The organism is Vibrio sp. CJQ_6 (assembly GCF_043106745.1).
GTDB lineage: Bacteria > Pseudomonadota > Gammaproteobacteria > Enterobacterales > Vibrionaceae > Vibrio > Vibrio furnissii.
In genome coordinates this window covers 172,094-287,436 of sequence record NZ_JBICMV010000035.1, presented here as the reverse complement: position 1 = coordinate 287,436, position 115,343 = coordinate 172,094, and the positions used below count along the sequence as shown (strand labels likewise).

The 115,343-nt window shown below is 51.1% G+C and carries 101 protein-coding genes, 3 tRNA genes, 1 other RNA gene and 1 pseudogene (2 of these 106 running past the window's edge); 59 read left to right on the top strand and 47 right to left on the bottom strand.

The window, feature by feature from the left end:
* The 8 genes from ACF8PK_RS19300 to ACF8PK_RS19265 all read left to right on the top strand — a co-directional run.
* On the top strand, positions 1-123 hold the 3' end of the coding sequence (locus ACF8PK_RS19300) for a RodZ domain-containing protein (protein ID WP_004729399.1). 783 nt of this gene lie to the left of the window's left edge; 123 of the gene's 906 nt are visible here — the last part of the coding sequence; the start codon falls outside the window, past its left edge; its stop codon occupies positions 121-123.
* Positions 124-131: 8 nt separating this feature from the next.
* A complete protein-coding gene (ispG, locus tag ACF8PK_RS19295) occupies positions 132-1,250 on the top strand; it encodes a flavodoxin-dependent (E)-4-hydroxy-3-methylbut-2-enyl-diphosphate synthase (protein WP_055465971.1) in 1,119 nt (372 codons plus the stop codon).
* Positions 1,251-1,275: 25 nt separating this feature from the next.
* Positions 1,276-2,544 carry a histidine--tRNA ligase gene (gene hisS, locus ACF8PK_RS19290; protein WP_038152824.1) on the top strand — a complete coding sequence of 423 codons (1,269 nt, stop codon included), beginning with the start codon at positions 1,276-1,278 and terminating at the stop codon, positions 2,542-2,544.
* A 37-nt stretch (positions 2,545-2,581) separates the two neighbouring features.
* Entirely contained in the window at positions 2,582-3,196 is a 615-nt protein-coding gene (locus ACF8PK_RS19285) for a YfgM family protein (protein ID WP_004729392.1), read from the top strand.
* Positions 3,197-3,208: 12 nt separating this feature from the next.
* Positions 3,209-4,366 carry an outer membrane protein assembly factor BamB gene (gene bamB, locus ACF8PK_RS19280; RefSeq protein WP_004729391.1) on the top strand — a complete coding sequence of 386 codons (1,158 nt, stop codon included), beginning with the start codon at positions 3,209-3,211 and terminating at the stop codon, positions 4,364-4,366.
* Positions 4,367-4,571: 205 nt separating this feature from the next.
* On the top strand, positions 4,572-6,059 hold the full coding sequence (gene der, locus ACF8PK_RS19275) for a ribosome biogenesis GTPase Der (RefSeq protein ID WP_004729389.1): 1,488 nt from the start codon (positions 4,572-4,574) through the stop codon (positions 6,057-6,059).
* A gap of 72 nt (positions 6,060-6,131) precedes the next feature.
* Positions 6,132-7,016 carry an alanyl-tRNA editing protein gene (locus ACF8PK_RS19270; protein WP_392443112.1) on the top strand — a complete coding sequence of 295 codons (885 nt, stop codon included), beginning with the start codon at positions 6,132-6,134 and terminating at the stop codon, positions 7,014-7,016.
* Positions 7,017-7,322: 306 nt separating this feature from the next.
* Positions 7,323-7,547 carry a zinc ribbon domain-containing protein gene (locus ACF8PK_RS19265; RefSeq protein WP_014205644.1) on the top strand — a complete coding sequence of 75 codons (225 nt, stop codon included), beginning with the start codon at positions 7,323-7,325 and terminating at the stop codon, positions 7,545-7,547.
* On the opposite strand, the gene xseA is transcribed toward ACF8PK_RS19265, so the two are convergent.
* Positions 7,541-8,878, bottom strand: a complete 1,338-nt coding sequence (gene xseA / locus ACF8PK_RS19260; RefSeq protein WP_370447168.1) for an exodeoxyribonuclease VII large subunit — start codon at positions 8,876-8,878, stop codon at positions 7,541-7,543. The genes ACF8PK_RS19265 and xseA overlap by 7 nt on opposite strands.
* 214 nt (positions 8,879-9,092) lie before the next feature.
* Here xseA and guaB point away from each other — a divergent pair, with 214 nt between their 5' ends.
* The 4 genes from guaB (at position 9,093) to ACF8PK_RS19240 (ending at position 14,965) form a co-directional block, all read left to right on the top strand.
* Positions 9,093-10,556, top strand: a complete 1,464-nt coding sequence (guaB, locus tag ACF8PK_RS19255) for an IMP dehydrogenase (protein ID WP_392443109.1) — start codon at positions 9,093-9,095, stop codon at positions 10,554-10,556.
* A gap of 127 nt (positions 10,557-10,683) precedes the next feature.
* Positions 10,684-12,237 (top strand): glutamine-hydrolyzing GMP synthase, encoded by a 1,554-nt coding sequence (guaA, locus tag ACF8PK_RS19250; RefSeq protein WP_014205642.1) that lies wholly within the window; start codon positions 10,684-10,686, stop codon positions 12,235-12,237.
* Between the two features lie 252 nt (positions 12,238-12,489).
* Positions 12,490-14,154 (top strand): chitinase, encoded by a 1,665-nt coding sequence (locus tag ACF8PK_RS19245; RefSeq protein ID WP_392443305.1) that lies wholly within the window; start codon positions 12,490-12,492, stop codon positions 14,152-14,154.
* Positions 14,155-14,371: 217 nt separating this feature from the next.
* The gene (locus tag ACF8PK_RS19240; RefSeq protein ID WP_014205631.1) at positions 14,372-14,965 is read left to right on the top strand and encodes an acetate uptake transporter; all 594 of its coding nucleotides are present in this window, start codon (positions 14,372-14,374) and stop codon (positions 14,963-14,965) included.
* Between the two features lie 102 nt (positions 14,966-15,067).
* On the opposite strand, the gene ACF8PK_RS19235 is transcribed toward ACF8PK_RS19240, so the two are convergent.
* Together ACF8PK_RS19235 and ACF8PK_RS19230 are read right to left on the bottom strand one after the other, a co-directional pair.
* Positions 15,068-15,790 (bottom strand): transcriptional regulator, encoded by a 723-nt coding sequence (locus ACF8PK_RS19235; RefSeq protein WP_392443105.1) that lies wholly within the window; start codon positions 15,788-15,790, stop codon positions 15,068-15,070.
* Positions 15,791-15,846: 56 nt separating this feature from the next.
* Positions 15,847-16,038 (bottom strand): hypothetical protein, encoded by a 192-nt coding sequence (locus ACF8PK_RS19230; RefSeq protein WP_038152738.1) that lies wholly within the window; start codon positions 16,036-16,038, stop codon positions 15,847-15,849.
* A gap of 162 nt (positions 16,039-16,200) precedes the next feature.
* Here ACF8PK_RS19230 and ACF8PK_RS19225 point away from each other — a divergent pair, with 162 nt between their 5' ends.
* The 6 genes from ACF8PK_RS19225 (at position 16,201) to ACF8PK_RS19200 (ending at position 23,299) form a co-directional block, all read left to right on the top strand.
* Complete coding sequence (locus tag ACF8PK_RS19225) at positions 16,201-16,716, top strand: fimbrial protein (RefSeq protein ID WP_004729305.1); 516 nt, start codon at positions 16,201-16,203, stop codon at positions 16,714-16,716.
* A gap of 102 nt (positions 16,717-16,818) precedes the next feature.
* Positions 16,819-19,245, top strand: coding sequence for a fimbria/pilus outer membrane usher protein (locus ACF8PK_RS19220; RefSeq protein WP_392443102.1), 2,427 nt, complete (start codon positions 16,819-16,821; stop codon positions 19,243-19,245).
* Positions 19,246-19,259: 14 nt separating this feature from the next.
* A complete protein-coding gene (locus tag ACF8PK_RS19215) occupies positions 19,260-20,009 on the top strand; it encodes a molecular chaperone (RefSeq protein ID WP_392443100.1) in 750 nt (249 codons plus the stop codon).
* Between the two features lie 12 nt (positions 20,010-20,021).
* Positions 20,022-21,065, top strand: a complete 1,044-nt coding sequence (locus ACF8PK_RS19210; RefSeq protein ID WP_238773107.1) for a fimbrial protein — start codon at positions 20,022-20,024, stop codon at positions 21,063-21,065.
* Positions 21,066-21,073: 8 nt separating this feature from the next.
* Positions 21,074-22,090 carry an OmpA family protein gene (locus ACF8PK_RS19205; protein ID WP_392443096.1) on the top strand — a complete coding sequence of 339 codons (1,017 nt, stop codon included), beginning with the start codon at positions 21,074-21,076 and terminating at the stop codon, positions 22,088-22,090.
* 252 nt (positions 22,091-22,342) lie between these two features.
* Complete coding sequence (locus ACF8PK_RS19200) at positions 22,343-23,299, top strand: bile acid:sodium symporter family protein (RefSeq protein ID WP_392443093.1); 957 nt, start codon at positions 22,343-22,345, stop codon at positions 23,297-23,299.
* A 97-nt stretch (positions 23,300-23,396) separates the two neighbouring features.
* On the opposite strand, the gene ACF8PK_RS19195 is transcribed toward ACF8PK_RS19200, so the two are convergent.
* Positions 23,397-24,944 carry a sodium:alanine symporter family protein gene (locus ACF8PK_RS19195; protein ID WP_004729293.1) on the bottom strand — a complete coding sequence of 516 codons (1,548 nt, stop codon included), beginning with the start codon at positions 24,942-24,944 and terminating at the stop codon, positions 23,397-23,399.
* Between the two features lie 417 nt (positions 24,945-25,361).
* On the opposite strand from ACF8PK_RS19195, the gene ACF8PK_RS19190 reads away from it, so the two are divergent.
* Positions 25,362-25,910, top strand: a complete 549-nt coding sequence (locus ACF8PK_RS19190) for a fimbrial protein (RefSeq protein WP_014205623.1) — start codon at positions 25,362-25,364, stop codon at positions 25,908-25,910.
* Positions 25,911-25,972: 62 nt separating this feature from the next.
* On the opposite strand, the gene ACF8PK_RS19185 is transcribed toward ACF8PK_RS19190, so the two are convergent.
* The gene (locus ACF8PK_RS19185; RefSeq protein ID WP_014205622.1) at positions 25,973-27,235 is read right to left on the bottom strand and encodes a D-amino acid dehydrogenase; all 1,263 of its coding nucleotides are present in this window, start codon (positions 27,233-27,235) and stop codon (positions 25,973-25,975) included.
* A gap of 185 nt (positions 27,236-27,420) precedes the next feature.
* On the opposite strand from ACF8PK_RS19185, the gene ACF8PK_RS19180 reads away from it, so the two are divergent.
* Together ACF8PK_RS19180 and ACF8PK_RS19175 are read left to right on the top strand one after the other, a co-directional pair.
* Positions 27,421-28,311, top strand: coding sequence for a LysR substrate-binding domain-containing protein (locus ACF8PK_RS19180; RefSeq protein ID WP_172561963.1), 891 nt, complete (start codon positions 27,421-27,423; stop codon positions 28,309-28,311).
* Positions 28,311-28,760: pseudogene (locus tag ACF8PK_RS19175) on the top strand (restriction endonuclease); the annotation flags it as partial. The gene ACF8PK_RS19180 and the pseudogene ACF8PK_RS19175, both read left to right, overlap by 1 nt.
* Positions 28,761-29,011: 251 nt before the next feature.
* Here ACF8PK_RS19175 and ACF8PK_RS19170 read toward each other — a convergent pair.
* The 3 genes from ACF8PK_RS19170 to smpB form a co-directional block, all read right to left on the bottom strand.
* Entirely contained in the window at positions 29,012-32,530 is a 3,519-nt protein-coding gene (locus tag ACF8PK_RS19170) for an AAA domain-containing protein (protein WP_392443089.1), read from the bottom strand.
* Positions 32,531-33,102: 572 nt separating this feature from the next.
* Positions 33,103-33,469: a transfer-messenger RNA gene (gene ssrA / locus ACF8PK_RS19165) on the bottom strand.
* A gap of 67 nt (positions 33,470-33,536) precedes the next feature.
* Complete coding sequence (gene smpB, locus ACF8PK_RS19160; protein WP_004729276.1) at positions 33,537-34,025, bottom strand: SsrA-binding protein SmpB; 489 nt, start codon at positions 34,023-34,025, stop codon at positions 33,537-33,539.
* 226 nt (positions 34,026-34,251) lie between these two features.
* Between smpB and ACF8PK_RS19155 the strand changes: the two genes are divergently transcribed.
* On the top strand, positions 34,252-34,686 hold the full coding sequence (locus tag ACF8PK_RS19155; RefSeq protein ID WP_004729274.1) for an SRPBCC family protein: 435 nt from the start codon (positions 34,252-34,254) through the stop codon (positions 34,684-34,686).
* The gene (locus tag ACF8PK_RS19150; protein WP_004729272.1) at positions 34,683-35,042 is read left to right on the top strand and encodes an RnfH family protein; all 360 of its coding nucleotides are present in this window, start codon (positions 34,683-34,685) and stop codon (positions 35,040-35,042) included. The genes ACF8PK_RS19155 and ACF8PK_RS19150 overlap by 4 nt, the downstream gene beginning before the upstream one ends.
* Before the next feature lie 44 nt (positions 35,043-35,086).
* Here the strand turns inward: ACF8PK_RS19150 and bamE are convergent, their stop codons facing one another.
* The 3 genes from bamE to nadK form a co-directional block, all read right to left on the bottom strand.
* Positions 35,087-35,446, bottom strand: coding sequence for an outer membrane protein assembly factor BamE (bamE, locus tag ACF8PK_RS19145; RefSeq protein ID WP_038152730.1), 360 nt, complete (start codon positions 35,444-35,446; stop codon positions 35,087-35,089).
* A 154-nt stretch (positions 35,447-35,600) separates the two neighbouring features.
* Complete coding sequence (recN, locus tag ACF8PK_RS19140) at positions 35,601-37,262, bottom strand: DNA repair protein RecN (protein ID WP_392443084.1); 1,662 nt, start codon at positions 37,260-37,262, stop codon at positions 35,601-35,603.
* A gap of 116 nt (positions 37,263-37,378) precedes the next feature.
* Positions 37,379-38,263, bottom strand: coding sequence for an NAD(+) kinase (gene nadK, locus ACF8PK_RS19135; RefSeq protein ID WP_004729266.1), 885 nt, complete (start codon positions 38,261-38,263; stop codon positions 37,379-37,381).
* Positions 38,264-38,408: 145 nt separating this feature from the next.
* Between nadK and grpE the strand changes: the two genes are divergently transcribed.
* From grpE to dnaJ, 4 genes are all read left to right on the top strand, one after another.
* The gene (gene grpE, locus ACF8PK_RS19130) at positions 38,409-39,011 is read left to right on the top strand and encodes a nucleotide exchange factor GrpE (protein WP_055467113.1); all 603 of its coding nucleotides are present in this window, start codon (positions 38,409-38,411) and stop codon (positions 39,009-39,011) included.
* Positions 39,012-39,334: 323 nt separating this feature from the next.
* Positions 39,335-40,609: a dicarboxylate/amino acid:cation symporter gene (locus ACF8PK_RS19125; protein ID WP_055467114.1), complete on the top strand. Its 1,275-nt coding sequence runs from the start codon at positions 39,335-39,337 to the stop codon at positions 40,607-40,609.
* Between the two features lie 235 nt (positions 40,610-40,844).
* Entirely contained in the window at positions 40,845-42,755 is a 1,911-nt protein-coding gene (gene dnaK / locus ACF8PK_RS19120) for a molecular chaperone DnaK (protein ID WP_004729262.1), read from the top strand.
* Positions 42,756-42,992: 237 nt separating this feature from the next.
* Complete coding sequence (gene dnaJ, locus ACF8PK_RS19115; RefSeq protein WP_055467115.1) at positions 42,993-44,141, top strand: molecular chaperone DnaJ; 1,149 nt, start codon at positions 42,993-42,995, stop codon at positions 44,139-44,141.
* A gap of 62 nt (positions 44,142-44,203) precedes the next feature.
* Here dnaJ and ACF8PK_RS19110 read toward each other — a convergent pair whose 3' ends face one another.
* Positions 44,204-44,641, bottom strand: coding sequence for a type IV pilin protein (locus tag ACF8PK_RS19110; protein WP_392443079.1), 438 nt, complete (start codon positions 44,639-44,641; stop codon positions 44,204-44,206).
* Positions 44,642-44,737: 96 nt separating this feature from the next.
* Between ACF8PK_RS19110 and ACF8PK_RS19105 the strand changes: the two genes are divergently transcribed.
* The 5 genes from ACF8PK_RS19105 (at position 44,738) to ACF8PK_RS19085 (ending at position 49,435) form a co-directional block, all read left to right on the top strand.
* Positions 44,738-45,247 (top strand): GspH/FimT family pseudopilin, encoded by a 510-nt coding sequence (locus ACF8PK_RS19105; protein WP_158107104.1) that lies wholly within the window; start codon positions 44,738-44,740, stop codon positions 45,245-45,247.
* Positions 45,225-45,851 carry a PilW family protein gene (locus tag ACF8PK_RS19100; protein WP_392443076.1) on the top strand — a complete coding sequence of 209 codons (627 nt, stop codon included), beginning with the start codon at positions 45,225-45,227 and terminating at the stop codon, positions 45,849-45,851. The genes ACF8PK_RS19105 and ACF8PK_RS19100 overlap by 23 nt, the downstream gene beginning before the upstream one ends.
* Entirely contained in the window at positions 45,848-47,176 is a 1,329-nt protein-coding gene (locus ACF8PK_RS19095; RefSeq protein WP_392443073.1) for a hypothetical protein, read from the top strand. The genes ACF8PK_RS19100 and ACF8PK_RS19095 overlap by 4 nt, the downstream gene beginning before the upstream one ends.
* Positions 47,166-47,582 carry a prepilin-type N-terminal cleavage/methylation domain-containing protein gene (locus ACF8PK_RS19090; RefSeq protein ID WP_158107107.1) on the top strand — a complete coding sequence of 139 codons (417 nt, stop codon included), beginning with the start codon at positions 47,166-47,168 and terminating at the stop codon, positions 47,580-47,582. The genes ACF8PK_RS19095 and ACF8PK_RS19090 overlap by 11 nt, the downstream gene beginning before the upstream one ends.
* A gap of 293 nt (positions 47,583-47,875) precedes the next feature.
* A complete protein-coding gene (locus ACF8PK_RS19085) occupies positions 47,876-49,435 on the top strand; it encodes an AbgT family transporter (RefSeq protein ID WP_055467120.1) in 1,560 nt (519 codons plus the stop codon).
* A gap of 60 nt (positions 49,436-49,495) precedes the next feature.
* Here the strand turns inward: ACF8PK_RS19085 and fghA are convergent, their stop codons facing one another.
* Entirely contained in the window at positions 49,496-50,341 is an 846-nt protein-coding gene (gene fghA / locus ACF8PK_RS19080; RefSeq protein ID WP_172561969.1) for an S-formylglutathione hydrolase, read from the bottom strand.
* A 107-nt stretch (positions 50,342-50,448) separates the two neighbouring features.
* On the bottom strand, positions 50,449-51,579 hold the full coding sequence (locus ACF8PK_RS19075) for an S-(hydroxymethyl)glutathione dehydrogenase/class III alcohol dehydrogenase (protein ID WP_004729246.1): 1,131 nt from the start codon (positions 51,577-51,579) through the stop codon (positions 50,449-50,451).
* A gap of 165 nt (positions 51,580-51,744) precedes the next feature.
* On the opposite strand from ACF8PK_RS19075, the gene ACF8PK_RS19070 reads away from it, so the two are divergent.
* Positions 51,745-52,632 (top strand): LysR family transcriptional regulator, encoded by an 888-nt coding sequence (locus ACF8PK_RS19070; protein WP_004729245.1) that lies wholly within the window; start codon positions 51,745-51,747, stop codon positions 52,630-52,632.
* Positions 52,633-52,659: 27 nt separating this feature from the next.
* Entirely contained in the window at positions 52,660-53,229 is a 570-nt protein-coding gene (gene tadA, locus ACF8PK_RS19065; RefSeq protein WP_158107109.1) for a tRNA adenosine(34) deaminase TadA, read from the top strand.
* 224 nt (positions 53,230-53,453) lie between these two features.
* On the opposite strand, the gene ACF8PK_RS19060 is transcribed toward tadA, so the two are convergent.
* Positions 53,454-53,585 (bottom strand): hypothetical protein, encoded by a 132-nt coding sequence (locus ACF8PK_RS19060; protein WP_004729240.1) that lies wholly within the window; start codon positions 53,583-53,585, stop codon positions 53,454-53,456.
* Between the two features lie 299 nt (positions 53,586-53,884).
* Entirely contained in the window at positions 53,885-55,444 is a 1,560-nt protein-coding gene (mltF, locus tag ACF8PK_RS19055) for a membrane-bound lytic murein transglycosylase MltF (RefSeq protein ID WP_392443065.1), read from the bottom strand.
* Positions 55,445-55,751: 307 nt separating this feature from the next.
* Here mltF and purL point away from each other — a divergent pair, with 307 nt between their 5' ends.
* Positions 55,752-59,675: a phosphoribosylformylglycinamidine synthase gene (purL, locus tag ACF8PK_RS19050; RefSeq protein WP_392443063.1), complete on the top strand. Its 3,924-nt coding sequence runs from the start codon at positions 55,752-55,754 to the stop codon at positions 59,673-59,675.
* A 425-nt stretch (positions 59,676-60,100) separates the two neighbouring features.
* Positions 60,101-61,957, top strand: a complete 1,857-nt coding sequence (locus ACF8PK_RS19045) for an FAD-dependent oxidoreductase (RefSeq protein WP_392443061.1) — start codon at positions 60,101-60,103, stop codon at positions 61,955-61,957.
* A gap of 156 nt (positions 61,958-62,113) precedes the next feature.
* On the opposite strand, the gene ACF8PK_RS19040 is transcribed toward ACF8PK_RS19045, so the two are convergent.
* The 5 genes from ACF8PK_RS19040 to tsaA form a co-directional block, all read right to left on the bottom strand.
* Positions 62,114-62,305 (bottom strand): DUF4250 domain-containing protein, encoded by a 192-nt coding sequence (locus ACF8PK_RS19040; RefSeq protein WP_392443058.1) that lies wholly within the window; start codon positions 62,303-62,305, stop codon positions 62,114-62,116.
* A gap of 2 nt (positions 62,306-62,307) precedes the next feature.
* Entirely contained in the window at positions 62,308-62,511 is a 204-nt protein-coding gene (locus ACF8PK_RS19035; RefSeq protein ID WP_004729231.1) for a YaeP family protein, read from the bottom strand.
* 104 nt (positions 62,512-62,615) lie between these two features.
* A complete protein-coding gene (locus tag ACF8PK_RS19030) occupies positions 62,616-63,263 on the bottom strand; it encodes a tellurite resistance TerB family protein (RefSeq protein WP_392443055.1) in 648 nt (215 codons plus the stop codon).
* A gap of 107 nt (positions 63,264-63,370) precedes the next feature.
* Entirely contained in the window at positions 63,371-65,086 is a 1,716-nt protein-coding gene (locus ACF8PK_RS19025; RefSeq protein ID WP_038152724.1) for a proline--tRNA ligase, read from the bottom strand.
* A 146-nt stretch (positions 65,087-65,232) separates the two neighbouring features.
* A complete protein-coding gene (gene tsaA / locus ACF8PK_RS19020) occupies positions 65,233-65,928 on the bottom strand; it encodes a tRNA (N6-threonylcarbamoyladenosine(37)-N6)-methyltransferase TrmO (protein ID WP_392443052.1) in 696 nt (231 codons plus the stop codon).
* 239 nt (positions 65,929-66,167) lie between these two features.
* Here tsaA and ACF8PK_RS19015 point away from each other — a divergent pair, with 239 nt between their 5' ends.
* From ACF8PK_RS19015 to ACF8PK_RS19005, 3 genes are all read left to right on the top strand, one after another.
* A complete protein-coding gene (locus tag ACF8PK_RS19015) occupies positions 66,168-66,425 on the top strand; it encodes a type B 50S ribosomal protein L31 (protein WP_392443049.1) in 258 nt (85 codons plus the stop codon).
* Positions 66,426-66,551 carry a type B 50S ribosomal protein L36 gene (gene ykgO, locus ACF8PK_RS19010; protein ID WP_038152722.1) on the top strand — a complete coding sequence of 42 codons (126 nt, stop codon included), beginning with the start codon at positions 66,426-66,428 and terminating at the stop codon, positions 66,549-66,551.
* A gap of 223 nt (positions 66,552-66,774) precedes the next feature.
* Entirely contained in the window at positions 66,775-68,361 is a 1,587-nt protein-coding gene (locus tag ACF8PK_RS19005; RefSeq protein ID WP_115333232.1) for an AbgT family transporter, read from the top strand.
* 73 nt (positions 68,362-68,434) lie between these two features.
* Here ACF8PK_RS19005 and ACF8PK_RS19000 read toward each other — a convergent pair whose 3' ends face one another.
* Both ACF8PK_RS19000 and ACF8PK_RS18995 read right to left on the bottom strand, forming a co-directional pair.
* Positions 68,435-68,887, bottom strand: a complete 453-nt coding sequence (locus ACF8PK_RS19000) for a YaiI/YqxD family protein (protein WP_143679386.1) — start codon at positions 68,885-68,887, stop codon at positions 68,435-68,437.
* A complete protein-coding gene (locus ACF8PK_RS18995; RefSeq protein ID WP_004724002.1) occupies positions 68,887-69,177 on the bottom strand; it encodes a hypothetical protein in 291 nt (96 codons plus the stop codon). The genes ACF8PK_RS19000 and ACF8PK_RS18995 overlap by 1 nt, the downstream gene beginning before the upstream one ends.
* Before the next feature lie 846 nt (positions 69,178-70,023).
* Here ACF8PK_RS18995 and ACF8PK_RS18990 point away from each other — a divergent pair.
* Positions 70,024-70,551 carry a GNAT family N-acetyltransferase gene (locus tag ACF8PK_RS18990; RefSeq protein ID WP_172475402.1) on the top strand — a complete coding sequence of 176 codons (528 nt, stop codon included), beginning with the start codon at positions 70,024-70,026 and terminating at the stop codon, positions 70,549-70,551.
* Here the strand turns inward: ACF8PK_RS18990 and ACF8PK_RS18985 are convergent.
* Together ACF8PK_RS18985 and ACF8PK_RS18980 are read right to left on the bottom strand one after the other, a co-directional pair.
* Positions 70,508-70,810 carry a DUF3301 domain-containing protein gene (locus tag ACF8PK_RS18985; RefSeq protein ID WP_041942608.1) on the bottom strand — a complete coding sequence of 101 codons (303 nt, stop codon included), beginning with the start codon at positions 70,808-70,810 and terminating at the stop codon, positions 70,508-70,510. The genes ACF8PK_RS18990 and ACF8PK_RS18985 overlap by 44 nt on opposite strands.
* A gap of 4 nt (positions 70,811-70,814) precedes the next feature.
* The gene (locus tag ACF8PK_RS18980) at positions 70,815-71,852 is read right to left on the bottom strand and encodes a DUF3549 family protein (RefSeq protein ID WP_004723997.1); all 1,038 of its coding nucleotides are present in this window, start codon (positions 71,850-71,852) and stop codon (positions 70,815-70,817) included.
* Between the two features lie 79 nt (positions 71,853-71,931).
* Between ACF8PK_RS18980 and ACF8PK_RS18975 the strand changes: the two genes are divergently transcribed.
* Positions 71,932-72,243, top strand: a complete 312-nt coding sequence (locus tag ACF8PK_RS18975) for a YqcC family protein (protein ID WP_392443044.1) — start codon at positions 71,932-71,934, stop codon at positions 72,241-72,243.
* Positions 72,243-72,974 carry a tRNA pseudouridine(65) synthase TruC gene (truC, locus tag ACF8PK_RS18970; RefSeq protein ID WP_392443042.1) on the top strand — a complete coding sequence of 244 codons (732 nt, stop codon included), beginning with the start codon at positions 72,243-72,245 and terminating at the stop codon, positions 72,972-72,974. The genes ACF8PK_RS18975 and truC overlap by 1 nt, the downstream gene beginning before the upstream one ends.
* 87 nt (positions 72,975-73,061) lie before the next feature.
* On the opposite strand, the gene dxs is transcribed toward truC, so the two are convergent.
* From dxs to xseB, 3 genes are read right to left on the bottom strand one after another with little or no spacing between them, the layout of a single operon-like run.
* The gene (dxs, locus tag ACF8PK_RS18965; RefSeq protein ID WP_392443039.1) at positions 73,062-74,927 is read right to left on the bottom strand and encodes a 1-deoxy-D-xylulose-5-phosphate synthase; all 1,866 of its coding nucleotides are present in this window, start codon (positions 74,925-74,927) and stop codon (positions 73,062-73,064) included.
* A 20-nt stretch (positions 74,928-74,947) separates the two neighbouring features.
* Positions 74,948-75,832 carry a (2E,6E)-farnesyl diphosphate synthase gene (gene ispA / locus ACF8PK_RS18960; protein WP_004723990.1) on the bottom strand — a complete coding sequence of 295 codons (885 nt, stop codon included), beginning with the start codon at positions 75,830-75,832 and terminating at the stop codon, positions 74,948-74,950.
* A gap of 21 nt (positions 75,833-75,853) precedes the next feature.
* Positions 75,854-76,096, bottom strand: a complete 243-nt coding sequence (gene xseB / locus ACF8PK_RS18955) for an exodeoxyribonuclease VII small subunit (protein ID WP_004723988.1) — start codon at positions 76,094-76,096, stop codon at positions 75,854-75,856.
* A gap of 473 nt (positions 76,097-76,569) precedes the next feature.
* On the opposite strand from xseB, the gene pomA reads away from it, so the two are divergent.
* The 7 genes from pomA to rlmM all read left to right on the top strand — a co-directional run bounded on the left by pomA (position 76,570) and on the right by rlmM (position 83,388).
* The gene (pomA, locus tag ACF8PK_RS18950) at positions 76,570-77,334 is read left to right on the top strand and encodes a flagellar motor protein PomA (protein ID WP_004723987.1); all 765 of its coding nucleotides are present in this window, start codon (positions 76,570-76,572) and stop codon (positions 77,332-77,334) included.
* A gap of 12 nt (positions 77,335-77,346) precedes the next feature.
* Positions 77,347-78,309, top strand: a complete 963-nt coding sequence (locus tag ACF8PK_RS18945; protein ID WP_392443035.1) for a flagellar motor protein MotB — start codon at positions 77,347-77,349, stop codon at positions 78,307-78,309.
* Between the two features lie 163 nt (positions 78,310-78,472).
* Positions 78,473-79,921 (top strand): tRNA uracil 4-sulfurtransferase ThiI, encoded by a 1,449-nt coding sequence (gene thiI / locus ACF8PK_RS18940; RefSeq protein ID WP_004723983.1) that lies wholly within the window; start codon positions 78,473-78,475, stop codon positions 79,919-79,921.
* Positions 79,922-80,375: 454 nt separating this feature from the next.
* A complete protein-coding gene (locus ACF8PK_RS18935) occupies positions 80,376-81,308 on the top strand; it encodes a transcriptional regulator GcvA (RefSeq protein WP_004723982.1) in 933 nt (310 codons plus the stop codon).
* A complete protein-coding gene (locus ACF8PK_RS18930) occupies positions 81,277-81,912 on the top strand; it encodes an alpha/beta fold hydrolase (RefSeq protein WP_392443031.1) in 636 nt (211 codons plus the stop codon). The genes ACF8PK_RS18935 and ACF8PK_RS18930 overlap by 32 nt, the downstream gene beginning before the upstream one ends.
* The gene (locus ACF8PK_RS18925; RefSeq protein ID WP_158141026.1) at positions 81,902-82,300 is read left to right on the top strand and encodes a DUF423 domain-containing protein; all 399 of its coding nucleotides are present in this window, start codon (positions 81,902-81,904) and stop codon (positions 82,298-82,300) included. The genes ACF8PK_RS18930 and ACF8PK_RS18925 overlap by 11 nt, the downstream gene beginning before the upstream one ends.
* Positions 82,297-83,388: a 23S rRNA (cytidine(2498)-2'-O)-methyltransferase RlmM gene (rlmM, locus tag ACF8PK_RS18920; protein WP_055467134.1), complete on the top strand. Its 1,092-nt coding sequence runs from the start codon at positions 82,297-82,299 to the stop codon at positions 83,386-83,388. Before ACF8PK_RS18925 ends, rlmM begins: the two co-directional genes overlap by 4 nt.
* A 47-nt stretch (positions 83,389-83,435) precedes the next feature.
* Here the strand turns inward: rlmM and xni are convergent, their stop codons facing one another.
* The 5 genes from xni to queF form a co-directional block, all read right to left on the bottom strand.
* The gene (gene xni / locus ACF8PK_RS18915) at positions 83,436-84,212 is read right to left on the bottom strand and encodes a flap endonuclease Xni (protein WP_004723972.1); all 777 of its coding nucleotides are present in this window, start codon (positions 84,210-84,212) and stop codon (positions 83,436-83,438) included.
* Positions 84,213-84,281: 69 nt separating this feature from the next.
* Positions 84,282-85,640: a nucleotide 5'-monophosphate nucleosidase PpnN gene (gene ppnN / locus ACF8PK_RS18910; RefSeq protein ID WP_004723970.1), complete on the bottom strand. Its 1,359-nt coding sequence runs from the start codon at positions 85,638-85,640 to the stop codon at positions 84,282-84,284.
* Between the two features lie 370 nt (positions 85,641-86,010).
* Positions 86,011-87,576, bottom strand: coding sequence for a GGDEF domain-containing protein (locus ACF8PK_RS18905; protein ID WP_392443302.1), 1,566 nt, complete (start codon positions 87,574-87,576; stop codon positions 86,011-86,013).
* A gap of 108 nt (positions 87,577-87,684) precedes the next feature.
* The gene (locus ACF8PK_RS18900) at positions 87,685-89,955 is read right to left on the bottom strand and encodes a hypothetical protein (RefSeq protein ID WP_014205583.1); all 2,271 of its coding nucleotides are present in this window, start codon (positions 89,953-89,955) and stop codon (positions 87,685-87,687) included.
* 17 nt (positions 89,956-89,972) lie between these two features.
* Positions 89,973-90,818 (bottom strand): NADPH-dependent 7-cyano-7-deazaguanine reductase QueF, encoded by an 846-nt coding sequence (gene queF / locus ACF8PK_RS18895; RefSeq protein ID WP_158107118.1) that lies wholly within the window; start codon positions 90,816-90,818, stop codon positions 89,973-89,975.
* A 97-nt stretch (positions 90,819-90,915) separates the two neighbouring features.
* Between queF and syd the strand changes: the two genes are divergently transcribed.
* Both syd and ACF8PK_RS18885 read left to right on the top strand, forming a co-directional pair.
* Positions 90,916-91,461, top strand: coding sequence for a SecY-interacting protein (syd, locus tag ACF8PK_RS18890; RefSeq protein ID WP_392443025.1), 546 nt, complete (start codon positions 90,916-90,918; stop codon positions 91,459-91,461).
* 3 nt (positions 91,462-91,464) lie between these two features.
* On the top strand, positions 91,465-92,241 hold the full coding sequence (locus ACF8PK_RS18885) for a Zn-ribbon-containing protein (RefSeq protein WP_143679300.1): 777 nt from the start codon (positions 91,465-91,467) through the stop codon (positions 92,239-92,241).
* Between the two features lie 98 nt (positions 92,242-92,339).
* On the opposite strand, the gene ACF8PK_RS18880 is transcribed toward ACF8PK_RS18885, so the two are convergent.
* From ACF8PK_RS18880 to metN, 3 genes are all read right to left on the bottom strand, one after another.
* Positions 92,340-93,149: a MetQ/NlpA family lipoprotein gene (locus tag ACF8PK_RS18880; protein ID WP_004723959.1), complete on the bottom strand. Its 810-nt coding sequence runs from the start codon at positions 93,147-93,149 to the stop codon at positions 92,340-92,342.
* Positions 93,150-93,213: 64 nt separating this feature from the next.
* Positions 93,214-93,891 carry a methionine ABC transporter permease gene (locus ACF8PK_RS18875; RefSeq protein WP_004723958.1) on the bottom strand — a complete coding sequence of 226 codons (678 nt, stop codon included), beginning with the start codon at positions 93,889-93,891 and terminating at the stop codon, positions 93,214-93,216.
* On the bottom strand, positions 93,881-94,915 hold the full coding sequence (gene metN, locus ACF8PK_RS18870) for a methionine ABC transporter ATP-binding protein MetN (protein WP_004723956.1): 1,035 nt from the start codon (positions 94,913-94,915) through the stop codon (positions 93,881-93,883). Before metN ends, ACF8PK_RS18875 begins: the two co-directional genes overlap by 11 nt.
* 214 nt (positions 94,916-95,129) lie before the next feature.
* On the opposite strand from metN, the gene gmhB reads away from it, so the two are divergent.
* The 5 genes from gmhB (at position 95,130) to treC (ending at position 100,693) form a co-directional block, all read left to right on the top strand.
* A complete protein-coding gene (gmhB, locus tag ACF8PK_RS18865; RefSeq protein WP_014205579.1) occupies positions 95,130-95,687 on the top strand; it encodes a D-glycero-beta-D-manno-heptose 1,7-bisphosphate 7-phosphatase in 558 nt (185 codons plus the stop codon).
* Positions 95,688-95,839: 152 nt separating this feature from the next.
* Positions 95,840-96,178, top strand: a complete 339-nt coding sequence (locus ACF8PK_RS18860) for an MliC family protein (protein ID WP_014205578.1) — start codon at positions 95,840-95,842, stop codon at positions 96,176-96,178.
* 72 nt (positions 96,179-96,250) lie between these two features.
* Entirely contained in the window at positions 96,251-97,204 is a 954-nt protein-coding gene (gene treR / locus ACF8PK_RS18855; protein WP_392443021.1) for a trehalose operon repressor TreR, read from the top strand.
* A gap of 304 nt (positions 97,205-97,508) precedes the next feature.
* Complete coding sequence (treB, locus tag ACF8PK_RS18850) at positions 97,509-98,933, top strand: PTS trehalose transporter subunit IIBC (RefSeq protein WP_392443018.1); 1,425 nt, start codon at positions 97,509-97,511, stop codon at positions 98,931-98,933.
* A gap of 68 nt (positions 98,934-99,001) precedes the next feature.
* Positions 99,002-100,693 (top strand): alpha,alpha-phosphotrehalase, encoded by a 1,692-nt coding sequence (gene treC, locus ACF8PK_RS18845; RefSeq protein WP_392443015.1) that lies wholly within the window; start codon positions 99,002-99,004, stop codon positions 100,691-100,693.
* A gap of 38 nt (positions 100,694-100,731) precedes the next feature.
* Here the strand turns inward: treC and ACF8PK_RS18840 are convergent, their stop codons facing one another.
* From ACF8PK_RS18840 to ACF8PK_RS18810, 7 genes are all read right to left on the bottom strand, one after another.
* Positions 100,732-102,075: an MFS transporter gene (locus ACF8PK_RS18840; RefSeq protein WP_392443012.1), complete on the bottom strand. Its 1,344-nt coding sequence runs from the start codon at positions 102,073-102,075 to the stop codon at positions 100,732-100,734.
* A 6-nt stretch (positions 102,076-102,081) separates the two neighbouring features.
* The gene (uhpB, locus tag ACF8PK_RS18835; protein WP_014205573.1) at positions 102,082-103,581 is read right to left on the bottom strand and encodes a signal transduction histidine-protein kinase/phosphatase UhpB; all 1,500 of its coding nucleotides are present in this window, start codon (positions 103,579-103,581) and stop codon (positions 102,082-102,084) included.
* Positions 103,581-104,189, bottom strand: coding sequence for a transcriptional regulator UhpA (uhpA, locus tag ACF8PK_RS18830; RefSeq protein WP_392443008.1), 609 nt, complete (start codon positions 104,187-104,189; stop codon positions 103,581-103,583). The genes uhpB and uhpA overlap by 1 nt, the downstream gene beginning before the upstream one ends.
* Positions 104,190-104,323: 134 nt before the next feature.
* On the bottom strand, positions 104,324-105,718 hold the full coding sequence (gene uhpT / locus ACF8PK_RS18825; protein ID WP_014205571.1) for a hexose-6-phosphate:phosphate antiporter: 1,395 nt from the start codon (positions 105,716-105,718) through the stop codon (positions 104,324-104,326).
* A gap of 290 nt (positions 105,719-106,008) precedes the next feature.
* Positions 106,009-106,093, bottom strand: a tRNA-Tyr gene (locus ACF8PK_RS18820).
* 81 nt (positions 106,094-106,174) lie between these two features.
* Positions 106,175-106,259 (bottom strand) — tRNA-Tyr (locus ACF8PK_RS18815).
* Between the two features lie 85 nt (positions 106,260-106,344).
* Positions 106,345-106,429, bottom strand: a tRNA-Tyr gene (locus ACF8PK_RS18810).
* 267 nt (positions 106,430-106,696) lie between these two features.
* Here ACF8PK_RS18810 and ACF8PK_RS18805 point away from each other — a divergent pair.
* Both ACF8PK_RS18805 and vexH read left to right on the top strand, forming a co-directional pair.
* Positions 106,697-107,746 (top strand): efflux RND transporter periplasmic adaptor subunit, encoded by a 1,050-nt coding sequence (locus ACF8PK_RS18805; protein ID WP_392443005.1) that lies wholly within the window; start codon positions 106,697-106,699, stop codon positions 107,744-107,746.
* A complete protein-coding gene (vexH, locus tag ACF8PK_RS18800; protein ID WP_392443002.1) occupies positions 107,746-110,859 on the top strand; it encodes a vibriobactin export RND transporter permease subunit VexH in 3,114 nt (1,037 codons plus the stop codon). Before ACF8PK_RS18805 ends, vexH begins: the two co-directional genes overlap by 1 nt.
* Positions 110,860-110,903: 44 nt before the next feature.
* Here the strand turns inward: vexH and ACF8PK_RS18795 are convergent, their stop codons facing one another.
* Positions 110,904-111,506: a YitT family protein gene (locus ACF8PK_RS18795; protein ID WP_004723939.1), complete on the bottom strand. Its 603-nt coding sequence runs from the start codon at positions 111,504-111,506 to the stop codon at positions 110,904-110,906.
* Positions 111,507-111,848: 342 nt separating this feature from the next.
* Between ACF8PK_RS18795 and glyA the strand changes: the two genes are divergently transcribed.
* Positions 111,849-113,099 carry a serine hydroxymethyltransferase gene (gene glyA / locus ACF8PK_RS18790; RefSeq protein ID WP_004723937.1) on the top strand — a complete coding sequence of 417 codons (1,251 nt, stop codon included), beginning with the start codon at positions 111,849-111,851 and terminating at the stop codon, positions 113,097-113,099.
* An 84-nt stretch (positions 113,100-113,183) separates the two neighbouring features.
* Here the strand turns inward: glyA and ACF8PK_RS18785 are convergent, their stop codons facing one another.
* The 3 genes from ACF8PK_RS18785 to lipB form a co-directional block, all read right to left on the bottom strand.
* The gene (locus ACF8PK_RS18785; RefSeq protein ID WP_004723935.1) at positions 113,184-113,510 is read right to left on the bottom strand and encodes a hypothetical protein; all 327 of its coding nucleotides are present in this window, start codon (positions 113,508-113,510) and stop codon (positions 113,184-113,186) included.
* 257 nt (positions 113,511-113,767) lie between these two features.
* On the bottom strand, positions 113,768-114,733 hold the full coding sequence (lipA, locus tag ACF8PK_RS18780; RefSeq protein ID WP_004723933.1) for a lipoyl synthase: 966 nt from the start codon (positions 114,731-114,733) through the stop codon (positions 113,768-113,770).
* Between the two features lie 3 nt (positions 114,734-114,736).
* A protein-coding gene (gene lipB, locus ACF8PK_RS18775; protein WP_055467007.1) for a lipoyl(octanoyl) transferase LipB crosses the window boundary here: on the bottom strand, positions 114,737-115,343 show its 3' portion. The gene runs 50 nt beyond the window's last position; 607 of the gene's 657 nt are visible here — the last part of the coding sequence; the start codon falls outside the window, past its right edge — the gene reads right to left on this strand; it ends in the stop codon at positions 114,737-114,739.

Here is a 115,343-nt window from a genome sequence, read left to right as displayed (position 1 = left end):
GGTCAGAAGCCGCTACAAGTGATTCTTGGTGCTCCGGAAGGGGTTTCAGTTACATTTGCGAGTGAACCTGTCGACCTTTCTGGGTATACTTCCGGTAAAGTAGCACGATTCACCTTACCTTAGACAATACTATGCAACACGAGTCTCCTATCAAACGTCGCCCATCGACACGCATTTACGTGGGTGACGTGCCAATTGGCGATGGTGCACCGATCGCCGTCCAATCCATGACCAACACGCGCACCACCGATGTGGAAGCAACCGTGGCGCAAATTCGCGCGTTGGAAAATGTGGGTGCAGATATCGTACGTGTCTCGGTTCCAACCATGGATGCCGCAGAAGCGTTTAAACTCATCAAGCAACAGGTTTCTGTCCCTCTGGTGGCCGATATCCATTTTGACTACCGTATTGCGCTGAAAGTGGCGGAATATGGCGTCGACTGTCTGCGAATTAACCCCGGAAACATCGGTAATGAAGACCGAATCCGTTCGGTGGTGGATTGCGCGCGTGACAAGGGCATTCCAATTCGTATTGGTGTCAATGGTGGCTCGCTGGAAAAAGACATCCAAATGAAATATGGCGAACCGACCCCAGCCGCGCTGGTGGAATCGGCGATGCGCCATGTCGACATCTTGGATCGCCTGAACTTCGACCAATTCAAAGTCAGTGTGAAAGCGTCTGACGTGTTCCTTGCGGTTGACTCCTACCGCCTACTGGCGCAAAAAATTGATCAACCCTTACACCTTGGGATCACCGAAGCTGGTGGTGCGCGTGCGGGGTCGGTGAAATCTGCGGTCGGTCTAGGCATGCTGCTGGCGGAAGGCATTGGCGATACACTGCGTATTTCCTTGGCGGCGAACCCGGTGGAAGAGATCAAAGTGGGCTTTGACATTCTGAAGTCACTGCGCATTCGTTCCCGCGGCATCAACTTCATTGCTTGCCCAAGCTGCTCGCGTCAGGAATTTGATGTGATCGCGACGGTGAACGCACTGGAACAGCGCCTGGAAGATGTGCTGACGCCAATGGACGTCTCCATCATCGGCTGTGTCGTCAACGGTCCGGGTGAAGCGGAAGTGTCTCATCTTGGGTTGGCTGGCAGCAATAAAAAGAGCGCATTCTATGAAGATGGTGTGCGTCAGAAAGAGCGTTTCGACAACGATGATTTGGTCGATCAGCTGGAAGCGAAGATTCGCGCCAAAGCCGCTCAGCTGGATGTGAAAAATCGCATCGATATTCAGCAACAAGATTAATCTCAACGATATTACGGTAAGTACTGTGGCAAAGACTATTCAAGCAATTCGAGGCATGAACGATTGCCTCCCTACTCAGTCTCCGCTTTGGCAAAAAGTGGAAGGCATTGTGAAAAACGTGATTAGCGCATACGGCTACAACGAAGTGCGCATGCCAATCGTTGAGATGACTCATCTGTTCAGCCGCGCGATCGGTGAAGTCACTGACGTGGTTGAAAAAGAGATGTACACCTTTGAAGACCGCAATGGCGATAGCTTGACTCTGCGTCCAGAAGGCACGGCGGGCTGTGTCCGTTCAGGCATCGAAAACGGTTTGTTGTACAACCAAGAGCAGCGCCTGTGGTACATGGGCCCGATGTTCCGTCACGAGCGCCCACAAAAAGGTCGCTACCGCCAATTCCACCAATGTGGTGTCGAAGTGTTCGGCATTGATGGTCCAGACGTTGATGCTGAATTGATCATGATGACCGCACGCCTGTGGCGTGAATTGGGCATCGCGGATTACGTGCGTCTTGAACTCAACTCTATCGGTTCTTTGGAAGCGCGCGCAAACTACCGCACCGCGCTGATTGAATACCTTGAGCAATACCAAGACGTTCTGGATGAAGACTGCAAACGCCGTATGTACACCAACCCACTGCGCGTGCTGGACACCAAAAACCCAGATGTGCAGGCTGTACTGGGTGACGCACCGAAGCTTTCTGATTATTTAGATACTGAATCTAAACAACATTTCGCAGGTTTGTGTGAACTTCTTGACGCCGCAGGTATCGAATACACCATTAATGAGCGTTTAGTCCGTGGTTTGGATTACTACAACCGCACCGTATTTGAGTGGATGACTGACAGCCTAGGCGCACAGGGCACAGTGTGTGGCGGCGGTCGTTACGATGGTCTGGTTGAGCAGTTGGGCGGTAAAGCCACACCAGCGGTGGGTTTCGCAATGGGCCTTGAGCGTCTTGTGCTGATGATGGAAACCTTGGGCAACACCGACGTACGTCGTAACGTTGATGTGTACATGGTGACTGCCGGTGAAGGCACGCTGACGGCGGGTATGAAGCTAGCGGAACAGCTACGCGAGCAGATCCCTGGCCTGCGCGTGATGACGCACTTTGGTGGTGGTAACTTTAAGAAACAATTTAAACGCGCGGACAAAGTCGGCGCAGCCGTTGCTCTGGTACTGGGTGAAAACGAAGTGGCAGAGCACACCGTAGTTCTCAAAGACCTGGCTGGTGGTGAACAAGAAACGATTTCTCAAACTGAAGTTGCGAGCAAACTGGCTCACCTCGTCTAAACGCAAATTTTGAGATGTCATACTAAGAGGACAGGAAGTGGAACTCTACGATACTGAAGAACAACAAGTTGAAGCGATCAAAGATTGGTGGAAAGAGAACGGCAAAGCCGTGATCTTTGGCGCTGTGATCGGCTTGGGTGGTTTGTTTGGCTGGCGTTTTTATCAAGATTCTGTGACGTCAGGACAAGAAGCCGCTTCAGCAAGTTACACCAAGGCAATTCAAACGCTGACAACCAAAGGCGTTGATGGTGAAGCCGACGTGCAAAGTTTTATCGACAGCAATTCTAAATCTGAATACGCTGTTTTGGCGGCAATGCAACTGGCGAAAGCACAAGTGCAAGCCGGTCAACTCGATGAAGCACTGGCTCAGCTTGAGTGGGCGAAAAATGCGACCGGTGATGCGGCGCTGAAACCGGTGATCACGTACCGCGTGGCACGTCTGCAAGCAGAACAAGGCAACTTTGATGCGGCGTTGAGCGAATTGGCAACCATCAAAGAGCAAAGCTGGACGGGCCGTGTGGCTGAATTGCGTGGCGATATTTCTCTGCGTAAAGGCGACAAAGAGGCCGCTTATGCTGCCTACGCTGAAGCGCAGCAAGCGGATGATGCGAGTCAAACGCTGCAAATGAAACTGGATGATCTGGCCAAATAAGGGCACACCTTGATGAAAAAGATGTTCAACAAAGTGCTCTTGTCTGCCGCAGTTCTCGGGCTGCTAGCTGGATGTGCGGGCGAAGAAGAGAACGTCATCATGGCACCAGTGCCTGTGGTGAAAAGTGAGTTTACGCCAAAATCTGATTGGAGTGCTTCCGTCGGTGGCGGTGTTGGTCATTACTTCTCTAAACTGTCTCCGGAATCGGCCTACGGCAAGATTTACGTGGCCAGTCGTGATGGCGAAGTGAAAGCGCTTGATCCAAGTAACGGTAAAACGTTGTGGAATGTGGATCTGGAGCAAGACACGCCCGCGCGTTTGTCAGGCGGCATTGCGTCGGCATATGGTCAGATTTACATCGGCAGTGAAAACGGTGAAGTGATTGCACTGAACGCAGAAACCGGTGAAGAAGCTTGGCGTGCGAACGTTGAAGGTGAAGTGTTGGCAGCCCCAGTTGCAGATAGCAGTTTGGTGATTGTGAACACCAGCCGTGGCGCTTTGATCGCGCTGGATGAGAAAACCGGCGAGCAAAAGTGGACCATCAGTACCGAAGTTCCGAACCTGACCTTGCGTGGCGACAGTCGCCCAGTGGCGGCATCGGGTGGCGTATTCTGGGGTACATCCGGTGGCCGTTTGGCTGCGGCGATTTCTGAGCGTGGTCAGCTGATTTGGCAACAACCCGTTGGGCAGCCGAAAGGCGCCACGGAAATCGACCGTCTGGTCGATGTTGATTCGTCTCCGCTGATTATTGGCGCAACCCTGTATACAGTGGGTTTCAATGGTCAGCTAATTGCTATCGATCTGCGTTCGGGTAACCCGATGTGGAAACGCAATTACTCGTCGTCAACGGACATTGCCAGCGATGGTGGTCGTCTGTTTGTGATTACCGATAAAGATCACGTGATTGCTGTGGATGCTCGCAGTGGCACGGAGCTGTGGAGCAACGATCAGTTACAAAACCGTTTGTTGACAGCACCTGTGCTGATCAATGGTTTTGTGGTGGTCGGTGACAGCGAAGGATACTTGCATTGGATTGACCGCAGCACGGGAGAGTTTGTCGCTCAGCAACTGGTCAATGACAGCGGTTTCGCCGTGAGTCCCTTGGCATTATCCGACGGTTATCTGGTGATCACACGTGATGGCAAAATAAAGAAACTGACGATCCAGTAATATTTCGTGATATAATTCACAAACGGCTCCTAGCTGGTAACAGTTAGGAGCCGTTTTATACTTTTCGCCCATAGAAGTTGCCTACTCGCACTTCAACGGCGTGAAGTCATTGGCATTCACCTTGTGGTTATAGGTAAAAATTTAGCGCTTGTGAAAGAGTGTTTACCTATAACTACATAAGAAAAGAATCATTGTAGAGGTTGTTATGATACCTGTAGTTGCTCTTGTTGGGCGTCCGAACGTAGGTAAATCGACGCTATTTAACCGACTCACCCGCACACGAGATGCACTGGTAGCGGACTTCCCAGGTTTGACTCGTGACCGTAAATACGGTCAGGCAAAACTGGGCGAACATGAATTCATCGTGATCGATACCGGCGGTATTGATGGCAGCGAAGAAGGCGTTGAAACCAAAATGGCGGCACAATCGCTTGCCGCGATTGATGAAGCGGATGTGGTGCTGTTTATGGTGGATGGCCGTGCTGGCCTGACCGTTGCGGATGAAGCGATTGCGAACCACTTGCGCCGTGTTGAGAAAAACGCGATTTTGGTGGTGAACAAAGTTGACGGCATTGATGCGGAAACCGCCAGTGCTGAATTCTGGCAGCTTGGCGTTGATCAGATGTTCCAAATCGCGGCGGCACATGGCCGTGGTGTGGGCGCGTTGATTGATCGTGCGCTGAACCCACTGGCGGAACAAATGCAGCAAGAAGAAGCGGCACTGGAAGACTTAACCGGTTTCGTGGATGCAGAGCAAGAAGAGAAGCTGGATTACACCGAAGAAGAAGCGGAGGAAGCGTACAAACGTCTGCAAGATCAACCGATCAAGCTGGCGATTATCGGTCGTCCGAACGTGGGTAAATCAACGCTGACAAACCGCATTCTGGGTGAAGAACGCGTGGTTGTGTACGACATGCCGGGCACGACGCGCGACTCCATTTACATTCCGATGCAACGTGATGAGCGTGAATACGTCTTGATCGATACCGCAGGTGTTCGTCGTCGTAAACGCATCAACGAAACCGTTGAAAAATTCTCGGTGGTGAAAACCCTCAAAGCGATTGAAGATGCAAACGTCGTGCTGCTGGTGGTGGACGCGCGTGAGAACATCTCCGACCAAGATTTGAGCCTGCTGGGCTTTGCACTGAACGCAGGTCGCTCGATCGTGATTGCTGTGAACAAGTGGGATGGTCTGGATACTGACGTGAAAGAGCGCGTGAAGAAAGAGCTAGACCGTCGTCTGGGCTTTGTTGACTTCGCACGTATTCACTTTATTTCCGCGCTGCACGGTACGGGTGTCGGTCACCTGTTCGAATCGGTTCAGGAGGCTTACCGCTCTGCAACCACTCGTGTGGGGACTTCAGTACTGACGCGTATTATGAAAATGGCAACCGAAGATCACCAGCCACCTTTGGTGCGTGGTCGCCGCGTGAAACTGAAATATGCGCACGCTGGGGGTTACAACCCGCCGATCATCGTGATTCACGGTAACCAGGTGAATGAACTGCCGGATTCTTACAAACGTTATCTGATGAACTACTACCGTAAGTCATTGGATATCATGGGAACACCAATTCGCATTCAGTTCCAGAACAGTGAAAACCCATTTGAGGGTAAAACCAATAAGATGACCCTGTCTCAAGAACGCAAACGTAAGCGTCTGATGACCATGATGAAAGATCGCAAAAAATAAAAACAAAGCCCGGGTTTAGCCCGGGCTTTTGCTATTCTGTGCCCACGAAATCAATCTCACTGAGAAATTTGTATGTCTTACACACCAACGATCGTGACGTTTACGCAATCGTGTCACACGCTCACCAGCCAAGTGCAATTGGTTCAATCATCGTCAGACAAGCTGTATGTGGTCACGCACAGCACGCCGTTTCATCCCGTGAGCCATATTTGGCCGGATCACCCGGCTGACCAAGGAACGCTCCATTCTGCGCACGGAACGTTTGCCGTTGTTGATTGCCAAGTCGGTGCGATTGAATTGGCAACAGGCCATCTCTCGGTTGGGCAGGCGATTCCGGTGAAGCGTGACGCACCGGGGTGGGTGTTTGTGGTGGTTCATGTGCTTGAGGCGGAAGTCAACGCTGTGGCTTTAGGAGAGGCCGTGACACTCACCGTGAACGCAGCCTATCAGCAACGCCTCAGTCGTGGTCACAGTGCCGGACATCTGGCTTATTTAGCGCTCAACAAGGTGCTGGCGAAGGGATACTGGCGGAAAGACGCCGATCGCAAAGACCCGCATGGCCATTGTGATTTTAATAGCTACGCACAGGTCACTAGCTTTGTAACAGAAGATCGCTGTGTCGATACCTATCGACTTGGTAAAACACTCCGTAAAAGAGGGTTAAACAGTGATGATATGCTAAATGACCTTGCGAGCATCGAAAAGCAAGTGAATCAGCAGTTGGTGGATTGGTTAGCGTTGCGATCGCCAATGATGGTATTGCGCGATGGGGATGCGCTCACCGATTCCCGTTACTGGGAGTGTGATTTACATGAAGGCGAAATCGCACGTATCCCTTGTGGTGGAACGCATGCAACGAGTTTGTGTGATTACCAAAGCATCGTTGTGAACTTGCAAATACGGGATGACCAACACATCGAAATGCACACGCATGTAACTCCAGCCTCGGAAGAATGATCTTTTTATTAAATTCTGACAGATTGGCTTATTTAAATTACCATTAGATTTTAAGTCTGTTTAAAATCCAAAAACAGGATATGTAACTTATGCTTTCGGTGTGTGGTTATATAAATGTTCTTTTGAGGGGAGATCGCTGATCAACGTGAATAAAGCAGATGATCGGACGACGATCTTTTAAAGCAAGGATAGCAGCATCGCCTGAGGAAAGCCGATGAGGTTGAAGATGCTGTGATAAAGATCAAGGTGATGTATCCGTTTGTTTTGGATCATCAAATGACAAATAGCATGCATGAGAGAAACACGATGAATAACCCTTGCCCGACCTGCCAGCAGCCATTGGTGTGGGATGGTCAGTATCACTGCACGCAGTGCGACGAACACTTTAAAAAAGTGGGCTTTTGCCCGGATTGCGGTGCGGAATTGGAAAAGTTACAAGCGTGTGGTGCGGCGAATTACTTTTGTCATCACTGCAATGAACTGAAATCCAAATCGCGAGTCCGATTTGAATTTCACAAGCAGGATCATTGAACGGTGGAGTGAATCTCACCATCGGCTAAACGGGTGACGAGTTGGTCGCCCGTTTTGACATCTGAAGCTTGGCGCACAATCTCACCTTGTGACGTTTGGGTAATCGAATAACCGCGCGACAGGGTAGCGAGTGGGCTGACGGTGTCGAGTTTGTCGATAAGCCGCGTAAAGCGGTGACGAGACGAAACCAGTTGGCGCTGCATGGCGTCAATCAAACTTCGTTCGCGCAAGGCGAGGGTGTAATGCTGCTCACGCAGGGTTTTCTCTGGCGATTGCAATTGCAGGCGATGCTGCTGTTTGGCCACGTGTTGACGTGTTTGGTTGAGCTGTTTCTGAATCGCGCGTTCGAGACGCATACTCAACTCATCAAGTTGCTGCTGCTGACGTTGCAACCGGTACATCGGGTGCTGCTTGTCCAAGCGATACTGTAATTGCTTCAACGCCCCTTTTTGTTCAGAAACGTAATGGCGCATGGCGCTGGACAGCTTGTGCTCGTATCCCTGAAATGCTTGTTTTTTATGACTGTTGTCTCGGCTTACTAGTTCTGCCGCCGCCGATGGCGTTGGCGCGCGGACGTCAGCGACAAAATCAGCGATGGTCACATCGATTTCATGGCCAACTGCGCTGATGATCGGGATTTGACTGGCCGCAATGGTGCGCGCCACGATCTCATGGTTAAAACACCACAAATCTTCCAACGAGCCACCGCCCCGTCCAACAATCAATACATCACATTCTTCGCGGGCATTGGCGCGGCCAATGGCTTGCGCAATCTGAATTGCGGCGTCTTCCCCTTGGACGAGGGTCGGATAAATGATGATGGGCAAGCTGGGATCTCGGCGTTTAAGCACCTGCAGAATGTCGTGCAGAGCAGCGCCGGTTTTTGAGGTAATCACACCCACGCAGCGCGGGTGTTCCGGCAGGGGGTGTTTGAGTGTCTGGGCAAACAGTCCTTCTGCGGCCAGTTGCATTTTGAGCTGATCGAATTCTTGTTGAAGACGACCGTCGCCTTCCGGCTGCATGCTCTCAATGATGATCTGATAATCCCCACGCGGCTCGTAAAGCGACAAGCGGGCTTTGACCAGTACTTGCTGACCATTTTGCGGCTTAAAGCGAACGAAGCGATTACTGCCCTTGAACATCGCACATTTGACTTGTGCACGGGAGTCTTTGAGGGTGAGGTACCAGTGTCCAGAGACGGGAGCGGAGAAGTTCGAGATTTCGCCAATCAACCACACAATGCCCATTTCATTTTCCAGTAACAACCGGACTTCAGCATTGAGACGGGAAACCGTATAGATGTTTGGATTGGTCAAAGAGGACTCGCTAATTTGCTCAGACGTGGGTATGGAAATTAGCGGCAATATAATACATATCAAGGGGGTAATTGCAAATAAAAAATGAAAAAATGAGTGGTCAAGCGATTGCTCTGGGCGTATAATCCGTCCGCAATATCTAATCCAAATGCAGCATCGCTGCACTCATTATGCGAAACGATGAGGCTTGGATTGTTCTTTTTACTCCTTATATTGTGAGATATTGCAAATGCTAAGAATTGCCAAAGAAGCGCTGACATTCGATGACGTCCTACTTGTGCCAGCACACTCCACCGTTCTCCCAAATACCGCTGATCTTCGCACTCAGCTGACGAAAAACATCCAACTGAACATCCCAATGATCTCTGCGTCGATGGATACCGTGACGGAAGCCCGTCTGGCTATCGCTCTTGCGCAGGAAGGTGGCATTGGCTTTATCCACAAAAACATGTCTATTGAACAACAGGCTGCTGAAGTTCGTCAGGTGAAGAAATTTGAAGCTGGCGTGGTCACCGATCCGGTCACCGTAAGCCCTGATGCAACTATCGCTGATGTGATCGCCCTGACTGAAAAGCACGGTTTTGCGGGTTTCCCTGTGGTGACTGAAAGCCACGAGCTGGTGGGGATCATCACGGGTCGTGACGTTCGTTTTGTGACGGATTTGTCGAAGAAAGTCTCTGTGGTTATGACGCCGAAAGAGCGTCTTGCATCGGTCAAAGAAGGTGCGACTCGCACTGAAGTTCAAGAAAAAATGCACGAAGCACGCGTTGAAAAAGTATTGGTCGTGAACGATGAGTTCCAACTGACCGGTATGATCACCGCCAAAGACTTCCATAAAGCTGAACGTAAACCTAACGCATGTAAAGATGCACGTGGTCGCCTACGTGTTGGTGCTGCGGTTGGCGCTGGTGCTGGCAACGAAGCGCGTGTCGCTGCTCTTGTTGAAGCGGGCGTAGACGTTCTGCTGATTGACTCTTCACACGGTCACTCTGAAGGTGTTCTTAACCGCATTCGTGAAACGCGCGCGGCATACCCAGAGCTAGATATCATCGGCGGTAACGTTGCTACTGGCGCAGGTGCTAAAGCGCTGATCGAAGCAGGTGTGAGTGCTGTGAAAGTGGGTATCGGCCCTGGTTCTATCTGTACAACTCGTATCGTGACAGGCGTTGGTGTACCTCAAATCACTGCGATTTCTGATGCGGCTGAAGTGGCGGGTCAATACGGTATTCCTGTCATTGCGGACGGCGGTATCCGTTTCTCTGGCGACATCTGTAAAGCGATTGCAGCTGGCGCATCTTGTGTGATGGTTGGCTCAATGTTCGCAGGGACTGAAGAAGCACCGGGCGAAGTGATTCTGTACAACGGCCGTTCTTACAAAGCTTACCGCGGTATGGGTTCTCTGGGTGCGATGTCTCAAGGTTCTTCTGACCGTTACTTCCAATCCGATAATGCAGCGGACAAACTGGTTCCTGAAGGTATCGAAGGCCGTATCGCGTACAAAGGTCGCCTGAAAGAGATCGTTCACCAACAAATGGGTGGTTTACGTTCAAGCATGGGTCTGACCGGTTCTGCGACCATTGAAGATATGCGTACGAAAGCAGAATTTGTACGAATCTCTGGCGCGGGTATGGCAGAGTCTCACGTACACGACGTTCAAATCACGAAAGAAGCACCAAACTATCGTTTGGGTTAATCAACGTCGCATTGATTTTTCTCGAACGAGAAAACAACGTAAACGTTTGCTTTTTCCTTGAAGCATTAATAAGAGGCGAGTACACTCGCCTCGGTTTTAATCACTTAGCCCTAAAAGACTGCTCAAAATGACTAAAAATATCCATGACCAACGTATTCTGATCCTGGACTTCGGTTCTCAGTACACTCAACTTGTGGCGCGTCGCGTCCGTGAAATCGGCGTTTATTGCGAACTGTGGAGCTGGGATGTTGAAGAAGCGGATATTCGCGAATTCAATCCAGACGGCATCATTCTATCTGGTGGTCCGGAAAGCGTAACGGAAGCGAACTCGCCCCGTGCACCGCAATACGTTTTTGACTCAGGCGTGCCTGTGCTGGGCGTATGTTACGGCATGCAAACCATGGCTGAACAGCTGGGTGGTAAAGTTTCGGGCTCTGACGAGCGTGAGTTTGGCTACGCACAAGTGAAAGTGTCTGGTGAGTCTGCGCTGTTCAAAAATCTTGAAACCACACAAGACGTTTGGATGAGCCACGGCGACAAAGTTGTCGAGATTCCTGCTGATTTCGTCAAAGTCGGTGAGACAGACACCTGTCCTTACGCGGCGATGGCAAACGAAGAGAAAAAATACTACGGCGTACAGTTCCACCCAGAAGTGACACACACCAAAGGCGGCCTGCAAATGCTGGAAAACTTTGTGCTGGGTGTTTGTGGTTGTGAGCGTCTATGGACGTCTGAATCGATCATTGAAGACGCGGTCGCTCGCATCAAAGAGCAAGTGGGCGATGATGAAGTGATCCTTGGCCTGTCTGGCGGTGTGGATTCGTCAGTTGTGGCGATGCTGGTTCACCGTGCTATTGGCGACAAACTGACCTGTGTGTTTGTTGACAACGGTCTGCTACGCCTGAATGAAGGTCAGCAAGTGATGGATATGTTCGGCGATAAATTCGGTCTGAACATCATCAAAGTGGACGCAGAAGAGCGCTTCCTTGATGCACTGAAAGGCAAGTCTGATCCAGAAGACAAACGTAAAACGATCGGTCACGTGTTTGTCGACGTATTCGATGAAGAGTCGAAGAAACTGAAAAACGCGAAATGGTTGGCGCAAGGCACTATTTACCCAGACGTGATCGAATCCGCCGCTTCAAAAACCGGTAAAGCGCACGTGATTAAATCGCACCACAACGTGGGCGGTCTGCCTGACGACATGGAAATGGGCTTGGTTGAACCATTGCGTGAGCTGTTTAAAGATGAAGTGCGTAAGATTGGCCTAGAGCTCGGTCTGCCGTACAACATGCTTTACCGCCACCCATTCCCAGGGCCAGGCCTTGGCGTTCGTGTGCTGGGCGAAATCAAGAAAGAATACTGTGACTTGCTACGTCGCGCAGATGCGATCTTCATTGAAGAGCTTCATGCGGCTGACCTATACGACAAAGTGTCTCAAGCATTCACCGTGTTCCTCCCTGTACGCTCTGTGGGCGTGATGGGCGATGGCCGTAAGTATGACTGGGTTGTTTCACTGCGTGCTGTTGAAACCATCGATTTCATGACCGCGCATTGGGCACACCTGCCATACGACTTCCTTGGCAAAGTGTCGAACCGCATCATCAACGAAGTGAACGGTATCTCTCGTGTGGTTTACGATATTTCAGGTAAGCCGCCAGCAACTATCGAGTGGGAATAATCCCGCCTCGCTAGTCAGTGAGTCATCAACTTCAAAAGCCCCGGATGAACGCCGGGGCTTTTTTGTGGCTGAATGGTGGCGCGATGAAATTTTGAGCGTCGTCGGCAGTTACTTGATTCGGCATCAGTAACGCGGTGTTAGCTTACCGAAGTGGCTCGCAAAACGAATGATTCTGACCGACATTCACTATTCAATCGATGGTCAGCTACCTACGCTTCTGCCAGTGATGTGTAATCTGGAAGGAAGCAAATGATGTTTACGCCTAGCAAACTCACTCTGATCTCAGGGTGCCTCTTTACCGCCTGTGTTCAGGCGTCCATGACCATTGAACCCGATCCCGAAAATCCAAGTGGTTACTTGGTGTCTCGCGCCGAGCTGCACGCCGCAGAACAAAGTAAAACCGCGGACCCGATGTACGCTATCTGGGCGCAAGCGTTGCAAACGCGAACCAATCAAGAAGTCGAAGCGATTGAACCGGGGCTGACAAGCAACCCCGTCAACGTGCAACGTGTCGAGCGCGTGTTTCCGCAAAGTGACTGGGACAACCTCACCCATATGGCGGCACCGGAATACACCTACACGCGTTTTTTGCGTGCAATTGGTAAATTCCCCGCCTTTTGTGGTGACTACAGCGATGGGCGTGACGCCGACGCAATCTGCAAGAAGTCGATTGTGACGGCGTTTGCGCATTTCTCACAAGAAACCGGCGGCCATATTGCCAAAGACAACGTGTCGGATAACCCGCTGGGGTTGGAAGAGTGGCAGCAAGCGCTCGTGCATGTACGTGAAATGGGCTGGTCTGAAGGGCAGGAAGGGTATACCACTGGCTGCGGACAAAATGATTGGCAAAACGCACGCTGGCCGTGTGCTGCGGGGCAGGGATACTTTGGCCGTGGCGCCAAACAACTCTCGTATCATTTCAACTATGGCGCTTTTTCGGAAGCCATGTTTGATGGGGATGCAACGGTGCTTTTGAATCAACCCGGTCTGGTGGCTGATTCATGGCTGAATCTAGCCTCCGCAATTTGGTTTTTCCTCACGCCTCAAGCACCAAAGCCTGCGATGTTGCATGTGATTGACCGCACTTGGGTGCCTTCGCAACGTGAAATCGATGCGGGCATCGGGTACGGGTTTGGCACCACGATTAACGTGATCAATGGCGGCATTGAGTGCGGCGAGCAAAACAAAGACAAAGGTCAGCCCGTGAATCGCATTCGCTATTGGGAAGGGCTTGCTGAGTATTATCACATTCCGCAGCAACCGGATGAAAAAAACACCTGTTGGCAGCAAACCCCGTATGGCAGCCTCAATTTAAATGGTGCGACGGACGTGTTGTATACCAACTGGGACGGTAACTGGAAGTATTATGCCGATCGCCCCGAGGGCTATTCGTTTGAATGTGAGCTGGTGGGCTTTCAGACGGCATATTCAGCTTTAGTGGCAGGTGACTACGAGAAGTGTGTGACCAATTTCTATGGGTCACATGCCAGTTGGCCACAGGTGCGCGTGGTTGAACAACTGGAACCGTCTGATCCGGGGACCGACCCGGGCAGCAATGTCTGGGACAAAAACGCAGTCTATCACGCTGGTGATCAAGTGGTGTGGCATGGTGCAACTTATGAAGCGAAATGGTGGACGCAAGGCGACGATCCCGCCAATGGTGGGCCTTGGTTATTCGTCAGTGAAACACCATCGACACCAGAACCAACGCCGGAGCCCGCTCCTGAGCAACAACCCACGCCGGATCCCGTACCTGACACGGGCAGTTTTCTCGAATGGCAATCGGGTGTCTCTCAGGTCGCAAACGGCGAAAAAGTGACTTACAACGGGCGCTGCTTCATTGCGAAAAACGCGCCGGGTGTGTGGGAAACGCCGCTGCAATCCAACTGGTTTTGGGATGGAATATCTTGTAAATAATTTATTTTTTATCGCTCTCGGGCCTTTCTTATGTGGAAGGCCTTTTTTGTTTTTGTAAAAGTTATTATTTATCAGTTGATTGGCATTATCTATCGCTTGGGCTTACGGAGTTAGTATTTTGGTAATCTTAGATCTCATTTTTGAGTTCTATACTTTTATTTATGCGTGATTAAAATCCGCGCGTATTTTTTATCAACACTTTTGTAAGGTAACTTGAATGTCTACTAAATTAGCCAACCCTGCGCCGCTTGGTCTCATGGGTTTCGGTATGACGACTATTCTGCTGAATATTCACAACGCAGGTTTCTTCCCAATCGATTCGATGATTCTTGCGATGGGTATTTTCTACGGCGGTTTGAGCCAAGTGATTGTAGGCATCATGTGCTTTAAGCGCGGTGATACATTCGGTACAACGGCGTTTACTTCTTACGGTCTGTTCTGGCTGACGCTGGTTGGCCTGTTGGTGATGCCTAAAATGGGTCTGCCAGCAAGTCCTGCACCGTTCATGGGTTGGTACCTCGCATTGTGGGGCATCTTCACAGGCTTCATGTTTATCGGTTCACTGTGCTACCCAGTGGCAAAACAAGTGGTGTTCGGTTCACTGACCATCCTGTTTGCACTGCTAGCGATTCGTGATTTTACTGGTAGCGAATTCATCGGCATGATCGCAGGTTTCGAAGGCATCTTCTGTGGCGCAAGCGCAGTATACTTCGCGATGGCGCAAGTGATTAACAACGAGTACGGCCGCGTGGTTCTGCCAATCGGTGAGAAGAAAAAAGCGGCTCCGGTTGCACAAGAAATCGCTGCGTAATTAAACGTATTAGGAAAAGGCTGGCCAGGTGCCAGCCTTTTTTGTACCCCAATTGAACTTTAAGTGGCCTACCTCCGAGCATGCGGTCTGAGCGTGGAGACGTTATTCCTGGATCGGGACGGCGGATTCATCTTTAAACAGGCAAATGGTGCGCGCCGAGCCACTGACTTCCATCGTCTTTCCCTTGGTATTGTTAAAGCAGTAAATGGTTTTACTCTCCCCATCAATCGACTGCGTCTTTTCAACATATTCCCGTTCGTCGTCATCAAATAACAGACTCAGTTCATCGCTCAATAGATTAGAGATTCGATGTCCTGATGGACTGATCGTCAGATAAGCCACAGCGCTAATCATGGATGAAAAAGAGAGCGCACTCACCAACAGTAACTTTTTACGGTACTCGTGATGAGGTTTGGTGATGGGGGGGCGGGGCTTTTTAGGGCGGTTAGTGGCGTGCTTTCGTTTGGTCTCCGTCACGATTTTGTAGCCAATTTTAGGCAGGGTTTCGATTTGAACGACCTGCTTTAAACAACTGTGATTGATTTGCTTTCGAAGGCGAGAGATACACTGGTTGAGGCTGTTTTCATCCACCAATAACCCTCGGTTGCCCCAAATGGCATGAAGCAGGGTTTTGCGCATCACAAATGTGTTCTGATATTCGAGCAAGGTGCACAGTGCGACGCACTCATTGTAACTGATCAGGTATCGTTCCCCATCGGTGGAGAAGATGCTGAATTGCTCAGGCAAAAATACACTTCCATCGCTGAACTCGTACTGACATATGTTGAAAGTCGGCTGATATATATAGCCTTCAAACTCTTTCATTATAATCCCTTGTTATCTATGTATGGAAAGGTTTGGTCTATTTGAATGTCACAGAATTAAATATTGTTATCCACATCATTCGCATGGATTCTATTTATATTTTCTTGTTTTTGCATATTACATGTCATTAATTTATGTTTTTTTATATGAATCACTGTGAAAAAGGGTGTTTCATTGGGTTGATTGTCCGTTTCTTGTTGTAATTCATTCGCTGCGTTTGTTGCGGCTTTTGTGTCGTATGATGCCATCAGTCATGAGCGTAGTTTAATAAACAACGAGTTCCATTGAATTGATCAATGAATAATGAATGAATTGATTAATTGAGTGGGTTAATGATTATTTAAAATAGATAGAAATAATATTTATAACGGAGTTAATTCATGCTTTTTAAAACGAAAAGAAACCTGTTAATGGTCGCCACAGCATCGGTTTCAATGGTTGGTGCGACGTTGTCTGCGCCTGCGCTTGCAGACAACGCCACCAACGTTTATTTCAAGGGAGAAATTGTGGAGGCGGCTTGTGGTTTGGCACCTGACAGTATCGATCAAACCATCGAATTGGGTCAGCACCCAACGCACATTTTTAAAGCGAAAGGCGACCGCTCAACACCGGTATCGTTCAACATCAAGTTGACGGATTGTGATACCACCATCTCCAAGACGGCGAGCTTTACCTTCCTATCGAACCAAGACGCCACCGGCAAACTGTTTAGCGTGGAAGGCGGCGCCACCGGCATTGGCGTGCGTATTCTGCACAATGGCAAACCGGTCGATAACGGCGCAGTTGCAGCGAGCAACACCCTGCTAGATGGTACCAACATTGCGTCGTTCTCGGCTGCGTATGAAGCGAACGTCGATGTCACGGCTAATCCGGTGACCGCCGGTAATGCGGAATCGTGGGCGCTGCTTCGCGTGAGCTACCAATAATAAGATTGCCACAGCTTCGGGCGGCGCTCGAAGCTGTGTACCTGCCGTTTAATCTGGATATTCCCAATGCGCTTAGAGTTAACAATTATGCTCTTGGGCAGTATGACTATTGCTTCATTTTCTACATCGGGTGCTGAATTTAATAGCCATTTTATTAAATCATCCAGTGTGGTCGATCTGAGTAAATTTAATCAAGCGAACTATATTCCAGATGGAATATATCAGTTCGATATTTTCTTTAATCAGGATTATCTCTATACCGAAAGAATATCCGTTGTCTCTGAACAGGTGTGTGTGACCCAAGCAATGATTGAACGTATGCCACTTAATTCACTTGGGTTGGGAAAATATTTGTCGACATTCATGCCTGAAAATAAGGAATGTTATCAGCTCTCACAAGTGGCATTTTCAAATGTCCAGACTGATTTAACCAAAGGTCGAATGGATATTACCTTGCCGCAGGAATATTTGGCGGAAGAATATAAAAATGGTTTTGTGAATTCAAATCTATGGGACGACGGCATCGGCGGTGTGTTCTTTGATTATCACTCCAATTATTTTGCCACCAAACAAAATCAGGATAGCGATTGGTTTGATGACTGGACGACCTTTGGCGTGGTCGGTGTCAATGCGGGGCCTGTGCGTTTGCGTGCCAATTATCAGCAATCGTCGCAAACCCGAGGCGAGCTCACCTCATACTACGGCTACCTACCATTGCGCCACATAAAATCCAAATTGAGTTTTGGCAACACCGCGTTTGGTTCGGAGATCTACGCGTCGTTTCGCATGAATGGTGTGCGGCTGCAAAGTGACGATCAGATGTTGCCCGCTTACCTGCGTGGCTACTCACCGGTGATTTCCGGAACCGTTGAGGCCCCTGCGGTCATCACCCTTTCTCAGCAAGGGCGCGTGCTGAAAGTGGTCAATGTGAATCCCGGCCCGTATGTGATTGACGATCTGTCGCAGTCGAGCCAAGGCGAAATCGATGTCGAAATTCGGCTGGCAGATGGCAGTGTGCAGCGGTATCAGGTCAACGGCGCATCGGTGCAGTATTTGACGCGCCCCGGGCACATTCGTTACAGCTTGTCGGCTGGCGCGCCGGATCGCGACATCTATGCACATCGGCCCGGCTTCGTCTCGGCGGAAGGTTCGTATGGCCTGAATAACCAACTGTCGCTGTTTGGCGGCACGTTACTCTCCAGCGACTATCAGGTTTACACCCTCGGTTCTGGGGTGAACTTTGGCAGCATGGGGGCGCTGTCTGCGGATGTGTCGTTTGCCAACACTGAACTACCGGATGGTGAATCGTTGTCGGGCACCTCGATCGGCGTGAGTTACAACAACACACTCACCGATTGGGGATTGGGGATGCGCGTTGCGGGCTATCGCTTTTCTCAGGAGAAATTCTACGAGTTCGATGAGTACCTGCACAGCTTTGATGCGCGAAATCAGGCCTTGTTGTATCAGGCCAACAATAACAAGAAAGATGAACAGTACATCACGCTGACGCAAAGCATCGCCAACACCAATTTGTTTTTCTCGTACAACGCGCGCAATTACTGGGATTCTCGCCGCAGCTCGGAACGCTACGACCTCACCGTGTCGCAGCCGTTGTCGGTCAATGGGTTGATGTTCTATCTCAATGCCAACGTGTATCGCGCGCAGAGTCGTCACGTCAGTTACAGCGATACTCAAGGTTGGCAAAGCACCGACGCCAGTCAGGATGAGAATGGGTGGTCGGTGGGGATTTCCATTCCCCTTGGCAACAGCCACACCGTGTCGATGCAGTCGCGCCACACGGCCGATCGTTACGCGCAAACCCTGTCTTATGCGGGGCGTGATAACGCGCGCAATGCCAACTATCGCCTTGCATTTGATGAGTATGAAGGCGAGTCGGTTGGCGTGAGCGGCAACTATCAGCGCAACTTTGCGTATGTCTCGACGTCGCTCGGCGGCAGCGTACAAAGTGATGCGTACAAGCAGGTCAACGCCAGTGCGTCCGGTACGGTGTTGATGACTCAACATGGCTTGGCTTACAGCAATTTAACGGCCGGAGACACACGCCTGCTACTCGACACCAGCGTGCCTGATGTGACGATTCAAGGCACGGGCAAACAGGAATCGAATGCGTTTGGTTTAGCGTTGGTCAACGGGATCACGCCGTATCAAAAAAGCCAGAACACGGTCGATTACAAGGCGCTGCCGAAACACGTTGAGGTGCTGGATTCAGTCAAAAGCGTGGTGCTGACAGAAGGAGCGATCGGCTATCAGTCGGTTCGTGCTCGTCAGGGCGAAAGCTATTTGGCGCGCTTGGTCTCGCGTGAACCCATTCCGTTTGGCGCATCGGTGATCGACGAACGCAATCAAGAAGAGGTCGGCCTCGTCGGCACGGCGCAAGCGGTTTATCTCTCTGGCGTCAATCAAGAGAGCGAATTGAGGGTGATTTGGGGGCAAGCCCAATCCTGTCGCATCGCGATGGAAACTCCACAACACGGTGAGCGTTCGATTCGCTTACTGAACTGTCATTAAATGTTTGAGGCGATATGAAAACACATCTCACTTGGGTCGCGCTGCTTTGGAGCGTGTTGGCTGCCAGTGCACACGCGGCGTTGGCGCTCGATCGCACGCGGATCATTTTTCCGCAGCAGAGCGCATTGGAAACCGTGCGGGTGAAAAATCCGGCTGAACAGCCGTACTTGTCACAGGCTTGGATCAGTGATGAACAGGGCAATGAAATACTTGAACCGTTTATGGTCGTGCCGCCGCTGGTGCGCATTAACAGCGACGATTATGCCGTATTGCGGATTGAAAAAGTGTCGGGGCTGGATGAATTGCCAAACGATCGCGAAAGCGTGTTTTATTTCCACGTGCGTGAAGTGCCACCGAAAGAGATGGCGTCAAGCGCGCAGAGCCGAGTGGGGCAAACCGGCGGCTCGATTCAGTTTGCCATTGAATCGGTCATCAAACTGTTTTATCGCCCGGCCGCGCTGAGTCAAATCAAGAACATCGATTTGGCGCAGGCCAAAGCGACCTCGATTGAGATGGTGCAGGAGGAGATCTGGCTGGAAAACAGCTCACCGTTTTATGCCACTTACTTTTCGATCACCGACAACCAATCGAATCCGGTCAAAGGGTTTGAGTCGATCATGCTAAAACCGTTCAGCCGCGAAAAACTAACCATGGCGGTGAAGGGGGAATACTTCATCACTCACATTAACGATTACGGCGCGCTGATCACCAATCGATATCAATGTGGCAATCAGCGGTGTCAGTTTGTTGATCGCGTGAAATAGGAGTGTTGTGACATGCAAGCGATTCGCGTGGTTTTACTTTTCATGTTTGCCTTGGGATGCACTTTGGGTGGAACGTCGGCATGGGCGCTCGCCTGTTATAGCAGCGATGCTGGCGGCGTCTTTGGCGGCAGCGGGCCTGGCGGTTCGAGCCGGTTTTATATCGACCCATCGGCGTCGGTGCCGGAGAGTGCGCCCAATGATCAAATCGTGTGGCGCGGCGCGACTCAGACCGTCAGCATCACCTGTTACAAAGACGCGTCCAATCACCCAACGTTGAAAAAGAATGATGAGCAAGTTTATTTCTGGCCGGGCAAAACGGGCGACATCGGCGTGCCGGATATTCCGGGGATCAAAATCGGCTTTCGTTATCAGGGCATGGATATTTACGGAGCCAAAACGCCCGTGAGCGGCTTTGTGGTTGAGCGGTGTAAAACGGGCGAATCGAACTCGGCGTGTGAGGCGCGCACCCAGATCACCAAAGTGATCACCTTTCAACCGATCATCGTGACCGCCTCGGGAACATTTACGGGTTACAGCTCGGCGCTGAACATTTTTCAGGTCGATGGTGAGAAGGGCTACAACAACCGTTACGCCAACTATTTCAGTGTGATTGAAAACATGGATGTGTTGCAGCCATCCAAATGCGAGGTCGAAATTGAACTGCAAAATGACGATATCGACTTTGGCTTGTTGACCGAAAATGATGTGCGCAACAGCGTCACTCAGCCACTGAATATTGTGGTGCGCAATGTCAAATATGGCTCGGATTGTCAGGCCGTGAAGCTGCGCGGTTATTTCAGCAACATTCGCGATACGGGCAACAATCAATACGTGCCGGTGTTTGGTTCGGATGGTCAGCCGATGCAGGGAGTGGCGATTCGAATTGAAGATCAGAACGGTCAACCAGTCGAACTCAATGAGCCGATTGGTGCTGGGTTTGAAATTGAACAAATCGGCTATGAACGTTACCGCGCGGTGTTGTATGCGCGTGATGCCAATGCCATCGACAAGGGCAGCTTTGAGGGCATGGTGGTGTACTCCGTGTCTTACCTGTAGGAAGGAACATGATGAGCAAGAGATTCTTTGTGTGGATGACCATCATCACGGTGCTGGTCTCCTACAGCCTACTGGCCGCCGAAGTGCCCCATGAGTCTTGGGATCGATCTGGGTTGTATTTTTTTGCTGGTGGCGGGAAAGCCGAACTGCGCGGCAGCGATGTGGCCGCGAGCGACAACATCACGCAGCTGCGCTATGGGGTTGGATATGCCTTTCCGTCGCTGAGCACTGAAATTGGCTATCGCGATTATTCCGATGGCAAAGACTTGACCGTTCGAGGTTGGGACGTGGTGGCGAGCCAACCCCTGTTGCAATGGCAAGCACTGGGCCTTCGCGCTGGGGTGGGCGGTTATGTGTATCACTCACAGACCGACAACGCCCTCTATGACAGCAACACGCGCTTTACTGGCGTGGCGCCCATGCTCACGGTGGGCGGGGATTACCAGTTGCATGAAAATATTGACGTGCGGGTGCAGTATGAGCGCGTGTTCAATCTGGCGTTGGTGAGTCCGATGTACGATCGTAAAACGCATGCCGATCTTGACCAAATTAGCCTTTCGGTGGTGGTCAAACCTTGGGCGAGCAACACCTATGCGGCGCCGATCCTCACGCCGCGCCCGATGGCGGTTGTCGCTGAGGTGCCGTCACTCCCTGTCGAACCGGAAGAAATGCGTTTTGAGCACGTCTGGGCCAGTGATGATTATGTGTATAACTCATATCAGCTGACGCCTGCGGTGAAAGCGCAGTTAAATACGATCATCGCCGCGCTGGTGACGCAGCCCGATTATGTGATTCATATTACGGGCGGTGCGGATTCACGCATGGCGTATCGTCGCTATAACCACCAATTGGCGCTGCGCCGAGCGCAAGCAGCGCAAAGCTACCTAATGCAACACGGCGTCAAGCCCGGGCAGATTGTGGTGGCGGCATCGCTGACCCATCTGGCGCAAGGAGAGGCAGACAATCCGGCCGCGCGCAAAGTGACTATCGATGTGCGCCGCTCCGCCGAGGTGTCCTCCCGTTAATCAAACCTCGTGATGGTTAGCACCCACGTGACGTGTTGATCAAATGCGTCACGTGAAAGCGTGCCCCAGCAGCGGCTGGTTTCGTACTCACGTTGCCGACCGCTTTGCTGCCCACGTTGATGCCTATTGGGGCGCAAAACAAGATAAGTCCTTAATGAAAAACAGGTTGTTTCAAGACAAAGAGCTGAGTTAGCTTAGTTGGTGATATTTCACACACTATAAAAACACAACACACAACAGGAATGTATAACCATGTTAAGGACAATTACTCAGCTGTTTCCGCTGTGGGCGGTGCTGTTCTCCGTCTGCGCCTACGTATTTCCCGCGACCTTCGTGTCGCTGAAAAGCCAGATCGTGCCGCTCCTGACCATCATTATGCTGGCCATGGGGCTGACGTTACGACCGAAAGACTTTCTCAATGTGGTCGCCAATAAAAAAGCGATTGGCATTGGCCTTGTGCTGCAATTCTCGGTGATGCCGCTTGCGGCGTTGCTGATCAGCGTGCTGCTCGGCTTCGACCCGATGCTGACCATCGGCATGGTGCTGGTGGGCAGTGTGGCAGGGGGTACGTCATCGAACGTGATGTGTTATCTCGCCAAAGGCGATGTGGCGCTTTCGATCACCATGACGTCGATTTCAACCTTATTGGGCGTGGCGCTCACGCCGTTGTTGGTGGAATTACTCGCGGGTCAAAGCGTGGATGTACCAGCGCTCAGCATGCTGATGAGCTTGGTGAAAATTGTGCTCGTGCCGGTCGGTGTGGGGTTGCTGCTGAATGTCTTCTTGCATACCGTAACGGAAAAGCTGGAGCCGATTTTGCCCTTGGTCTCCATGGTGGCGATTGTGCTGATCATTGCGATTGTGGTGGCGTTGAATGCTGAGCAATTGACCACCATTGGGCCGATTGTTGCGGTGGCGGTTATTTTGCACAATAGCATTGGCCTTGCTGCCGGTTACGCAATTTGCCGCGCTATAGGGTTCCATGAGAGCATTTGCCGCACAGTGGCGTTTGAAGTGGGCTTACAAAACTCAGGTTTAGCGACGGCGCTGGCGATGAAATTCTTTACGCCCGCCTCTGCGGTTGCCGGCACCATTTTCTCGATTTGGCACAACTTGTCAGGCTCGTTATTGGCGGGGTATTGGGCCAAGCGTCCGTTAGACCATCGCGCGGGGGCGACATCCTCCGAGAGCGCATCAGACACCCAATAAGTGCGGTCATCATGTTGACGGTCACGAGTCGGAAAAGAAAAGGGCCAACATTGTTGGCCCTTTGGTTTGGTGTTATCCACTGCTTTTTTTTAAGTTATTAGGTTGAAGGCTGCTCAACAGTTTGAGTGTCTTCCACCTCAGCGCTCGGTTCTTTGCCGGTTTTGCGCTTGTACTTCTCTTCCCAGTACGTGGCGTTTTTAATACCCAGTTTCACCGGGTTGAAAATGTATTCACTCACGCCTTGCTTTTGCTGATCTTCATAATCTTTCAGCGCCGCCATGGTGGGTTTCGCCATAAAGAAGATGATCAGAATACCCACGATGTTCAGCCAAGCCATCAGGCCAACACCCACGTCACCCATGGCCCACGCAAGGTTTGCGGTTTTAACTGTGCCGTAGAACACGGCCGCCATGATCGCCAGTTTCAGGATGAACATCAGGCCGTCCACTTTGAAGGTACGACGGATGTAAGCAATGTTGGTTTCTGCGATGTAGTAGTACGCCAGAATCGTGGTAAAGGCGAAGAAGAACAGCGCAAAAGCGACGAAGGGTTTACCCACGCCAGGCAACGCACTTTCAATCGCCATTTGGGTAAACACTGGGCCGTTGGCGCTGATGTCTGCGGCGATGTTTTGCACCAAGAACGCACCTTCTGCGCCGCCGTGTACGTTGTACGCACCGGTGATCAGAATCATAAACGCGGTTGCAGAACAGACCAGCAGCGTATCGATGTAGATCGAGAACGACTGAACCAGACCTTGCTGAGCTGGGTGCTCAACACTGGCCGCCGCTGCTGCGTGTGGGCCGGTCCCTTGGCCCGCTTCGTTGGAGTACACACCACGTTTTACACCCCAGCCGATGGCAGCACCGATCCCCGCCATTGGCGTGAATGCGTCACCCACGATCATGGCGAAGATGCGTGGCACTTCACCGATGTTGAGCAGAATGATCACGAATGCGGTGATCACGTACGCCAGCGCCATGAATGGCACCACGATTTGCGTGAAGTTGGCGATTCGTTTCACACCACCAAAGATGATGAAACCCAACAAGATAGAGACAACCGTACCAGTAAAGATTTTTGCGAAACTGTAAGTACCGATCCCGGTATCAATCATTGGGCCTGCACCAAATGCGGCTTCCACGGCGTTGCCGATACTGTTCGACTGTACACCCGGCAGGAGCACGCCACATGCGAAGATGGTCGCGATCGCGAAAATCCAAGCGTACCATTTCTGACCCATCGCTTTTTCGATGTAGTACGCTGGGCCGCCGCGGAATTCGCCGTCGTCTTCTTCTTTATAAATCTGTGCCAGTGTCGATTCTGCGTATGCGGTTGCTGCGCCAAAGAAGGCGACCACCCACATCCAGAAGACGGCGCCTGGGCCACCAAAGCCGATCGCTGCTGCAACGCCAGCGATGTTACCTGTCCCCACTCGGCCTGACAGTGAGACGGCTAGGGCTTGAAACGATGAAATCCCTTTGGATGAGCTTTTGCCAGACAGCAGCAAGCGCCACATTTCAAAGAAATGACGGACCTGAACGAAACGGGTCAAAATGGAATAAAACAAACCGGCACCCAAGCAAAGGTAAATCAATACCGGGCTCCAGATAATTCCATTTAGAAAATCAACAAATGACTGCATGAGTATTTTCCCTGTTTAAAGATAGTTGTGTTTGTTTTGCGTTCAACATATTAATCTTTTTGTAACTCAAATGTTAATTGATTTGTCTGGTAATGCGCAGGAGCGTGATATGGAACACAAAACTCTGGAGTAATGTTAAATTTTGGCTGGCTTTATTAGCATTTGATTAATTAGTGAGCGTTTTGTGTCTTATTGCATTGAGTACGTAAACAATACGTCTAGGTATGAATAACTATTCGTTATAAAGTGCTGTGCTGAAAGCGGGGTAAAGATTAGATGATTATTCTGATTAAAAATTAAACAGCATTCAAATGCGGAGTTCGATCCGCTTCCCAAACTCTGAAGCGAAGATTGTATTGTGGAAAAATCTCACCTAAATTTGATGTAAGGCTTTGATTCTTTTAATGGAGTAACATTATGTTGATTCAAATAAACAAAAGTCTTTTGCGTGTGGTGGCCCCATCGTTATTCACGGCTTTGGGTGTCTTTTCTTCCTCTTCAGTGCTTGCCGACAACGTCACCAAAGTCTATTTCACAGGCGAGATTGTTGAATCGGCGTGCGGCCTCGCTTCCGACAGCGTTCATCAAACCGTTCAATTGGGCCAATACCCAACCCATGTGTTTAAAGCCAAAGGTGATCGCACGCAGCCCGTGCCGTTCACGATTCGTCTCACCGATTGCGATACCAATATTGCCCAGATCGCCAGCTTTACCTTTTATGCCAACCCAGATAGCAGCGGTAAGCTATTTCAGGTTGATGGCGGCGCTCAGGGCATCGGGGTGCGCCTTTTCTACAATCATCAGCCGCTGGATAATGGTGCTGTTGCGACTATGAAAACACTGGCCGATGGCGAGAACGTCACGCACTTTGCCGCCGCCTATGAAGCTAACACGGATGTGACCACCTCACCCGTCACGGTCGGTCGCGCGCAATCTTGGGCGCTGCTGAAAGTGGCTTATCAATAAAACCACCGCGCCAGCATGAGTGCATCACGCTGGCGCAGTTTGTTGCGTTCAAACGTGCTCTGTTAAGAGGCGTTTTGATAGCGGAACACGTTCAGGCCGCTGGTGTCGATCTCCGCTTTGCCGCGGGTCATAATGTCTGCCAGCAGATGCGCGGAACCACAAGCCATGGTCCAACCCAGCGTCCCGTGACCAGTGTTGGTGAACAGGTTATCGAACTGCGTCGCGCCGATGATGGGCGTGCCATCAGGTGTCATCGGGCGGAAGCCAGTCCAAAATTGCGCTTGGTCGAAATCGCCCCCTTGTGGGAATAGATCGCGCACCACCATTTCAATCGTCTCTTTACGTGCAGTTGGAATCGATGGGTCAAAGCCTGCCAGCTCTGCAGTGCCCGCCACACGAATGCGGTCATCAAAGCGGGTCAGCGCCACTTTGTATGTTTCATCCATGACGGTCGATTGTGGTGACAGCTCTGGATTCACGATTGGTACAGTCAGTGAGTAACCTTTAACGGGGTAAACCGGAATATCAATGCCCAGCGGTTTCAGCATCGCTGTGGAGAAGCTGCCCAGCGCCACCACGTACGCATCGGCTTTCAGTAGGCCTTTATCGGTTTGGACACCGACGATCTTTTTGCCTTCCGTCGCCAGCGATTTGATTTGGGTATCGAACTCAAAACGCACACCGTGAGCTTTTGCTAGTTCCGTCATTTGCTGACAGAACAGGTAGCAGTCGCCCGTTTCATCATCCGGCAGGTACAAGCCGCCCACCAGTTTGTCTTTCACTGGAGCCAGGCCCGGCTCTTGCGCGATACACGAGTCGACATTCATCAGTTCAAAACGCACGCCGCTCTCTTCCAGCAAACGCATGTCTTTTTCAATCGAGACCAGCTGCTTTTCATCACGGAACACTTGCAGCGTGCCTTGTTGACGGCCCTGATATTGCACATTGTGCTCTTTGTTCAGTTGGGTCAGACACGCGCGGCTGTGGTTGGCAATCGCCAGCATGCGCGCTTTGTTGACTTGATAGCGCGACAGTTGGCAGTTGGCCAGCATTTGCGTCATCCAACCCAGCAGTTTGGGATCCAGCGACGGTTTAATTTTCAGGGGCGCGTGTTTTTCAAACAACCATTTGACCGCTTTTTGCGGAATGCCCGGCGCCGCCCAAGGGGAGGAATAGCCGTAAGAGATCTGTCCGGCGTTGGCGAAACTGGTCTCTTCAGCGCTGCGCGGCTGTCGGTCGACGACCGTGACGCTGTGTCCTGCCTGAGACAAGTACCATGCTGAAGTGAGACCGACCACACCACTCCCTAATACGATAACTTCCATAACGACTTCCTATGACAAAGGCTGTTGATTGTTTAAAACGACTGACTGTTTTATGAAGCCGCGATATCAATAGGGCGACTTCTTGTTTGTGGGGAGTAGTTTCTTTGCTTTACCTTTTCTTAACAATCGATAATATTTATCACCAGTGTTTAGTTTTCCTATAAGCAAGCGATGTTAAGAAAGTCATGTTAAAAAGCCACAATGTCTCCGCGTTACATACCTTTATGCAGGTCGCGCAGCACCCGAGTTTCAGTAGTGCAGCGAAAGCACTGCACCTGACTACGGGGGCGATTAGCCAGCAATTGTTGCAATTGGAAGGGCAACTAGGTTTTAGTCTGTTTGAACGACATTCACGAGGCGTACGTTTAACCGAAGCGGGGCAGACGCTGCTCACGGTGTTGCAACGTAGCTTTCAGGAAATTGATTCAGCAATACAAAGCCTTAGCCAGCGTGACAATCGCAAAGAGATTCGCCTCAAGCTGACGCCTTCGCTGGCCTTCAAATGGTTAGTGCCGCGCTTGGATGATTTCTATCGCCATAACCCGGACATTCAGATTCAAATGTTTGCCGAAGGCGCGCTGGTGGACAGTGACCGCCGAGATTTCGATCTTGCGATCGACTACGGCCCGCTGCCATACCCAAAACCAAATGCAGAAATGTTGATGGAAGAATCGTTGCTGCCGGTGATGAGCCCGGCTTATCTGGCAGCGCACCCGCAATTAAGTCATGCCGCTGGCTGGCAGGATGTGGTGCTGCTGCACGATGCCATGCCGTGGGCTAAAGCGCCGCGCGATTTCGAATGGTTGTACTGGGCATCCGAGATGGGATTGGAACTTGCGACCCAACGCGGCCATTTCTTCAACCGTACCGACATGGCGATGTCTGCCGCCGAAGCAGGCGTGGGTATTGCCATGGCGCGTATGGCGCTCATCACCAACGAACTCGACAGCGGCAAACTGGTCACGCCTTTTACCCCCATCGCGGCCAACGCCGGTTATTTTCTCATCACCCACACCGCCAACGACACCACCCGCATCTTCCGCGATTGGCTGAAAGCGCAGATTGAGGGCCGCTGAAAAGGAATGATGGCGGGAAGGATAGACGGTGTGTCGATACTTGGCTCACCAAAGATGGTGAACTCAGCCTTGTGCAATGTAAGCATTGGACAGCGCGAAAGGTTGGGGTCCAAGTGTTGCGAGAGATGTATGGTGTGATGATTGAACATCAGGCCAGCAAAATGATCATCGTGACCTCTGGTGATTTTACCGCTGAAGCGATCACTTTTGCTCAAGGTAAACGGTTGTGGCTAGTCAACGGGAGCGAATTAGTTCACATGATCGAAGAGGGACGAAACTTGACGCAAAAGCCGGTGATTGAAGAACCATCTCCTCAATTTCCTCCTAAGTTGTGTCCTAAATGTCATTCTGAGCTGGTCGTGCGTCTCGCGAAAAAAGGCCAGAATGCAGGCAAATCGTTTTACGGCTGCACAGCATTTCCGAAGTGTCGGTATACCTGTGATTGTTGAGAGTCTCTGGGCTTGAGCATCCCAGTGTTTAGAAGCAATACGAAGGTTGTCGTACTCAGCTCAAATTGTACTTAGGTCTGAACGATGTAGATACAAAAAGGGCCAACTCTTTCGAGTTGGCCCTTTCCAAACGTTTGGCCCGGTGTTATCAGGCGTGTTTGTTTAAATGCATGATATTTAATGTTTTTTATGATTCGAGTTTTATCTTGGTACTAAAACCACTTGTGATAAACAAGTGTGACGCTTTGTGTCTACGTCACGGGCTGCTTGTTTGTGCTGCAGCTGCGACTATTGAGGAAGTCGAGCTGGGTTTTAATCTCCTTCTCTAACTCACCGACATAAATCAATGATGTTTCGATATTGGCATATTTTGCGCTTCTGCTTGCACTAAACCAATTGAATGACCCCACAGCCATATACCGATCATCAGCAAAAACGCTTTTACTATGGACACCATTTATCACGTTGATAACGATACCAAGTTGTTCCAAGGTCGCACAACAATGTTGAAACGCTTTTACCTTATTGGTATCTGGGTGATTTGCGACCGTGGTATTGAAATGTCTGTCGGTGTGTATGGTGATTTGAACACCTTTGTGCAGTGCCGTTTTTAGTAGTTCTAGTTGCCCAGTTGATTGCAGTTTGTCTAGCAGTAACCAAGGTGAGACGATATCAATGCTTCGTTGTACTTCCCCCAACAGTTTAGACAAGAACGCATCGTGCTCCTCGGCATTGGTGAGCAATTTTGGATGGCCGCATATTTGTAATAAATCGGGACGCTGACCAACACTAAACTCAAGCTCATTCCGCTCGTCAGTGAAGAGATACTTGGCCAGTAATCCTCGTGGAGAAGATGATGGAGCCGCTTCAATGATATCCAAATCACCAAAGACCAAGAATGCATCTTTGGCTCGCGAGACAGCGACGTTAAGCATTGAAGGATCCATGTCGATAAACCCGCCATCGTTGTGTCTAGTATACACCTGAGAAAAAATGATGATTTTGCGCTCAGCACCTTGAAGGGAATGAACGGTGCCAACGGTGAGTTGATCTTTCCCTTTACCTGCTTTGATCTCGTAGGCATGACACGCGGTTTTGATCTGGTTCACTTGAGCTGAAAATGGCGTAATGATACCCACACATTTGGCCAGTGGTTCACCGTAGTAATTCTCTATTTTAGCTTTATTAGCATGTAGCCATGCAGCGATAGTTTCTGCTTCTAGTTTATTGCGTCGGCTGCCGCTAAATGACTCTGCGATACCGTCGACGTGTAAATGACTGAAAGGAGAGTAGAGGCTATCTTCAGTTGCTTGTCCTCTCTTGGGGATCAGGATGCCCTGATAGCAAAGTTCATTGCAGTACGAGATTAATTCATCATAACAGCGTCGGTGTTCTTGCAAAAACATGCCAGGTTCCGCTTCTTGCATATAATGAAAACGGCTTGCTTGTTGGGCTACATGCATCGCACTGCCAGTCACGACACTTCGGCCCGCCTCTTGAATGGCTGTGTATTCATCGTCTGATTTGATCACTTTATGTTGTTTTAAATTACCTCGATCAATCGATGAGCTCACATTTCTAATCGGCGGGATTTGGTAAATATCACCGATCACCAAGGCTTTTTTGGCGAGTGCGAATGAGGCTGCGGCAACTTCTGGGGCCACTTGGCCAGCTTCATCAACGATCAAAAGGTCTATTTCATTAAGCAGATAGTCTGTTTCAAACTCATTATTCCCAACGTGAGACTGATAAGTCATATGAGAAGGCAGAGAATGGAACGTTGATACAATACAAGGGGTGAGCATCATCCGCCGCTGCCAACGAGGACGAACTGTTTTCAAGCCTGTTTTCCGGGCCTGCTTGTTCAGTTCTTGGCCCATATCTCTGCAACTCAGTAACCAGCATGCTTCCCAGTAATGGACAGCTAAGCGGAACATTCGAAAACGGGTCGTGATATCCAAAACCGAATCGATGTCGGCCAGTTGTGGAATGGTTTGTTCTGGAGCGTTCTCAGTAAGGTGATTAATAGAATCAAGCCAATTTTGCTGTGATTGCTCAAACTTTTGATACTGCTCTAACCAAGATTGATATCGGTTATTTTGATCGTCAAAATCATCTTTTTTGCTAGAAAATACTTGCTTGAGTAGGCTCTCAAATCGATCTGATGACAGATTTTCAATGTGTTCTTCATCGTGCTCAATAAGGCTGAACATGAAATTTTTGCGCTGAAGTTCAAGTTTGTTCTTGATTGGCGATAGCCACCTAAACAGAGTTAACCATGTAGATTCGTTGCCTAGGTAGGTTCGCCATGCAGTTAACCGTTCTTTGGCGTTATCTTTCAATGCTTGCGCATTAGAAACCGCTTGTTGTTGATCTGCCAATGTTTGTTGTGGATTGTCCCCAAGGTGTGAATGGATGTCATTCAGTTGGCGATTGTAGTGATGCCAATTGCTTTGGATTTGATCTAACTGGGTTTGATGTTGGCGTAATTCGACAAGGAGATATATTTTAACTTGCGTTACATCAGCAAAATTCTGTTGTGGAAACGCCTGTTTTGCTCTATCCAAATAATGCGCTTGGGCTTGATCGAGAAAATCCAATTGTTCGACTTTTTCATAGAAATGCTTAGTTTGGTAGCGTTTGGCAGCTTCCGATTCACCATAGGCTGATGGCAGGTAGCCTCCGTAGCTAAAAATGTCGGGTAACCATCGGCCTGATAGCTCATCGTCGCCCTCATCGAAATCTTTACCAAAAGCATCAATGATGTTGGTTACGGCTTGGTTATTCGTCGATGCTGCAATGATGAGCGGTGGCTGACTCTCTTTTAGCGCCGATTCAATCCACAATGATGCGACTACAGATAGAACAAACGTTGTTTTACCCGTGCCCGGAGGGCCATTGACCGCAAGAATATCGCCTTCCTGCAGGGCTAAGGTGTGGGCCAAAGCATCGCACTGCGCTTTAGCTAACGGGAATTGACGATTTGAGTGACCAAAACGCAGATTCACTGTCTGAGATACATCAAGACACGCATCGTGGTTGGTTACTGTTTTTGCCGCGTAACTATCAAGCAGAGGCAAGTCTTTGCTTGAATTACAGAGGTTATCGTACAGTTTTAAAATATGTCTTGAGGCCCCTAAACACTCGCTGATTTTGTTGACTAAACCACGACTTTCAATGTCTTCGTAGAACTGCTCGATTCGGGATCTATCGCAGTAGTCGGCAAACAGTTTTTGGGTGAGCCCGTAATAGTTTTGCCAATCTTTTTGATGGTTCAGATACTGTTCTTCTTGTTCGAATTTGGTTGGAATACCTTCAGCCGATTGGGCTGTTATTTCGTGCACTGTCAGGAATTTATCGAGTTTATCGACGTCAGCTATAGTAAAGGTGTCCGTCCCTTGAGGAGCAAGTAAATCACGAGGTATGAATGGCGCGGTGTGGGGAAACATTAGTCCTTCACGATTGATCCACAAAGAGCAAATAATTGGCGTCAGTACCCCTGGCATATTGCCGCTGTAATCTTTGCCATGAACCTTCCTAAGATAGTAGGTAACTGGGCGAAGATGAATTTGTACAGCGGTGAGGGTATCTGGTTCATTGCGAAACAGCTCTTCTAGCAAGGGAGAACCCGGTTCCAGCCTACCTTCTTTGAATTCGTTAGTTGTCGTCCGCTCATAATTTGTCAGATCTTGCTTTTTTAATGCACCTTTCGCGCTGTCGGCATCGGCAAGCGAATTACGCCAATAGTGAACCCAGCCCTGATTATTCATACCTCACCTTGGAAACTTTGCTTTAAATGTGTGATTTAAAAACAGTATTCTATTTCATACAGAACGTTTTTATTGGAACTTTGGTCGATTATTTGATGGAAGTAATGTGTGAATAAAAATTAGTAGGCGCGAATTCTTTGATGATGAGTTAAATGGGGGATCTGTAATCAACTGAATTTCGAATCAGTTAAAAGCCTGTCGATTAAACATAATGAATAAGGGACTTGTTTGAAGGCCAAACCATTGTCCGAATGGATTGCCAGACGACAACAACGTTTGTTTTCTCGATAACACAAAACTCCATCTTTAGTTTCTCAGTTGATAAAAATTGGCTCATCGAGCGACTGTTAATTATTCAGAGAACACAAGTAATGAAAGAAGTTATTTAGAAGTTCATGCCGTGCATCTTCGTCGTTAGAAAAATTTGCATCAAAATTTCTTGTTGGTGCGCTGTGTTTTGATATCGATAAATAGCACAGGCTTGAGTGCCAAAATCTAGAACAAATAGCTTAAACATGAAGATAGAAATACAAAAAGGGCCAACTCTTTCGAGTTGGCCCTTTCCAAACGTTTGGTGGAGCTGGCGGGAGTTGAACCCGCGTCCGAAAACCATTCATCTTTGGTACTACATGCTTAGTCGATCTTTAATTTCACCACCGCCTGCGAACCGACACGCTAACGAATGGCTAACCTGAATTAATTCTCGCGCTTCATCCCTCAGGTGGGGGAATCCACGCCAGCTTGATTGGGTTTGACCTTCCTGATTTCCCCGTCTTACAAGCGGAAGCTAGGGAGGAAGGGCTCTGAGCAGGGTATTAAGCTGCTAGTGCGTAGTTTTCGTCGTTTGCGACTATTTTTTTGCGGTTTGTTAACGAGGCCTACCGCACCTCGGCATGCACCTTAGACTTCAAAATTCCCGTCGAATCCTGAATCAGCCCCAAGGTATTGTTCGCATACTACCAGAAAAGCTTTTGCTGTCCAGCCATATGCGTTCAAGTGGTTAAGATTAGCGCAGGTTGTTGCTCTTCATGACGCGAGCTTTCTGACGCTGCCAATCTTTTTCTTTCAAATCGTCACGTTTGTCGTGCAGTTTTTTACCTTTCGCGACACCGATTTTGATTTTCACCCATGAGCGAGACCAGTAAAGCGCAGTGGCGATCAGAGTCATGCCTTCACGGTTGATACGACCAAACAGGTTGTCGAGTTCACGACGTGACAAGAGCAGCTTGCGTACACGGGTCGGGTTTGCGACGACGTGCGTGGATGCTTGCTGCAGTGGTGTAATCGTCATACCGGAGATAAACGCTTCTCCGTCACGCAAGAAAACGTAGCTTTCTGCGATATTGGCTTTGCCTTGGCGTAGAGATTTAACTTCCCAGCCTTGGAGCTCCATACCAGCTTCGATTTCATCTTCAATGAAATACTCATGGCGAGCTTTTTTGTTCAGCGCGATAGTGTTGCTACCCGCTTTTGTGTTTGATTTTTTCTTTACCATAGTGGGCGCATTATACGGATTGGTGAAAGGTTAGGAAATGCTTTTCTTTGCGTAGCATAAGGTTAACGGCAACAGAGCTCAAGAGGGATTGATGCAGTAACTTGAGGTCGTGCGGGGATAAACGTACAATCGCTGCAATGTGATATTCCCAACGGACCGATTGCGGTGGGATCATCCGTACAAATGATGAGTTGAACAAGAATTCTGGGTAATGTGAGGAGAAAAGATGAAGCAAGTCAGTCGTTCTGCTCTGGTGTCTTTCAGTGCAGATCAGATGTTTCATTTAGTGAATGATGTGGCTCGTTATCCGGAGTTTTTACCGGGATGTTCCGGTTCGCGTGTGATTGAAGCATCGAACGATAAGATGGTTGCGTCGGTAGATGTGTCGAAAGCGGGTATCAGCAAGACATTTACCACATCCAATGAATTGAATCACGGCGAGTCTATCATCATGAATTTGGTTGATGGCCCGTTTCGAACGTTGCGCGGTGGTTGGTATTTTACGCCGTTGGATGAGCAAGCGTGTAAAGTGGAATTGAAGCTGGAATTTGAATTTTCTAGCAAGATGATTGAGATGGCGTTTGGTAAGGTGTTCAACGAGTTGACGGGGAATATGGTGAACGCTTTTACCAAGCGAGCCAAGCAGGTGTATGCGCTATGAGTATTGAGTCAGACATGATTCACGTGGAAGTGGTATACGCACTTCCACAGGAACAGCGCGTCCTCACGCTGGTGGTGAATAAAGCGATGACGGTTGAAGAGATCATCGAAACATCAGGCATTTTGCAGATGTATCCGGAAATTGATCTGAGCAAAAATAAAGTGGGTGTATTTAGCCGCAACGTGAAGTTGGATGCGACGGTACGCGACCGTGATCGCATTGAAATTTACCGACCGCTACTGGCGGATCCAAAAGAGATTCGTCGTAAGCGTGCCGAGCAAGCGAAAGCGGCCGGCAAGGCGGATCCGGTCACGGGAGGCAAACCCAATGCCTCGCGTAAATCAGACGCAGATTAAGCCACACAAAAAAGCTCGCCAAGGCGAGCTTTTTTCATGCCTGATCAGTTCAAGCTTTCAAAGAAATTATCACTTTGCTGGAAGTCACCCGCGATATTGACCAAGGTGCCGCCATTGTTGAAGTTAACCACCAGATTTTTCTGAATGGATGCTTCGTGCCCTGCGGTGTGGTGATAAATGTAGTACCAGGTATCCGGATAACCGTTTTCAACCAACATGGGTGAGCCCAGTACAAAACGGACCTGTTCTTTCGACATACCGAATTTCAACTGGTCAACGGCCTGTTGTTCGATGTAGTTGCCTTGGTTAATGTCGATACGATAAACCAGACGTTCTAGAACGCTACAGCCAGACAACATCGTCAAGGCCAGAGGAAGGGCGACAAGCCACTTGGTAAACTGCATATTTAAAATTCTATAGCTGATGAAACTCAAAACTGGGGTGATAATAAACAAGCTCAGGGCAGATGTAAAAACATCCCGTGTCCTCTGAGCTTGTTGAGACTACGAATTTTGAATTAGGTTGCAAAGCGTGAACAAAAAATTCATTTTTTGTGCGCTAGGCAGCAATCAGCAGCTCTTTAGCGTTCGCCAGAGTCGATTCGGTGATTTGGCTACCGCCAAGTAAACGAGCCAACTCTGCGACACGTTGTTCGTGATCGAGTTTGACCATCTGCGTTTCGGTTTTGCCGCCTTTGGTCTGTTTTGCCACGAACAATTGGTTGTGACCACAGCCTGCGACTTGGGGTAAGTGCGTGACACACAAGACCTGCGTGGATTCACCCAGCGTGCGCAGCATTTTCCCGACGACAGCGGCGGTTGGGCCTGAAATCCCCACATCCACTTCATCGAAAATGAGGCTTGGTGTATCGACTTTCTGCGCGGTGATCACCTGAATGGCAAGTGACATCCGTGACAGTTCACCACCAGAGGCCACTTTGGCAATTGGCTGCAAAGGCTGGCCGGGGTTGGTGGACACCAAGAAGGTGATGGCATCAAAGCCAAGCGGAGAAGGCCCCCCTTGGTTACACACATCAATTTTAAACTGCGCATGTTCCATGCTGAGTTCGTGCATGCTTTGGCTGATGAGCTTATCGAGCTCTTTGGCATAGCGGCTGCGCGATTTGTGCAGTTTCTCTGCTGCGGTCACAAACAACTGATACTTGGCGTCCACTTCATCAGTCAATGCATCCATTTTCTCTTCTGAGCAATCGAGCAGCGCAATTTGTTGCAGCAAATCTTGGTGATGTTGATACAGCGCATCGGGTAAAACGTGATGTTTGCGCGACAGTGACATGATGCGTGAATAACGCTCTTCCACAAACGCCATGCGCTCAGGGTCAACATCAATACTGTCGAGGTAGCCACGCAGCTCACTGTTGGCTTCTTCGAGTTGAATCATGGCATCTGAAATCATGTTTGGCAGCGCGCCGAGTTTGCTGTCCAATTCTGCCAGTTCAATCAACGTGGCACTGGTGGACTGCAACAGACTGAGTGCGTTCACTTCGTCGCCTTCGTACAAAAGGTCGATGGCTTTTTGGCAGTTGATCGCTAGATCGCCGCTATTGGCCAAACGTTTGTGCTCTTGTTCGAGTTCGGCGTATTCGTCTTCGCCAATCGCCAGCTCATTGAGCTCTTTGATCTGATACTCCAGCAACTGCAATTGCGCTAGGTTCTGCTGGCTATTTTCTCTCATTTGCTTGAGCTGGTTATTGGCTTGACGCCACCCTTGATAGCTGAGACGGGTCTTTTTCAGCAAGTCGATGTGGCCGGCGTATTGATCCAGCATCGCGAGCTGATATTCCGGTTTCATCAGTTGTTGATGCGCATGCTGACCGTGAATGTTGATCAGCAGTTGACCGAGGGATTTGAGTTGCGACAGGGGCACCGGGCTGCCATTGATGAATGCTCGTGAGCGGCCATCTTTGGTGATGGTACGACGCAGAATGCAATCTTTGCCATCCAAGAGATCGTTATCTTCTAACCAACGAGTGGCGTGAATATTGTTATCCAGAACAAAGGCGGCGCTGACTTCGGTTTTTTCTTCCCCTTGTCGCACCATGCTGGCTTCTGCGCGGCCACCCAAACACAGACTCAGCGCGTCTATCGCAATGGATTTACCTGCACCGGTTTCTCCGGTAATCGTGGTCATTCCTTTTGACAGCTCAAGCTGCAGAGATTTCACAATCGCAAAGTTATTCACACTTAAATGAGCCAGCATTTTTGCACCTGTATAATTGAACAATACTGTATAAGAAAACAGTATATACTGTTTCTTTATACAGTAAAGTTGCCCAGGTGAAAATTTTCAGGTGGCGAAATAAAGTGTGAGCAAACTCAAAATAGCTTGCTGGACCACCCCAGTTTATTCCGCAGGACATGGTAGTAGCTGTAGTCCTCAGGATGGATCAGTCGCAGTACGTTCGGGCTTTGATAAATATGAATTTCATCCCCCGGAGAGACCGACAACGACACCTGGCCATCACAGCTGATTTCCTGCGTTCCCCGGTTGTCCGGAGACACGATGAGTTTGATGCGTCGTTTGCCATCGACCACCAATGGGCGGCAAGACAAGGTGTGAGGGAACATGGGGACTAAGGTAATGGCATTGAGACTTGGCGATAAAATGGGGCCGCCGCCGGAGAGCGAATACGCCGTCGACCCGGTCGGGGTTGAGACGATGATGCCATCGGAACGCTGAGAGAACGCGAAGTTGTTGTCGATGTAAACTTCAAATTCAATCATGCGCGCAATCTTGCCCGGGTGCAGCACGGCTTCATTGAGCGCTGCATTGTGGCTTTTGACTTGGCCATGGCGATGAATTTCGGCTTCGAGCAGAAAGCGTTCTTCTTCCATGTAGTTGCCGTTTAGGACATCGGCCAGCCGCGTTTGGAAATCTTCCGGATTGAGATCGGTAAGAAAGCCAAGATTGCCTCGGTTCACGCCGATCACCGAAATGTCAAAGCGCGATAGCACGCGAGCAGCGCCAAGCATGTTGCCGTCGCCGCCAACCACGATGGCGAGATCGGCTTTTTTTCCCAGTTCAATCAGGCTGCCGAAATGGTCTGATGGGATCTCGGTCAAAATTTCGCGCAGTCGCTCATCAATGAACACGGTCTTACCAAGAGACGTTAACCAATCATAAAGATCTTTATGTGTCTGAATCGCTTGTTGATCTCTCGGTTTTCCGATGATGGCGATCACGTCAAACGGGTTTTTCATAAGTTTTCCAACCGAATTAGGCTTGAATCAGAATTCTTCATCCCCATAATAAAGGCAAGTTACGCTTTTATGCGAATTTTTGTGTCAGGAAACTAAGAGATTTCAACTCCTAAGCACATTAAGTGTCGAGAGTTTTGGAGATATCATGAGCAACGAAGAAAATAAGATCAAAGACGAAGAGCTGCAACAAGGTGCGGTTGAAGTAGAAGCGGAAGCCGTTGGCACTGATGCTGATATCGATTGGAATCAAGACGCAGACGAGCTTGATGAAAAGGAAGCGAAAATTGCTCAGTTAGAAGCTGCACTGCTAACGAGTGAAGAGCGCGTGAAGGAGCAACAGGATGCGGTACTGCGTGCTCGTGCTGATGTTGAAAACATGCGCCGCCGTAGCGAACAAGAGATCGACAAAGCGCGTAAATATGCGCTGAGCCGTTTTATTGAAGAGCTGCTGCCCGTGCTGGACAACATGGAACGTGCGATTCAAGCTGCGGATGGTGAGAACGAGGTGGTGAAACCGATTCTGGAAGGTGTGGAGCTGACACATAAAACGTTTGTGGATGCGGTCGCGAAATTTGGCCTCAAAGAGATCAACCCAGAAGGCGAAGCATTCAACCCAGAATTCCATCAAGCGATGTCGATTCAGGAAAGTCCCGATCACGCATCAAACACCGTGATGTTTGTGATGCAAAAAGGCTATGAGCTGAATGGTCGCGTCGTACGCCCTGCGATGGTGATGGTAGCGAAATAATCTACTGACTGTGTATGAAAAGAGAGGCTTATGCCTCTCTTTTTTTGTTTGAAAAATACGTTGAATCGCTTGGTGTATCAGGGATGGCTTAATTAGTGTTGTTAGGTATTCCTGAATAGCTTATGAAACAGCCGGTTAGAGATAAATCCTGTTGAGATCGTTGTTTTTTAGTAAATGTTCTAATTTGCGCCATGTAACATTTTTGTAAATAAATACTTCTGATTGTTATCGCTGTGTGTATGATGCGCGGACGTTTAGCACCTTTGGTGACATAAACGACTTTATAACGATAAATACTCAACACAACAAACTGGAGTAGAACGATGGATAAATCGCTCTCATCGAAAATCTTTTTAGGCTTGTTTGCTGGCCTAGTTCTCGGGACCGCCATTCAATACCTGTTTCAGGGTGTTTCCCTGTTCGACGTGTATCTATTAGGTGCCGCAGAAGGTGCAGGCGGCATGTTCGTCTCGCTCATCAAGTTACTGGTGGTGCCACTGGTGTATGTGTCCATCGTGTGTGGCATCGTTGATCTAAAAGACATCTCCGCTTTTGGCCGTTTAGGCACTAAAACTTTTGCGCTTTATATCATCAACACCGTCATTGCGATTGCAGCGGCACTGACCGTCGGCATGATCTTCCAACCGGGTGCGGATGCGAACTTGGCTGGGACTGTGTCTCAAGCGGTGAAACTCACAACGACCGAAACGCCGGATATTTTCTCGCTGGTGGTCAACATTGTACCAAGCAACCCAGTACAAGCGTTTGCTAATGGCGACATGCTGCAAATCATCTTTATGGCCATTTTGACGGGGCTAGCGATTCAGGCGCTGGATTCACGTGGTGGTCCTGCGATTCGTACCTTTAAATTAGCCAACGAAATCATGATGAAGCTGGTGGGCTTGGTGATGAGCCTCGCGCCTTACGGTGTGTTCGCGCTGATGACGCAACTGGGTGCAACTTTAAATGCACACACGCTGATGTCGGTGGCGGGATACGTGGCCTTGGTGGTGGCGATGTTGGTGTTCTGGATCTTCGTTTTCTACCCGATGGTTGTGGGGATGACGACGAGCGTTTCACCCAAACAATTCTTGCGCGCGACTCGTGAACAGGTGCTGTTCTCTCTGTCGACGGCCAGCTCGAATGCAACCATTCCGGTGACCATGCGCACGCTGACTGAAAAGCTGCAAGTGTCTAAGTCTGTCGCGGGTTTTGGCGTGCCGCTGGGCGCGACCATGAACATGTCTGGTGTGTCTATCTATATTGCGCTGGCAACGATTTTTGTTGCGAACGCCTTTGGTCAGCCGATCAACTCGGCAGACATCTTTACCCTCGGTTTAACCATTCTGTTGCTGTCAATTGGTGCCGGCGGTGTTCCGGGTGGTGGCGTGGTGATGGTGGGCGTGCTGCTGCACCAACTGGGTCTGCCACCTGAAGGATTGGCGATCATTGCGGCGGTCGACCGTATCAATGACATGTTCTGTACTTCGTCAAATGTGGTGGGAGATACCGCTGTGAACACCATCGTGGCGAAGAGTGAAGGGGAACTGGCAACCGCAGATGACGCGCAAGCTGAGCTGGCGACAGAATCGCGTTAAGGCAGAAATTGACCTCTATTTATCCAAGCGAAGCCAAGGCTTCGCTTTTTTCTTACTAAAAATTCAAAATTTTTTTGTTTTTACCCTTGAAAAGGTATTTGTCGCCCTTATCTATGGGGCATACGAGAAGCAAACATACACAGTTTTGTTTGTGAGCGGGGATTGAAACCCGATTCTCCATCCCCACATTAGGGGTATAGCAAAACGAACATAGAATTTATTCGGAGATAGCCTGATGGGTAGAATCATTGGTATTGACTTAGGTACTACTAACTCATGTGTTGCTGTGCTAGACGGCGACAAACCTCGCGTAATCGAGAACGCAGAGGGTGAGCGTACAACCCCTTCTGTAATTGCGTACACAGATGGTGAAACGCTAGTTGGTCAGCCAGCAAAACGTCAAGCTGTAACCAACCCGGAAAACACGCTATTTGCAATTAAGCGTCTTATCGGTCGTCGTTATGAAGACGAAGAAGTACAGCGTGACATTTCAATTATGCCTTACAAAATCGTGCGTGCAGACAACGGCGATGCGTGGGTAGAAGCGAAAGGTCAAAAAATGGCAGCGCCTCAGGTTTCAGCAGAAGTTCTGAAAAAAATGAAGAAAACTGCAGAAGATTACCTGGGCGAGAAAGTCACTGGCGCGGTTATTACAGTGCCAGCTTACTTCAACGATGCACAACGTCAGGCAACGAAAGATGCCGGCCGTATCGCAGGTCTTGAAGTAAAACGTATCATCAACGAACCAACTGCAGCTGCACTGGCTTACGGTTTGGACAAACAGGGCGGCGACCGCGTGATCGCAGTATACGACCTGGGTGGTGGTACATTTGATATTTCAATCATCGAAATCGATGAAGTTGAAGGCGAGAAAACCTTCGAAGTACTGGCAACCAACGGTGACACTCACTTGGGTGGTGAAGACTTCGATAACCGCATGATCAACTACTTGGTTGACGAGTTCAACAAAGAACAAGGCATCAACCTGAAGAACGATCCACTAGCGATGCAGCGTCTGAAAGAAGCGGCAGAGAAAGCGAAAATCGAACTGTCTTCAGCACAGCAAACTGATGTGAACTTGCCTTACATCACTGCGGATGCAACTGGTCCTAAGCACATGAACATCAAAGTGACTCGTGCGAAACTGGAATCGTTGGTTGAAGACTTGGTTCAACGTTCTCTGGAACCATTGAAAGTCGCCTTGGCTGACGCTGACCTATCAGTAAACGACATCACTGACGTTATCTTGGTGGGTGGTCAGACTCGTATGCCAATGGTTCAGAAAAAAGTGGCTGAGTTCTTTGGTAAAGAAGCGCGTCGTGACGTGAACCCTGATGAAGCGGTCGCTGTGGGTGCTGCAGTTCAAGGTGGCGTACTGTCAGGCGACGTGAAAGACGTGCTGCTGCTGGACGTAACACCGCTGTCTCTGGGTATCGAGACCATGGGCGGTGTGATGACCAAACTGATTGAGAAAAACACCACGATTCCAACCAAAGCGAATCAAGTGTTCTCAACTGCAGAAGACAACCAAAACGCAGTAACGATCCACGTTCTGCAAGGTGAACGTAAACAAGCGAACTACAACAAGTCGCTGGGTCAGTTCAACCTAGAAGGCATTCAGCCTGCACCACGTGGTATGCCTCAGATCGAAGTAACTTTCGACCTGGATGCGGATGGTATCCTGCACGTATCAGCGAAAGACAAACAAACTGGTAAAGAGCAGAACATCACGATCCAAGCATCGGGTGGCCTGAGCGACGAAGAAATCGAAAAAATGGTTCAAGAAGCAGAAGCGAACAAAGAAGCGGACAAAAAGTTCGAAGAGTTAGCGACTGCACGTAACCAAGCTGACCAGATGATCCACGCAACTCGTAAGCAGGTTGAAGAAGCGGGTGACGCACTGCCAGCAGACGAAAAAGAGAAAATCGAAGCGGCAATCAGTGAGCTGGAAACAGCGAAACGCGGCGAAGATAAAGCAGAAATCGATGCGAAAGTTCAAGCATTGATGACGGCCTCTCAAAAGTTGATGGAAATCGCTCAGCAGAAAGCTCAAGCACAAGGTGCTGACGCTGGCCAACAGTCTGCTTCTCCAGAAGATGACGTGGTCGACGCAGAGTTTGAAGAAGTGAAAGACGACAAGAAATAATTGATTGTCATTGAAGGCTTGAATTTGAGAGAATTCAAGCCCTTCACCTTCGTCCTTTGTTGAAAAGGATACTCGAAGTTTGATGCGGGCGTTGGGGGAAACTCTTACGCCCGTCTGTTTGTCAGCTTTATCGCTATAGCTAAGAAAGATGCACTTTTTATCTATATCGATACAAAACACCAAGCGGCGCTAAGTACAGCGAGAACCGTTTGCAGTAACAGATTGGTGATCTAGAACATGTCAAAACGTGATTTTTACGAAGTATTAGGCGTTAGCCGTGATGCCTCTGAGCGTGATATTAAGAAGGCGTACAAACGCCTGGCGATGAAATTCCACCCAGACCGCAATCAGGGTGATGCCAGCGCTGCGGATAAGTTTAAAGAAGTAAAAGAAGCGTATGAAATTCTGACGGATCCGCAGAAAAAAGCCGCTTATGACCAATACGGCCACGCAGCCTTTGAACAAGGCGGCGGTGGTTTCGGTGGTGGCGGTTTTGGCGGCGGCGGTGCGGATTTCGGCGACATCTTTGGTGATGTGTTTGGCGACATTTTCGGTGGCGGTCGTCGTGGTGGCGGTGCGCCGCGCCCACAACGTGGTGCCGATCTACGCTACAACATGGAACTGTCGCTGGAAGAAGCGGTACGCGGCTGCTCGAAAGAGATTGAAGTCCCAACACTGGTGCACTGTGAAGCATGTGATGGTAGCGGTGCGAAGAAAGGCACGTCGGCGCAAACTTGTGGCACCTGTCATGGCCACGGTCAAGTGCAGATGCGTCAAGGCTTCTTCGCGGTTCAGCAAACCTGTCCAACCTGTCACGGTAAAGGCAAGATCATTAAAGACCCTTGTAACGAGTGTCATGGTCAAGGCCGTAAACAGAAGAGCAAAACGCTCAACGTGAAAATTCCCGCCGGTGTGGATACGGGTGACCGTATTCGCCTTGCGGGTGAAGGCGAAGCCGGAGAAATGGGCGCACCAGCGGGCGACTTGTACGTCCAAGTGCACGTCAAAGAGCACCACATTTTTGAACGCGACGGCAACAACTTGTACTGTGAAGTGCCAGTGAGCTTTGCGATGGCGGCATTGGGTGGTGAAGTGGAAGTGCCAACACTTGATGGCCGTGTGAATCTGAAAGTGCCGGAAGAAACGCAAACGGGCCGCATGTTCCGTATGCGTGGTAAAGGCGTGAAAAGTGTTCGCGGCGGCGCCATCGGCGATCTGATCGTCAAACTGGTGGTAGAAACGCCGGTGAAACTGAGCGCGCGTCAGAAAGAGTTGCTGCGTGAATTGGAAGAATCGTGCGGCGGCGAAGCGGCGAACAAGCACAAGCCGAAATCTGAAGGTTTCTTCAATGGCGTGAAGAAGTTCTTTGATGACTTAACCAGCTAATGATGCGCCATTCACACTGAATGAGAAAAGCCTGCGTTTGCAGGCTTTTTTGTGCCTGGGGATCAGTGCCAACATGCGTCTGGTGAACGGGTGCCGTTGCTACTGAGTTCCAGTTTGCTGTACCCAAGGTCGCCACATTGGTCCTGATCTTGCCCTTTCACGGCTTGCGGCGTTGCTGTGATCACATAACCTGTGCTGCTCAGGGTAACCGACCAAGCGTAGCGATCGCTATCCCCATCACACAAGGTACACGTACCCGCCGAGATCACTCCGCTGGTACTGTAAGCACCATTGTAGTGCTCTTCTAGATAAAGCTGAATCCGCGCCATATCGGCCATGGCCTGTTTGCGATGACTTTCTTTCACATGGTGGGTATAGGCCGGGTAGGCGATGCTGGCCAACACCCCGACGATCACAACCGCGATCATTAATTCGATCAGTGTCATACCCAACGAATGGGATTGCCGCCTGTTGCAACGATTTGTTCGAATCATTTCCATTACTTCCCTGAATCTGCCTGCCTCTATTGTGGATACTGCTAGCATCGGTGCAAGTTGATTCACATTCATCTCATTGTTTGCAAAAGGTTTTGGGAAATGGTTCGCGGGTTTACTTTATTGGAACTGCTGATCACGGTGGCGGTGTTGTCGGCGATGTTGGTCTTTGCTGCGCCGAATTTTCAGCGCTTTTCGCAGCAACATCAGATGCAAACCTTGGCGTCTGAATTGCAAGGCTTCCTACAGCAAGCCAAATCCGAAGCGGTGTTTCGGAATCAGGATTTATGGGCGCACATCGTGATGGACAGCAATCCATCTAGCACCGGATTATGGCAAATCATCCTCAACGACAGTGATTCGGTAAGCGCGGGCAGCGCGCTGCTGGTGATGAGTGGGCAGCCGTTTCGCCATATCAAGGTCACGTCGGATTTCACCTCCGATCAAGTGAAATTTGATGGCGTGCGCGGCAAGGTCAAAAACGGCAGTCTGTTTTTTTCGCCCGTCGTCGATGCCACTCAGCAATTGAAACTCAGCACGTCATTTGGTGCCAGCCGCATTATCGTGTGCGGTGAACAAGGAGCGGTGTATGGCTATCCGAAATGCAACTAGGCGCCTTGGCGGCGCGTCGCTGATTGAGTTTATGATTGCAGCACTGGTTGGTGCGATGGCGCTTGGCATTGTCGGTTCGGTGTTTATCTCCAGCCAGCGCAGTGCCGCGCAACGCAGTCAGGAAATTTTGTTGCTGCAAAACATGACCAACGTGTTGCAAGTGATGAAGGAAGATCTGTATCAAGCCGGTTACGGTGGCGTGCAGCGCAAATCGGTCTTGCTGTCTGGTGCCACTCGTATCGTACACACCGAAGCGGCGCCGCCTCTGCTGGGTTACGTCTATCAGGTGATGTCTGGTGCATCATCAGCGTATCTCAATGTGGTCTATCGTCAGGAATCCACTGCGTTGAAGTTTTGTGAGAAAAGGCGGGTAGTGCCTTTAACCCCCGCGTCTGCGGCGGATTCTATCGGCAGCGGTCTCTGTTATTCACTATTTGATCCCCGACAGATCTCCGTTACGGCGTTTAGCGCACGCACCGACACGTTAGTTTCCGATCGCGTGAGTGGCGCCGTGACCACGGTTTCACTCACGGCGGCGTTAACTCAGAATCCCAGCGTCAGCCAATCCCTTTCCTTTCACATTCAGCAGAGGAACTGGCAATGACAAGCCATTCTCAACGCGGTGTTGCCACACTGTTACTGACATCGATTCTCCTGTCGGTGGCGTTAGTGGTGACGCTCGGCATGTATAAACATCTGTTTTTCCAAATCAAACGTGCGCAGAACGAAGTCAAAGCCAAACAACAATTTTGGCGCGCCGAAGGTGGATTGGAGTGTGTGTATAGTCTGACGCAGACTCAGCGCGTGTTGCCATCGGCCACCAGTTATGCCGATTGTTCCGACGTGGCCTTTGGGTATCACACGCCCGCACCGGGGCAGTTAGCTGTCACCGCAACCTATGGCTACAGCCAACTGAGTAAAACGATTCGTTATCCAGCGCCGGCCTCTGGCGTGTTGAAAGCGACCTCCAATCTCTACTTTGCTGGCGGGTTGGCGATGCGCCCCGACCCTGGCTTGAGTCTGGGGGAGAGTCAATGGGGCTGCACCATGTTGCGTTACAGCCAAGATTTTCTGGTGAATGGTGCCCTAAAAAATGATGGCTTGTTGAATTCGGATTTGCCTTATGAAGGGTATCCACTTGGACAATCTTGCCACCCTGATTATCTGACTGAACTCACTGCGACAGGGGCTTCGACGCCCACAGGGCTGAAACGTGATTTTGTCAAAGATAGCGGTCAAACCCCATTTGAAGACTTATTTGGTGCGCCGCGCAGTGATTGGTTTGAAGTGATGGCCGATCGTCATTTTCAAAAAATTGCCAATGAGAGTTTAGTTGACGGAAATGGTCAAATGCTGATGGATCAAAGTGCGCTTCCCACTCCCGAGATCGTGAGTGACTGTGGCGATAAAATTGCGCAGCAGATTAGTGCTGGTCACGATCTCTTGTGGATATATGGCAGTTGTCACATGGATGGTGATGACCTCGAAGCGGTCAGTACGGCCATTGATGGGGCTAGTTCAACGTTGGACGGTGTGATTCTGGTGGTGCACAACGGCTTGCTGTCGACGCATGGTTCACTCACGTTCAAAGGCATGATTTATCACTTTATCTCGGCCGCTGATGATGGCTCGCCGGATTTCACACCCAGTGAAGATGCGTGGAAGTCGCTCAATACGACCCAAACCACAAACCTTGCGGGTGTAGTGGATCACGATCCCGATGTTGTGCCGGCCGTGTCGGTGTCAAACACCGCGTATTTTCAAAATGGTGCGTTTTTCCCCACCGGAGGGTATGTGATGGATGCGCCGGGTACGTATGCGGTGTTCACTGCATCGATGAACTTCTCGTTTAACCGTGATGCGATCGAGATGCCGCTCAATAAAATTCGTCAATTCAAATGGCAACAAGGATCGTGGCATGGGCAGTAAACACCGGGGATTTAGTTTGATTGAAGTGATGATCGCGTTTGTCTTGATCGGCGTGGGGGCATTGGGATTAGTGAAACTGCAAGCGTATATTGAGCAGCGCGCTGATTTTGCGCTGCACAGTGTGCAGGCGCTTAACCTTGCAGAGCAGCAACTGGAATGGTTTCGTACCCACGGTGCTTCTTCGGCTTCACCATCATGGGCGCACGCTGATTTTGACACTGATATTGTCAGCGGAGAGGACTTCTCTCACCCGGGATACGCGCTGAGTTGGCAGGTGCCTGCTGCGACGGTGTCGGGTTCGTTAAAAACGGTTGTCATCACGGCGTCTTGGTTGGATCGACAAGGCCAGTCACAAAGCATTGAGCTGCAAACTGCCGTATCACGATACAATCAATACCATCAATAACTCTTTTCGATAGATTGATTTTGGCCACTTTTTTAGCATTTTGTTTTCTCATTTGCTGAGCTGCTGTGTGAATTATGTTGCTAAAATATAGCTAATATACAAAATGTGTCTCTAGATGTTTCAATCGGTTTGGAATTTTGTGCTTGTTAAAGGGCGGTCTAATAGAATGCTTAGTAGCGTTATGTGTTCGCGTGTGAATGGATCGCATGCACACACGAATCGTGTGACGTGGGCAGGCCAAGCCGACATCTATTACTAAGGCCGTAAGCAACAACATCTGTCAGGAGTTACCGATGAGTAACCAAGCCGTAAACTCTACACCACCGGCGAATTCGAGTCGCATGGATGGTTTTCTTAATTTTATCGAACGTGCCGGCAATAAAATCCCAGACCCGGCGATTCTGTTTTTCTGGGCGTTGGTGATCGTTTGGGTTGCCTCTGCACTGCTGTCGAATGTCAGTTTTGATCTGGTGAACCCACGCACGGGTGAAGTCCTTGAGATCAACAACTTGTTGACCGGGCAATCACTGGCTCATTTTCTCGCCAACATGGTGAGCACCTTTACCAGTTTTGCTCCGCTTGGCATTGTTCTGGTCGCCATGCTTGGGGTTGGCGTTGCGGATTCCTCAGGCTTTATTACCACGGGCCTGAAGAAAATGCTCAACTACACGCCGGCGAAACTGCTGACGCCGATGCTGATCTTGGTGGCCATCGTGTCGCATACCGCCGCTGATGCGGGGTATGTGTTGGTGATTCCATTGGGCGGTATCATCTTCCACGCTGCCGGGCGTCATCCTTTGGCGGGCATTGCGGCGGCATTTGCCGGTGTCTCGGGTGGTTTTTCTGCCAACTTTATTCCGTCGGGGATCGACCCGCTGCTCGCAGGCTTTACTCAAACGTCAGCGCAGGTACTGGACGCAACGTATCAAGTGAACCCGCTGGCGAACATTTTCTTCACCGGTCTGTCGTCGATCATCATCGTGGCCATTGGCTGGTATGTGACTGAGCGCGTGATTGAACCGCGCCTGAAACGTATGCCCGTGGATGAGGATGCCGAAGACGCGCCAGATTTAGGCTCGTTTAGTGCCATCGAATCAAAAGCTTTTCGTTACGCAGGCAGCGCGATGTTGCTGGGTATTGCACTTTTGGTCGCGGCCTTGTGGCCAGAAAACTCAGCGCTGCGCTCTCCAGACGGTGAAATTACGGCGTTTTCAGCACCGATCATGAAGTCGATCGTGCCGCTGATTTTCATCCTGTTTATCATTCCTGGCATCGTCTATGGCCGTGTGTCCGGCACGTTTAAAAACAGCAATGACGTGATCAAGGCGATGTCGGGCACCATGTCGACCATGGGCGCGTACATTGTGATGTCGTTTTTCTGCGCGCAGTTCCTGTCTGCTTTTGGTCAATCTAACATTGGCACAATGCTGGCGCTGTACGGTGCTGAAGGGCTGAAAACTCTGAACCTACCGGGTGAAGCGACCATTGTCGGCATGATTTTACTGACTGCGATGGTGAACTTATTGGTCGGGTCAGCGTCGGCGAAGTGGGCGCTGATTGGTCCTATTTTGGTGCCAATGCTGATGGCGGTGGGGATTTCTCCTGAGTTGTCTCAAGCGGCGTACCGCGTGGGTGACTCCGTGTCGAACATCATTTCTCCGTTGATGGTGTTCTTCCCGCTGGTGGTGGTGTACTGCCAACGCTACGTGAAGTCGACCGGGATCGGCACATTGGCCTCTTTGATGATGCCATTCTCGATCGCGATGTTGATTGGTTGGACGCTGTTCCTATTGGCGTATTGGGCGATGGGGATTCCTCTGGGCATTCAAGCGCCGTACACGTACACGCTTTAATCCATCATCGGTACAAAAAAGCCCGCAATTGCGGGCTTTTTGACGTTGAACATCGGCGATTTACACTTTGAGGTATTGCGCGTGAAATGCCAAATGTTCGCCGATAAAGCTCTGAATGAAGAAGTAGCTATGATCGTAACCGGGCTGCATGCGCAGGGTGAGATCAAGGCCTTTCTCCTTGGCGACTTGGGCCAAGGTTTCCGGTTGGAGCTGCTCGTGCAGGAAGCTATCCGCTTCGCCCTGATCAATCAAAATTGGCGTGCGTACAGCATGCGACTGAAACAGTTCGACCGCGTCGTACTGCGCCCACGCTGATTTGTCGTCGCCGAGATAATGACGAAATGCTTTCTGGCCCCATGGCACTGCCATCGGGTGACAGATAGGGCTGAACGCTGAGATCGAGGTGTAGTGGTTCTGGTTTTTCGCGCCAATGGTCAGCGCGCCATGGCCGCCCATGCTGTGACCAGCAATCGCTTTACGTTGATTGACTGGAAAGTGCGCTTCAATTAATTGCGGCAACTCATCTACGATGTAGCTATACATTTGGTAGTTGGCCGACCACGGCTCCTGCGTCGCGTTGAGGTAAAAGCCTGCGCCCAAGCCAAAGTCGTACGCGCCCTGCGCATCATCCGGTACATGGTCGCCACGCGGGCTGGTATCCGGTGCGACGATCGCGATGCCAAGCTCTGCCGCTTTTTGAAACGCGGCCGCTTTCTGCATAAAGTTTTCATCGGTGCAGGTCAGCCCCGATAACCAGTACAGCACGGGCACCGGCGCGCTGGCGGAGGCTTGCGGTGGCAGATAAATCGCAAACCGCATGTCACAGTTCAGCACGTCCGACGAATGCTGGTACTGCTTGTGCCAGCCATCAAAGACTTTTGCCTGCGTCAGGTGGGTTAAACTCATGAAGACTCCTTGATGGGGGGCAAACGGTCACTCAAACCGTTGACGCTGCCGCGTAAGGCAACTGCGTCAACGTGATGTGGTTTGCCCCGCATTAATGGGGTGAGCGATTATTTGAAATGGATGACCGTGCGAATGCTTTCGCCTTTGTGCATCAAATCAAATGCGTCGTTGATTTGCTCTAGTGGCATGGTGTGCGTGATGAACTCTTGCAGGCCAAACTCTCCAGCCATGTATTGCTCCACGATGCCCGGCAATTGTGAGCGACCTTTCACGCCGCCAAAAGCACTACCACGCCATACGCGGCCGGTTACCAATTGGAATGGACGGGTTGAGATTTCTTGGCCTGCACCGGCTACACCGATGATGACGGATTCGCCCCAACCTTTATGACAGCATTCCAGCGCTTGGCGCATCACGTTGACGTTGCCGATACATTCAAATGAGAAATCCACGCCGCCGTCGGTCATCTCGACGATCACGTCTTGAATCGGTTGGTCGAATTTCTGTGGGTTAATGCAATCGGTCGCGCCCAGTTGTTTGGCGAGCTCGAATTTGCTTTCGTTGATATCAACGCCGATGATGCGGCTTGCGCCCGCCATGCGTGCGCCAATGATCGCAGACAGGCCGATGCCGCCCAGACCAAAGATCGCCACGGTGTCGCCTTCTTTCACTTTGGCGGTGTTCATGACCGCGCCCATTCCTGTGGTGACGCCACAACCCAATAGGCAAATCTCTTCCAATGGTGCTTCTTTGTTTACTTTCGCCAGTGAAATTTCTGGCAGCACGGTGTATTCAGAGAAGGTTGAGCAGCCCATGTAGTGGAAAATTGGCTCACCATCTTTGTAGAAACGTGTGGTGCCGTCTGGCATCAAACCTTTGCCTTGGGTGGCGCGCACGGCGCTACACAAGTTGGTTTTGCCGGATTTACAGAATTTACACTCACCACATTCAGCGGTGTACAGTGGAATGACGTGATCGCCCACGGCCACACTGGTCACACCTTCGCCAACCATTTCCACGATGCCGCCACCTTCGTGACCTAAGATCGCTGGAAAGACGCCTTCTGGATCATCGCCCGACAGCGTAAACGCGTCGGTGTGACACACGCCCGTAGCCACGATGCGCACCAGCACTTCGCCTTTGCGCGGCAGCATGACGTCGACTTCTTCCATTTTCAGGGGTTGATTCGGGCCCCAAGCGACGGCGGCGCGAGATTTGATGAATTTGTCTTGAGACATGAAGTGGTTCCTTTTGATTGATACAGGGTTCGTGTGAAGAAAGGCCGTTGAATGGGCGTTTCCTACCAAGAGTTTCAGTATAGTCCTTTTACTCTGCGTGATAATTGAGTCAAAATGAGAATAACTTTTACGATATTGTAATAATAACGCAGTGAATGAGGCGATATGGCAAGTTGGGAAGGGGTAAGCGAGTTTGTGGCCGTTGCCGAAACGGGCAGCTTTACGCGCGCAGCGCAGCGCTTGGCGACGTCGGTGGCAAATGTCAGCCGCCGCATCGCACTGCTGGAAGAGCGTTTGGGGGTAAAATTACTGCTGCGTACCACGCGCAAAGTGTCGTTGACGGAAGCGGGGCAGGTGTATTACCAACAATGTCGCGCGTTGCTCGAAGGGTTGGAACAGGCCGAACTGACAGTCACGCAGATGCAACAAACGCCCAAAGGCAAACTCAAAGTGACCGCGCCGGTGACGTATGGCGAGCAGAAAATCGCGCCGCTACTGCATGACTTTCTATTGCAGCATCCTCAATTGGAATTGGAGTTTGTGCTCACCAACCAAAAACTCGATCTGATTGAGCAAGGCGTGGATGTGGCCGTGCGCTTGGGGCAGTTGGGTGATTCTAGCTTCATCGCGCGCCGCTTGAGTAATCGTAACCTGTATGTGTGTGCCACGCCGCACTATCTGGCGCAATACGGCACGCCTCATACTTTGTCTGAATTGACGCAGCACAGCTGTTTGGTGGGCACCCACGATCACTGGCGGTTTAAAGAGAATCAGCAGTCGCGTGCCATTCGCGTGCGCGGCCGTGTGCATTGCGCCAGTGGCGTGGTGCTACTTGATGCGGCGCTCAAAGACATGGGATTGGTGCAATTGCCGGATTATTACGTGGAAGCGCATTTGGCCAGCGGCCGTTTGGTCGAAGTGTTGCCCGCCTATCGCGATGAGCGGGAAGGGGTGTGGGCGCTCTATCCGCAAAACCGACACTTATCGCCCAAAGTGCGCCTGCTGGTGGATTATCTGGCCCAGCATTTATCTGCGCCGTCGATGCCGTTATAATGCCGCCCCCAATTGATTGAGGTTTCCATGACAGACACACGCGCCCCATTTTCTCCCGAAGATGAACAATTCATGCGCCGCGCGATGGCGCTGGCCGAGCAAGCTGAAGCGGAAGGGGAAGTGCCCGTCGGTGCGGTGCTGGTGAAAGATGGCCACATCATTGCCGAAGGGTGGAACCGTTCGATTGGCGCTTGCGATGCCACCGCGCATGCTGAAATTCAGGTCTTGCGTCAAGCGGGCGAAGCGCTGCACAACTATCGCCTGCTCGAGACCACGCTGTACGTGACCTTAGAGCCATGCCCGATGTGCGCAGGGGCGTTGCTGCACAGCCGCGTGAAACGGATTGTGTATGGCGCGCCAGATCTCAAAGCGGGCGCGGCCGGTACGGTGCTCGACCTGTTTAGCAGCCAAGCGGCTTATCACTACGCCACGGTGGAGAAAGGCTTGCTGGAAGACGAGTGTCGCCAGCAGCTGCAGGCATTTTTCCAACGGCGCCGCAAAGAGATCAAAGCGCGAAAAGAGGCTGAGAAATTACGGGCGGCCCAAGATGATTCGTGTCAATCCGGTTCTGCTCAGAATCAAGACGACGCGCAGTAGCCCGTCGAGAACAATCCCGTGCTGCGCCTAGTGAGTGCGAGTCGTGGTGCGTGACGATGCGGCATGAAAGGTGAGCGGGGAGCGAAACCAACGCTCGGTCAGCGAGGTATGGGTCGCGAGTAAATGGTTCAACGAGTAAATGGGATAACGAGGCAATAAGGTAACGAGGAATGGCAACGATGAGCAAACATCCCCATGAGGTAGATGTTTGCCGCGTGAATGTTTCAGTCCGATAACTGTACGAACGCACGATGGCGAGCCAGCACTTTTTTCTTGGTATTGGCGAGCATACGGCGGCGACGGTTGGCTGAGACGGCTTTACTTAGGAGTTTTGAGTGCCGTTTACGTTTCAGCATAAAACACCCTCCTACAACGGACGACAAAGAAGAACCCCTTTCCGGACCGAACAGAGGGCCGCCTTCTCCTTTGCGGTCAGCGACCAGAATGTCGTCTGTCCAGTGGGTTGAATACGTCCGTTCTGTTGGGTCTGTCATCCCAGCGCATCATCGTGCGTGAGGATGTTCTTCAGCAGGGAACCCAAAAAATAACAGCTTATCGTGTTTTGATTGCACTTGATTGTCACTGCTTTGAGAAATCACACAAGCGATCAAGTTCACACATCTATCTTTGGGTTTCCCAACTGAAAATCAAGTGGTTATTTATTACTCACATTTTGCGCTGAACTGGCCGAGGACACGGTTTCTTCGCTCGACGCCAGTGACTCATCAAGATCGCTATTGTCGTCGATGATCTCCTCTTCTGGCGTGATCACCAGTAGATCATCGGTGCCTGAATCCACACTGGTCACCTGTTTTTGTTCCATGTGGCCGATGATGCTCTGATAGTAACGACGAATGTTTTCCACGTACGACAGCGCTTCATCACCTCGCGCGTAGCCGTAGCGCGTTTGCGTGAAGTATTTTTTCTGACGCAACTGCGGCAGACGATCTTTCACATCCGCCCACGCATCCGGCGAACCGCCTTGCAGTTTGGTCAGGCGGCGGGCATCCATCATATGGCCGTAGCCGACGTTGTACGACGCCAGCGCAAACCAGATTTTCTCGTGATCGGGAATCGAATCAGGAATGCGCTCCATCATGCGGCGCAGATATTCCACCCCGCCACGCACCGATTGCTCTGGATTCAGGCGGTTGGTGACATCCACGCTGCGCGCGGTAGGAAGCGTCAGCATCATCATGCCGCGTACCCCAGTGGGCGATTTGGCATTCGGATTCCAGTGCGATTCTTGATACGCCAAGGCCGCAATCAGGCGCCAGTCAAACTCCTCCGAATATTTCTGGAACAGAGGCATCCATTTCGGCAAACGGGAATCGAGCGCGCGAATAAAGGCGCGTGTGTCGACATAATCAAAGGTGCCGATATGACCAATGTATTTCTCTTCCAGTGACGCGAGGCTGCCGGACTGTTTCAGATTGCCGAAAAACTCAATCATCATCGCATACAGGCTTTCATCATCAGAGCGGCGCATAAACCACGAGATCGGCTGATCTTCGGTCATCTCAAATGCGGTGGCGATGTCGGGATAGATGCGTTGTGACAGGGAAATCTCCACGGAATCGGCCATGGTGAATTTGAGTTCGCCTTGAGAAACCAACTTGAGTAGGTCGTTGACGTCGGCATTGTTATCAACGTAATAGCGAAATTCTGGATACGTGCTTTTCAACGAGTCGAGGGTGTTTTCAAAATGAGAATCGTTGACCACACTGAAAATCGGCGCGTCGCTGCTTTCCAAATACAGTTCATCCTGTTTGGCGATCAGCTGTTCGATATTGCGTGGGCGCCATTGGCCTTTCTTGTACACCACTTGCTGTGACACGTAGTAGTAAGCCGGACCCGCTCGGTAGTCTTTCAAACGCTGTTCGGATTGGCTTAAACCGGCGGCAATGATATCGATTTCGCCATTTTTCAACGCGGGAAACAGGCTCGACAATCGGTAAGCCGGCTTCATTTCGAGTTTGACGCCCAGCTCGCGGGCAAATTCACGTGCCAGTTCGTAGTCCAGACCTGAGGGGCCGTCTGGACCGATGTAATAGGAGAGTTGGTTGTTGAGGGTGCCGACACGCAAGACACCGCGCGCGCGGATTTGCTCGAGTTCACTTTTCGGCTCAGAGTCGATTTGGCACCCAGCAAGCAGTAGAGCCAGCGCAGCCAAAAAGAGGGCGCGACTCGCAGCAGCGAAAGAAAGCTTGGTCATTAATTCGGGATCTCTTACATCAAGTAGTGTCTTTATATCAAACCCCACACACTTGGCAAAGTTTTGCGGCTGCATGTGAGGCGTGTTGTTGAATCTTTGAGCAAATGAGTTGTAATTCAAATTTAACGAAAAAAATGACGCAAACGGTTGCTTTTGGTGTTACGTCACAAAAAAAAATCATCTATAATGCGCACGCAATGGAGAGGTGAAATCGGTATAAGTTCGCAAATGACCATATAAATTGCTGTTATTTATGTGAATTTATTCCAATTACATCTTAATCACTTGTATATAGAGACCTAAGCACATGAGAATTTTGCGTGGCTCCCCAGCTCTTTCCGAGTTTCGTGTAAACAAACTACTTGAAACTTGTCGTGAACAACACCTGCCTGTAACCGGCATCTATGCTGAGTTCATGCACTTTGCAGATCTCAAAGCAGACTTGGACAGCCAGGAACTGGAAAAGTTAGAGAAGCTGCTGACTTACGGTCCAACCATTCAAGAACATGAACCTCAGGGATTCCTCCTGCTGGTCACGCCTCGTCCGGGCACCATTTCCCCTTGGTCATCCAAAGCGACTGATATTGCGCACAACTGTGGTCTGGCGTCGATCAAACGTCTGGAACGCGGCACGGCGTACTACGTCGAGAGCGAAACTGCGCTGACGGACGCGCAAGTGACGACACTGAAAGCTCTGTTGCACGATCGCATGATGGAAGTGGTGTTTGCGGAACTTGATGCGGCACAAGCGCTGTTTAGCGTGGCTGAGCCAGCGCCGCTGACGCAAGTTGATATCTTGGCAGGTGGTCGAGCTGCGCTAGAAGAAGCAAACGTTTCCCTTGGCCTTGCGCTGGCGGAAGATGAAATTGATTACTTGGTGGAGAGTTTCATCAAGCTGGGTCGCAACCCCAATGACATCGAGCTGATGATGTTTGCTCAGGCGAACTCTGAGCACTGCCGTCACAAAATTTTCAATGCGGATTGGACCATCGATGGTGTGGATCAGGACAAATCGCTGTTCAAGATGATCAAGAACACCTTTGAAACCACTCCGGATCACGTGCTGTCTGCCTACAAAGACAACGCGGCAGTCATGACCGGTTCAAAAGTCGGCCGTTTCTTCCCCAATCCGGACTCACGTCAATACACTTACCACCACGAAGATGCTCACATTCTGATGAAAGTGGAAACGCACAACCACCCAACGGCGATTTCGCCTTGGCCAGGTGCGTCAACCGGCAGTGGCGGTGAAATTCGTGATGAAGGCGCAACCGGTATCGGCGGTAAGCCAAAAGCGGGTCTGGTGGGCTTTACGGTCTCGAACTTGCGTATCCCTGATTTTGTGCAGCCTTGGGAAAGTGATTTTGGTAAACCCAGCCGCATCGTGAGCGCGCTGGATATCATGCTAGAAGGCCCGCTGGGCGGCGCGGCATTTAACAACGAATTTGGTCGTCCAAACCTGCTGGGTTACTTCCGTACTTATGAAGAGAAAGTGACCTCACACGCGGGTGAAGAGATCCGCGGTTACCACAAGCCCATCATGATTGCTGGCGGCATGGGTAACATTCGTGATGAACACGTGCAGAAAAAAGAAATCCCGGTTGGCGCGAAACTGATCGTGCTGGGCGGTCCGGCGATGAACATCGGTCTGGGCGGTGGCGCAGCGTCTTCTATGGCGTCGGGGCAGTCGGCAGAAGATTTGGATTTTGCTTCCGTACAACGTGAAAACCCAGAAATGGAACGCCGCTGTCAGGAAGTGATTGACCGCTGTTGGCAAATGGGCGACGACAACCCGATTGCGTTTATCCACGATGTGGGCGCGGGCGGCATCTCCAACGCACTACCTGAGCTGGTGAACGATGGCGATCGCGGTGGTATTTTCCAACTGCGTGACGTGCCAAACGATGAACCGGGCATGAGCCCACTGGAAATCTGGTGTAATGAATCGCAAGAGCGTTATGTACTGGCAGTTGCGCCGGAGCACATGGCGGAATTTGATGCTATTTGTCAGCGTGAGCGCGCACCTTATGCCGTCGTCGGGGTGGCAACGGAAGAGCGTCATCTGACGCTGGAAGACAGCCACTTCGACAACACGCCAATCGACATGCCGATGGACATTCTGCTTGGCAAGCCGCCGAAAATGCACCGTGAAGCGACCACGCTGAAAGTGACCAGCCCGGCGATTGACCGCAGCGGTATCGAACTCAATGACGCGGTGGATCGCGTGCTGCGTCTGCCGGCTGTAGCGGAGAAAACCTTCCTGATCACCATCGGTGACCGCACGGTGACAGGTCTGGTGGCCCGTGACCAGATGGTGGGTCCTTGGCAGGTGCCTGTGGCCAACTGCGCGGTCACGGCAGCAAGCTACGACACGTACCACGGTGAAGCGATGTCAATGGGCGAGCGCACACCAGTTGCTCTGCTCGACTTTGGCGCATCGGCGCGCCTGGCGGTGGGTGAGTCACTGACCAACATCGCGGCCACCGATATCGGCGATATCAAACACATCAAACTGTCCGCGAACTGGATGTCTCCTGCCGGTCACCCGGGTGAAGATGCGGGTCTGTACGAAGCGGTGAAAGCTGTCGGTGAAGAGCTGTGTCCAGCGCTGGGTCTGACTATTCCGGTTGGTAAAGACTCGATGTCGATGAAGACCAAGTGGCACGAGAACGGCGAAAACAAAGAAGTGACCTCGCCGCTATCGCTCGTCATCACCGCGTTTGCGCGTGTGGAAGATGTACGTAAGACCATCACACCACAACTACGTACGCCAGCGACCATGGAAGGACTGGGTGAAACGTCTCTGGTGCTGGTGGATCTGGGTAACGGTCAGAATCGTCTGGGCGCGACGGCCCTGGCGCAAGTGTACAAGCAGTTGGGTGATAAGCCGGCTGACGTGGACAACGCCGAGCAACTGAAAGGTTTCTTCGATGCGATGCAAACGCTGGTTCGCAACGACAAGCTGGTGGCTTACCACGATAAAGGCGACGGCGGTCTGTTTGTCACGCTGGCTGAAATGGCGTTCGCGGGTCACTGTGGTGTGAAAGCCAACATTGAAACCCTGGGTGATGACGCACTGGCGGCGCTGTTCAACGAAGAGTTGGGCGCGGTGATTCAGGTTAAGAACGATGAACTGAATGCGGTCTTGGCGACACTGGCGGCTCATGGCCTAGCAGCGTGTTCACACGTGATTGGTGACGTTGACGCATCGGATGATTTCGTTGTGACTTCGGGTGAACAAGTTCTTCTGCAGCGTTCACGTACCGAACTGCGTACCCTCTGGGCGGAAACGACGCACAAGATGCAAGCCATGCGCGACAACCCAGCGTGTGCCGATCAAGAATTTGCAGCGAAAAAAGACAACTCAGATCCAGGTCTGAACGTGTCACTGAGCTTTGATGTCAACGAAGACGTCGCGGCACCTTACATCGCTGCGCCTATGGTCAATACCGGCGCGAAGCCGAAGATGGCGATTCTGCGTGAGCAGGGCGTGAACTCACACGTTGAAATGGCGGCAGCCTTTGACCGTGCGGGCTTTGACGCAGTCGACATTCACATGAGCGATATTCTGACCGGTCAAGCGGTACTGGATGCTTACCAAGGTCTGGTCGCGTGTGGTGGCTTCTCCTACGGTGATGTGCTGGGCGCGGGTGAAGGTTGGGCGAAATCGGTGCTGTTCAATGTGCAAGCTCGCGAACAGTTTGAGCAGTTCTTCAACCGTCAGGACACGTTCTCGCTGGGTGTGTGTAACGGCTGTCAAATGTTGTCTAACCTGAAAGATCTGATCCCAGGTGCAGACTTGTGGCCACGTTTCGTACGCAACGAATCGGAGCGTTTTGAAGCACGCTTTAGTCTGGTTGAAGTGCAGAAGTCGGATTCTGTATTCTTCGATGGCATGGCGGGCTCGCGTATGCCGATTGCCGTCTCTCACGGTGAAGGTCGTGTGGAAGTTCGCGATGAAGCGCACCTCAATGCGATTGAACAATCTGGTACAGTTGCCGTGCGTTTCGTGGATAACTTCGGTCAGCCGACGCAGCAATATCCGAACAACCCGAACGGTTCACCAAATGCGATTACCGGTCTGACAACGCAAGATGGCCGTGTCACCATCATGATGCCGCACCCAGAGCGTGTCTTCCGCACTGTGGCGAACTCATGGCACCCAGACCACTGGGGCGAAAATGGTGCTTGGATGCGTATGTTCCAAAACGCGCGTAAGAACTTGGGTTAATCCCAAACCATGACGACACAAAGGCTCTGCTTCGGCAGGGCCTTTTTTATGCATGCCATTTATCAGGCCTCGCTTGAGAGCGAATGAATTCATGTGAAATTTTATTGCTTGATAAACAAGACGTTAAAGTTTTTCTTCTACATGGTGAATTCGCGAATTTCACTTTCTTGCGCAAAGTCAAAGTAATCCGTCCTTGCTGTGCAAGAATGATCGGATCAAAAAATTTGAGTCTCAGTCTGCATAGCAAATCACATCATGTCTCTCACTATGCAGTTGTTGATGGGAAATACCGAAAAATAACGCCTAAAGGGAGCCATCCCAAGATGAAAAGAAAGGATTCTTGTTCTCGCGAAAATCATATCAGTCCCTAGGTCGATACGGACTGCGGCTGTATTTCCCACTGTCAGTCTAAGTTGAGGATTGTTATGGTCTTAATTACCCTGAATGGAAAGCCTTGCCACGTTGACCCCCATCAAAGCTTATGGCTTGCTGCGCAGCAGTGTGGCGTGATCATTCCCTGTTTATGTGGTTCGGAAGGCATTCAACACCATTGCGGTTTGTGTGACGTCGAGGTGGACGGCGCAGGGATCGTGAGCGCCCGTGACTGCAAGCCGCGTGATGGAATGGTGGTGACCACCAACAGCACGGCACTGGAGCTGCGCCGCAAACATCGCCTCGAAACGTTGTTGGATAACCCCAATATCACTTGTAGCCTGCCGCCGTGTCAGGTGGCGTGCCCAGCCAAAGTCGACGTTCAGCTGTATCTGTCTCTGATTGCCAACAATGAGCTGCAACAGGCTGTTGACGTGATTAAAAACACCTTGCCCATGCCGCTGTCGATAGGCCGCGTGTGTCCGGCGTTTTGCGAGCACAAATGCTTGCGCCGCAATGTGGATGAACCTCTAGCCATTCGCCAGTTAAAACGATATGCCGCCGACTACGATGTCACGGCGGCGCCATCCCTGCAGCCCGAACGCAAACCGGCTAAAGGGCAGAAAATTGCCATTGTCGGTGCTGGCCCGGGGGGGCTGAGCTGCGGTTATTTTCTTGGTCGCGAAGGGTATGAGGTCGATATTTTTGAGGCCATGCCACAAGCGGGCGGGTGGTTGCGTTACGGTATTCCGGAGTTTCGGTTGCCCAAAGCCATTTTGGATCAAGAGATTGAGTTGCTGTGTCAGCATGGGGTGACGCTGCATACCGGCCAAGTGTTGGGCGAGGATTTCACGTTGTCGGCATTAAGTCAGGAGTACAGCGCGGTCTGTTTGGCTGTCGGTGCTTCTCAAGCCAGTGCGATGGCGTATGCAGGCAGCGATTTGGCCGGGTGTTTTCTGGGCGTGGATTTTCTAAAAGACCATGTGCTGGAGCGCAAACTGGCGCTGGGCAAGAAAGTGGCCGTGATTGGCGGTGGGAACACGGCGATCGACTGTGCACGTACTGCGTTGCGTCGTGGCGCGGAGGTGACGTTAATTTATCGCCGCACGCGGGAGGCCATGCCTGCCGAACCTTACGAAGTCGAAGAAGCGGAGCATGAAGGCATCGCGTTTCGTTTTCTCACCAACCCGATTGAAAACATCGCCGATGAGCATGGCCGAGTTAAACAGGTGGTGTTAGAGAAAATGGCCTTGGGTGAACCCGATGCAAGCGGCCGACGTTCGCCAACCCCGACTGGCGAAACGGAGACATTGGCGTTTGATACTGTCATTGCCGCTGTCTCGCAGCAGACCGATACTCGCTTTTTAGAAGGCGAGGCGATGGCGTTGAATCTCAGCCGCCACAACACCATTGACGTGGATGAACACACCATGTTTTCGGGCGTGGGGAATATTTTTGCGATTGGTGATGTGCGCCGCGGACCGGCGACGGCGATTGAAGCGATTGCCGATGCGCGCGTGGCTGCGCAGAGCATTGATGCGTCGCTCGGTGGTGACATGGCGCCTTTGTATACGCGCTCTTTCCGCTCACGCAATGCGTCACGCACCGCACATTTGGTGCGCCCTGATCACGCGCAGCGCGTGAAAGAGAGCTTGAAAACCATGGCACGCGGAAACAGTGATGCGGTCAAGGCGCAGCATTATCAGTGGGCGATGCAGGGGATCTTTCGAGCCAAAATGCCTGAAATCGACATGGCGCGCCGGGTGACCTCGTTCGACGAAGTTGAGACTGGGTTCAGCGCGGAGCAAGCATACCACGAGGCACGGCGCTGTATGAGTTGCGGTTGTCATGAGGGCAATCAGTGTAAATTGCGCCGCTATGCCACCGAGTACGACGTGCATTTGAGCTGAGCCATGAAAGCCGGCAAGTGCTGCGCCTAAATACACAACGAGCCCGTCATGACGGGCTCGTTGCTGTTTCGATGCTTCCCCGCTCGATGAAGCTTGGGGGCTTATCAGGCGGCTTGGTGGAGCGGCTTGGTGGAGCGGCTTGGTGGAAAAGCGCGCTTAACGAAATTGGCCGGCTTCTGGCAAAAACTCAAACCCGGCCGTCGCCAAGCGAGCTTCTAGCGCTGCACGATCAATCTCAAAATAGACCACCAATTGGTTCAGATCGCCGCCGAAGTCATCACGCAGCTTCATATTCACGATGCTCATCAGCATCACGGGATCCATGGTGGCAAAGTTCGCCAAATTCATGTTTAGTCCTCGAAATCAGAAATCAATAAGTTCGCCGCGGCAAACGCCGCTTTTTCGCGGGCTTCCTTGGGCAGGGAAGTGTCTGCGGCGATGTCATTGAGCGCACGTACGGCACAAGAAATCGCCTGCGGCACGTACCCTTGGTCGCCACTGCCAATTTGTGCGTACAGCTCACGCACCAAATCACAACACGCATAAACTTGCATGATTTTATCCTCTAAAAAAGTCTCTGCGTCCAATATACACACACCGCTCCCCGCTGACAAAACTGCGGTTTGCGTTGGCGCAAATTCCGCGTGCAATTGGCGATTTATTCTTCGCGGACTTGTTGATGGAGTTCGGCGATCAGCGCGTCGTCCAAGCGAAGCTGTTTCGCTAATTCGCTTAAGTACGCTTTTTCCATAAAGCTCTGCTCATCGATGATTAAGCACGATGCGAGGTAGAGTTCGGCGGCTTGAGCCGGCGTTTGTGCGAGGCGGGCAATGTCTGCCGGATCGAGCGGTTTCTTCAATTCCAGCTCAATCAAGGTTTGTACGCCAGCGTCGGCCCCCAATTGTTGCACGGCTTGATTGATGTGTGCCATTTCGTGCTCATCAACATGGCCGTCGGCTTTGGCCGCCGCGATCATTGCTTTGAGGATCAGTAACTCATGGCGGGGATTGTGTTCATCGAAGGTGGCTGCCGGTGGGGCAGAAGCTGGCTGTTTGGCTTGCCAATCGTTATATACCTTGTACGCCAAGGCACCCAAAGCCGCTGCGCCGCCGATTTTCAGCGCGCTTTTACCCAACTTCTTGCTTTTCTTCGAGCCCATCAATGCGCCAAGCAGGCCGCCACCAAGCGCGCCGGCGCCGAATGTGGCGAGTGTGCTTTTATCGCGGGTGAGGGATTGCGCGTGCTGGGTGCCTTTTTGCCCCCATTCTGAATTCAGCGCTTGATTGAGTAACGCTTTCAGATCCATAAGTCACCTCCTTGAGTGTCTAGACAGTCTAGAAAGGGGCAGATGAACCCACGATTAATCGCATAAAAAAAGCTGCCCGAAGGCAGCTTTTCAAATTCAGTTGGCGATTAAGCCAGTTGCGCTTTGATGTGTTCAACGATCTGGTCGATGGCAATCGCAGTTTTTTCACCGTTGCGACGGTTTTTGTATTCGAAGTTGCCTTCGTCCATGCTGCGGTCACCGATCACGATGGTGTGAGGAACACCGATCAGCTCCATATCTGAGAACATCACGCCTGGGCGTTCTTTACGATCATCAAACAGTACGTCGATGCCAGCGGCACTCAATTCAGCGTACAGTTTTTCTGCTGCTTGTTGAACGCGCTCTGATTTGTGCATGTTCATTGGCACGATCGCCACTTGGAACGGTGCAATCGCATCTGGCCAGATGATGCCGTATTTGTCGTTGTTCTGTTCAATCGCTGCAGCAACCACACGTGAAACACCGATGCCGTAACAGCCCATTTCCAGAATCACGTTTTTGCCGTCTGGACCAAGCACGCTACAGTTCATTTTTTCAGAGTAGTTGGTGCCCAGTTGGAAGATGTGACCCACTTCGATACCACGTTTTAGCATCAGGGTGCCTTTGCCACATGGGCTTGGATCGCCTTCCACGACGTTACGTAGGTCCGCCACTTTACCCAGTGCGACGTCACGACCCCAGTTGATGCCGAAGTAGTGTTTGCCGTCGATGTTGGCGCCAGCGCCAAAGTCGCTCATGACCGCGACAGTGCGGTCCACGATGAATGGCAGTTCCAGACCGACAGGACCCAGTGAACCAGGGCCTGCACCGATCAGGGCGCGAATTTCTTCTTCGCCAGCCATTTCTAGCGGCGCGGCCACTTCAGGCAGATTTTCTGCTTTGATTTCGTTCAGTTCGTGGTCACCGCGTACGATCAACGCAATGATCGCAGCATCGACCTCGTCAGACGCTTTTACAAACAGGGTTTTAACAGTTTTCTCGATTGGCAGACCGTGTTGCTCAACCAATTCCGCGATGGTTTTCGCGTTTGGCGTATCAACCAGCGTCATCGCTTGGGTTGGTGCGTCGGCTGCAGCGGCTGGCGCTAAGGCTTCAGCTTTTTCGATGTTGGCTGCGTAATCGGATTCTGTTGAGAACACGATCAAATCTTCGCCGCTTTCTGCGAGGACGTGGAATTCTTGCGAACCGTTACCACCGATCGCGCCACTGTCTGCTAGCACTGGGCGGTAATCCAGACCCATGCGATCAAACGCTTTGCAGTAAGCGGCATGCATGGCGTCGTAAGATTTTTGCAGGCCTTGCTTGTCAAGGTCGAAGCTGTACGCATCCATCATGGAGAATTCACGAGCACGCATCACGCCGAAACGTGGGCGGCGTTCATCACGGAATTTGGTTTGGATTTGGTACAGGTTCAGCGGCAACTGTTTGTAAGAGCTCACTTCGTTACGTACGAGCGCAGTGATCACTTCTTCTGCTGTTGGGCTAAGAACAAACGGACGAACGTGACGGTCAGTAAAGCGAAGCAGCTCAGGACCCATCTTCTCGCTGCGCCCTGTCTCTTCCCAAAGTTCAAACGGCTGAACAACGGGCATCAACGTTTCGATAGCACCTGCGCGATCGATTTCTTGACGAACGATGTTTTCGACTTTACGCAATACGCGCAGACCAGTAGGTAGCCAGGTGTAAAGACCTGAGGCTAGCTTACGGATCATACCTGCACGTAGCATGAGCTGGTGGCTCACGATTTCTGCGTCGTTTGGAGTCTCCTTCAGAGTAGAAAGAAGATAGTTACTGGTACGCATTTAAGTATCCGTTTTTCAAAGTTTTAAGGAATCGCAACGCCTTGGAGTGTTCAAGTTGGCCTTTTGGGCCGCTGAATGGATTCACAAGGGTATCGGTCGCGACTAAAAATAAATTAGCGGCTCATAATATCAGCCTATTGCTTTTGTCAAAAGCGTTCTATTGCGGTCACTGTCACTAAGTTATCGTTCACCGTGAATTTCACGTTCAAATCGTACAAATTGACCGCATATTCCTTCATGTCCGGTTTGTTTTTTTTGTACGCCGGACGTGGATCTTGGGCCAGCACTTCGTGAATCACGGCTTGCTGCTCTACGCCATGAGGCGAGCGATGCAACACCTCTAGCGCGGCCGGGGAAAAGGTCACTTGCGCGAGCTCTGGCTCGGCTTCCGCATAGCCGCCTTGCGCATCAGCAATCGCATCGGCGTAGGGAATATACGGTTTGATGTCGATGATCGGTGTGCCATTCACCAGATCGACGCTGCCGAGATCGAGATAGATCTGATCGCCCTGTTTGCTGACGCCACGCAAGGCAACCGCGGACATGCCAATGCCATTGGGGCGAAATGTTGAGCGTGAGGCCAACACCCCAATACGCTCATTGCCTCCGAGACGCGGCGGGCGTACGGTCGGTTTCCAACCCGCTTGCAGGTTCTGATCAAACAAAAACAACAACCACAGATGGCTGAATTGCTCAATGCCACGCACGGCCTCTGGGCAGTTGATTTCGCCCAACAGTTTGACGCGGGCGCGGGCGCTCGGCACCAAACGTGGCTGACGGGGCACGGCAAACTTTTCTTGATACGGGCTTTCGATAACCGCAATCGGATCGATGGTGTGCATAACTTCCTACTTCACGCCGACCGATGATGGGCGGCAAATTTTGCGCGTCACGCGCCGAAAAAAAATCACATCGTACCAGCGCGCTAAGTGGCTGTTTTACCGAAGCGGAGGGCTGGTATGCCGATGAACTTGGCAAAAAATAGCATATTCCTCTCGACAAATCGCTTGCAAAACTCCTCAGGTGAGAATTACTATTATTTAAAATGTTATAACATAACAATTTACCCAAGGAGAAAAGTATGAAAGCAGGCATTCATCCGAACTATCGACCGGTGGTGTTCCACGACACCAGCATCGATCACTATTTTGTGATTGGTTCTGCGCTGCAAACCGATCAAACCATCGAATGGCAAGGTAAAACCTATCCCTACATGGCGATCGATGTGTCGTCGGAATCGCATTCGTTTTACACCGGTAAACAGCGAGCGGTACAGCAAGAGGGCCGAATCGCTAACTTCAATCGTCGTTTTTCCCGTTTTGGGGTGAAGGAGCAATAAATGAAAGTACTGAGTTCACTCAAAAGCGCAAAAAATCGCCATCCAGATTGCCAGATCGTCAAGCGCCGCGGGCGTTTGTATGTCATTTGCAAAACTAATCCGAGGTTTAAAGCCGTGCAACGGTAAGTGATTGGCATATTTAATAATGACGTCCATTGATATTATTTTATCTTATGTGTTGTTAATGGTTTTATAATCTGATTGATTAGCTTGTTTGCGTTACATTATTCTTATTTTGAAATCATTTGTAACATTTGTGATTTTAATCTGTTCCCTTCCTCAAGTACTCTGCGCCAGCTTTTGACATTTCCGTCACATTTGCTCAGGAATTACTACAAGGAGGGAACGGATGAGTTCATCTGCTTCAATAAACCAACCTGCACCAAAAAAGCCCTTTTTTACCCGCTTCTTAGATGGTGTTGAATATTTGGGGAACCTATTGCCCCATCCCATTACGCTGTTTGCGCTGTTCTGCTTAGCCATTTTGCTGGCATCTGGTGTGGCCGGTTACTTTGAATTGTCAGTCATGGATCCGCGTCCGGAAGGCGCCAAAGGGCGCGCTGCGGATGGCATGATTCACGTGGTCAGCTTGCTCAATGCGGAAGGCTTGCAGCTGATTGTTACCAATCTGGTGAAAAACTTTGTTGGCTTTGCGCCGTTGGGTACTGTGTTGGTGGCCATGTTGGGCGTGGCGATTGCGGAGTACTCTGGTCTGCTTTCTGCGGCCATGCGTGGCTTGGTGATGGGCGCGTCTCAGCGCATGGTCACCGTGACGGTGGTATTTGCCGGTATCATTTCCAATACTGCATCGGAGCTTGGTTATGTGGTGTTGATTCCTCTTGCGGCGATGCTGTTTCACTCTTTGGGTCGCCACCCGTTGGCCGGTTTGGCGGCGGCGTTTGCAGGGGTGTCTGGCGGCTATTCGGCCAACTTGCTGATCGGCACGGTGGATCCGCTGCTGTCGGGGATCACCGAAACCGCGGCGCAGATGATTGACCCGACATACACCGTAGGGCCTGAAGTGAACTGGTACTTCATGTTTGTGTCGACCTTCTTCATTGCCGCGATGGGCGCATTTGTGACCGAGAAAATCGTTGAGCCGAAACTGGGCGCATACAACGATGAAGAAGCGGCGGAAGATCTGTCGCACGACAAAATGGGCACCCTGACAGCGCTAGAGAAAAAAGCGCTCAAATGGGCGGGTGTGGCTGTACTTGTTGTGAGTGCCTTGTTGGCTTGGACCGTGGTTCCGGCGGATGGCATTCTGCGTTCGGCAGATGGTCAAATTGCCGGTTCTCCGTTTCTGAAAAGTATCGTGGCATTCATCTTCGTCTTCTTCGCGATTCCTGGCTTTGTGTACGGCAAGATTGTGGGCACGATGAAAACCGACCGTGATGTGATTGATGCGATGGCGAAGTCGATGTCATCGATGGGCATGTACATCGTGTTGGTGTTCTTTGCGGCGCAGTTTGTTGCGTTTTTCAAGTGGACCAATTTCGGTCAAGTGTTTGCAGTTGCTGGCGCTGAATTCCTGCAAGACATTGGCTTGACGGGGCCGATGCTGTTCTTTGCTTTCATTTTGATGTGTGGCTTCATTAACTTGATGATTGGTTCTGCGTCGGCCCAGTGGGCGGTGACCGCACCGATCTTCGTGCCGATGCTGATGCTGGTGGGGTATGCACCCGAAGTGATTCAAGCGGCGTACCGCATTGGAGACTCGACCACCAACATCATCACGCCGATGATGAGCTACTTCGGCTTGATTTTGGCCGTAGCCACGCGCTACATGAAGAACTTGGGCATTGGTACGTTGATCGCCACCATGCTGCCGTACTCTGTGATGTTTATTGTTGGCTGGAGTCTGCTGTTCTACGTGTGGGTTTTTGTGTTCGGTTTGCCGGTGGGCCCGGGTGCCGCGACGTACTACACGCCATAAGCGATTGACCATAAACAAATGACGGTCAATGACAACGAAAACCTGCGCTCAGCGCAGGTTTTTTTAATTCCGCTTAGCGCGTCTGGTGCTTGGCCAAAATGCGGTCGAGGTGGTTAGCGAATTCACGTCGTTCCGTTTGCGACAGTGCGGCCGGGCCGCCGGTTTGAATGCCGCTGGAGCGCATGGTGTCCATAAAGTCACGAATATTGAGGCGCGCTTTGATAGTTTCGCTGGTATAAAGCTCACCGCGAGGGCTGAGTGCCAGCGCGCCTTTGGTAATCACTTCATCGGCCAGCGGAATGTCGGATGTGATCACCAAATCGCCCGCCGCGACGCGTTGCACGATTTCGTTGTCGGCCACATCAAATCCGCTCGCCACTTGTAGGCTTCGAATGTTGTCGCGCTTGGGCACCGGCACCAAATGGTTGGCTACAAACGTACATTCAATCCCCGTGCGTTCTGCGGCGCGAACCAGCGTCTCGCGAATCACTTTCGGACAGGCGTCCGCATCGACCCATAATTTCATCATGATTGACCTGCCAATTGTGCTTCCAACGCGTGCACGCGCTGCGTCAGTTCTGCCACTTGTTGTTCCAGTGCGCTAAGACGATCGTTTTCCGTCGTCGACGGTGCAGCCACTTCCACTTTGGGCACGCGATGGGCGCTTTTCCAGCTTTTGATGATGGTGATCAGCGCGGGCATCGGCACCGAGGTCGACAAGCGGGCTTTCACTAAGGCCACGCTGGGCTCTTTGCCTTCGTGGTGGAGACTGGTCAGAATCGCTTCCAGCTCTTGAGTTACGTCTTTGGTGAGCATTGTTTGTCCCTTTTGAGTCATTGGGGTGATCTTACTGATATTTCATGGCGAGCAAAAGAGGGAATGCGTTGTAAGAGATCTCTTACATGATGTGTAAGACAATGGATTTTTGTGACGAGAAAAATGCGATGTAATCGTTTTAAGTGTTTGATTTTTAGTGTTTGTTTTTATGCGCTCTCTTTCAGGATGAAAATAATGTTTTGGGGGGCATTGCGAAAAAAACGCAGTGGCGTAAATTGAACCCTGTCGGAAGGGAACTGACACGGATTTGGATTCACCACTGGACGGTGGTTTCAGGATGAAGATGGCGATAACGGATACATCGTCACACGGATGGCAGGATTTCGAACGGAATCGACGGTTTACACGGAGTAAACTGGCAAGGACTGCACAGGACACCTCGGGATGAGGTCGGAACCCCATCAGGATGATGGCAAGGACACCGCTCAGGGAACAAGTGATGTGTGCTGATCAGGAACGGTTGGCAATAGGGAATAACGGACACCGCTAGGACGGCGATGCGAGGACGAGGCAGAAGGATTCTGTCACTATTATGGATGATGCATGGAGCAATCATCAGTAGCCGGACTGCTGCGAGTAAGACTTAAGCCCCGATACCCCGTGTATCGGGGCTTTTCTTAATCTTTCCAAGCGTGATGTGCCACGCGCTATCCTGACGGTTGATGTCAGGCCATGCGATTCGTGCGAATCAATTTATAAAATAACGAACAAATCGCAATCCAGATCAATACGATGTCATCTCAGTTGGTTTAATTTTCGGCTACTTTCCTAGGGCTAGGAAGGGCCAATTTGGTTATTCGGAATTGCTGTAAACAAGGATTGTCAGTGACAATAGTGACACGCAGAACGCTTGTTATTCCTTACACAGAATCGTTTGAGTCTGATTTCCTCATGCTCAACTGCTGTGCGAAAAACCGCGCTCAGATGAACGGCCCGAAAACGGTCGCCTCCGCAAAACAACTCTTTCAACGTGTGCTGCACGACCCCACGCTCCATGCCATGGCGGTACTGGACAATTACAACCGCGAATACATGGGCCATGTGTTTGTTTCCATAGAAGATGGGCAGGCTGAACTGGGGTATATCTTTGACAAAGCGTATTGGGGACAAGGTTTAGCCAGCGAAGCGCTGTTGGCGTTTTTCCCCAAAATATGTCAACGACTCCATTTAGAGAAAGTCTCTGCGACCGTGAATTTGCAACATTACCCCTCGATTGCGATTTTACACAAGCTCGGTTTTCACCTGCTGGGGGTGAATGAAGACGCATTTGGCCCGTATTACGAGTTTGCGTGGCTGAAAGAAGAAACGGCTACACCATACGATGCGGTGGCACATGGAATGCCTGCGGCGTAAAACCGCGCATGATCAAATGGCCCTGATAGCAGTCGTCACCGAGCGCTGAAAACTCAAAATAATACACGGTATGCCAACGCCAGCGATGATCGGGCGTTTTCCATTTGTGGTGCCCAAACGAGACACTCAGCAGTTGCAGCTCGAGTTCGTCGCACTTGCGCGCAATGCGGGCTTTGGCGAGTTCGGACTGGCGACGCTGTTGCCAGAATGCAAAGCAGACGAGGCTAAACAGCACAATGCTCAACAGGTCACCAATCATGCATTTACCCTTTCGTCGACTGTTGCAGGTTCATCAGGGCTTGCGCCAGTTCTGGGGACGGGCTGGTGTGTAGCAACGGCAGGAGCACGAGGCGCAGCTCAGGCAGCATCACCAAATCCGCAAACAACTGGTTGAACAACGACTGATTTCCGCTTTGTGCCAAACGCAGTAAAAAGCGCTGAGCGCGACCGCTGTCGGCAAGCATCGACCAACTGCGGCCAGCAATCCCAATCAGCACTTCTGGGTGGCTCAAGCGCGGGCTGTTTAGCACTGCATCCAATACTTGACTTTGTATTGCCGCCGGAGCGCCGGACAAGGCACGCACGAGGGCTGAAAGCAAAAACAGATCCGGCTCGTGAGCTGCGATTTGTGCCTCTGCATGCTCTTGAAGGCGTGCAGCCAGTTTTTCTGGCAGCGCGATGTGCTCCAACGCACCGAGCAATGCATACAGCGGCTGAGGCGGCAGGTGGTTGAGCGCTTTGCGCAGCAAAACACCATTTTGTTCTTGGCCTAAGCGGGCACAAATATCGGTGATCCCTTGTAAGCCAACGGTTTGCCAATTCTCCCATCCCAAATCGCCAGTAAAATAGTGCTGTGCATGTTCATAGTATTGGCTGCATGGTAGCCCCAATTGGGCGCGAATTTGGCTGTGGAACACCGCCATTTTGTCGTCGGCCGGTTTGAAGGTGTAAGGGTTGTTGGCCAGCTTTTGTTGCTGTTCGTCGCTCATCTCCTGATTGAGTCGCGTGCCCATGGCTTCAATCACGTATTTGATGAATTGACCCACATCGGCTTGCGCCAACAAGCCGCGCTCATCCAGCGTGAATTTCAAAAACCAGATCCAAGGTTGGTTGGATTCGTTCCAATACACAATCGCCAAATGCGCCGTGCGTTTTAGCGGGTAAGGGTAAGGTTGGTGGCCGAGTTCCACTTGTTCAAATTGCGCGGTATCAATCGCTTGAATGCGGCGTCCTAAGTCAAACACCTGATATTGGCAGCCGCTATTTTTTAGCAGCTCACTGAGAGTATGAATGGTATCCATGGGAGCAAATTGGTCCTAACTTTCTTTGTTCAATAGATGGTATCATTCGCCGCTAATTCAAGGCTAGGAAGTAAAGATAATGACCGCCGCCACAATTTTCACACTGTTGCAGCAACTGGAAGAGGCACTGCGTGCATCCGGAGCTTGGCAAGATTCGGCGCCCGATGTGCAGGCGTTGCAAAGCACTCAGCCGTTTGCGATCGATACGCTGGCGCCCCACGAATGGCTACAGTGGATTTTTGTGCCGCGTATGCAGCAGATGATTGAGCAGCAGATGGCGTTGCCCGCAGGTTTTACGTTGTCGCCCTATTTTGAAGAGGCGTGGAAAGAGCGCCAAGAGTTTGCTTCCGTCATGCAGGTCTTATATCAACTCGATAAGGTATCGCTGTAATGCTGGAGATTATTTATCAGGACGCCTACATCGTTGCCGTCAACAAGCCTGCGGGTATGTTGGTGCATCGCAGTTGGTTGGATAAACACGAAACGCAATTTGTGATGCAAACGCTGCGCGATCAGATTGGCCAGCACGTGTTTCCGTTGCATCGTCTGGACCGCCCCACTTCTGGAGTGTTGGTGTTTGCCTTGTCCAGTGAGATTGCGGCAAACATGATGCCCATGTTCGCCAACCATGAAATGGAAAAAACCTATCATGCAATTGTGCGTGGCTGGATTGAAGCAGGGGATGTGTTGGATTACCCACTCAAAGAAGAGCTGGATAAAATCGCCGATAAATTTGCCAAGCAAGATAAAGCGCCGCAAGACGCGGTCACTGCTTATCAACCGCTTGCTAAAGTGGAAGTGCCACATTCGACGGGTAAGTTTCCCACCACGCGCTATTGCCTGATGGAAATGAAGCCGAAAACTGGGCGCAAGCACCAGTTGCGTCGCCACATGGCGCATTTGCGTCATCCAATTGTTGGCGATACCACCCATGGTGATGGCAAACACAACCGCCTGTACCGAGAGGTGTATGACGCGCATCGCTTGATGCTACACGCCAGCGAACTGCGTTTCGTGCATCCGTATACCGAACAAGAACTGGTACTGCGCGCGGGGTTTGATGCCACTTGGCAGCGCTTGTTTGCCCTGTTTGACTGGTGTGCGCCGCAGCCATCCGCCTAGCAAGGTTTTGTCAGCGATGTCATTGATGTCGTTTCAGCCATAAAAAAGCCTTCTCTTGGAGAAGGCTTTTTTCATGCATTCCGCATTTTATTTGGCGAGGTAATCGCGCACCGCGCGCTCAATGCCTTCGGCATCTAAGCCCAGTTCGTGGTGCATCTCGTCTTGAGTGCCTTGCGGAACAAATTGATCCGGCAAACCTAAGTTGAGCACAGGCTTGATGAGCTTGTTTTTCATCATCCATTCCACCACGCCGGCACCGGCGCCGCCCGCAACCACGTTCTCTTCCAGCGTGACCAGCACATCGTGCGTGTTGACCAGTTCAGTGATGAGGGCTTCATCCAGCGGTTTCACAAAACGCATGTCCGCCACGGTAGCATCGAGCGCTTCGGCGGCTTGTAGCGCGTGGGGCAGCAGGGTGCCAAAGCTCAGAATCGCCACTTTTTCACCTTGGCGCATGAGGCGACCTTTGCCCAGCTCAAGCGCGGTGAATGTCTCTTCCAGCGCGACGCCCATGCCATTGCCACGAGGGTAACGCACGGCGCTAGGGCCTTGATGTTGGTGGCCGGTGTAGAGCATTTGACGACACTCATTTTCATCGGCAGGCGCCATGATCACCATATTCGGAATGCAGCGCATAAAGCTCAGATCAAAGGCACCTTGATGCGTTTGACCATCGGCTCCCACCAGACCCGCGCGGTCAATGGCAAACATCACCGGCAGGTTCATGATCGCCACATCGTGGATCAGTTGATCGTAACCACGTTGCAGGAAGGTGGAGTAAATCGCCACAATGGGGTGATGGCCAGCAATCGCCATGCCGGTCGCTAAGGTCACCGCATGTTGCTCAGCAATCGCCACATCAAAGTATTGCGATGGATACTCTTTTGAGAACCGCACCATGCCTGAGCCTTCGCGCATGGCAGGCGTGATCGCCATCAGCTTGGGATCTTGCGCGGCCATGTCGCACAAAAAGTCACCGAAAATTTTCGAAAAAGTCGGTTTAGTACTGGTGCTTTTTGGCAGGCAGTCGTGGCTTGGGTCGAATTTTGGCACGCCATGGTAACCAATCGGATCTTTTTCCGCAGGCTCATACCCTTTGCCTTTTTTGGTCATCACGTGCAGGAATTGCGGGCCTTTCAGCTCACGCATGTTTTTCAGCGTCTTGGTCAGTTCCAGAACGTCATGACCATCCACTGGGCCAATGTAGTTAAAGCCCAGCTCTTCAAACAGAGTGCCCGGAGCCACCATGCCTTTGAGGTGTTCTTCGGTGCGACGAACCAACTCTTTGATGGGCGGAACGCCGGAGAGCACTTTCTTGCCGCCTTCGCGAATCGAGGTGTAGAGATTACCCGACAACAATTGCGCCAAATGGTTGTTCAGTGCGCCGACGTTTTCTGAAATCGACATTTCGTTGTCGTTCAGAATCACCAGCATGTCAGGGTGGACATCACCGGCGTGGTTCATGGCTTCAAACGCCATGCCGGCGGTAATCGCGCCATCGCCAATCACGCTCACCACTTTACGGTTTTCACCCTCTTGGCCTGCGCAAATCGCCATGCCCAGTGCCGCGCTGATCGACGTGGAGGAGTGACCGACCGACAAGGTGTCGTATTCACTCTCTTCGCGCCAAGGGAACGGGTGCAGACCACCTTTCTGACGAATGGTTGGCATCTGTTCGCGACGCCCCGTCAGAATTTTGTGCGGATAAGCCTGATGGCCGACATCCCAGATCAGTTGATCGAACGGGGTGTTATAGACGTAATGTAACGCAACGGTCAGTTCAACGGTGCCAAGACCAGAAGCCAAGTGGCCGCTGGATTGACTGACTGAGTTGAGCAAATAGGTTCTCAGTTCATCACAAAGCGTCGGCAGCACTTCTTTTGGCATGCTGCGTAATTCATCCGGCGAATTTGCCAGAGCCAGTGTCGGATATTTTGAAATATCAAGAGTCATAGTTATGCGCGCTTATAGTGTTAGTTTTTGCGCTCGATGACGTATCGGGCGAACTCTTCGAGATGCTCAGTGTTGTAAGGAATCGCTTGCAGTGCCTGAAGCGCTTCCTCATACAACAGTTGAGCTTTATTCATCGCACCTTCTAGGCCCAGGAGCGCTGGGTAGGTGCTTTTATTGAGTTGTTGATCAGAACCTTGCGGTTTGCCCAACGTTTCGGTGTCACTGATGATATCGAGAATGTCATCTTGAACTTGGAAAGCCAGTCCAACCGCGTCAGCGTATCGGTCGAGATGTGGCAGCACATCCAACCCTTTGTGACCGGCAGCCATCGCACCCATTCGAATGGCGCAGCGCATCAGTGCGCCGGTTTTGTTGCGATGAATGTTTTCCAGCTCGTCGAGAGCCACCAAGCGGTTCTCCGCCGCTAAATCTAAAGCCTGACCCAAACACATGCCTTGCGCGCCTGACGCTTCTGCCAGAGCTTGAATCATCTTCACGCGGTTCATCTCACCCGCGTCAGACAACGTGCCTTCGGCGAGAATCGTGAATGCCAGCGTTTGCAGGGCATCGCCGGTTAAAATCGCGGTCGCTTCATCAAACTTGATGTGACAGGTGGGTTTACCCCGGCGCAGCTCATCGTCATCCATCGCCGGCAGATCGTCGTGAATGAGTGAATAGGCGTGAATGCATTCAATGGCCGAAGCCGGAGTATCGAGGTCGCTGGGTTCACAACCGAGCATTTGCCCGGTGATGTACACCAGATACGGGCGAGCGCGTTTGCCGCCCAAGAGCAAGCCATACCGCATGGCTTCAATCAGAGGCAGATTCTGGTTGGGCAGACGATTTAACCACAGGTCAAGCTGCTCATTGTTTCGGTGTTGAAAAGAGGATAGAGCCTCAATCATAGGGCACTCTTTAGTCATCATTTATTCAGGCAGATCGGTAAATTCGCTCAGCGGCGCATCGTCGCTGTTGCTTAGCAAAATGCTAACACGTTGTTCCGCTTCATCGAGCTTAGTTTGTCCAGAGCGAGCAAGGGCAATGCCGCGCTCAAATTTTTTGAGGGCGTCATCCAGTGCCAAATCACCATTTTCCAGTTGATCAACCAGTTCATCTAACTCTTGAATGGTTGCTTCGAAGGACATGTTTTCAGGTTTCTTGCTCGCCATAATCATTTTGCCTTGGGAAAGATGCACGAAAGTTACCTTAGGGCGTAGTGATGGTCAAATTTAACCAAGCAATTTTGTCAGAAATACGGCGCTTTTTACCGGATACGGATAACGAAACGTAAAAATGGCACCGGAGTCTGAAACTTGACTTGGATTTCTGTGCTGCCCGCAGGTGCATCTTAACAGGATTTGAGTATACACTGGGAAAAGCATATCACTGCCTGACAAGGCATGCAGACGTTTCAAGCGCATTTTTGCGCACCGGATCGGGTCAAACCGTGGGGGATGGCCGCTTGCGGCAGGCGAGCGCTTTCGGGCAGATGCCGCCGCGGGCTGAGCAATCATCGGCTCATTACCGTTTGGCTCGGGCAGGGTGATGTGTCATCCGGATTGAGAAAAAAGTTAAAGAATTTATTCTCTTGCCGATAACGAGAGTAATCTCTAATCGCGAATGAACAGCAGAGGAGCGCTTCGTGGATTTAGCAACGCTAATAGGTCTGATTGGTGGCTTAGCATTTGTCGTGATGGCGATGGTCTTGGGCGGCAGCATTATGATGTTCGTCGACGTCACCTCTATTTTGATCGTAGTGGGTGGTTCACTGTTCGTTGTCCTGATGAAATTCACCATGGGACAGTTCTTCGGCGCCGCTAAAATTGCGGGGAAAGCGTTCATGTTCAAAGCCGATGAGCCGGAAGATTTGATCGCGAAAATCGTGGAAATGGCGGATGCAGCGCGTAAAGGTGGTTTCCTCGCCCTTGAAGAGATGGAGATCTCCAACTCCTTCATGCAAAAAGGCATCGATTTGCTGGTGGATGGTCACGACGCCGATGTGGTACGTGCAACACTACAAAAAGATATTTCCCTGACCGATGAACGTCATGAAGCCGGCACGGGCGTTTTTCGTGCGTTTGGTGACGTGGCACCCGCGATGGGGATGATCGGGACACTGGTTGGTCTGGTGGCGATGCTGTCGAACATGGACGATCCAAAAGCGATCGGTCCAGCGATGGCGGTGGCGTTGTTGACGACCTTGTACGGTGCGGTGCTTTCCAACATGGTGTTTTTCCCGATTGCCGACAAACTGTCGCTGCGCCGTGAACAAGAAACATTGAACCGCCGCCTGATCATGGACGGCGTCTTGGCTATTCAAGATGGTCAGAACCCACGTGTCATTGATAGTTACCTGAAAAACTACCTCAATGAAGGTAAACGTGTGCTTGATGTCGACAACGAATAAGCGGAGTGAGTGATGGAAGAGCAAAAGTGCAAATGTCCGCCACCTGGGCTTCCCGCTTGGTTAGGGACCTTTGCTGACCTGATGTCGCTCCTGATGTGCTTCTTCGTCCTGCTGCTGTCGTTTTCGGAAATGGACGTTCTGAAGTTCAAGCAGATCGCCGGGTCGATGAAATTTGCATTCGGGGTACAAAACCGCCTTGAGGTCAAAGACATTCCCAAAGGCACCAGCATCATTGCGCAAGAATTTCGTCCTGGTCGCCCTGAGCCGACCCCGATTGACGTCATCATGCAGCAAACCATGGACATCACTCAGCAAACGCTGGAATTTCATGAAGGCGATGCCGATCGCGCCGGGGGCACGCAGCGTGATGCGGGCCAGTTGACGGGCGGTCAATCGCCAGAAACCGCGACGCAAGATAACCAAAATACCGAAACGGAAATGCAACAGCAGCAGGCCCAATCTCAATCGATGTCGGAAGAGATGGAAACTGTGCTGGAAAGCATCAAGAAAGCGCTACAACGAGAAATTGAGCAAGGGGCGATTGAAGTTGAAAACCTCGGCCAGCAAATCGTCATTCGCATTCGTGAGAAGGGCGCTTTCCCTGAAGGCTCGGCGTTCTTGCAACCGAAATTCCGCCCATTGGTGCGCCAGATTGCTGATTTGGTGAAAGATGTGCCGGGGATCGTGCGCGTCTCGGGTCACACCGATAACCAACGTCTGGATTCTGAACTGTATCGTTCAAACTGGGATTTATCGGCGCAGCGTGCGGTGTCGGTGGCGCAAGAGATGGAAAAAGTGAAAGGCTTCAATCACCAACGCCTGCAAGTGCGTGGCATGGCCGATACCGATCCGCTCGGGCCGAACGATACCGAAGCGCAACGCTCGCGCAACCGTCGCGTTGAAATCAGCATTATGCAGGGCGAACCGCTGTATAGCGATGAAGTGCCGTCCGCGCAGCCTACGAACGTCCAATAACGCGCCGTCTAAGTGACTCCCTAAGGCAAGCCAACTGGCTTGCCTTTTTCATAAGCTTTTCTCTGTGGCGAGAGATCGTGTATAATCCCGCCCCCTTAGCGGTGCTGAGCGCCACACAGTCGTGCCTGCCAGTGAATGTTCTAATTAAATTGCGAATAACCTTATGAAATTTATAGTTAAGCCCCATCCAGAAATTTTCATTAAAAGTGAATCGGTGCGTAAGCGCTTCACTAAAATTCTTGAAAGCAACATTCGCAATATCATCAAAAGTCGCACGACAGGCGTCGCGGTGTTCAACCGTCGCGATCACATTGAAGTGTCGGCCAACAGCCGCGACTTCTTTGCCGAAACGCTTGAGATTCTGACCACCACACCGGGCATTCAACAAGTGCTGGAAGTGAAGCAGTCTGAATTTAAAGATCTGCATGATATTTACGAACAGGTGCTGCTGCAAAGCCGTCATCTGATCGAAGACAAAACATTCGTTGTGCGCGCAAAACGTCGCGGTAAACACGAATTTACCTCGATTGAATTGGAACGTTATGTGGGTGGCGGCCTCAACCAAGCGGTTGCTAGCGCAAAAGTGCGCCTGAAAAACCCAGACGTGACCATTAACGTCGAAGTGAACGATGGCTTGCTCAACCAAGTGATCGCGCGTCACAAAGGCTTAGGCGGCTTCCCATTGGGAACGCAAGAAGATGTGTTGAGCCTGATTTCCGGTGGTTTCGATTCGGGCGTGTCCAGCTACCTGCACATCAAACGGGGTTCAAAGGTGCATTACTGCTTCTTTAACCTCGGCGGTCCGGCACACGAAATCGGCGTTAAACAGGTCGCTTACTACTTGTGGCACAAATACGGTTCTTCGGCCAAAGTGCGCTTTATCTCAGTTGATTTCGCTCCTGTGGTGGCAGAAATCCTTGAGAAAGTTGACGACGGCCAAATGGGCGTGATCCTCAAGCGCATGTTTATGCGTGCTGCGGGTCAGGTTGCGGAGAAATTTGGCATTCAAGCGTTGGTGACGGGCGAAGCGCTCGGCCAGGTGTCTAGCCAAACGCTGACCAACCTGCGTCATATCGATAACGTGACGGATACGCTGATCTTGCGTCCACTGATCAACTGGGACAAAGATGACATCATCAACGTCGCTCGTGAAATCGGTACGGAAGATTTTGCCAAGACCATGCCGGAATACTGCGGCGTGATCTCAAAGAGTCCAACCGTGAAAGCGGTCAAAGGCAAACTGGAAGCGGAAGAAGCCAAGTTCGACTTCTCGATTCTGGACCAAGTGGTGTATGACGCGCGTCAGATGGACATTCGTGACATCGAAAAAGAATCACAGCAACAAGCACCAGAAGTGGAACTGGTGACCGCGGTGCAAGACCAAGCGGTGGTGCTGGATATTCGTAGCCCGGATGAAGAAGATGAAAAGCCGCTGGTGATTGACGGCGTGGAAGTGAAACACGTGCCGTTCTACAAACTGGCGACTCAGTTTGGCGATCTGGATCAGTCAAAGACCTACTTGTTGTACTGCGAACGCGGTGTGATGAGTCGACTACAAGCGCTGTATCTGAAAGAACAGGGCTTCGACAACATTAAAGTGTATCGCCCATAATTGAGCGCGCACTGAATGAAGAAACGCAAATCGCTGGTCGGTTTGCGTTTTTTTTTGCCTCGGTGCAGCATTAGATTTATTTACCTTTTGTTACACACTTGCGGCGCGTGTTCGAGAATGCGAGCAAGGTCACAATGCGCAATCGCAGGCATAAAAAAACACCGCCCTTGGGCGGTGCTAAAAATTTGACAGACAGGTCAAAAAATAAATACAGGAAGTATATGTTTTGCGGCAGGGGATAACTGCACAAAACAGGATGGTAGAAAAACTACCTCACTCGAAAATCGAGTTTGCAAACACAACATCGCAATAACTAAGCCCATTGATTCTCAATGAGAATCAAGCCGTTCAGGCCCGCATTGCGGGGTGAAATATAGATTTTCTCTGGCTGGTTAGCAACGGACAATTTATAATGTTTCAGATTAAAAAAACTAATCTGTTATAGAGTGTGCTCATGTCCAGAAGATTGCCACCCTTAAACTCGCTGAAAGTCTTTGAAGCCGCGGCTCGCCACCTGAGTTTTACTCGGGCGGCAGAAGAGCTGTTCGTGACTCAGGCTGCGGTGAGTCACCAAATTAAAGCGTTGGAAGAGTTTCTCGGGTTGAAACTATTTCGTCGTCGAAACCGTTCGCTGCTGCTCACTGAAGAGGGGCAAAGCTATTTCCTCGACATCAAAGACATCTTTGGTTCGTTGGCGGAAGCAACCGACAAGTTATTGGAACGCAGCGAGAAAGGTGCGTTAACCATCAGTTTGCCGCCCAGCTTTGCGATTCAATGGTTGGTGCCGCGCTTGGCGGACTTTAACCAGCAAGAGCCAGATATCGATGTGCGCATCAAAGCGGTCGATATGGAAGAAGGCTCGCTGACGGATGATGTCGATGTCGCCATTTACTACGGCCGAGGCAATTGGCCGGGGCTGCGCGCCGATAAGTTGTATCAAGAGTTTTTGATCCCGCTCTGTTCGCCGTCGTTGCTGCTGGGCAGTAAACCGCTGGCGACGCTGAGTGACTTGTCGTATCACACGTTGCTGCACGACACCTCGCGCAAAGACTGGAAACAGTTCGCCAAAGAAAATGGCTTAGAGAGTGTCAATGTGAATCACGGGCCGATCTTCAGTCACTCGACCATGGTGTTGCAAGCCGCCGCGCATGGTCAAGGCGTCGCGCTGGGCAACAACGTGTTGGCGCAACCCGAGCTTGATGCGGGGCGTTTGGTCGCGCCGTTTGACGAAGTGCTGATGACTAAAAATGCGTTCTACGTGGTGTGCCACGAGAAACAGGCGGACATGGGACGGATTGCAACGTTTCGTGATTGGATGCTGAAAAAAGCCCGCCGCGAACAGGAGGATATACTGGATGACAACAGTCTCAACCCCCGTGCGCATTGATGGCGGCTCGCAGCCGCTGACGTTTATTTTTGCCCATGGTGCCGGAGCTGATATGGACCACGAGTTTATGGCGGCGGTCGCCAAGGGCGTGGCTGAGCGTGGCATTCGTGTGGTGCGATTTAACTTTCCGTACATGGTCAAGCGTGCCGAAGATGGCAAGCGCCGTCCGCCGGATCGCGCGCCGAAACTGCTGGAAGCGTTTGAAGCGGTGATTGCCGAACACGCAACGGGGCCGGTGGTCATTGGGGGCAAATCGATGGGCGGGCGAATGTCGTCGCTGCTGAGTGCGCACCCGCAAGTGGCGGGTATTGCGTGTTTGGGTTTTCCCTTTCACCCGCCCGGCAAGCCGGAAAAATTCAAAGGGGATCACTTGGCAGACATCGACACGCCCACGCTGATCCTGCAAGGCGAACGTGACACGTTTGGTACGCAGTTGGAGTGTGCCACATTCTCATTCAGCCCAAGCGTTTCGCTTGTATTTCTGCCAGATGGCGATCACAGCTTCAAACCGCGCAAATCGTCAGGGCATACCGAAACACAAAACATCGCCTTGGCGGTGGAACAATTGAGTCAGTTTATTCTCGAGGTGTACGATGCAAAGTAAGTCATTACTTACCTTAGGCGGCCTGTTTTCCGGGGTTGCCGTGGCGCTCGGCGCGTTTGCGGCGCACGGTTTAAAAGCCACGTTGAGTCCCTATTTGCTGGGTGTCTTTCAAACGGGTGTGCAGTATCAATTCATTCATGCGGCTGCGCTGATTGCCTGTGGCATTTTGTTGCAGCTGTCGGGGACAGAAAAAGCGCGAAACTATTTTAGCCGCGCGGCGATTTGCTTTATCATCGGCATCTTTTGTTTTAGCGGCAGCCTGTACGCCTTAGCACTGACGGGTGTGAAATGGTTTGGTCCCATCACGCCGATGGGCGGTCTGCTGTTTATGATCGGCTGGGGATTATTTACCTTCGCGGCCATGAATATTAAAGAGGTCAAGCAGTGAAACAAGTCATGCTCTATTGCCGCGCAGGCTTTGAAAAAGAGTGCGCCGGTGAGATTCAGGACAAAGCCACGCAACTGGAAGTGTATGGTTTCCCGCGGATGCAGAAGAACAGCGGCTATGTACTGTTTGAATGCTATCAGGAAGGCGATGCGCAAAAGCTGATCAAAGAGCTGGATTTTCAGGCCTTGATTTTTGCCCGCCAGATGTTTGCGGTGGCGGCAGAGTTCACTGAACTGCCGAAAGATGACCGTATTTCGCCGATTTTGGCGCAGTTGTCTGAATACGAAGATTTTCCGCGCTGCGGCGATCTGCGTGTGGAAACGCCGGATACTAACGAAGCCAAAGAGCTACTCAAGTTCTGCCGTAAATTCACCGTGCCATTGCGTCAAGCGCTGCGTGGCAAAGGAGTGTTGTTTGCGAAAGAGCATCCGAAAAAGCCTGTGCTGCACGTGTGCTTTATCGCGCCGGGCCACTGTTTTGCCGGTTACTCGCTGAGTTCCAATAACTCGCAGTTCTTTATGGGCATTCCACGCCTGAAGTTTCCTACCGATGCGCCAAGCCGTTCAACCCTCAAACTGGAAGAAGCGTTCCACGTGTTTATTCCACGCGAGGAGTGGGACACGCGTTTGGCGTCTGGCATGTGGGCGGTCGATCTGGGTGCTTGCCCGGGCGGTTGGACGTATCAGTTGGTGAAGCGTTCGATGTTTGTGCATGCGATTGATAACGGCATGATGGCAGACAGCCTGATGGAAACCGGTCAGGTGAAACACCACATGGTCGACGGGTTTAAGTTTGAACCGCCGCGTAAGAACGTGACCTGGCTGGTGTGTGACATGATTGAAAAGCCATCACGCGTGGCTCAACTGATGGGCGAATGGATCATCAGTGGCTGGGCGAAAGAGGCGATTTTCAACCTGAAACTGCCGATGAAAGGCCGCTACGATGAAGTGCTGGAAGACATCGAAAACCTGAAGATTTTCCTGAAAGAAAATCACGTCAAGTTTCGTCTGCAAGCAAAACATTTGTACCACGATCGCGAAGAGATCACGGTGCACGTTCAATCACTGAGTAACATCTCGCCGCACTAATATCGTGACAGAGTTGAAACAAAAAACGCTCCTTAAGGAGCGTTTTTTTATGCCGGCGACCCGCTGAAACGAATGTCCTGCAGATTAAAACCGAGTTCGATGTCGGTTTTCAGTCCGGCTACCTGTTTACAGACCCGCGCCAGTTCAATGTGTTCATCGAGCTTTTTGCGATATTTCGCTGGCAGGTCGTCACTGGCGTATGCGCTGTCGATGTCCGGATATTGCGTCAGTATCTCTTTGGCCGCTTTGGGGCCAATCCCCGGGACTCCCGGTACTTGGCTGGAGCTGATCCCCGTTAATCCCCAGTAATCGGCCAGCTGTGTCGGTTTGACGCCAAACTCATTTTCGATAAATGGTGCATCCAACCAACGCTGTTGGAAGTAATCGCGAATTTGTAGCGTGGGAGAGAGCAGTTGGCAGTAGCCTTTGTCGGTGGAAATGATGGTGACCTTTTCCTGATGCGCGGCCACTTTGGTGGCCAGCGTCGCGACCAAGTCATCGGCTTCATCGCCCTCGGAGAGCAGGGAATCGATGCCCAGTTCCCACCATGCTTGCTGAATCTGATCGAGCCCTTGTTGCAGCGGCTGCGGCATGGGTTTGCGTCCGGCTTTGTAGCCGGGCAGCACCTCGGCGCGCCAGCCTCGATCTTGCAGGTGGTGATCAAACACCGCGATGATGTGGGTGGGGTCGGCTTCACCAATGATACGTTGCAGCGTACGGCTGGTGGTGTCTATGGTTCGCGCAATATCGGTTTCATCCGGCTGAGCGGAATGCACGCGGCGAATGAGGTTCAGAGCATCGATAATGACGAGATGGATAGACATAGCAATTCAAAAAAATAAGGGCTGTTAGGCCCTTATTGTAATGAAATTCAATGGGATTGCTACCAAGCGTCAGGTGACGATGCGATAACACGGCACATAAGCCGAGCCGCCCGGTAGTTTCATGCGATGCTGTTCAACGAAATCTTTCAGCAGGCGGTCCATTTTCTTCATCAAGATCGGGTCGCCATGAATCTCAAACGGGCCATTGCGTTCAATCTCATGAATGCCTTCGGCTTTCACGTTCCCGGCCACAATGCCCGAGAAGGCGCGGCGCAGGTTCGCGGCCAGCACTTCCGGACGCTGATTGAGGTGCAAGTCCAAATTGGCCATGCTTTCGTGGTTCGGCTCAAACGGCAGTTGGAATTCCGGCTCGATTTTGAGTGACCAGTTGAAGCTGTAGGCGTCATCGTTGTCTTTGCGATGCTGACGGACTGCTGGCATTGCATTTTTCATGATGCGCGCTGCTTCAGCGGGGTTGTCGATTACGATGGTGTAATGCTGACGCGCTTCGTCACCGAGTGTGTCGGCAATGAATTGATCGATGGAGCGGAAGTACGCTTCGCTCTCTTTCGGCCCGGTCAGGACGATTGGCATCGGTTGGTTGGCATTTTCTGGGTGCATCTTAATGCCCAGAATGTACAGCAACTCTTCTGCAGTCCCCGGACCGCCCGGGAAAATGATGATGCCGTGCGCCAAGCGGACAAACGCTTCCAGACGTTTTTCGATGTCGGGCATGATCACCAATTCGTTCACGATCGGGTTTGGCGGCTCAGCGGCAATGATCGACGGTTCGGTCAGGCCAAGGTAGCGCTGCTCGTGGTAGCGCTGTTTCGCGTGACCAATCGCTGCCCCCTTCATTGGGCCTTCCATCGCGCCCGGGCCACAGCCGGTACAGATGTTGAGTTCACGCAGGCCCAGTTCGTGGCCCACTTCGCGGGTGTATTGGTACTCGATTTCATTGATCGAGTGCCCCCCCCAGCACACCACCAAATTCGGAATGATGCCCGGGATCAGCGTGCCTGCGTTACGCAAAATGCCAAACACTAAGTTGGTAATGTGTGTGGCGTTGGTCAGATTCAGGCGTTGGCTGTCTGCCAAGTGCATGTTGACGTAGACGATGTCTCGCAATACTGAAAACAGGTGTTCCTGAATCCCTTTGATGATGTGTCCATCGACAAATGCATGCTCGGGTGGGTTGGTCAGTTCCAGCTTAATGCCGCGTTCACGGCGCAGCACGGTGACGTCAAAATTCTTATATAAATCGAGCAACTCTTTGGAGTTGTCGGTATGGCTGCCTGAGTTCAGCACCGCGAGGGTGCAGTTGCGGTACAGCTGATATAGATCACTGGACGCGGTTTTTTTCAATCGTTCGACTTCGAGCTGCGACAACAGATCCATACTGCCGGCAGGGCTGACTTGAGTGATCATGCTGACCTCCTTGCTTGAGAGGTTAATGATAGTCCACCTGCGCGGTTGGTTGATGAATGGTTGGCGTTATTGGTCGCTCGCGTCGCAGAGGTGGGGCAATCGTCCGGCGTGAACACAGATTCTGATGGGATGAACCTGAGGCAAAACCGGATGCATCAGGCTCGTGCGTTGCGGGCATGTTTGGCGCAACGTTCACGAGTCTGAACGTTTAACTAATTGATATTCCAGTTTCAATCTTGTTCGGTTCTGCTGAAATGGGAAATGTTGTGCGACATCAGATGTGAGATGAGTCACTAAAAATAGGTGTGTCAGATTAAAAAATAACCGAATGAGGCAGGGAAACGGACCGCGGGGCCGCGATCCGGCGGGGTTACTTCCAAGCGATTTGGTTTGGCCCGTATTTTTTCACTTCGACCAAGGCGCGGTGAACGCGCTCCAGCACCGTTTCTGGCGTGTCTGATTCTTTGAAACAGGTACTGGCCGCCGTCATGGTGATGGTGATGCTTTTATCGCGGAACTTGAACGGCAGTTTGGAGATATTCCGTTGGATTTGTTGAATGATTTGATGACACGCGTTGTCGGCGTGTTCTGGCAGCAGCAGAATGAACTCTTCACCGGAAAAACGCGCCACGGTGTCGGTGTCTTCAATCTCTTTACTGATGGTGCGCGCAATGATTTTCAGCGCTTTATCACCGGCCATGTAGCCGAAGCTGTCGTTGATGGTTTTGAACTTATCGATATCCAACATCACCACACGCAGCGTGTGCTGAGTACGAATCCAACGGCGATATTCGAGTTCCAATCGATCATTAAACGCGGTGCGGTTGTACACTTTGGTCAGTGGATCTTGCAGCATGCGCTGCGCCTGATCTTCCAAACGACGGCGGTAATCTTGGGTGAGTTCAAACAGAGCTTCCATTTGAGTGCGCGTGTACTGCATGCGTTCAATCAGCGCCTGTTCACGCTGCTCAGCGTGCGTGAGTCGCTCCGACAGCGAGGCCAGATCCGCCAACATCGGTTCAAGCTTGGCTTTGGTGCTGCTGAGCTCTTCACCATCTTTCAGGGCGGTTTGACTACGACCGACCAGGGTGTTCAGCTCTTGATGCATCTCTTGACGATGTGTTTGATAGTTGAGGCTTTGGTCGACGTTTTGATTGACGCTTTTGATGTTGTTCGCCAAGGAGCTGTTGACTTGCTCTAGGAATTTTTCTGAACTTTTGCGCTCGAAGTGAGTGCCGGCAATCACCAGCTTCAACACGTCCAGCGTCAGTTCCAATAAGATCTGAGTCGTCACGCCGTTTAACAGCTTGGTGCGAATATCGGTCAGCAGATCGCCCGATTCCCCATCGAAATCCAGTTCGCAAATCAAGTTTTGCAGATCGTCACTCAGGCGTGCCAACAATTCGTTGTCGGCGCTTTGGCTGAGTTCGTCGGTCACCGACTGCGGGTTGGCGGTGATGATTTTTACCGAGCGTTCGTAAATGCCCAGCAAGCGCATGGCTTGGTCCGCTTTGGGCAGTTGTTGGGCCGCAGAAAAACTGAGTAAATCACGCAGATCGCGTTTTAATTTTGAAGGCAGACCGGGAACACGCAGCAAGATTTCGCCACTGTGTTTGATTTGCGAGTCCAAATGGGAACTCTGCTTTTCCTTAATCAACGTGTGTTGCTTCAACATGCGCTCCAGTACGGCCAGACGAGGTATGAGCGAGCTTACATCTTTTTGTTGCTCGATGGCTTGACGCAGTTCAGCTAAATACCCATTCAATCGATGGTTCTCGCCTTGGCAAGCCAGGCTTAAAGATGCGACGATACGTTTCAGGACTTTCTGTTCTCGATTAAATTTGAACGAAGTATCCCGTTGTGTCAAACGTGTCTGTTCCAACTGACTGCGCAGCTGGTTTAACTGATTTTGGATATCTTGCTCGAGAACGCCCATCGACAACAAACTACAGCTTCGGATCAATCCTGATCCTATTTAGTGATTTATCGATAATAACAAAAAAAAATTATTCGTCACGATTTCAGTGCGTTAACCGTATAGCTTTTACCCATCTTTTAAAAGTTTTTTGATGTTCTCCTCATTCTTGTATGAGGAATGCACCTTGATCAATCCCTGATTGATGGCATGTTTGCACGATTTGCGAATGTTGTTGGACGCAAAACTGGCCGCTGGCGCATTGTCGATGGCACGCAGGTAAACCCAGTGGCTGCTGTTCTCTTTGATGCTCAGATCGCGCGCCACACTGGCGGCCATGAGCAGAATGTCCAGTAACTCTTTGTCGTTGATTGCCGTGTATGCGCGAGGCAGGAACGGATAATCAGCGATGCCCATGCGAATGATGCGGTTGAGGCGACGTTCGGGCTGAAACTCTTCAATCCATGACTGTACTTTATTGAACAGATCTTCTGGCGGACGTTCGCGATCCGGACACGGTTCAATGTAGAGCAGGTTGGCATCGGAGAAATGGTACAGACGCGCTTTGTCGTCATCGATTTTCGATTTGAGGAAGGCGCCAAAGTCGTGTTCCAGTTCCAGACCTGCGCTGTAGCCGTGTTGCAGGTACATGTTGCGCAGGAACGGAATGTCGATCATCGCAAAGCGCAATCGATCGTTGAGTGGTTCATGGATCAATTCCCCCACGTGCCACTGTTCGTAGTTTTGACTGCTGCGTTCTAGTGAAGAGAGCAGCTTGGAGTTGAGCATACGCAGGTTGTGTAGGCGCGAGCGCGAGTGAGTGTAAAGGTTACTGCTGAGTTCATCGATTTCATCGCGCTGGCGCTGAATCACGTAACCGCGACGCAGCAGCAGCAAGAAGAAGATCGAACTGGCCACGAACAGCGCAAACGCGATTTTTTGGAACTTGCTGTATTCACGCTGAGTTTCTTGCAGCTCTTTTTCCTGACCGACCAAATGCAGTGTCTGTTCTACGAACTCTTTTTGCTGGCGGAATGCATCTTCACTGATCTGATTGAGTTTTTCTTGGCGGATCTGCGCAATGGCATTGCTCTGTTTGACGTTTTCCAGCGCATTGGCATAACGGCCCGTCTGTTCATAGCCGAGCGACAGCAGACGGTAGGCGTTCTCTTCAATGGCTAAATCGCCCGTTGCTTGGCCGATGCTGAGGGCTTGTTGCGCTTGGGCAATCACTTGCTGGCCCTGATTCTGATGGTAAGCCAATCCAGCGTTCAACAAGCTAGCTCGCCCTTTGAGACGCGGAATGTCGGTGTAGCTGAGCAGCTCTTCTGCGCGCGCCAAATACTGCTCGGTCAGTGGGTAGTTGAACAGTTGCAAATAGGTCGCGGCAAGGCTGAGGCGCACTTCGATCACGCTTTCAATGTCGTTGCTGCTGCTCTCGTGGTCAATCACGTTGAAGTAGTGTACCAGCGCCAAGTTGTACTTGCCTTGCTGGTAGTAGACATCGCCCATGCGTTTTAACACTGCTGCCAGTGCCGGCGACTTGTCGTAGTTATCGTAAAAATCGGCGGCCTGCGAGAGATGAACCAGCGCTTTGTCCAGCACGCGGCGTTCAAAGAACAGTTGGGCCAGCAGGGTATTGGTTTTGGCCAGCAGGGCGCTGGCGTTACTTTCCACCGCGCCCCAGTAAGACATCAAAAGTTCGGACAAGGCAAGGTTGTAGAGTTCGTGGTTGAGGTAATGTTTGCCGACCACCAAATGGTATTCAATTTGCGGCTTTTTCGATTGCAAGGCATCGATGTAGGGTTTGACTTGCGCAAATAGGCGATTGGCCAGTTCGAGGTCATTGGCTTGGGAGGCAATCTCGGCGCGCAGCATCGTCATTTTGTAATCGATGCCTTTGGCGAGGTGGTCGGAATTTTTGATCGCTTCGTATTCTTTGGCAATGTTGCGCAGCGCTTCGCGCGCTTCGCTGGTGTTGCCGTCGTAGCGCCATTGTAAACGCACATCAAGGATCTCGACTTCCAGTTCCAAATACGGCAGCTGGTATTTCTCCGCCAATTCCTGCGCTTCATCCAGCAACTTGAACGCCGTTTGCTGATACCCGAGGTTAAACTCGGCTTTGGCAAGAATCTTCAACGCATCAATCGTACTGCCGGGCGTGCGCACCCGGCTGTCGGTTTCATCGCGTGAAATAGTGGTTGGGCTGGTCTCGGCTTTATCGGCCAACTTGCGTTGGGAGAGATATTCCGTGGCTAGCGCTTTGGCTTGCGCCGGAGAAATCTCAATCAAACCATCGGCTTCGTTCAGGGTGGGTGACGAATAGATGGTGGCGTAGGTCCAGGTTGAAAATGAGAGCAGAGCCAAACCAAGCCAGTGCTTCCAGCGAAGAAATGTCATCCTGTCGAGCATCCTTGTTATTGACGAGCCATACGTTGATTGTGGCTCGGAGCCGCCTGCTCAGTTGAGCGATACGGGTTGATATCCAGACCGCCGCGACGGGTGTAGCGAGCCAGCACCGTTAAGTGCTCTGGGTGGCAGTAGCGGGTGATGTCGGTAAAGATACGCTCAACGCACTGCTCATGGAACTCGTTGTGCTCACGGAATGACACAATGTAGCGCAACAGCGCTTCGCGATTGATTTTCGGCCCACGGTAAGTGATTTCTACGCTGCCCCAGTCGGGCTGATTGGTGATCAAGCAGTTGGACTTCAGCAGGTGGCTGTGCAACGTCTCTTCAACAACGTCATCGCTGGTGGCATCGGCAAGTAACGTGTCGTCAAATGCGTAGCTGGTGATGGTGATGTCCTGATCGTCGATGCAGTCTCCTTGCATGGTCACAATCGGCTGCGCGGTATAGGCCGCTAGCGGCTTGACCTCGACATGCACGGTTTCACCGGCGCACGCGGACAAATCGTGTTGCAGGCGCGCCTGAACGTCTGCCCAGGTTGAGAAGCGCGTCTGGTTAAAACTATTGAGGTAAAGTTTGAACGATTTCGACTCGATCAGGTTGGCGCTGGTGGCCGGAATCGCGACTTCGCCGATCGCCACTTGTGGCAGGCCATTGTCATTGAGCCACGACAGCTCATATAGCGTCCAGAGGTCACAGCCCAAAAACGGCAATGTGTCTCCCAAGTGCAGATCGTTGCGGTTTAGGCTACGTGGAACCGGCTGCAAAAGGGAAGGATCGTACTGGCTCGCGTACTCGGTTTTTTTCCCCAGGGTTAAACCTGCCAGCTCTTTTGCGTCAGAATATTTGCTCATACTTTACAGTGAATTCGATTAGAATAACCGGAATTCTACGCAATACCGTCGCGTGTGTCATCTGGCAGGCGCGACTAACCTAACTATGGAGAACGTCATGGCTCACTTAGTGGTTGAAGCCTTATTCTCATTCAGCCAGCGCTACTTGGATGCGGTTCAGCACGCCCATCAGCAATTGCCGTATAACGATGAGTTGATCGACTGGCCATCGCCATGTGTGGTCGAGGCGCTTGAGGACCGCGTGTTTTGGCAACCTGTGCCGCGCACCCCTGCTGCTGATTTGGCCAATGTGGAACAAGGGATTGAGCTGACGTTGCAGCAAGACATTGCCCCGTTTTATGGCGCGCAATTTTCGGCAGACATGCCCGCGCGTTGGCGCGGCCGTGAGTTGACCTTGTTACAAGTGTGGAGTGATGCGGATTTTCAACGCCTGCAAGAGAACATTCTCGGCCATTTGGTGATGCAGCGCCGCCTCAAACACAAACCCACCGTGTTTATCGCGACAACGGTCGATGAGATGGCGGTGATTTCGATCTGCAACCTGACGGGTAACGTGATTCTGGAAAAATTGGGCACCACGCAACGTGAAGTGCTGACCGCCGATGTGGTCGAGTTTTTGAATCAATTGGAACCGGTGGTGTAATCGATGTACGTGGTTGAACTTCAATTTGAGTGTTTTGACAACACCACCATCAGTGCCGTCGACAAAGCCATCAATGGGTTGATGGACGCGCTGCGTTACAACGGTCAAGTACTGGGACGCGAGTTTCCGATCATTTTGGGCGAGGGCGAGTTTTATGTGCGCGCTGTGTGCCCGGAAAAAGAGAGCTTGCACCCAAACCATCACTCCGATTTTGTTAAGGTGTGCATCAATCGTTTAGCCGATGCGAGTCTGCTGGCGCCGAAAGTGCGTTTGCTGGGGCGTGATATTAACTCTGAAGAAGCGGCTGAAGTGGAAACACCAAGCTGGCAAGTGCTATACACCACTTACGTGCACACCTGTTCGCCGCTGCGCAGTGGTGAGACGCTGCTGCCTATTCCGCTCTATCGCAATGAACCGACGCTCAACGGCGACCATAAATCCGTTATTAAATGGCAAACCGAGTGGCAAGCCTGTGACGAAATTCAGATGGCGGGCGGCTGCAAGGCCGAGTTCGCGGCGCTGCATGAAATTTGCGATGTCGATAGCGACTTGTTTCGTCGTGGCTGGGACTTGCGTGGTCGGGTGGAATATTTGACCAAGATTCCGACCTACTACTATCAATACCGCGTTGGCGGCACCAGTTTGGCAGATGAGCAAGCGCGCAAATGCCCGAAATGCGGTGGTGAATGGTTACTGGATGAGCCGCTGCATGACATCTTCCATTTCAAATGCGATACGTGCCGAATTGTCTCAAACATCTCTTGGGATCATTTGAAATAGCCGCGGTATTCGGCAGGGCATACGCCTGAAATGACCGCAACAAAAAAGGTTGGCCTAAGCCAACCTTTTTTATGGGTTTCACCGTGTCAAGGATGGGATTACCAACCTTTAACTGCGCCACCTTGGAAGATGTCTGCCGCGGCATTTGCCACTTCATCCGTTTGGTACGCTTTCAGGAAGTTCTGTACGTTTTCGGCGTTCACATTGTCTTGACGGGCAACCAGCAGGTTCACGTATGGTGACTCTTTGTCTTCAACGAAGATGCCGTCTTTTTCTGGCGTCAGGTTGAGTGAGCTGGCGTACGTGGTGTTGATGATCGACAGAGCAACGTCATCCAGAGAGCGTGGCAGTTGCGCTGCATCCAGTTCAACAATTTGGATTTTCTTTGGGTTTTCGACGATGTCACGAACGGTAGCCAGCAAGCCAGCATCAGCACGCAGTTTGATCAGACCTTGTTTTTCCAGCAGGATCAGAGAACGACCAAGGTTGGTTGGATCGTTTGGTACTGCGATGCGCGCGCCATCTTGCAGTTCATCAACCGATTTGATCTGTTTTGAGTAACCTGCGATTGGGTACACGAAGGTGTTGCCCACGATCGCCAGTTTGTAGCCACGGTCAACGATTTGCTGATCGAGGTAAGGTTTGTGTTGGAATGCGTTAGCATCAATTGAACCATCATCCAGCGCGGCGTTCGGTGTAACGTAATCCGTGAACGTGACCAGTTCCACATTCAGGTTATATTTCTCTTTCGCAACTTTCGCTGCGACTTCAGCAACCTGCGCTTCAGCACCGGCGATCACACCAATTTTTACTTTGCTGTTGTCAACGGCTTTGTCACCACAGCCAGCCAGCACAAGTGCAGAGGCAGCAGCGGCAATGGTCAGTAAACCTTTCAGGCTCAATTTCATGATATTCTCCTTGTTATCAAACTTCTAACGTATCTGTGTTGTATTTTTTAAGATAATGAACGGGTTATCTGTGATCGACGCGACGAACAAACGCATCGCCGATCGATTGAATAATTTGTACTAGCACAATCAGCATCACCACGGTTACAGCCATGATGGTGACATCATAACGGTGGAAACCGTAACGAATTGCCACATCCCCTAGGCCGCCGCCACCAACGGTCCCCGCCATGGCTGAGTAACTCACGAGGGTCACCAAGGTGATGGTTACTGAGTTCAAAATGGTTGGCATCGCTTCTGGGAGCAGCACTTTGGTGATGATTTGCATTGGGGTTGCGCCCATCGATTGCGCCGCTTCAATCAAGCCGGTTGGGACTTCCAACAACGCCCCTTCAATGAGACGCGCCACAAATGGGATGGCGCCAATGGTCAGCGGTACGATCGCGGCGGTTGTCCCGATAAAGGTGCCCACCAACATTTTGGTGACAGGAATAATGGCTACCATCAAAACCAGGAACGGGACGGAGCGACCAATGTTCACAATCGCGCCCAGTACGTTATTCAGTTGAGTGTTTTCCAACAAGCCACCTTTTTTGGTGGTGTGTAGAATTACGCCCAACGGAATGCCTAACGCAAAGCCGACAATACCAGCGACGGCAACCATGTAAACGGTTTGCCATGTGGCCATCAAAAGTAGGTCGCTGTTGAGTGATAACCAGCTGCTGATCGTATTAAAGGACATAACCAAGCACCTCGACTTTTACATTGTGGTCACGGAGATATTGCATTGCTGCGACGTCATCATTTTGATTGCCGTAGATTTCGGCCACCATCATCCCGAATTTCACGCCGCCGGCGTAATCGAGATCAGAACTCAGAATGCTGACATCAATATTGAATTTACGCGCGATTTGCGACATGAGCGGCGCATCAACGGTGGCGCCAGTAAACTCAAGGCGCACCAGCGGGTAGCTGCCTTCGACACGTTCTGCATTCAAACGCGCTTGATAATCATCGGGAATCGACAGATCCAAGGTTGAACGAATGAATTGATGCGCCAGTTGTGTTTTCGGGTGCGCAAAAATGTCGCCCACGCTGCCTTTTTCCACCAACTCACCGTCACCGATGATCGCGACTTCGTGACAGATGCTCTTCACCACGTCCATTTCGTGCGTGATCAACAGCATGGTGATATTCAGCTTGCGGTTGATCTCTTTGAGCAGTTCCAAAATCGATTGTGTGGTTGCAGGATCCAGCGCGCTGGTGGCTTCGTCACACAGCAACACTTTGGGGTCAGACGCCAAGGCGCGCGCAATCGCCACACGTTGTTTCTGGCCGCCACTCAAATTGGCTGGGTAGGTGTCGCGTTTGTCGGTCAGGCCTACCAGCGTCAGCAGCTCAGAGACTTTACGTTCAATGTGTTGATCATCTTTGCCTGCCAATTCCAATGGCAGCGCAATATTGCCAAATACGGTGCGAGACGAGAGCAAGTTAAAGTGTTGGAAAATCATGCCAATATTACGGCGAGTTTCCGACAATTGTTTGGACGTCAGTTGCGTCAGGTCAACCCCATCAACAATCACGCTACCGCTGGTTGGCGTTTCCAACATGTTGACACAACGAATGAGCGTACTTTTCCCTGCACCAGAAGAACCGATAACACCGAAAATCGTACCTTGTGGAATATGAAGATTGATGTCTTTCAGGGCATGAATTTCTTTGTGGCCTTGCAAGAACACCTTATTGACGTGACTAATTTCAATCATGTAATAACCTGTGCAGGGATAGCAGTATAAAATTTTGAACTCTCTCTCACTTAGTAGAGGATGCTATGGGTTATCGATGGGCAAGTCAATAGATATTTTTACGTCTAGACGTCTAAACGGGTTAAGTGATGAGACGGTTAAGTAATTAGATAGTGATGAAAGAAATAAAGCGTGCAATAATTCTCGGCACACTACGTTATTTGAGAGCATTATTTTGGCTAAACCTGCTGTGTTTTTGGACCGTGACGGCGTGATCAACGTTGACCACGGCTATGTGCACGATGAGCACGATTTTGAGTTTATCGAAGGCGTTTTTGAAGCGACGAAAAAGCTGCAGGAGATGGGGTACCTGTTGGTTCTGGTGACCAACCAATCCGGTATTGCTCGCGGCATTTTCAGTGAAGATCGCTTTCTATCTCTGACACAATGGATGGACTGGAATTTTGAAGACAATGGCGTTGAGTTTGATGGCATCTACTATTGTCCGCACCACGCAGAGCACGGTGTGGGCAAGTACAAAGAAGATTGTGACTGCCGTAAGCCAAAACCGGGGATGTTTATCTCGGCGCGTGACTTCCTCAAAATCGACATGGCCAAATCGGTGATGGTCGGTGATAAAGCTGAAGATTTGATGGCGGCAGACGCTGCGGGCGTGGGCACGAAGATTCTGGTTCGTACCGGCAAACCGATCACCGAAAAAGGCGAAGCGCTGGCGACGACGATATTAGAGAGCCTGCGTGATGTGCCCGCTTATTTGAGCGCACATCGTTAATGTCTTCAAAAGGTCGCCATCGGCGGCCTTTTTCCTTTCTATCAATCGGCTGTCTATGCTTGTAAGAACGACTTTACCACCTGTGCGTCAGCAACACCGCGCCACCTGCGCGCGACTGACGTATGGCCTCACGTGATGAAAAGGAGAGGGATATGTTGGTTCGATTGACGTTCGTATTACTTGGTTTGAGTGCGCTGCTGACCGGATGTTCTTCCTCAAGCGACAGGGCAAACGATGACACCTATGGGGCTTTCTTTCATTATCAATGTGATGACGCCGCATCGTTTGATGTGGCTTACGCCGCCAAACAAAGTGCCATGTTGCGGTTGTCGGATCACAGTTATCGTCTGATGGAGGTTGCGGCAGGCTCCGGCACCAAGTACATTCTGGATGACCATTCGACCGAGGCCAATCCCATCACGCTGTTTACCAAAGGTGATGCGGCAAGGTTAGAGGCCAATGGGGTCATATACAAAAACTGCTGGCGATAACACTCGCTGGTCAGTGCCACTTTTCGGTGTGCGGCGACGCTGCCGCACCCGCTCTCAACATTAGTAGTCGTTATGGGTAAGAAACTCACTATTCTGGATATTGCAAAGCTCTCGGGAGTCGGTAAATCGACGGTTTCACGGGTGCTGACCAACGATCCCAAAGTCAAACCAGAAACGCGCGCCAGAGTCGAGCAAGTGATTGCCGAGCATGGCTACGTGCCATCGAAATCGGCCCAGTCGATGCGCGGGGGCAGCCAGAAAGTGGTGGGCGTCATCATCTCACGTCTTGATTCTCCCTCAGAAAACCGTTCGGTCAGCAGCATGCTGCAAGTGCTCTACAGCCAGGGGTATGACGTGGTGATCATGGAGAGCCAGTTTGATCGCGATAAAACCCGCGATCACCTCGATGTGCTGGCGAAACGCCATGTCGATGGGGTGATAGTGTTCGGTTTTACTGGCCTTGATATGGCGGCGTTGGTGCCGTGGCAATACCGCTCTGTGGTGATTGCGATGGACTCGGCGTCGGTGTCATCCATCAACTACGATAACCGAGGGGTGATTCGTCAGGCGATTGCGTTTTTGCAGCAGCAACATCGAGTGAATATCGCGTTTATCGGCGTCAATCCGAAAGATAAAACCACCGGTGAGATGCGCCTGCAAGCCTACTTAGATTGGTGTGAGGAACAAGGAAAAACGCCGATTTATCAAACGGGTGAACTGCACCATGAGAGCGCCTATCGTTTGGTGGACGAGGTGCTGACCGACAGCACTCAAGCGATTGTGTGTGCCAGTGATACCATCGCCATGGGCGTCATCAAACGATTACAGGAGCGCCAACGCGAAGATGTGATGGTGACTGGTGTCGGCGGTAATGAACTGCTGTCGTTTCTGTTTCCCAATGTCTACAGCGTCGATCCCGGATATCGCCAAGCGGGCGAACAGGCCGCGAAACTCCTCATTCAGCATTTGTGCGGTGAAATTGACGAATGCGTGCATCTGACCCAAAGCCCCGCGACTGCGGGTTGATCTGCGATGCGGTTATGCTCGTGTCGTGAGCGGGCGAGCACAACCTAGATAAGCAAGGTCGCAAACCGCGGCGTTCTTTCGTTTTCCTTTCTGCCTTTCGTCCGTGGGTTGTTTCATTCAGCGGACGTTGCCAAGATCGCATTTTTCACTCGGATCACTGCGCGCTTTGTGATCATTTTCAACTTGTGGGACTGTTCCCATTTTTCGTCATGATGAAGTATGTCAGTATGCTCGCAATTGAATGGGAATGTTCCCATTGCAAATGAACTATGATAATAAATGGATTAATAGGGTGGACGAGGATATGAGTAAGATAGCGAAGCAAGACGTTGCGCGTCTTATTGAGCTGGTCGGTGGCAATGAGAACATTGCCAGCGTAACGCACTGCCTGACACGGCTGCGTTTTGTGCTGAATGAGCCGAGCAAAGCAGACATCAAGCAACTGGAAGCGATGAGTTTGGTGAAAGGCTGCTTTACCAATGCTGGCCAGTTTCAGGTGGTGATTGGCACTGAAGTCGATGTCGTCTACAAGGTGCTGCTTGAACTGACGGGGAAAAGTGGTGCGTCTAAAGATGAAGCCAAGCTCGCGGCGCGTCAGAACATGAACATGCTGGAGCGTGGCATTTCCCATTTGGCTGAAATTTTTGTGCCGCTGCTGCCTGCCATCATTACCGGGGGGTTGATTCTCGGTTTTCGGAACGTCATCGGCGACATTCGCATGTTCGATGGCAAAACGCTGGTGGAAATCAGCCAGTTTTGGGCCAGTGTCCATTCCTTCCTGTGGTTGATTGGGGAAGCGATCTTCTTCTTCCTGCCGGTCGGCGTGTGTTGGTCGACGGTGAAAAAGCTCGGCGGAACGCCCATTTTGGGCATTACGCTGGGGATTACTCTGGTGTCGCCACAACTGATGAATGCTTACCTGATTGGTAAGCAGGTGCCAGAAGCGTGGGATTTCGGCTGGTTCGTGATTGAAAAAGTCGGCTATCAGGCGCAGGTGATTCCGGCCATTTTGGCGGGTGTGGTATTGGCGTTTATCGAGACCAACCTGAAGCGCATCGTTCCGGCCTATTTATATCTGGTGGTGGTGCCGTTTGTGTCCATCATTCTTTCAGTCATTCTCGCCCATGCTTTTATCGGGCCATTTGGTCGCGTGCTGGGTGATGGCGTGGCGTTTGCGGCGAAAGCGGCCATGACCGGTGACTTTGCGGTGCTGGGTTCGATGGTGTTTGGTTTCCTGTATGCGCCACTGGTCATTACCGGGATTCACCACACCACCAACGCGGTGGATCTGCAATTGATGCAGGATTTGGGCGGCACGCCGATTTGGCCACTGATTGCGCTGTCGAATATTGCGCAGGCATCGGCGGTGGTTGGCATCATCTTGATCAGTAAAAAGGCAGGCGAGCGCGATATCTCGGTTCCGGCGGCGATTTCTGCGTATTTAGGCGTGACGGAACCGGCGATGTACGGCATCAACCTCAAATACAAGTTCCCGATGCTGAGCGCCATGATTGGTAGCGCGCTAGCGGCGGCGATCTGTGGCAGCTTTGGCGTGATGGCGAACGGGATCGGGGTCGGTGGTCTGCCGGGGATTTTGTCGATTCAACCGCAGTACTGGATGGTGTTTTTGATGGCGATGTTGGTGGCGATGGTTGTACCGATTGTGCTGACGCTGTTCATGTACAAGCGCGCGCAAGCCAAAGGCCAGCTGACCGCGGCTGAAGCCTAACCCTTTCTTTTTCAGAGTGGCCGTTGGCCACTCTGCGATTTCTGATTTCAGGTAAGTGAGTTTACGTCATGACGACACAATTAACGGACGCCAACTGGTGGAAGACCGCGGCGATTTATCAAATTTATCCGAAAAGTTTCTGTGACAGTGCAGACAAAGGCACGGGTGATCTTCCGGGCATCATCAGCAAGCTGGATTACCTCAAAACGCTGGGCATTGACGCGATTTGGCTGACGCCGGTATACCAGTCGCCGATGATCGACAATGGCTATGATATTTCCGACTATTACGCGATTAACCCTGAGTTTGGCACCATGGCGGATTTTGACTGCCTGCTGGCGCAAGCGCACGCTCGTGGCATTCGCATCATCATGGACATTGTGGTCAACCACACGTCAACCGAGCACGCTTGGTTCCAGTCGGCGCTGGGGGATAAAGCTAGTCCGTATCGCGATTACTACATTTGGAAATCACCAGTCAATGGCGCCGAGCCGAACAATTGGCAGTCTAAGTTTGGCGGCAGTGCTTGGGCGCTGGATGAAGCGACCAACGAATATTATCTGCATCTGTTTGCCAAAGAGCAGGCGGATCTGAACTGGGAAAACCCGCACGTTCGTCAGGAAGTGAAAGACATTATTGCGTTCTGGGCGGAAAAAGGCGTGGATGGTTTTCGCCTTGATGTGATTAACCTGATTTCCAAGCAACAAGATTTTGCCAACGATGATCTTGGTGATGGCCGCCGTTTTTACACCGATGGCCCGCGTGTACATGAGTATCTGCAAGAGATCAGCCGCGATGTGTTCCAGCGTTACGGCAGCGTGACGGTGGGAGAAATGTCGTCAACCACCTTAGCACACTGCCAGCAATATTCGTCGCTGGACGGCAAAGAGCTGTCGATGGTGTTTAACTTCCACCATCTCAAAGTTGACTATATCCACGGTGATAAGTGGACTCGCGCGCCATTTGATTTTCTGCAACTCAAGCAGATTTTCAATCATTGGCAGACGGGCCTTCATGGGAAAGGGTGGGGGGCGCTGTTCTGGTGTAACCACGATCAGCCACGTGTGGTCAGCCGCTTGGGCAATGACAAAGCCTACCGTGAACTGTCGGCCAAAATGCTGGCGGCGTCCGTGCACATGATGCAAGGCACGCCATACATCTATCAGGGGGAAGAAATTGGCATGACCAATCCCGGTTACACGTCCATTGAGCAGTATCGCGATGTGGAAAGCATCAACATGTACGACATCATGGTCAATCAGGGCACGACTTCCCATGAAGAGATGATGGCGATTTTGGCGCAGAAATCACGGGACAACTCACGTACGCCGATGCAGTGGAATGCAGGGCCTCAAGCGGGCTTTACGCAAGGCACCCCTTGGCTTGCGGTGGCAGACAACTATCGCGACATTAACGCTGAGCAGGCGGTCGCTGATCCCGACTCGGTATTTTATTTTTACCAACGCCTGATTGCGCTGAGAAAAGAAGTGGCGGTGATTACGCACGGTGATTATCGCGATCTGTTGCCCGAGCATCGCGAGATCTTTGCCTATCAGCGCCAATCCGCGACGCAAACTTTAGTCTGTCTGAACAACTATTACGGACAAGAGAGTGAATGCGTGCTGCCCGCTGAGCTGGATGTCAGCCAAGCCCGTTATCTACTCGGCAACTATGCCGGCATCACAGAGCAACATGTGTCAGTTCATCAGATCCTTCGGCCGTACGAAACCCGCATCATCCTGATTGAATCTTCTCAATAAGATGTAACCGAGATACGCCCCGCAATGCGGGGCTTTTTTTAGTGAGGATGTTCGGGGGTTGCCGAGGTGCTTTCCTTGGGAAATTGCGCTTGAAGGAAAGGCAACAGCAGTAAGCCGATGATGGCTGCGCAGACGGAAATCACAATGAAGAATCCTTTCCAATGAAAGGCCTCGAGCACTAAGGCCAGTGGGTAACCCGCCAACGCTGCGCCCATATAAGCAAACAGGCCTACAAATCCGGTTGCTGCGCCCGCAGAGTCTTTATGCGAGCACTCTGCCGCCGCCATGCCGATCAACATTTGTGGTCCAAACACAAAGAAGCCGATCGCAAACAATCCCGCCGCCTGAAATGCAAAATTGGTCACGGGCATCAGCCATAAGGCGGCGACCGATAAAAAAATGCCGATAGCAAACAACAGGTTCATGGGGCCACGGTTTCCGGCAAATAAACGGTCTGACCCCCATCCCGCGACTAGTGAACCGATAAACCCGCCGACTTCAAACAGTGATACGGCCGTATTGGCATCAATCAATGTGTAATGGTGTTGTTCGGTGAGATAGAGGTTGCCCCAGTCATTGATGGCGGTACGCACGATGTAAACCAGTACATAACTGAAGGCGAGTAACCAGATGTATTTGTTGTTGAATACATAGGTTTTGAGTATCTCGCGATAACTGAGACCACGGCCTTCGTTTTCCTGAGCTTTCTCTAGCGGATCATTGCGCCACTGACCAATACTTGGCAGCCCCAATGTGGTCGGGCGATCTCGCAGCCGCCAACAGAGAAACAGACCGATCACCACGCCGGTGATGCCAGGAACAACAAAGCCATGTCGCCAACTGTAATGCAGCGTAAGATAACCGACCACGATGGGAATCAGCGCGCCACCCACGTTATGGGCGGTATTCCACAGCGCCCAGCAAAAGCCGCGTTCTGAGCGGGAATACCAAGTGGTCAACAATTTGGAGCACGAGGGCCATCCCCAACCTTGAAACCAAGCGTTGAGGATCCACAGCAGCATAAATATTGTCACTGAACTGGCAAAGCCAAAGGCGATGTTAATCAGACCTGTTGCAATTAAGCCCAATCCCATAAAAAAACGTGGGTTGGAACGGTCAGAGATCGTGCCGGACAGAAACTTAGAGCAGCCGTATGTGATGTAAAACAGCGTGCCAATGAGGCCCAAATCGCCTTTATCCAGCCCCAAATCGGCAACAATTGCCGGTGCCGCATAGTTGAAGGTTTTTCGTGTGAAGTAGAAACCAGCATAGCCGATATACATCCCCAGCATGATATGCCATCGCCAATAGTGATAGGTTTGGTTCACCTGCGTTTGGCTCAGGGGGCGCGGTGATGTTTTAGCACTTAAAAATCCGAACATAGAACCTCACAATACCGGCAATTGAATATCGATACGGGTGCCTCGATATTGTTCGTGAATCGACTGAAGCTGGAATCGGCCTCCAAGGGCTTGGACTCGTTCTTTCATACCACGCAGCCCCATGCCCTTCATGCACTCTTCGAGTTTGAAGCCAATGCCATTGTCTGCAATGGTCAATTTGACATGCTCATGGACTTCCAAACGTATTTGAATGCGAGTTGCGTGAGCGTATTTGCAAGCATTGTTGAGCGATTCCTGACACAGTCGAAACAGTGTGACATTGAGGGTATCGCTAAGGGTGTGAATGTCACCTTGCCAGTCAAAGCGAATGTCCACGCCTTGCACATCAAACTCCATCTCGCGTACCAGTTGCTCGACGGCATCTGTAAGGTTTAAATCATCGAGTGTTTTGGGCCTGAGTTTGGTCAGCAAGCTTTTGGTAGTGTCATATACATTGAGCGATAAGTTTTCAATCGTGTCAGCGCAATGAAAGCTGAGCGCTTCTGGCTCGCTGCGCTTGATGATGCTGGCTTGCGTGCGAATTGCAGTAATGTTTTGACCGATTTCATCGTGCAATTCACGTGCAATCTCTTTACGTACGGACTCTTCAGCAGTAATTAATTGACGGGCCAAATTTTGGTTGCGAGTCAACTCACTGCGTAGCTTCAGGTTAAGATCTTTTTGCCTTTGAACGGCCATGCCAAGCAGGATGCCGGTTAGGCTTTGAGCAGTTAACGACAACAATAGATCGGTAATCTCCAAATTGGACACACCGCTTCTTGCTGCGATCAGTGCCACACTGTTGAGTAGGGTTGCCAACAGCGCGCCTTGCCAACCGTATCGAAACGCGAGCAGGATAATCGGTATGGCGAGGCAAAACGGTGCGAAGCGCCGCAGTTCATCGGGTAAGCTGGTTTGAAGCAAAATACTGGCAATAAACAACGAGCTATACAGCAGAATATGACGAACTTTAAATTCGATTTTGCGCGTCACCAAATTGGAGGTCAGTGGCATCCAGACACTCTGAAAGAGGTAGTTCCAGAGCAGATAACAACTGGGGACTAACATCAATCCCCCCGTGATGCTGACGAGTCCAGTCATATAAATCGAGCTCACATGCGCACTGATGGCAAGCACGTTAATCAGGCTCGTGAGTAGGATCAACGCGCCCATGACGCTCAAACGGCGCCACTGTTCGCCATAATAATAGCGTTTGAAAAACCAAGTGACGGGCAGGCTAGATATACTGGCAAGTAGAACCATCGACCATTGAGGTTGTTCCAATAACACGGCCAGAGCAATGGTTAACACCCATTCCGAAGCGTACAGCGCGGGCCAATATGAATTGCGAGTGTGTAGGGCTAAACCCAAACGCAGCGCGAAGGGGAAAAAGACAATTGCCAGTTCAGGGTCGTTGACAAAGTAGTAAGCGATCACCCACAAACAGAACCAAGCACAGCAGCTCATGAAAAAGCCGCATAGTGAAGTCAGCAGATAGTGACGCATTAAACGAGTTCATCCGGGAATAGTTTGGCCAACTCGACATTGTTTTTGACCCCAAGCTTGTCCATGGCATTGGCGCGATGAACGTGAACCGTTTTGTAGCTGAGTCCCAATTGAGCGGCGACTGTTTTAACGTCCAATCCTTCAGCAAGCATGCGGCAGACTTCTTTTTCGCGTTTGGTCAATTGATCGGCTTGGACGGCGGCTTTCTTCGGGGTGGCAAGACGAAGGGCAATGTCTGGGGTAAGATAGCAGCCGCCATTGGCACTGGTTCTGACGGCTTGTACCAACTCTTCTGGGCTGCAGCGTTTGCTAAGGTAACCTCGGGCGCCAAGTTCCAATGCTTTTTCCACCATCGCTGGCGAATCATGCACGCTAAGCATCACCACAGCTATGGCGGATGGGATCTCGGCCATCAGCGTTAAACCGCTCTCGTCGGGCATTGATATATCCAGAATGACAACATCAGCATGGCATCCGGGAAGGCGGCGACGCGCTTCTGCGACAGAGCCATATTCACCGACGATCTGAATGTCACTTTCCAAATTGAGAAGCTGAGCAAAGCCAGAACGAACGATGACGTGGTCATCAACAAGCACAACATTAATCATGGTAGCCACCAGTGTGGGTCAGAACAGAGAGGCGGGTAAGTTTACGAGAAATGACAAGAAGCACAATGAGTATGCTTTTTTACGATAAAAAGAAGAGTTGTTATGCGCGCCCATTGTGAGCGCGCATGATGTCGTTAAGCGTCGGCGTTCGCTAGAGATAGTTTCTTCTGCTTGCGGATTTTCTTTTCTTCCGCAATGGCAACGAAGACCAGCAACGCAATACAGATAAAGGCTGATGTATCCAAAGCGGCGAAGGTACCTTTCCAGCCCGTCAGGCCAAAAATGGGGGTGCCATCGGCGATCATGCCCAAACCTAGTTTCGCGAAGCTGTCACCGATCAGGTAAGCAAATGTCCCTTTCACGCCATCGGCGACAGAGATGGCTTTCTTCGGTACGAAGCCCACTGCAGCAACACCAATCAGAAGTTGAGGGCCAAAGACCAAGAAGCCAAGCACAAACAGCGATGCCAGATACATAAACTCGCTGGTGGCGTGTTGGTAGAATTCCAATGAGACGATGATTAATCCCAATGAAATACAGGCAACCAAAGCGCGACGTCCATTGGCGAGATCAGACAGATAACCCCACATCAAGGTGCCGACCAGAGCACCGACTTCGAACAACGTAAAACCGGAAATAGCCGCTTCTTTGGACAAGCCCAGCTCTTGATAAGCGTACACGGTTGACCACTGGTCGATACCGATACGTACGATGTAGAGGAAAATGTTGGCAAAGCACAGTAACCAGATCACTTTGTTTTTCAGGACGTATTCCACAAAGATTTCGCGCTTGGTCATGTGGTTTTCTTCTGCAGCGGTGTCTTCTTCGCTGATCGCTTCATCAAATAACTCTTCTACTTTACCTAAACCATAAGACTCTGGTGAGTCGCTACCGTAGCGTAAACCGATGAAGCCGACGATCAATGCAATGATTGATGGGAAAATAAACATGCCGATCACGTGGCCATCAAACAGATAGTTGGCACCGAATAAGGCGACACCTGCTGCGCCTGCGCCCCCAACGTTGTGTGACATGTTCCACAAGCCAAGGTAGGAGCCACGCTTGTTACGCGGGGTCCATTTGGTGATGGTTGAGTAACTTGATGGGCCGCCAGTACTTTGGAAAAAGCCACTTAAGCCGTAAAACGCGATCATCAAGAAGAGACTGACGCTGCCGCCACCCATGCTGAAGCTAAAGCCCAGCATCGCAAGGCCAGATAAGATCAGCATGAACGGCAGGAACTGTTTGGTGTTTTTACCATCGGCGTAATAGGACACCACGGTTTTACCAATGCCGTATGTGATGGAGAAGCCCAAACCGATCAACCCCAGCTCAGTCATGGAGAGGCCGTAGGTTGAAATCATGTCGTTTTGTGCAACGTTGAAGTTTTTACGAATCAGATACATGGTCATGTAACCGATAAATACAACCAGATAAGACTGCATGAACGGTTTGAACCACATTTTTCTTCTGACGTCGACGGGTAAGTCCAAAGTTGGCTTACGTACCTGTTCGAGGAAATTTAGCATAGAAGATTCTCGTTTCAGAAAGTACAAAAATAAAAAGGGGGTAGTACAGGAACTGACTGTCTGAAAATCATTCTAGGGATTGCCTTGGTGTGTCACATGAGAGCTTGTCTTAAGCCGAATAGGAAATATTCCTAGATTAGCTAATATGACTATCAAAACGTGAATGTAATCACACAGGGGCGATAGGGATAATGGGGCGGTTGCTATGACGTTGGAGGCATCTCAAGCGTTTGAAATGGTCAAATCACAGGCAACAAAAAAGCCAGCTCAATGAGCTGGCTTTTCGTATATGGTGGAGGGGGACGGATTCGAACCATCGAAGGCGGAGCCGGCAGATTTACAGTCTGCTCCCTTTGGCCACTCGGGAACCCCTCCAGGGGATTTTTATACTTAGAAAGTGTTTTCCCAACACAGCTTTCCAAGTGCTTTCTTATGAGCATGTCACAAGAAATAATATGGTGGAGGGGGACGGATTCGAACCATCGAAGGCGGAGCCGGCAGATTTACAGTCTGCTCCCTTTGGCCACTCGGGAACCCCTCCAAGGGGTTTTTATACTTAACTGACGTTTTCCCAACGCATCAATCAAGTGTTTCTCACGACAGCTGATGCTCTCACGAGAAGAATATGGTGGAGGGGGACGGATTCGAACCATCGAAGGCGGAGCCGGCAGATTTACAGTCTGCTCCCTTTGGCCACTCGGGAACCCCTCCAGGGCTTTTTATACTTAACTGATGTTTTCCCAACGCATCACTCAAGTGCGGAGCGCATCTTATCAAACTCGCTCCCTCTGTAAACCCTTTTTTTGTCTTTTTGAATTGAATGCTGTCTTTTTCGTCAAAGAAGCCAATAAATTACCGTTTTGTAGGAATAAATCACAGTGTTACTTACAGTTTCATTCTGATCTTTACGTTCCTTGACGTTCAAAAAAATGATTAACGGTTACAATGTAAAAAGTGACCTATTCTCTGACCCTTATTATGAAAAAAACGACTCTTCTTTGTTTGACGCTGGCGGCAACGTTCTATTATCCGTCGGCGTTTGCCGCTGGTGCTGCGAAAGCGATTCCCGTGGTGATCGAACCTGTACAAAATCATCAAGTTTCGCAAACCCTGTCTTTGGTGGGAAAATTGAAAGCCGATCAATCGGTTTATATCGCTTCGGAAGTTTCCGGTAAAGTGGATGTGATCGCGGTCAAGGCCAATCAACAGGTGAGAAAAGGCCAACTGCTCGTGCAGTTAAATGATGACAAAATTCGCGCCGCGGTGAATGAGGCCAATGCTTATCTGCGAGATGAGCAGCGCAAGCTGACTGAGTTTGAACGGTTGGTGAAACGCAACGCGATCACGCAAACTGAAATCGACGCACAAAAAGCCAGTGTGGAAATTGCCCAAGCCCGTCTCGATGCTGCCAAAGCCAATTTGGGCGATTTACGGATTACCGCACCATTTGATGGCACGGTTGGATTCATCGATTTTAGCCGCGGCAAAATGGTCAGTGCAGGCAATGACCTGCTGACGCTAGATAACCTGTCTTTAATGCAGTTGGATTTGCAAGTGCCAGAGCGCTACCTATCAAAGATTAAACGCGGCATGACGGTGATAGGCCAAACCGGTGCATGGCCCGGTCGTAGCTTTGAAGGCAAAGTGGTTGGCATCGATTCGCGCATCAATCAAGAAACGCTCAACTTGCGCGTCCGTATTCACTTTAGTAATCAAGAGCGTTTGCTCAAACCGGGCATGTTGATTTCCGCCAAACTCGACTTTGAGCCGATCAGCGCGCCCATCATTCCCGTGCAAGCGTTGGAATACTCAGGCACCAAGCGTTTTGTCTATGTGGTCAATGACGATCGTATCGCCCAGCGAACGGAAGTGCATTTGGGCGCCCGGATAGAGAACGAAGTTGTGATTGAAGATGGCCTCGCAATTGGTCAACGCATTGTGGTGCAGGGCATTGTGAATATGCGCGACGGTGTGGCAGTGACAGAAGTGAACGCGTCGGGTCAGCCGATTGAACAAGGTGCGCAATAATGTGGTTGTCTGATGTCTCGGTCAAAAGGCCGGTGGCCGCTGTCGTGCTCAGTTTGTTGCTGTGTGTGTTTGGCTTCGTCTCTTTTTCTAAATTGTCGGTTCGTGAAATGCCGGACATTGAAAGTCCGGTGGTCTCCGTCACCACGCGTTACGATGGTGCATCCGCAATCATCATCGAAAACCAGATCACCTCGGTGTTGGAAGACCAACTGGCCGGGATCAGTGGCATTGATGAGATCACCTCCGTCACTCGAAACGGCAGTTCGCGGATCACCATTACCTTTGAGCTCGGTTATGACCTTAATACAGGGGTGAGTGATGTGCGTGATGCGGTCGCAAGAGCGCAGCGCAACCTGCCTGATGCGGCGGACGATCCGCAGGTATTCAAAAACAATGGATCGGGTGAAGCGTCGGTGTACATCAACCTCAGCTCTTCGGTCATGGACCGCACGCAGCTCACCGATTACATCGAACGTGTGCTTTCTGACCGGTTTAGCCTGATTTCCGGCGTGAGCTCGGTTGATATTTCTGGCGGTTTGTACAAAGTGATGTACGTGCGCCTCAAGCCGGAGTTGATGGCGGGGCGGGGTGTGACCACATCGGATATTTCCGATGCGTTGCGCCGTGAAAACATCGAAAGCCCAGGCGGAGAAGTGCGCAACGATTCCACCGTGATGTCCGTGCGCACCGCGCGTACCTATCGCACACCTGAGGATTTTCAATATCTGGTGGTGAAACACGCCAGCGATCGCACGCCGATTTATCTCAAAGATGTGGCTGATGTCTTCATTGGGGCTGAGAACGAGAACTCGACCTTCAAAAGTGACGGAGTGGTCAATGTGAGCATGGGTATTGTGCCGCAGTCGGATGCAAACCCTTTGGATGTGGCGAAACGCGTGCATCAGGAAGTGGATCAGATTCAAAAATTCTTGCCTGAGGGGACGCGTCTGGCGATCGACTACGATTCCACTGTGTTTATTGAACGTTCGATCAAAGAGGTCTACAGCACGCTGTTTATCACCGGCGGTCTGGTGATCTTGGTGTTGTATATTTTTATCGGTCAAGCCCGCGCCACCATCATCCCGGCGATTACTGTGCCGGTGTCCCTGATTTCCTCCTTTATTGCCGCGTATTACCTCGGATTTTCCATCAACCTGATCACGCTGATGGCGCTGATCCTGTCGATTGGTTTGGTGGTCGATGATGCCATTGTGGTGATGGAAAACATTTATCACCATATCGAACAGGGTGAAAAGCCACTGATGGCAGCCTATAAAGGCGCGCGCGAAGTAGGCTTTGCCGTGATTGCCACCACCTTGGTGTTGGTGATGGTGTTTCTGCCGATTTCGTTTATGGACGGCATGGTCGGCTTGTTGTTTACCGAGTTCTCGGTATTGCTGGCGATGGCGGTGATTTTCTCATCCTTGATTGCGCTGACGCTAACGCCTGTGCTGAGTAGCAAAATTCTCAAAGCCCATGTGAAACCGAACCGTTTCAACAACGCGGTCGATTTTCTATTCGGCAAATTAGAAAGCGGCTATCGCGCGGCGCTGAAAAAAGCGCTGCATTGGAAATGGGCGGCGCCCGTGGTGATTTTGGCATGTATCGGTGGCAGTTACGGTTTGAATCAAAGTGTGCCGGCGCAACTCACGCCATCGGAAGACCGCGGCGTGATCTTTGCGTTTGTGCGTGGCGCTGATGCAACCAGTTACAACCGCATGTCGGCCAATATGGATTTGGTGGAAGAGCGTTTGATGCCGCTGCTGGGGCAAGGCTTTTTGAAGTCGTTCAGCATTCAGTCGCCTGCGTTTGGAGGCAGTGCGGGCGACCAAACCGGCTTTGTGATCATGATTCTCGACGACTGGAACGATCGCAGCATCACCGCTCAGGATGCGCTGGGACAAGTGCGCAAAGTGCTGACGGGCATTCCTGATGTGCGTGTGATTCCGTTTATGCCCGGTTTTCGTGGCGGATCCAATGAACCGGTGCAGTTTGTGCTGGGGGGCTCGGATTATGTGGAGTTGAGACATTGGGCAGAACTGCTGGAAGCGGAAGCCGCTCAATCGCCGATGATGACGGGCGTGGATATCAACTACTCGGAAAAAACGCCAGAGTTGGTGGTGACGGTGGACCGTCAGCGGGCAGCGGAACTCGGCATCAGCGTGCAAGATATCTCTGATACGTTGGAAGTGATGCTGGGCGGTAAAAGCGTGACGACATTCGTTGACCGAGGGGAAGAGTACGATGTGTACCTGCGCGGAGATGAAAACAGCTTTAATAATGCTGCGGATCTGACGCAGATATACATGCGCACGTCGTCTGGCGATCTGGTGACGCTTGATACGGTAACCAAGATTGAGGAAGTGGCCTCGTCGATTCGTTTGGCACACTACAACAAGCAAAAGGCGATCACCATTACCGCCAGCCTTGCGGATGGGTACACCTTAGGGCAAGCGCTGGATTTCTTGGATCAGAAAGCGCTGGAGATGCTGCCGAGTGATGTGTCGGTGAGCTACTCCGGTGAGTCGAAAGATTTCAAAGAGAACCAGTCGAGTGTGGCGATTGTGTTTGCGCTCGCATTGCTGGTGGCTTATTTGGTGTTGGCGGCGCAGTTTGAAAGCTTCATTAACCCCTTGGTGGTGATGTTTACCGTGCCCATGGGCGTATTTGGCGGGTTTATTGGCTTGTACTTGATGGGGCAAGGCATGAATATCTACAGCCAAATTGGCATGATCATGTTGATTGGGATGGTGACCAAAAACGGTATTTTGATCGTCGAGTTTGCCAACCAGTTACGTGACCGCGGCTTGGCGTTTGAAACTGCGATTGTCGATGCGTCCGCGCGCCGGTTGCGTCCGATTCTGATGACGGCGTTTACCACGCTGGCCGGGTCAGTGCCGCTGATCCTCTCCACGGGCGCGGGCTATGAAAGCCGCGTGTCAGTCGGGACAGTGATTTTCTTTGGCATGGGCTTTTCGACCTTGGTCACGCTGTTTGTGATTCCGGCGATGTATCAGTTGATCTCGCGCTCGACGCAGGCGCCGGGTCACGTCGAAGCCGAGCTGCATCGCGAACTGGGCTACGATGTTCAGTCGCGACAGACTCACGAATAGCAAAAAGCCCGCTTCGGCGGGCTTTTTTGTGCCTTTTACGCGGCTCAGCGATGATAGGTGACGGTATAGCGGGTGGGTTTATGGTTCATCGCCAATACCAGATTGAGCGCGATGGCCCCAAAAATCGACAGCAGAATCGTCCACGGGGATACAAAGAAAAACGACACCAACAGGATCAAGCAATCGATGGCCATTTGGCTTTTGCCCACGGAGAGGCCGAATTTGTCCTGAATGAACAGACACAATACGTTGAAACCGCCTAAACTGGAGCGATGGCGGAATAGGATCAGCATCCCTAATCCCATCAACAGACCTCCGGCCAACGCGCAATACACGTCATTGACGTTGTCAAAAGTGATGAACATCGCCAGATGATCGGTAAACAGCGAGACTAAAGCACCGGAAATTGCACTGTTGATCGCGAAATGATGCCCAAAGCGTTTCCACGCCAATAAATAGAACGGGCAGTTGGCAATAAAATAGAGCCAACCAAAAGACCAAGGCAGAAAATGAGTCATCAGCAGCGCGAGGCCCGCTGTACCGCCCGTCAGTAATTGACCGGCCTGAAGAAAGAAGACGCCTTGTGCGACCAAGAAGGTTCCAGTCAGGATCGCAATCCAGTCCTCTTTGCGTGTGTGTTTTTCCATCAATCAATATTTTAAAGGCTGAGAATGGCGCGCATAGTAATGAAAAGCGGACATTTTCGGTAGCTCGCGAGGCGAATTTGAGGTAAACCTATGTAATTGCCGCTTTACAGGGTGTAAAGCATCAAATTGACACCAAGATGAGGTCGGATCAGCCTGAACCCTTCGGGATGAAATACTTCGTCAGTCACTATGAAAAAACTGCATGATATTTTCTTCAATTTGGGCTTTATGATAAAGATCAAATTATGTAGAATGCGCGCCAAAGAGGTGACGAAAACGTTTGCGTTGGGTCATTGTGTGGTTTTTTGCTAATTTCAGATAAATCTGAGTCAGGAGATACAGATGCTAAAGCGTGATATGAACATCGCTGATTACGATGCGGAGCTATTCGCAGCAATCCAAGAAGAAACTCTTCGCCAAGAGGAACACATTGAGCTTATCGCTTCAGAAAACTACACCAGCCCACGTGTGATGGAAGCGCAAGGCTCTCAGCTGACCAACAAATACGCTGAAGGTTACCCAGGCAAGCGTTACTACGGCGGCTGTGAGTACGTCGACAAAGCTGAATCTCTGGCAATCGACCGTGCGTGCCAACTGTTTGGTTGTGAATACGCAAACGTACAGCCACACTCTGGTTCTCAAGCCAACAGCGCTGTGTACATGGCACTGCTGAATCCTGGCGACACGGTTCTGGGTATGAGCCTGGCACACGGTGGTCACCTGACGCACGGTTCACCAGTGAACTTCTCTGGTAAACACTACAATGTGATTCCTTACGGCATCGATGAAGCGGGCCAAATCAACTACGACGAAATGGAAGCGCTCGCACTTGAGCACAAACCAAAGATGATCATCGGTGGTTTCTCAGCGTACTCGCAAATCGTTGATTGGAAACGCATGCGTGAAATCGCAGACAAAGTAGACGCGTACCTGTTCGTTGACATGGCGCACGTTGCGGGCCTGATCGCTGCGGGTGTTTACCCAACGCCAATCCCACACGCACACGTTGTCACAACAACCACGCACAAAACGTTGGCCGGTCCACGCGGTGGCCTGATCCTGTCGAACGCTGGCGAAGAGATGTACAAGAAGCTGAACTCAGCTGTATTCCCTGGCGGCCAAGGTGGTCCTCTGATGCACGTGATCGCGGGTAAAGCGGTGGCGTTCAAAGAAGCGATGGAACCTGAATTCAAAGCGTATCAAGAGCGTGTGGTGAAGAACGCCAAAGCAATGGTGGCTCAGTTCCAAGAACGCGGCTACAAAATTGTTTCCAACGGTACTGAAAACCACCTGTTCCTGGTTGACCTGATCGACAAAGACATCACCGGTAAAGAAGCAGATGCCGCGCTGGGTGCTGCGAACATTACCGTGAATAAAAACTCAGTACCGAACGATCCACGTAGCCCATTCGTGACGTCTGGTATTCGTGTCGGTACGCCTGCGATCACGCGTCGTGGCTTCACTGAAGACGATGCGAAAACGCTGGCGAACTGGATGTGTGACGTTCTGGACAACATCAATGACCAAGCGGTGATTGATGCAACCAAACAGAAAGTTCTGGATATCTGTAAACGTCTGCCAGTGTACGCATAAGCGTTCTCTTGTGACGAAAAAGGCCTGCATAGATTGCAGGCCTTTTTAATGGATGACCGTTTATAAGAATGTCATCAAATCTGATTATTTAGCGATGCTGAGCAAAGTGCCTGATTTGCATTTAAACAGGTAGTAGCTGTTGCTCTCACTGAATTTGCCCAATCCTTCACCGTCACAGTAATCGATGTTGATATCGCGCATGGTTTGCAGTGTGCTTTCACTTTGCAGGGCGAATTTCGACCCGTCGGCGCACACGATGCGGACTTTGCCATCGTCGCTGACCGAGTAAATGTTCACTTCGGTGTTGCACAGTTCAAAAGAGGCTTCGCGGAAATTATCCTGTTTGGTGTTCGATGCACAACCTGACGCGATCGCCACTGCCATCATGGCCAGTAGGCTCAGTTTTTTCATTCGAGTGATCCTTATGATGCGGGAGCATATGACCGCGCTACCTGTTCAAGCAAATTGTTCGTTCAAGCAAATAGTTCGGAAATAGATAGCGGAAAGTTTAGACTATTTTGCCTAGCAAGCTCAAGCCCATCGGCGTCGTAATTGCATCACGTTGCGTATTTCTGACAGAGCGATACTCGATAGGCCGAGTCCCCTTGATTGGCGGGGCACATAAAAACAAAGCCGGCACTGGGCCGGCTTTGTCGTGTTGGGCGTGATTACTTCACTTCCATCCCTTTGGCTTGCAAATCGGCATGGTAAGACGAACGCACAAAAGGACCACAAGCGGCGTGAGTGAAGCCGAGTTCCAGCGCGATGTCTTTCAGTTCATCGAATTCTGAAGGTGGCACGTAGCGCTCAACGGGCAAGTGGTGACGGCTTGGTGCCAAGTATTGACCCAGCGTCAGCATGGTTACGCCATGCGCGCGTAGATCTTTCAACACTTCCACAATCTCTTCTTTGGTTTCACCCAAGCCCATCATCAGGCCTGACTTGGTGGGAACATTTGGGTGCATCTCTTTAAATTTTTGTAGCAGTTCCAGTGACCATTTGTAGTTCGCACCCGGGCGAGCTTTGCGGTACAAGCGCGGCGCTGTTTCCAAGTTGTGGTTAAATACGTCTGGCGGGTTGTCTTTGAGCAGATCCAGCGCCACGTCCATACGACCACGGAAATCTGGCACCAAGGTTTCGATACGAATCTCTGGGTTCAGGGCACGAATTTCGCGGTTACAGTCGGCGAAGTGCTGCGCACCACCATCACGCAGGTCATCTCGGTCAACCGAGGTGATCACCACGTATTTCAATTTCATGTCTTTGATGGTTTGCGCCAGTTTTTGTGGCTCTTGGGCATCGGGTGTCAGTGGGCGACCATGGGCAACGTCACAGAATGGGCAGCGGCGGGTACAGATGGCACCCAGAATCATAAAGGTTGCAGTGCCGTGGTTGAAACATTCGGCCAGGTTCGGGCAAGACGCCTCCTCACACACGGAGTGCAGGTTGTTTTTACGCATTGCCGATTTGATGTCTTGAATGCGTTGGCTGTCTGCTGGCAGTTTGATTTTCATCCATTCCGGCTTACGCAGCACTTGTTTCTGTTCTGCTGGCATATTTTTTACAGGAATTAATGCCATTTTATCGGCGTCACGGTATTTCACGCCTTTTTCCATTTGGATCGGTTTGCTCATGCTCTATTTACCTATGACAGGTGCTTCTGTGCTGAATTCTACTTCCTCGTAACCAAACAGGCTGACGAGTTCTTTTATGAGTTGTTGCTCGACATCTTCTATACGTGCCGGGCCGCCTAAATCGCTCACTTGTACCATCTCCATCCCTTGATAACCGCATGGGTTGATGCGCAGGAATGGGGAGAGATCCATGTTGACGTTGAGCGCTAAACCATGGAATGAGCAGCCTTTGCGAATTCGCAGGCCGAGTGAGCAGATTTTCTTGCCTTCGACATAAACGCCAGGCGCGTCCGGGCGTGCGGCAGCGTCGATATTGTAAGCGTTTAGCGTGTTAATTACGAGGTTCTCAATATCCGTGACAAGCTCGCGAACGCCGAGTTTTTTGCGGCGCAGATTAATTAAAAAGTAGGCCACGATCTGACCTGGACCATGATAGGTGACTTGCCCGCCCCGGTCACTTTGTACCACCGGAATGTCGCCCGTATTGAGAAGGTGCTCCGCTTTACCGGCCTGACCCTGAGTAAATACGGGATTATGTTCCACAAGCCACACTTCATCGCGTGTGGTGTCATTACGCTGGTCGGTAAAGTCGTGCATGGCTTGCCAAACA

Excerpts from the sequence above, each read along its gene's own strand:
- guaA (WP_014205642.1), top strand. The coding sequence starts at position 10,684 with ATGACTAAAAATATCCATGACCAACGTATTCTGATCCTGGACTTCGGT.
- mltF (WP_392443065.1), bottom strand. The coding sequence starts at position 55,444 with ATGACCAAGCTTTCTTTCGCTGCTGCGAGTCGCGCCCTCTTTTTGGCT.
- ACF8PK_RS18930 (WP_392443031.1), top strand. The coding sequence starts at position 81,277 with ATGACAACAGTCTCAACCCCCGTGCGCATTGATGGCGGCTCGCAGCCG.
- bamE (WP_038152730.1), bottom strand. The coding sequence starts at position 35,446 with ATGCAGTTTACCAAGTGGCTTGTCGCCCTTCCTCTGGCCTTGACGATG.
- treC (WP_392443015.1), top strand. The coding sequence starts at position 99,002 with ATGACGACACAATTAACGGACGCCAACTGGTGGAAGACCGCGGCGATT.
- ACF8PK_RS19220 (WP_392443102.1), top strand. The coding sequence starts at position 16,819 with ATGACTATTGCTTCATTTTCTACATCGGGTGCTGAATTTAATAGCCAT.
- fghA (WP_172561969.1), bottom strand. The coding sequence starts at position 50,341 with ATGAGTTTAACCCACCTGACGCAGGCAAAAGTCTTTGATGGCTGGCAC.
- ACF8PK_RS19015 (WP_392443049.1), top strand. The coding sequence starts at position 66,168 with ATGAAAGCAGGCATTCATCCGAACTATCGACCGGTGGTGTTCCACGAC.
- ACF8PK_RS19180 (WP_172561963.1), top strand. The coding sequence starts at position 27,421 with ATGTTAAAAAGCCACAATGTCTCCGCGTTACATACCTTTATGCAGGTC.
- truC (WP_392443042.1), top strand. The coding sequence starts at position 72,243 with ATGCTGGAGATTATTTATCAGGACGCCTACATCGTTGCCGTCAACAAG.
- ACF8PK_RS18935 (WP_004723982.1), top strand. The coding sequence starts at position 80,376 with ATGTCCAGAAGATTGCCACCCTTAAACTCGCTGAAAGTCTTTGAAGCC.
- ACF8PK_RS19170 (WP_392443089.1), bottom strand. The coding sequence starts at position 32,530 with ATGAATAATCAGGGCTGGGTTCACTATTGGCGTAATTCGCTTGCCGAT.
- ACF8PK_RS19085 (WP_055467120.1), top strand. The coding sequence starts at position 47,876 with ATGAGTAACCAAGCCGTAAACTCTACACCACCGGCGAATTCGAGTCGC.
- ispG (WP_055465971.1), top strand. The coding sequence starts at position 132 with ATGCAACACGAGTCTCCTATCAAACGTCGCCCATCGACACGCATTTAC.
- smpB (WP_004729276.1), bottom strand. The coding sequence starts at position 34,025 with ATGGTAAAGAAAAAATCAAACACAAAAGCGGGTAGCAACACTATCGCG.
- ykgO (WP_038152722.1), top strand. The coding sequence starts at position 66,426 with ATGAAAGTACTGAGTTCACTCAAAAGCGCAAAAAATCGCCATCCAGAT.
- recN (WP_392443084.1), bottom strand. The coding sequence starts at position 37,262 with ATGCTGGCTCATTTAAGTGTGAATAACTTTGCGATTGTGAAATCTCTG.
- treB (WP_392443018.1), top strand. The coding sequence starts at position 97,509 with ATGAGTAAGATAGCGAAGCAAGACGTTGCGCGTCTTATTGAGCTGGTC.
- ACF8PK_RS19155 (WP_004729274.1), top strand. The coding sequence starts at position 34,252 with ATGAAGCAAGTCAGTCGTTCTGCTCTGGTGTCTTTCAGTGCAGATCAG.
- ACF8PK_RS19060 (WP_004729240.1), bottom strand. The coding sequence starts at position 53,585 with ATGCTGAAACGTAAACGGCACTCAAAACTCCTAAGTAAAGCCGTCTCA.
- ACF8PK_RS19105 (WP_158107104.1), top strand. The coding sequence starts at position 44,738 with ATGGTTCGCGGGTTTACTTTATTGGAACTGCTGATCACGGTGGCGGTG.
- ACF8PK_RS19230 (WP_038152738.1), bottom strand. The coding sequence starts at position 16,038 with ATGGCATCATACGACACAAAAGCCGCAACAAACGCAGCGAATGAATTA.
- ispA (WP_004723990.1), bottom strand. The coding sequence starts at position 75,832 with ATGATTGAGGCTCTATCCTCTTTTCAACACCGAAACAATGAGCAGCTT.
- uhpA (WP_392443008.1), bottom strand. The coding sequence starts at position 104,189 with ATGATTAATGTTGTGCTTGTTGATGACCACGTCATCGTTCGTTCTGGC.
- ACF8PK_RS18975 (WP_392443044.1), top strand. The coding sequence starts at position 71,932 with ATGACCGCCGCCACAATTTTCACACTGTTGCAGCAACTGGAAGAGGCA.
- ACF8PK_RS18995 (WP_004724002.1), bottom strand. The coding sequence starts at position 69,177 with ATGCTCACCAAAGACGTAACTCAAGAGCTGGAAGCGATTCTGACCAGT.
- xseB (WP_004723988.1), bottom strand. The coding sequence starts at position 76,096 with ATGGCGAGCAAGAAACCTGAAAACATGTCCTTCGAAGCAACCATTCAA.
- guaB (WP_392443109.1), top strand. The coding sequence starts at position 9,093 with ATGCTAAGAATTGCCAAAGAAGCGCTGACATTCGATGACGTCCTACTT.
- ACF8PK_RS19045 (WP_392443061.1), top strand. The coding sequence starts at position 60,101 with ATGGTCTTAATTACCCTGAATGGAAAGCCTTGCCACGTTGACCCCCAT.
- lipA (WP_004723933.1), bottom strand. The coding sequence starts at position 114,733 with ATGAGCAAACCGATCCAAATGGAAAAAGGCGTGAAATACCGTGACGCC.
- treR (WP_392443021.1), top strand. The coding sequence starts at position 96,251 with ATGGGTAAGAAACTCACTATTCTGGATATTGCAAAGCTCTCGGGAGTC.
- ACF8PK_RS19150 (WP_004729272.1), top strand. The coding sequence starts at position 34,683 with ATGAGTATTGAGTCAGACATGATTCACGTGGAAGTGGTATACGCACTT.
- syd (WP_392443025.1), top strand. The coding sequence starts at position 90,916 with ATGGCTCACTTAGTGGTTGAAGCCTTATTCTCATTCAGCCAGCGCTAC.
- xni (WP_004723972.1), bottom strand. The coding sequence starts at position 84,212 with ATGTCTATCCATCTCGTCATTATCGATGCTCTGAACCTCATTCGCCGC.
- ACF8PK_RS18840 (WP_392443012.1), bottom strand. The coding sequence starts at position 102,075 with ATGTTCGGATTTTTAAGTGCTAAAACATCACCGCGCCCCCTGAGCCAA.
- ACF8PK_RS19200 (WP_392443093.1), top strand. The coding sequence starts at position 22,343 with ATGTTAAGGACAATTACTCAGCTGTTTCCGCTGTGGGCGGTGCTGTTC.
- tsaA (WP_392443052.1), bottom strand. The coding sequence starts at position 65,928 with ATGCACACCATCGATCCGATTGCGGTTATCGAAAGCCCGTATCAAGAA.
- metN (WP_004723956.1), bottom strand. The coding sequence starts at position 94,915 with ATGATTGAAATTAGTCACGTCAATAAGGTGTTCTTGCAAGGCCACAAA.
- ACF8PK_RS18805 (WP_392443005.1), top strand. The coding sequence starts at position 106,697 with ATGAAAAAAACGACTCTTCTTTGTTTGACGCTGGCGGCAACGTTCTAT.
- ACF8PK_RS19110 (WP_392443079.1), bottom strand. The coding sequence starts at position 44,641 with ATGGAAATGATTCGAACAAATCGTTGCAACAGGCGGCAATCCCATTCG.
- ACF8PK_RS19005 (WP_115333232.1), top strand. The coding sequence starts at position 66,775 with ATGAGTTCATCTGCTTCAATAAACCAACCTGCACCAAAAAAGCCCTTT.
- ACF8PK_RS19075 (WP_004729246.1), bottom strand. The coding sequence starts at position 51,579 with ATGTCTCAAGACAAATTCATCAAATCTCGCGCCGCCGTCGCTTGGGGC.
- bamB (WP_004729391.1), top strand. The coding sequence starts at position 3,209 with ATGAAAAAGATGTTCAACAAAGTGCTCTTGTCTGCCGCAGTTCTCGGG.
- grpE (WP_055467113.1), top strand. The coding sequence starts at position 38,409 with ATGAGCAACGAAGAAAATAAGATCAAAGACGAAGAGCTGCAACAAGGT.
- ACF8PK_RS19235 (WP_392443105.1), bottom strand. The coding sequence starts at position 15,790 with ATGAAAGAGTTTGAAGGCTATATATATCAGCCGACTTTCAACATATGT.
- queF (WP_158107118.1), bottom strand. The coding sequence starts at position 90,818 with ATGAGCAAATATTCTGACGCAAAAGAGCTGGCAGGTTTAACCCTGGGG.
- vexH (WP_392443002.1), top strand. The coding sequence starts at position 107,746 with ATGTGGTTGTCTGATGTCTCGGTCAAAAGGCCGGTGGCCGCTGTCGTG.
- purL (WP_392443063.1), top strand. The coding sequence starts at position 55,752 with ATGAGAATTTTGCGTGGCTCCCCAGCTCTTTCCGAGTTTCGTGTAAAC.
- ACF8PK_RS19025 (WP_038152724.1), bottom strand. The coding sequence starts at position 65,086 with ATGCGTACCAGTAACTATCTTCTTTCTACTCTGAAGGAGACTCCAAAC.
- ppnN (WP_004723970.1), bottom strand. The coding sequence starts at position 85,640 with ATGATCACTCAAGTCAGCCCTGCCGGCAGTATGGATCTGTTGTCGCAG.
- ACF8PK_RS18880 (WP_004723959.1), bottom strand. The coding sequence starts at position 93,149 with ATGAAATTGAGCCTGAAAGGTTTACTGACCATTGCCGCTGCTGCCTCT.
- ACF8PK_RS18945 (WP_392443035.1), top strand. The coding sequence starts at position 77,347 with ATGGAAGAGCAAAAGTGCAAATGTCCGCCACCTGGGCTTCCCGCTTGG.
- ACF8PK_RS19090 (WP_158107107.1), top strand. The coding sequence starts at position 47,166 with ATGGGCAGTAAACACCGGGGATTTAGTTTGATTGAAGTGATGATCGCG.
- nadK (WP_004729266.1), bottom strand. The coding sequence starts at position 38,263 with ATGAAAAACCCGTTTGACGTGATCGCCATCATCGGAAAACCGAGAGAT.
- ACF8PK_RS18985 (WP_041942608.1), bottom strand. The coding sequence starts at position 70,810 with ATGATTGGTGACCTGTTGAGCATTGTGCTGTTTAGCCTCGTCTGCTTT.
- ACF8PK_RS19245 (WP_392443305.1), top strand. The coding sequence starts at position 12,490 with ATGTTTACGCCTAGCAAACTCACTCTGATCTCAGGGTGCCTCTTTACC.
- ACF8PK_RS19210 (WP_238773107.1), top strand. The coding sequence starts at position 20,022 with ATGCAAGCGATTCGCGTGGTTTTACTTTTCATGTTTGCCTTGGGATGC.
- ACF8PK_RS18785 (WP_004723935.1), bottom strand. The coding sequence starts at position 113,510 with ATGAAAAAACTGAGCCTACTGGCCATGATGGCAGTGGCGATCGCGTCA.
- ACF8PK_RS19190 (WP_014205623.1), top strand. The coding sequence starts at position 25,362 with ATGTTGATTCAAATAAACAAAAGTCTTTTGCGTGTGGTGGCCCCATCG.
- ACF8PK_RS19040 (WP_392443058.1), bottom strand. The coding sequence starts at position 62,305 with ATGAATTTGGCGAACTTTGCCACCATGGATCCCGTGATGCTGATGAGC.
- uhpT (WP_014205571.1), bottom strand. The coding sequence starts at position 105,718 with ATGCTAAATTTCCTCGAACAGGTACGTAAGCCAACTTTGGACTTACCC.
- ACF8PK_RS19125 (WP_055467114.1), top strand. The coding sequence starts at position 39,335 with ATGGATAAATCGCTCTCATCGAAAATCTTTTTAGGCTTGTTTGCTGGC.
- ACF8PK_RS19225 (WP_004729305.1), top strand. The coding sequence starts at position 16,201 with ATGGTCGCCACAGCATCGGTTTCAATGGTTGGTGCGACGTTGTCTGCG.
- ACF8PK_RS19215 (WP_392443100.1), top strand. The coding sequence starts at position 19,260 with ATGAAAACACATCTCACTTGGGTCGCGCTGCTTTGGAGCGTGTTGGCT.
- ACF8PK_RS19100 (WP_392443076.1), top strand. The coding sequence starts at position 45,225 with ATGGCTATCCGAAATGCAACTAGGCGCCTTGGCGGCGCGTCGCTGATT.
- ACF8PK_RS19030 (WP_392443055.1), bottom strand. The coding sequence starts at position 63,263 with ATGGATCTGAAAGCGTTACTCAATCAAGCGCTGAATTCAGAATGGGGG.
- ACF8PK_RS19070 (WP_004729245.1), top strand. The coding sequence starts at position 51,745 with ATGGCAAGTTGGGAAGGGGTAAGCGAGTTTGTGGCCGTTGCCGAAACG.
- ACF8PK_RS19000 (WP_143679386.1), bottom strand. The coding sequence starts at position 68,887 with ATGAAATTATGGGTCGATGCGGACGCCTGTCCGAAAGTGATTCGCGAG.
- dnaK (WP_004729262.1), top strand. The coding sequence starts at position 40,845 with ATGGGTAGAATCATTGGTATTGACTTAGGTACTACTAACTCATGTGTT.
- ACF8PK_RS18875 (WP_004723958.1), bottom strand. The coding sequence starts at position 93,891 with ATGTCCTTTAATACGATCAGCAGCTGGTTATCACTCAACAGCGACCTA.
- ACF8PK_RS19270 (WP_392443112.1), top strand. The coding sequence starts at position 6,132 with ATGTCTTACACACCAACGATCGTGACGTTTACGCAATCGTGTCACACG.
- ACF8PK_RS18860 (WP_014205578.1), top strand. The coding sequence starts at position 95,840 with ATGTTGGTTCGATTGACGTTCGTATTACTTGGTTTGAGTGCGCTGCTG.
- ACF8PK_RS18925 (WP_158141026.1), top strand. The coding sequence starts at position 81,902 with ATGCAAAGTAAGTCATTACTTACCTTAGGCGGCCTGTTTTCCGGGGTT.
- ACF8PK_RS18795 (WP_004723939.1), bottom strand. The coding sequence starts at position 111,506 with ATGGAAAAACACACACGCAAAGAGGACTGGATTGCGATCCTGACTGGA.
- ACF8PK_RS18980 (WP_004723997.1), bottom strand. The coding sequence starts at position 71,852 with ATGGATACCATTCATACTCTCAGTGAGCTGCTAAAAAATAGCGGCTGC.
- thiI (WP_004723983.1), top strand. The coding sequence starts at position 78,473 with ATGAAATTTATAGTTAAGCCCCATCCAGAAATTTTCATTAAAAGTGAA.
- uhpB (WP_014205573.1), bottom strand. The coding sequence starts at position 103,581 with ATGCGTCACTATCTGCTGACTTCACTATGCGGCTTTTTCATGAGCTGC.
- ACF8PK_RS18900 (WP_014205583.1), bottom strand. The coding sequence starts at position 89,955 with ATGACATTTCTTCGCTGGAAGCACTGGCTTGGTTTGGCTCTGCTCTCA.
- ACF8PK_RS18885 (WP_143679300.1), top strand. The coding sequence starts at position 91,465 with ATGTACGTGGTTGAACTTCAATTTGAGTGTTTTGACAACACCACCATC.
- der (WP_004729389.1), top strand. The coding sequence starts at position 4,572 with ATGATACCTGTAGTTGCTCTTGTTGGGCGTCCGAACGTAGGTAAATCG.
- glyA (WP_004723937.1), top strand. The coding sequence starts at position 111,849 with ATGCTAAAGCGTGATATGAACATCGCTGATTACGATGCGGAGCTATTC.
- ACF8PK_RS19195 (WP_004729293.1), bottom strand. The coding sequence starts at position 24,944 with ATGCAGTCATTTGTTGATTTTCTAAATGGAATTATCTGGAGCCCGGTA.
- ACF8PK_RS19240 (WP_014205631.1), top strand. The coding sequence starts at position 14,372 with ATGTCTACTAAATTAGCCAACCCTGCGCCGCTTGGTCTCATGGGTTTC.
- ACF8PK_RS19265 (WP_014205644.1), top strand. The coding sequence starts at position 7,323 with ATGAATAACCCTTGCCCGACCTGCCAGCAGCCATTGGTGTGGGATGGT.
- ACF8PK_RS19185 (WP_014205622.1), bottom strand. The coding sequence starts at position 27,235 with ATGGAAGTTATCGTATTAGGGAGTGGTGTGGTCGGTCTCACTTCAGCA.
- ACF8PK_RS19035 (WP_004729231.1), bottom strand. The coding sequence starts at position 62,511 with ATGCAAGTTTATGCGTGTTGTGATTTGGTGCGTGAGCTGTACGCACAA.
- ACF8PK_RS19095 (WP_392443073.1), top strand. The coding sequence starts at position 45,848 with ATGACAAGCCATTCTCAACGCGGTGTTGCCACACTGTTACTGACATCG.
- dxs (WP_392443039.1), bottom strand. The coding sequence starts at position 74,927 with ATGACTCTTGATATTTCAAAATATCCGACACTGGCTCTGGCAAATTCG.
- ACF8PK_RS19205 (WP_392443096.1), top strand. The coding sequence starts at position 21,074 with ATGATGAGCAAGAGATTCTTTGTGTGGATGACCATCATCACGGTGCTG.
- ACF8PK_RS18905 (WP_392443302.1), bottom strand. The coding sequence starts at position 87,576 with ATGGGCGTTCTCGAGCAAGATATCCAAAATCAGTTAAACCAGCTGCGC.
- tadA (WP_158107109.1), top strand. The coding sequence starts at position 52,660 with ATGACAGACACACGCGCCCCATTTTCTCCCGAAGATGAACAATTCATG.
- dnaJ (WP_055467115.1), top strand. The coding sequence starts at position 42,993 with ATGTCAAAACGTGATTTTTACGAAGTATTAGGCGTTAGCCGTGATGCC.